Below are 115,343 nucleotides of genomic sequence, written 5' to 3' on the forward strand. Positions count from 1 at the left end.
AGTGTTACGGCGGTTATGGCGAAGGGGAAACACCCGGTTACATTCCGAACCCGGAAGTTAAGCTCTTCAGCGCCGATGGTACTGCACCGGGGACGGTGTGGGAGAGTAGGTCGCCGCCGGACAATCTTTTTAGGAAAGGCCACCCTTCGGGGTGGCCTTTTCTGCTTTCCGGACCCTTTTTGCCACTGCCGCCCCCTCCCCCTGCACCCTGCCCCCTCCTCGGGCACTCTCAGCTCCCGGACCTGCTCTCTGGGCTCCCGCCTCCCGGACCTGCCCGTTGACCGGATCCGCCCTTGGGTCGGTTCCAAACCCTTAGTGCGGCTCCGAGGAGGCCGACCCTCTTCCGGCAAGAGAACGCCTTGAAGAACTCCTTTCCGACCAACGCCTGTAATGCCTGTCCGGCAAAAGCACGCCTCCCGACAGAACACTCTCAGACAGAGAACGCCCTGACTCCCACGGGAGTCAGGGCGTTCTCTGCCGGAGCGGTGAAGATCGAGGATCAGGGCGTGATGAACAGACTGTCGCCCACGGTCCGCTCGCTGCCGTCGGAGGGCCGGTTGATCACCTTGTGGCCGACGACCATCGCGGTCGAGCCGCCACCGTCGAAGTTGATGGCCTGCTTGGCACCCAGCCAGCGCATCAGCTGAGCCGCCTCCACCATGGAGGCTCCCACGGAGACACCCGGGTTACGGCCGTCCACCGTCGCCAGGATCAGGCCCCCGGACCTCGTGACGCCGACCATCGTGCGCGGGTGGCGGCGGAGCATCATGACGACCGATGCGTGCCCGTCGGCCTTGGCGCTGATCCGCACCCGGCCGTTCCTGACGAGCCCGACACCGCCGCCCATGATGTACGTCTCGGGGGTGAGCGGCACGGCTCGGTCCGTCCGCAGGTCGATGACCTTGGTGTCCAGCTTCATGACGGAGGTCTCCTGGGCGTGGTCCAGGAGCCAGGTCGCCATGACGCCGGTGCCGTGCAGCACGTAGGTGCCGCGTGAGACGACGCCGCCGGCCGCACGGGCCTTGACGATCCTCCCCTGAGCGTCGACCACGATCTCGGCACCGCCGTCGGCTGCCGTCTTGGTGCCGAACTCCTCGGTGTAGAGTACGAGTTCGTCCGCGCCGGCGGCCCGGTTGACGCCCTTGATCTCGGTCTTCGCCCCGTCTGCGGGGATCGCGGTGATCACCGTCTTCAGCTCGGTGATCCGGACCTTGCGGCCGCTGATGACCAGGCCGCTGCGGCCCGCCACCGCCTCGCTGAGAAGCCTGCCGCCCACCACCGAGATGCCCATCGGGTCGCCCTGGAGCGCCTTGGGTGTGTGGATGTTGAAGAAACCGCCGTTGACGCCGGCGATGGCCTTGGTCAGCTTGGACATCGAAGTGGTGGTCTCGCGCTTGGCGACGCTGGTCCCGACGCTGGTCTTGTAGGACCCTCGGAAGGCCCGAGGGTCCACCATCACCACGCGCATGTCCCAGGGGCCGGTGGTCTCCAGGCCGTCGTCACCGAGGTAGTCGGTCTTGGCCCGGATGTCGAACTCCTTGAGCTCCTTGACCACCTTGTCGGCCTTGGCGCGCTCCTTGAACGTCCACAGGCCGACGCGGACGAGGTAGCGCTCCACGGCCGGGGCGTCCGCGGCGGCGGGCTGCACGATCTTCTGCACGCTGGGGGTGAATCCCGCCGCCGTGACCTCCTCCGCCTTCGCCTGGGCGGTGGTCAGCTTGCCGTCGTCGTGCCCGTTGGGCATCAGCACCGTCACGGTCCACCCCTGGGTGGACGTGCCGTACATCACGCTGAAAAGATCGACCCCGGGGGCCACGCTGCGCTGGTTCTTGATCGGTGCCCCGCTCTGGCCGAGCGGGAACGCCGAGGTGGGAAAGGTCGCGTTCGCCCGGTCGGCCTGTGCGGGAATCGCCGTGATGGTAAGTGCTATGGCTGAAAGCCCGACGATGATACGTCGCGACATGTATGTCTCTCTCTCCCCGTTGGTGACCATACTTCGGTGCACCATCGTGCCGAGATCTTCCTGCCGAGGGGAGCGAAACACGCCAAACATCCCAAGAAAGTGTTGTCGCCCGGACGCCGTCATATGCGGAACGACGGAATTCGAGTAGCCCGGAACTGCCTCCATCGGGTCAACCGTGCTGGTCAATACGGATTAGTCAGCATCGTTTCCCTGCGGTGCCGCCCAGGTGGCGCTACGGTTCATTAGGCCGCATTCCCGCAGTTCAAGCGGCACATCTTTCCGAGAGGCAGCCGTCATGGGGCTGAACATTCTCATTGTGATCATCGCAAGCGTGGTGCTCGGGTTCATCCTTGGCGTGATCATGGTGCGACCGCGCCGCTGGGATCTCTACGTCTGCGCGGACGACACCGCTCACGTCGACCTCCCGTCCGATCGAGACGGGTAGGCGGGCGCACTCAGACGGGCGCAAGCCGTACGGAATCTGGGTCCGGTACGGCTTGCGCCGCAACTCTCGTCAGGACATGCAGTGATACACCTTGCGCAGGGTCTCGTGGACGATCCAGGTGGTCCTGGTGCCCTCGGCGAGCAGGCAGACCGATCCCGGGACGAGTTCGACGGTGGCGCCGCCGTCGACCTCCACGGTGGCCCGGCCGGACAGGACCACGAAGATCTCGTCGGATTCGACGTCGATCACCGTGCCCGGCGTGATCTCCCAGATGCCCCGGCTCTGCGAGCCGTCTGGGGAGGACCAGAGCTCGGCCGAGGAGATCTGCGGCGAGCCGGCGAGGATCTGGGCGGGGTCCAGCTCGTCGGGTGACAGCCGTACGTCGCCGGTGGGGACGGCGAAGATCCCGGCGGCGGTGACCATGCGGGCCAGATCGGCGGTCTCGGGGACGAGGATGTCGGGCATGGGGGCCTTTCAGGTGCGGGGGTTGTCTCTCCGGAAGGACTCCAGCGCCAGGAGGGCGACGTGGAGGGAGAGGCAGGACTCGACATCGTCCAGGTCGGTGTCGAGGATGCGTTCCAGCCTGCGGAGCCGGTCGTAGAAGGCCGGCCGCGACAGGTGGGCCTTCTGGGCGGCCACCGCCTTGTTGCGGCCGGAGTCCAGGTAGACCCGGAGGATCCTGGTCAGGTCGCCGCCGCGCTGGGCGTCGTGGGCCAGCAGGGGGCCGAGCTCGCGTTCGGCGAAGGTCTGCAGGCGGGCGTCGTCTCTCAGCAGGTGGAGCAGGCCGCGCAGGCGCAGGTCGGGAAGGCGGTAGAAGGCCCGGCCGTCGGGCTGCCTGACGGCCACGTCCGCGACTTGCTCGGCCTCCAGGAAGCTCCGCCGTACGTCACGCAGGGATTCGACCACCGATCCGGCGGCGAGGACGAACGGGGTGGCGAAGGCCCCCCGCAGGCGGTCGGCGAGCGCGGTCAGCGCGGGTTCGGCGAAGGTGCGCGGGGGCAGCGGCAGCAGGACGCCGACGCGGCTCTGGTCCAGGGCGCCGACCAGGGCGGGGAGGCGGGCGTCGCGGCAGGCGGCGGCGGCCGCGTCGGCCAGCTCGCCGAGCCTGGCGAGCTGCTCCTGGCCGTCCAGCAGGTTCTCCGGCTGCTCGGCCACGCGGAGCACCACGCTGATCAGCTTGCGGCCGGTCAGCGGCACCCCGACCGCCCGGGCGCGGGCCGCGGCCTCCTCGGGGTCGGCGTAGGCGTGGGTCAGGATGCCGGTGATGATGGTGCCGTGGGCCTGGCGTTCCAGTGACTCCTGGTGGCGCTCCAGCAGGCGGCCGAGGGCGAGGGTGGTCGCGGCGCGTTCGGCGAGCACGATGTCGCGTGGGCCGGGTGCGCCGTCGCAGAGCAGGATCAACCTGCCCCAGTCCTGGCCTCGCGCGCCGACCATGGTGACCAGCCAGCCGGAGGCCGAGTCGTAGGCGGTCCGCTCCTCCGGCGCCACGGCGCGGGAGCGGGTCTCCCAGCTCGCCAGCAGCGTCCCGGTGTCGCGGCCGGCCGTCTCGCAGGCCAGCACCTGGTGGGCGAGGTTCTCCAGCAGCACCGGTCGCCCCGACAGCCTCGCGACCTGGCTGAGCACTTCGGCGGGGGAGGCGCCCTCGACCGACAGTTCGGTGAAGACCTCGTGGAGTTGCTCGGAGGCGCGCAGCTCCTCCAGCTGGATGTCGATGATCCTGGCGTGCACCGACTCGGTGATCTGCACGAAGGGGGTCTCGCGGGCCAGCGTGATCAGCGGGAGGCCGTGCTCCTCGGCGGCGTTGATCACGCATCGGGGCAGCTCCCTGATGAACTTGCGGCCCAGCTCCACGATCAGCCCGGACGCGCCCACGGCGGCCAGCTCCGTGACGTAGTCGGCCAGCTTCTCGGGGGCGTCGGGGAGCGCGATGCCGGTGGTGAGCACCAGCTCTCCACCGCGCAGCAGGTGGGCGATGTCGGTGACCTCGCCGACGTGGACCCAGCGCACCCGGGTGTCCAGCCGGTCGGCTCCCGCGACGACTCGGGGGTTGCCTCGGCGGACGGTGTCCAGGGCGAGGACGTCGGCGATGGTAGGGAGCACACACTGAGAGTATCCGATCAGACTGTAAGTGTGAACGGTGGTCGCTTTACACTTTGTCCTATCGGTCCGGCGTCTGCCGTCTTTGCTGACGGCGATTCTCCCTTTCCGTCTCTGATTAACACCATCAAAGCTGGTATGGCAGTGTTGAGATAAGGGGAGGGAGGAGGGGATGAGGATGCCCCGTCCGGTTACCAAGGGTCTGGTCCTCGCAGCCGTCTCAGCGATCTGTTCCGGCTTCTCCGGACCTCTGGCCAAGTCGCTCATCGACGCGGGACCGCCGCCCCTGCAGGCGATGTGGACGAGACTCGCCGGGACGGCGCTCGTGCTGAACTCCGCCGAGGCCGTTCCCGTGCCGCGCTTGACTTCGCCGGTGCCGTTCCCGCGCCGTTCCGGGCCCACCCGCATCGGTGCAGGTCATGTCCTGCCTCCGTTGACTTAGGATTACTTGACCTTTTCATGGCCGAGAGGCACGGGTGAAAATGATTGAGACTTCTGGCGCGGCGGGGCGGGGTTCCGCGGCGACCGCATCCGGTGTGGAGGAACTGGATCTCCGTCAGCTTCTGGCCGGGCTCACGGCCGTGCGTGACGGCGACTTCGGCACGCGCCTGCCCGACGACGGCGACGGGCTGCTCAAGGAGATCGCCACCGTGTTCAACGGCATGGTGGACCAGCTCTCCCTGTTCACCTCCGAGGTGACGCGGGTGGCCCGTGAGGTGGGCACCGAGGGGCAGCTGGGCGGCCAGGCGGACGTGCCCGGCGTCTCCGGCACGTGGAAGGACCTGACGGACTCGGTCAACGCCATGGCGGGCAACCTCACCGACCAGGTCCGCGACATCGCCCAGGTCGCGACCGCGGTGGCGACCGGCGACCTGTCGCAGAAGATCACCGTGGACGTCCGTGGTGAGATCCTGGAGCTGAAGAACACCCTCAACACGATGGTCGACCAGCTGTCGTCCTTCGCCGACGAGGTGACGCGGGTGGCCCGTGAGGTGGGCACCGACGGCCGGCTGGGCGGCCAGGCCGAGGTGACCGGGGTCGCCGGCACCTGGCGCGACCTCACCGACTCGGTGAACTTCATGGCGGGCAACCTCACCGACCAGGTCCGCAGCATCGCGCAGGTCACCACGGCGGTGGCCAAGGGCGACCTGTCGCAGAAGATCACCGTGGACGCGCGCGGGGAGATCCTGGAGCTGAAGAACACCATCAACACGATGGTGGACCAGCTGTCGTCCTTCGCCGACGAGGTCACCCGGGTGGCCCGTGAGGTGGGCACCGACGGCCGGCTGGGCGGCCAGGCCGACGTCAAGGGCGTCTCCGGCACCTGGCGCGACCTCACCGACTCGGTGAACTACATGGCGGGCAACCTCACCGACCAGGTACGGAACATCTCGCAGGTGGCCACGGCGGTCGCCCGCGGCGACCTGTCGCAGAAGATCACAGTCTCGGCCCGCGGGGAGATCCTGGAGCTGAAGAACACCCTCAACACGATGGTCGACCAGCTGTCGTCCTTCGCCGACGAGGTCACCCGGGTGGCCCGTGAGGTGGGCACCGACGGCCGGCTGGGCGGCCAGGCCGACGTCAAGGGCGTCTCCGGCACCTGGAAGGCGCTCACCGAGTCGGTGAACGTGATGGCCGACAACCTCACGGCGCAGGTCCGCAGCATCGCGCAGGTCACCACGGCGGTGGCCAAGGGCGACCTGTCGCAGAAGATCAGAGTGGACGCGCGCGGGGAGATCATGGAGCTGAAGGAGACCATCAACACGATGGTCGACCAGCTCTCGGCCTTCGCCGACGAGGTCACCCGGGTCGCCCGTGAGGTCGGCACCGAGGGCAACCTCGGCGGCCAGGCCACCGTCCGCGGGGTGTCCGGCACGTGGAAGGACCTCACCGACAACGTCAACTCGATGGCCAACAACCTGACCAGCCAGGTGCGTTCCATCGCGCAGGTCACCACCGCGGTGGCCAAGGGCGACCTGTCGCAGAAGATCACTGTCGAGGCCAAGGGCGAGGTCGCCGCGCTCGCGCAGACCATCAACACCATGGTCGACACGCTGAGCGCGTTCGCCGACGAGGTCACCCGGGTCGCCCGCGAGGTCGGCACCGAGGGCCAGCTGGGCGGTCAGGCCCGCGTGCCCAACGTGGCCGGCACGTGGAAGGACCTCACCGACAACGTCAACTCGATGGCCAACAACCTGACCAACCAGGTCCGCAACATCGCGCAGGTCACCACCGCGGTCGCCCAGGGCGACCTGACCAAGAAGATCGACGTGGACGCCCGTGGTGAGATCCTGGAGCTGAAGACCACCATCAACACGATGGTCGACCAGCTGTCGTCCTTCGCCGCCGAGGTCACCCGGGTCGCCCGCGAGGTGGGCAGCGAGGGGCGGCTGGGCGGCCAGGCCGAGGTCGAGGGGGTCTCCGGGACCTGGAAGCGGCTGACGGAGAACGTCAACGAGCTGGCCGGCAACCTGACGCGCCAGGTGCGTGCGATCGCCGAGGTGACCAGCGCCGTGACCTCGGGCGACCTCACCCGGTCGATCACCGTCGACGCCTCCGGCGAGGTCGCCGAGCTCAAGGACAACATCAACTCCATGGTGCAGTCCCTGCGTGAGACCACCCTGGCCAACCAGGAGCAGGACTGGCTCAAGTCCAACCTGGCCCGCATCTCCGGCCTGATGCAGGGGCACCGCGACCTCGCCGTCGTGGCCGAGCTGGTGATGAACGAGCTGGCCCCGCTGGTCTCGGCCCAGTACGGAACGTTCCTGCTCGCGGAGGAGATCTCGGACGGCGCGGAGCTGCGGGTGGTCGGCGGCTACGGCCACCGGGAGACCGGCCGGTGCTACGGATTCGGCGACTCGCTCGTGGGGCAGGCCGCGCTGGCCAAGCGCCCCATCCTGGTCGAGGACATCGCCGCCGGATACCTCACCATCTCCTCCAGCCTGGGGGCGGCCGGTCCGGTCAATCTCATCGTGCTGCCGATCATCGTCGAGGACCAGGTGCTCGGCGTGATCGAGCTGGCCAGCCTCAACCGCTTCACCCAGGTGCACCGGGCCTTCCTGGAGCAACTGGTGGAGACCATCGGCGTCAACGTCAACACGATCGTCGCCAACGCCCGGACCGACTCCCTCCTCACGGAGTCGCAGCGGCTCGCGATCGAGCTGCAGGTCGGTCAGGAGGAGCTGCAGCGCTCCAACGCCGAGCTTGAGGAGAAGGCGGAGCTGCTGGCACGGCAGAACCGCGACATCGAGACGAAGAACAGCGAGATCGAGCAGGCACGGCAGGAGCTGGAGGACCGGGCCAAGCAGCTCGCGCTGGCCTCCAAGTACAAGAGCGAGTTCCTGGCCAACATGAGCCACGAGCTGCGCACCCCGCTCAACTCGCTGCTGATCCTCGCCCAGCTGCTGGCCCAGAACCCGGCCCGCAACCTCACCGCCAAGCAGGTGGAGTACGCCAACGTCATCCACTCGGCCGGCACCGACCTGCTCCAGCTGATCAACGACATCCTCGATCTGTCCAAGATCGAGGCGGGCAAGATGAACATCAGCCTTGAGTCCCTGCCCCTGCGGCAGCTCCTCGACTACGTCGAGGCGACCTTCCGCCCGCTGACCACGGAGAAGGGGCTGCGCTTCGACGTCACCGTGGCCCCCGACGTCCCCGGCGAACTGCTCATGGACGAGCAGCGGCTACGCCAGGTGCTGCGGAACCTGCTGTCCAACGCGGTGAAGTTCACCGAGACGGGTTCGGTCCAGCTCCGCATCGAGCGGGCCGGGAAGATGGACCTGCTGGGGATTCCCGGGCAGGAGACCCTCGCCTTCCACGTCGTGGACACCGGCATCGGCATCGCCAAGGAGAACCTCTCCCAGATCTTCGACGCCTTCCAGCAGGCCGACGGCACCACCAGCCGCAAGTACGGCGGCACCGGGCTGGGCCTGTCCATCAGCCGGGAGATAGCCGCGCTGTTCAACGGTGAGATCCGGGCGGTCAGCGCTCTGGGCGAGGGCAGCACCTTCAGCCTCTGCCTGCCGATCGCGGGCGTCACCCCGAGCGCCGCGGTCACGGCGGACGTCGGCTCCGGAGCCGGCGGATCCGCCGTGCCCGCCTCCGTGCGGCCGGCCGGCACGGCGGCCGAGCGGGCCGGCAGGGAGGGCCGTCGCCTGCTCGTCGTGGAGTCGCGGCCCAACGGGCTGCTCTCCCAGCTCGCCGAGAGCGTCGTCGCCGACCTGACCGGGACGCACGGGCCGGTCTGGGTCTCCACCGCCAACGATCCGGTGACCGCCCTGGAGAGCCTGAACAGGGACGACTACCACTGCGTCGTGCTCGATCTGGGCATGGGGCATGACGGGGCGGCTGAGTTCCTCCGCGGGTTCGACGACGATCCGGTCCTGCGCGAGCTCCCCGTTCTCGCCCATCACACCCGTACGCTCACCCGGCCGCAGGAGAACCTGCTCAAGGGCCGCTCCAACACCCAGCCCCTGGAACTCCTGCCCAGCCTCGACGAGCTGCGCGAACGCATCACCCTGCACCTGTCGGCCCAGGAGCCCGGCCACGTGCTGCCGCTGGTCCAGCCCAGTCCCGACGAACGGCCACAGGCGCTGAACGAGGCCGACACCATGCTGGTGAACCGCAAGGTCCTGGTGGTCGACGACGACGTCCGCAACGTGTTCGCGCTGACCAACATCCTCGAACTCCACGGCATGCAGGTGCTCTACGCGGAGAACGGCCGCAAGGGCATCGAGGTGCTGTCACGCAACGAGGACGTCGACCTGGTCCTGATGGACATCATGATGCCGGAGATGGACGGCTACGCCGCCACCGCCGCCATCCGCAAGATGCCGCGCTTCACCAACCTGCCGATCATCGCGGTGACCGCCAAGGCCATGCAGGGCGACCGTGACAAGACCCTGGCCGCGGGAGCCAGTGACTACGTCACCAAACCGGTCGACGCGCAGGAGCTGCTCTCCCGCATCCAGCAGTGGATGGGACTGTGAACCGACCCCGCCGCGCGTGAACGGGCGTCCGGCGGCCGTCCCGCCGTCCCGCCGGGCGGGACGGCGGGCGGTCCCGGACATCCTTCCCGCCGGGAAGGAGGACGGGGCCGTGCCGGTGTCCTCATCTGGGGCCTAACGCCCCAGACGGGCCTGCAGGCCGTCGAGGATGCAGGTCAGGCCGAAGTCGAAGTTGAGCTTGCGGGCGATGTCCGGGTCCATGCCGTCGTACTCCGCGTAGCGTTCCGCCAGCTCGGGATGGTCGGCGGCGGCCCGGTCCACCACCGACTTCACCCCGGCCATCAGCCCTTCGTCGTTCAGCTCGGCGCCGGCCATGGCGGCGCGCCAGGCGATCTCGGGCGTGGTCGCGCCCAGCACGTAGGCCATCAGCGTGGACGAGGCGTAGTCCAGTGCCATGCCCTCGAACCCCGCCAGCGAGAACGTCCTCAGCAGCCGGGCCGACAGCTCCATCGCGTTGGGGCCGATGGACGGCCGGGTGCCGATCAGCGCGGCCGACCAGGGATGGTCGAAGAGCGCCGCGCGCAGGCCGTAGGCGAACACCGAGGCCGCGTCCCGCCAGCCGGTGACGTCGGGCGCGGGCAGGGCGACCTTGCTGAAGACCTCGTCCATGACCAGTTCGAGCAGCTCGTCCTTGTTGGCCACGTGCCAGTAGATGCTGGTCGCGCCGGAACCGAGCCTGGCGCCCAGGCGGCGCATGCTCAGCGCGTCGAGGCCTTCGGCGTCGAGCAGCTCCATGGCCGCGCGCACGATCTGGTCGCGGCTGAGCGTCGTGCTCTTGGCAGGGCGGCTCTCGCGGGTCCAGACCGAGCTGAAGTGCTGTTTCACCCTACAAGCATAAATCCATTCGCACGCTGTTCGAGTCTGTCGTACGCTGTGCGAGTGACATCGAACACTGTACGGGCCGAGCCCGACCCCCGGCGTTGGTGGATCTTGGGCGTGCTCTGCCTGAGCCTGCTGGTCCTCGTGGTGGACAACACCGTGCTGAACCTGGCCATCCCGGCCTTGATGACGGACCTGGGCGCCAGCCCCTCCGACATCCAGTGGATCATCGACGCCTACATCCTGGTCTTCGCCGGTCTGCTGCTCACCTCGGGCAGCCTGTCCGACCGCTACGGACGCAAGCGTTTCCTGATCATCGGCCTCGTCCTCTTCGGCGGGGCCTCGCTGATCGCGCTGCTGGTCACCGAGCCCTGGCAGCTCATCGCCGCACGCGCGCTGATGGGCGTCGGCGGCTCCATCCTGATGCCGAGCACCCTGTCGATCCTGATCACCGTCTTCGACGACAGCGAGCGTCGCAAGGCCATCGCCGCCTGGAGCGCGGTGGCCATGGTCGGTGTGATCGCCGGCCCCACGCTGGGCGGCTTCCTGCTGGAGCACTACTGGTGGGGCTCGATCTTCCTGCTCAACGTGCCGATCACGCTCGTCGCCATCCTCGCGGCCGTGCTGCTGATGCCCGAGACGCGCGGTCCGGCCCGCAGACTCGACCCGGTCGGCGTGCTGCTGTCCACCGTCGGCATGAGCGCCCTGGTCTTCATGGTCATCTCGGCGCCCGGTAAGGGCTGGACCTCACCCCAGGTGCTGGTGGCCGCCGTGCTGGCCGTCCTGGCGCTGGGCGGGTTCGTGCTGTGGGAGCGGCGGGCCGAGCAGCCGATGCTGCCGCTCGAACTGTTCCGCGACCGCAACTTCAGCGGCTCGTCGTTCTCGATCGTGCTGATGTCGTTCGGCACCGGTGCGCTGCTGCTGATGCTCACCCAGTATCTGCAGTTCGTGCTGGGCTACGGTCCCATGCGGGCCGGTATCGCGCTGCTGCCGTACGCCGTGGCCGCCGCGCTCTTCAACGGCGTCGGCGCGGGCCTCGGGCAGAAGGTCAGCAACCGCACGCTGGTGGCGCTGGGGCTGGGCGTGATGGCCCTCGGCTTCGGCGTGCTCGCCTTCATGACCGCCGACACCGGGTACGGCGTGATGATCGCGGGTCTGATGCTCATGGGCGTCGGCGGCGGTCTCGCGGGTCCCGCGGCCTACGCGACCCTGATGGGCGCGGTGCCGCCCGAGCACGCCGGTGTGGGATCGGCGCTCAACGACACCGTCCAGCAGGTGGGGATGGCGCTCAGCGTGGCCGTGCTCGGCAGCGTGCTGGCCGGGGTCTACACCTCGTCGATGCCCGCCGTGGCCCCGGCCGCCGCGCGGGACTCGATCGGCGGCGCGATCCTGCTCGGCGACCCGGGACTGATCCGGACCGCCCGGGACGCGTTCGTCTCGGCCATGTCGTTCGGCTCCTGGGTGGGCGTCGGCTTCACCCTCGCGGCCGCCGCTCTGGCGTTCGCGGTGCTGCGCCCGGCCCCCGCGGCCCCGGCCTCGGAGCCGGACCTGGTGGAGACGGGGAGCTGAGAGGTCCGCCAGGCTGTCGAGCCTGCGCGTCCACGCGTCGGTGGCCGATCCCGCGGAGCGGGTCGGCCACCGACGCGGTTGTAGCCGGTCCTGCGGTCGCAGAGTAGGTAACCGGCATGGCCACGCCGTCGTCTGTGGCGGAGCCGGACCTTCGACGCCTCCAGTGATCTTCTGGGGGCCGGAGGGAGTGCCCGGCGGAAAGGCTCGCAAAAATTCATGCATTTCAGATTGCTTTAGTGGGAAATCTGGGTGACGATGAATCCGTGAGCCGCTCGGCTCGACCCCGAAGCCCGGGCGGGGAACCTGGGGGGTGCTCCGCCCGATGTCCTGTACGGCTTGCGCCGCCCGTCGCAGGGCGCAAGCCGTACAGGACCCCCGGCCCGTGAAGGCGGCTCGTGGAGGCGGCCCCGGACGGTCGCGCCGGCCGTGTCGCGCGGATCCGGGGAGGCGGGGAAGGCGTCCCGGGCGTGGCCGGTGGGCCGCGCGGATCCGAAGATTACAGTGTGACGGCTTGAGTGGATATCTACCGACACATTGACGGTAGGAGTGGTCGTCCCGAGCGGCGATACTCGATACATGTCGGACCTTCTCGCACGCCACCGGGCGGTAATGCCCAACTGGCTGGCCCTCTATTACAACGAGCCCATCGAGATCGTCGGCGGCAAGGGCAACCGGGTCGTCGACGCGTCGGGGAAGAGCTATCTGGACTTCTTCGCGGGCATCCTGACCAACATGATCGGGTACGACGTGCCCGAGGTGCGCGAGGCCGTCGAGCGCCAGCTCGCCACCGGGGTCGTCCACACCTCCACGGTCTACCTGCTCCGCGGCCAGGTCGAGCTCGCCGAGAAGATCGCCAAGCTGTCCGGAATCAAGGACGCGAAGGTCTTCTTCACCAACTCCGGCACCGAGGCCAACGAGACCGCGCTGCTGCTGGCGACCTACGCGCGCAAGTCCGACCAGGTGCTCGCCATGCGGCAGAGCTACCACGGCCGCTCCTTCGGCACGGTCGGCGTGACCGGCAACCGGGCCTGGAGGAACAACTCGCTGTCGCCGCTGAACGTGCACTTCCTGCACGGCGCCGACCGTCACCTCACCCAGTTCCGCGGGCTGTCGGACGCCGACTACATCAAGGCCTGCGTCGACGACCTGCGCCACGTGCTCGCCACATCCGTCGGCGGTGACGTGGCCGCGCTGATCGCCGAGCCGATCCAGGGCGTGGGCGGGTTCACCATGGCCCCCGACGGGCTGTTCGCCGCCTACAAGGAGGTCCTGGACGAGCAGGGCATCCTGTTCGTCTCCGACGAGGTGCAGACCGGCTGGGGCCGTACCGGCTCGGCGTTCTTCGGCATCCAGAACCACGGCGTCACGCCGGACATGATGACCTTCGCCAAGGGGCTGGGCAACGGCTTCGCGGTCGGCGGCGTCGTGGCCCGCGGCGACCTGATGGACAACCTGCACGCGGTCGGCCTCGCGACCTTCGGCGGCAACCCGATCTCGATGGCCGCCGCCAACGCGACGCTGGACTACGTCCTCGACCACGACCTGCAGGCGAACGCCGCCCGGACCGGCACCCTGATCATCGACGGGCTCCGCGAGGCCGCGCCGCGCCTGCCGATCGTCGGCGACGTCCGCGGGAAGGGCCTGATGTTCGCCGTCGAGCTCGTCGACCCGGCGACCGGCGAGCCCTCCCCGGCGCTCGCGGCCCGCTTCATGGAGGAGACCAGGAAGGCCGGCCTGCTCGCGGGCAAGGGCGGACTGTACGGCAACGTGCTCCGCATGGCCCCGCCGCTCACCCTGACACCGGACGAGGCCGCCGAGGGCCTTGGGATCATCGTCAACGCACTCGAAGTCGTCAACGCCGAGGTGGTCCCGTCGTGAAGAACATCACCCACTGGATCAACGGCGCTCCCGCCGAGGGCGCCGGCCGCGTGTCCGAGATCTTCAATCCGGCGACGGGCGAGGTCAGCGGGCAGGTCCAGCTGGCGTCGGTGGCCGAGGTCGACGCGGCCGTGGCCGCCGCCGTGGCGGCCTTCCCGGCCTGGCGGGACGCCTCGCTGGTCAAGCGGGCACGGGTGCTGTTCCGCTTCCGCGAGCTGATGTACGCCAACCAGGACGAGATCGCCCGGCTCATCTCCGCCGAGCACGGCAAGGTCCACTCCGACGCGCTGGGCGAGGTGGCCCGCGGCCTGGAGGTCGTGGAGTTCGCCTGCGGCATCCCGCACCTGCTCAAGGGCGGCTTCTCCGAGGGCGTCTCCACCCGGGTCGACTCCTTCTCGATCCGCCAGCCGCTGGGCGTCGTCGCCGGCATCACCCCGTTCAACTTCCCGGCCATGGTGCCGATGTGGATGTTCCCGATCGCGATCGCCGCGGGCAACGCCTTCATCCTCAAGCCGTCCGAGAAGGACCCGTCGGCCTCGCTGCTGATGGCCTCGCTCTGGAAGGAGGCAGGGCTGCCGGACGGCGTCTTCAACGTCGTCCAGGGCGACAAGGTGGCGGTGGACCGGCTGCTGGAGCACCCGGACGTGCGCGCCGTCTCCTTCGTCGGGTCCACGCCCATCGCCAAGTACGTCTACGAGACCGGCACCTCCCACGGCAAGCGGGTCCAGGCGCTGGGCGGCGCCAAGAACCACATGCTCGTGCTCCCCGACGCCGACCTCGACCTCGTCGCCGACGCCGCGGTGTCGGCGGGCTTCGGTTCGGCGGGGGAGCGCTGCATGGCGATCTCCGTCGTGCTGGCGGTGGACCCGGTCGGCGACGAGCTGGTCGACAAGATCGTCTCCCGTGTCTCCGCGCTGACCATCGGCCCCGGCGACGATCCCGCCTCCGAGATGGGCCCCCTGGTCACCGAGGTCCACCGCGACAAGGTCGCCTCCTATCTCGACCTGGGCGTCTCCGAGGGCGCCAAGCTCGTCGTGGACGGCCGCCGGACCCCGGTCCTCGGCGGCGCCGCCGCGGACGAGACGCCGGGCTTCTGGCTCGGTCCCACGGTCCTCGACCACGTCCCGGCGGAATCCCGGGTCCACCGGGAGGAGATCTTCGGCCCGGTCCTGGCGATCGTGCGCGTGTCCTCCTACGAGGAGGGGGTGGAGCTGATCAACGGCGGCGAGTTCGGCAACGGCACCGCGGTCTTCACCAACGACGGCGGCGCCGCCCGGCGCTTCCAGAACGAGGTGGAGGTCGGCATGATCGGCATCAACGTGCCGATCCCGGTGCCGATGGCCTTCTACAGTTTCGGCGGCTGGAAGGCCTCGCTGTTCGGCGACACCCACGTCCACGGGACCGAGGGCGTGCACTTCTACACCCGGGGCAAGGTCGTCACGTCGCGCTGGCTCGACCCGAGCCACGGCGGCGTCAACCTGGGGTTCCCGACCAACAGGTAGTCTCGGCGCGGCGGAGCCCGGGGAGAGAGGTCACTCCCCGGGCTCCGCCGTGTCATCGCAGGTCACCATGGTCGTTCCGGGGGCGGGAAAGATCCGTGCGAGCTGCCGGCCGGGGAGTGGGCCGATAGGCTCCGGTCAGGTCGGCAGCGGCATCGTGGGAGGACTTCGTGGCCAGGGACAGGCTCCGCCGTACGCGTCTCGGAGTGCTGGCGGGGGCGGGCGGGCTGGCACTCGCCGTCGCCGTCCCGGCGGGGATCGCGAGCGCCGCCCCGCCGACGGGGAGCCCGTCGGCCCCGGCCGCCGCCCGCCCGGTGGCCGCCGCGGCCACGGTCCCCACCGCCGCGCCCACCCGGGGCTCCGGTGCGAGCCCCAGCCCGAAGCCCTCGGCGTCCATCGGCAAGGGCGAGGGCACGCTCCGGGTGCTCACGTTCCAGGGCCACGTCGAGTACGGCGGGACCAGCTCCAGGGCCAACTGGGTCTCCTCCTTCGAGGAGGACACGGGGTGCCGGGTCGTGAAGCTCGACCGGGTCAGGTCGGGCGAGGAGATGGCCGCCAAGCTCCTCGGCAACTCCTACGACGTCATCTCGCCCCCGCCGGACCTGGCCGGACTGCTGATCGCGGAGCGCAGGGTCGCGCCGGTCGAGACCGCTCTGATCGAGGCCTACAAGCACATCCCCAAGCGGCTGCGCGAGCTGCCCGCCCTGCGGCGGGAGGGCAAGGTCTACGGCATCCCGTATCTCTGGGCGGTCAACCAGGTCATCTACGAGCTGGGCAGGCCGCAGGGGCCGGAGGCCCTCTACACGACCTCCCCCGTGGCGATCAGGGACAGCCCGCTGAGCATCGCCGACGCCGCGCTGGCTCTCGCGCGGACCGGCGCCGGGCCGGAGGTCAAGGACCCGTTCCAGCTCACCGCCGCCCAGCTCGACGCGGCTGTGAAGCTGCTCGCCGAGCGGGACGGTCCCGACCGGGTCTACTGGAAGGACTCCACCGATGTGATCCGGGCCCTCGCGGCGGGCTCGGTGCGGCTCGCCCAGGCCCTGCCGTACCACCGGGATCTCTTCCGGCGCGCGGGCCGGCCGATGAAGGCGCTGGACGGGGCGCCGATGACCGGGTGGGTCGACTCGTGGATGCTCGCGGCCAAGCCCGCCAGCCCGAACTGCGCCTACAAGTGGCTGAACTGGACCAGCTCGGCGGAGGCGCAGCGCTCGGCCGCCGCCTGGACGGGGCTCGCCCCGGCCAACCCCGAGGCGTGCACGGGGCGTGCCCGGCGCATGTGCGAGATCTACCGCGTCCGCGACGACGCCTGGCTCCGGCGTGTCTTCTTCGCCGCCCGCCCGACAAGGGATTGCGGCGGCCAGGGCGGGGAATGCACCGACTACACCGACTGGACGCAACGCTGGAAGAACCTTGTGAAGTGAGCGGGGGTTGCGTGGTCCGAGCTTGACGCGAGCCGCGGGCACGTCCATCCCCCCGCTGGGCGTGACCCGCCAGGGGCGCTCCGGGCGCTCCCCCGACCCCGGAGCGCCCCGTCTTCTCCGCAGGCATGCCCGTCCTTGCCTTGATTCACCACGATTTCCATCGTGATCTTCAGTATCAGCAATGGATTCAGTGGTTAAATCATGTCTTCGCTATCGACTGGTTGACCAGTCAGCGACTAGGCTCCTGTCATGAGAATCCTTCTTGTGGGAGCGGGCGGGGTCGGCTCCGCTGTGGTTCCGATCGCCGCGCGCCGAGATTTCTTCGAACACATCGTGGTGGCGGACTCCAGACAGAGCCGCGCCGCCGACGCCGTGGCCAAGATCGGTGATCCGCGCTTCAGCGCCATCGGGCTGGACGCCTCCGACCAGGCGGCGGTCGAGGCCGCCCTGGCCGAGCACCGCTGTGACGTCCTCTTCAACGCCGTGGACCCCCGTTTCACCATGTCCCTTTTCCGGGCGGCGCTCAACGCCGGGGCGCACTACCTCGACATGGCGATGTCGTTGTCGCGGCCCCACCCCCGCAGGCCGTACGAGCTGACCGGCGTGAAGCTGGGCGACGAGCAGTTCGCGCTCGGCGACGCCTGGCGCGACAGGGGCCGGCTGGCGCTGGTCGGCATGGGGGTGGAGCCCGGACTCGCCGACGTGTTCGCGCGCTACGCGGCCGAGCACCTCTTCGAGAGCATCGAGGAGATCGGCATCCGCGACGGGTCGAACCTGGTGGTCGAGGGCTACGACTTCGCGCCGACCTTCTCGGTCTGGACGACCATCGAGGAGTGCCTCAACCCGCCGGTGATCTGGGAGAACGGCGCCTGGCACACCACCGAGCCCTTCAGCGAGCCGGAGGTCTTCGACTTCCCCGAGGGGATCGGCCCGGTCGAGTGCGTGAACGTCGAGCACGAGGAGGTGCTGCTCGTCCCGCGCTGGATCGACACCAAGCGGGTGACGTTCAAGTACGGCCTCGGCGAGGAGTTCATCGACGTCCTCAAGACCCTGCACAAGCTCGGCCTGGACAACGCGGGCAAGATCCGGGTCGGCGGCGTCGAGGCCTCGCCCCGTGACGTCGTCGCGGCCAGCCTGCCCGATCCGGCCACGCTCGGCGACCGGATGCGCGGCAAGACCTGCGCGGGCACCTGGGTGAAGGGTGTCGGCAAGGACGGCGAGCCGCGCGAGGTCTACCTCTACCACGTGGTCGACAACGAGTGGTCGATGCGCGAGTACGGTTGCCAGGCGGTGGTCTGGCAGACCGCCGTGCACCCGGTGGTCGCCCTGGAGCTGCTGGCCACCGGCGGCTGGTCGGGCACCGGGGTGCTGGGGCCCGAGGCGTTCGACGCGGTGCCGTTCCTGGATCTGCTCAACGCCTACGGCTCGCCGTGGGGCATGCGCGACCAGGCCGGCCAGGTCCTGCAGTCCGCCTGATCCGGCTCCAGGCGCGCCCGGCTCCCGCCTGAGGCCGCACCCCGCCCGCCTGGCCCGGCTCGCTCCGGGTCCGGTTCCCGGCGTCCGGTCCCCGAGTCCGTACGCCGCCCGCGACGGCCGCCGTCGCGGCTGACGCCACCCTCCGCGGGGCGGCGGCCATGATCACCTGGCCGCCGCCCCGCGGCGTGTCAGGCCAGGTCTGTGACGTCTCTCACCCGGTGCCGGCGGGACTGTACAGCTTGTGTCCCGGCATTGTTGCAGGATCCGGACACCATGACTCCTGATCGTTATGCCAGGTGGTCGGCATGCTCCCCTTCGACAGGTATCGTTTCGCTCATCCCAGACTAAAAAAGTCAAAGCGGGATTAAACGTGCGCTAACGGGGATATGCGACATCCGCTCACGTGGATGGCCAACGCCACCCCTCGCGCTCTCGGGCGACACACGAGGGGAGGACGATGGGCGCCTACATGCTGAAGCGGTTGATCAGCAATGTCCTGCTCGTGGCGATCGCCGCGAGCATGGCGTACTTTCTCGCCGCGACCAGCCTCAACCCCAGGGCCAAATACGAAGGCCGCCAACCGCCGGTGGCGGAGGCGGTCGTCGACGGGGTGCTGGACGACTACAACCTCAACGACAAGACGCCGGTCTTCGAGCGTTACGTCACCTGGGTCTCCGGGGTCGTCACGGGCGACCTGGGCAAGACCTGGGAGGGCAAGGAGGTCAACGGCGAGATGGGCCGGCGCATCGGCGTCAGCCTGCGCCTGCTGCTCATCGGCACGATCGTCGGCTCGGGCATCGGTGTGGCCGTCGGGGCCTACGCCGCGGTCAGGCAGTACACGATCAGCGACCGGGTGATCGGCGTGACCTCCTTCGTCATCATGGCGATCCCGGTCTTCGTGATCGCGACGATGCTCACCATCGGGGCGGTCGGGCTCAACAACGCCCTGGGCTTCACACTCCTGGAGTACACCGGCGAGTACACCCCCGGGCTGAGCGGCGGCTGGGAGCAGTTCACCAGCCGGCTCAATCACCTGATCCTGCCGACGATCTCGCTCTGCCTCGGGCAGATCGCCTTCTACAGCCGGATCCAGCGCAACATGATGCTGGACGTGCTGGGCCAGGACTTCGTCCGCACCGCCAGGGCCAAGGGCCTCAGCCGCAGGAAGGCGCTGTTCAAGCACGCGCTGCGGACCGCGCTGATCCCGGCCGCGACCTACTTCGCCTTCGCCTTCGGCACGCTGCTGACCGGCGCGATCTTCACCGAGAAGATCTTCGGCTGGCACGGCATGGGGGCCTGGCTGGTGGACTCGATCCAGCAGAACGACACCAACGCGGTCGCCGCGGTGAGTCTGTTCGCCGCCGTCTGCGTCCTGGTCGCGGGCCTGCTGTCGGACCTCGCCGTGGCCGCTCTCGACCCCCGGGTCCGGGTGAACTAGATGCGCTCGAAAGTCGTCCTCGCCCGCCTGGCACGCAACCCGCAGGCCCGCTACGGACTCGTCGCCCTCCTGCTGCTCCTGCTGCTCGCCTACGTCGGCCCCTTCGTCGGCGCCCACACCTGGACCGACAAGGACTTCCTGGCCTTCCTGGAGCCGCCCTCGGCCGAGCACTGGTGGGGCACCACCCAGATCGGCCAGGACGTCTACGCGGTGACCCTGCGCGGCATGCAGAAGTCGATCGTCATCGGCTTCCTCGTCGCCCTCTTCTCCACCGGCCTCGCCGCCCTGGTCGGCGCCGCCGCCGGCTACTTCGGCGGGTGGGTGGACAGGGCCCTGATGTGGGGGGCCGACCTGCTGCTCGTGCTGCCCAGCTTCCTGATCATCGCCATCCTCTCGCCGAACCTCAAGGGCGGCTCGTGGCTCTGGTTCGTGGTCCTGCTCGCGGCCTTCTCCTGGATGATCACCTCCAGGGTGGTGCGGAGCATGACGCTCTCCCTGCGGGAGCGGGAGTACATCCTGGCCGCCCGATACATGGGCATCCCCGGCTGGAGGATCATCCTCCGCCACGTCGTGCCGAACCTCTCCTCCCTGCTGATCATCGACGCCACGCTCAACGTCAGCGCGGCGATCATCGGCGAGGCGTCCCTGTCGTTCTTCGGCTTCGGCGTCCAGCCTCCCGACGTCTCGCTCGGCACGCTGATCGCGGCGGGTAGCGGGCAGGTCACCGGCTACCCCTGGCTGTTCCTGTTCCCGGCCGGCCTGCTCGTGCTCCTCGTGCTCAGCGTCAACCTCGTCGGCGACGGCCTGCGCGACGCGCTCGACCCGGGGAGCAACCAGTGAACGAGCGAAGTGAGACGACCCGCGGCCACGGCACGCGGGGCAGGTTCGACGGGCCATCAGGCGAGGGGAACATGCCCATCCTCGAGGTGAACGACCTCAACGTCACCTTCCGCGGCGGCATCAAGGCCGTCCGGGGGGTGAGCTACCAGCTCGGTCAGGGCGAGGTCCTCGGCATCGTCGGCGAGTCCGGCTCCGGCAAGTCGGTGACCTCGCTGGCGGTGATGGGCCTGCTCCCGCCCGGCGCCGAGGTCAGCGGCTCGGTCAAGCTGCACGGCAGGGAACTGCTCGACATGCCGGAGGACGAGCTCATCGGGCTCCGCGGCAAGACCATCGGAATGATCTTCCAGGACCCGCTGTCGGCCTTCACCCCCGTCTACACCATCGGCGACCAGATCGCCGAGGCCGTGCGGATCCACCAGAAGATCGGCAAGGACAAGGCGGCCAAGCGGGCGGTCGAGCTGCTGGACCTGGTCGGCATCCCGCACCCGGACGTGCGGGCCAAGGCGTTCCCGCACGAGTTCTCCGGCGGCATGCGGCAGCGCGCCATGATCGCCATGGCCATCGCCAACGACCCCGACGTGCTGATCTGCGACGAGCCGACCACCGCGCTCGACGTCACCATCCAGGCCCAGGTCCTGGAGGTGCTCAAGACCGCGCAGCGGGAGACCGGCGCCGGCATCGTGATGATCACGCATGACCTCGGGGTCGTCGCCGGCATCGCCGACCGGGTGCTGGTCATGTACGCCGGCAAGCCGGTCGAGCTCGGCACCGTGGACGAGATCTACTACCGTCCGCGCCAGCCGTACACGATGGGCCTGCTCGCCTCGATCCCGCGCATGGACCGCCCGACCGCCCGGCTCATCCCCATCGACGGCAACCCGCCCTCACCCGCGGCGCTGCCGCCGGGCTGCCCGTTCGCGCCCCGCTGCCCGATGAGGGTCAGCGCCTGCGACGAGGCGGAGCCCGACCTGGAGCGGATCGGACCCGGCACCCGGATGTCGGCCTGCATCCGCTCGCACGAGATCGAGCTCAAGGGCCTCGACGGCGCCACGATCTACCCGGTGCCCGAGGCGCCCGCCGAGACGGCCGAACCCCGGCCGCGCGCCGAGCGCGACACCGTGCTCAGCGTCGAGAACATGATCCGGCACTACCCGCTCATGAAGGGCGCGGTGTTCAAGCGCCGGGTCGGCACCGTGCACGCGGTGGACGGCATCAGCTTCGACGTCGCCGAGGGCGAGACGCTCGCCCTGGTCGGCGAGTCGGGCTGCGGCAAGACCACCACCCTCCAGCAGATCATGCAGTTGGAGGCGCCCCAGGGCGGCACCGTCGTCGTGCTCGGCAAGGACAGCGCCACGCTGGCCAGAGCCGACCGCAAGGCGCTCCGCCGGGACCTGCAGATCGTCTTCCAGGACCCGATGGCCGCGCTCGACCCGCGCATGCCGGTCGGCGACATCCTCGCCGAGCCGCTCCGCGCGCACGGCCACAAGGACATCGGCGCCCGGATCGCCGAGCTGCTCAGCCTGGTGGGCCTGGACCCGAGCCACGCCCAGCGCTACCCGCAGCACTTCTCCGGCGGCCAGCGCCAGCGCATCGGCATCGCCCGCGCACTGGCCCTGGAGCCCCGGCTGATCGTGCTCGACGAGCCGGTGTCGGCACTCGACGTGTCCATCCAGGCGGGTGTGATCAACCTGCTGGAGGACCTGAAGGTCAGGCTCGGCCTGTCCTACCTGTTCGTCGCGCACGACCTGTCGGTGGTCCGGCACCTCGCGGACCGGATCGCCGTCATGTATCTCGGCAGGATCGCCGAGATCGGCACGGTCGACGAGGTGTACGGCAGGCCCGCCCACCCCTACACGCGGGCGCTGCTGTCGGCGATCCCGCTGCCCGACCCCGATCTGGAGCGCTCACGCGAGCGGATCCTGCTCGAAGGCGACCTGCCCAGCCCGGCCGACCCCCCGTCGGGCTGCCGCTTCCGCACCCGCTGTCCCAAGCGCGCCCTGCTGGGTGCGGAGGAGGCACGCAGGTGCGCCGAGGAAGAGCCCTCTGTTGTACGGCTCGCGCCCGTCGTCGATCACGGCGCCGCCTGCCACTACCCCGAAGAGGCCGAGGTCGTCGTGACCTCGCGTCACTGACGACCCCTGTTGGAGGAACACGTGAAGGTTGGTTACAAGGCCATCGGCGGAGCCGCGCTCCTGGCCATGGCCCTCACCGCCTGCGCCGGCGGCGGCGGCGCCGACAAGCCCAAGGCCGCGTCGAGCGAGGCCGCCAAGGAGCAGGCCGCCACGATCCCCGGTAGCACGATCAACCCCGTCGCCTACGACCAGGTGGCCGACGGCGGCACGCTGAAGCTCGCGCTCGGCCTGTGGCAGACCCAGTGGAACTACAACCAGGTCAACGGCACCAACGCCAGCACCGACGACGTGATCGAGCCGATCCTCCCGCTCGTCTCCATCGCCAACGACAAGGCCGAGGTCGTCAACAACCCCGACTACGTCACCGAGTGGAAGATGGAGCTCACCGGGGGCAAGCAGGTCGTCACCTACAAGATCCACGAAAAGGCCACGTGGTCGGACGGCACGCCGATGACCTACAAGGACTTCCAGGCCCAGTGGAAGGCCCTGAACGGCTCCGACAAGAAATACCAGGTCTCCTCGACCGACGGCTACGACCGGGTCGAGTCGGTGGAGAAGGGCGCCACCGACAAGGACGTGGTGGTGACCTTCGCCAAGAACTTCCCGGACTGGCCGGCCATGTTCTCGCCGCTCTACCCCGCCTCGACGAACGAGACGCCCGAGGCGTTCAACAAGGGCTGGATCGACAAGCTCCCGGTCACGGCGGGCCCGTTCAAGGTCGAGTCCGTCGACCAGACCAGCAAGACCGCCACGCTCGTCCGCGATGACAAGTGGTGGGGGCAGAAGGCCAAGCTCGACAAGGTCATCTTCCGGACCATCGAGGACACCGCCAAGCTGAACGCCTTCGCCAACGGCGAGATCGACGCGGTCGAGATCCCGGCGAGCGCCTCCGACCTCAAGCGGGCCAAGGGGGTGCCGGACGTCGACATCCGCAAGGCGGCCGCCCCGAACTGGCGCCACTTCACCGTCAACGGCTCCAGCGAGTTCCTCAAGGACAAGTCGGTCCGTCAGGCCGTCCAGCTCGGCATCAACCGCGAGGTGATCGCCCAGTCCGACCTCAAGGACATGGACTGGCCGATCCAGACGCTCAACAACCACCTGTACATGAACACCCACAAGGGCTACGTGGACAACTCCGGTGAGCTGGGCAAGTACAACCCGGAGAAGGCCAAGCAGCTCCTGGACGCCGCCGGCTGGAAGCAGGAGGGCGAGTACCGCAAGAAGGACGGCAAGGAGTTCGCGATCCGCTTCACCGTCCCGTCCTCCCTGCCCACCGCCAAGCAGGAGGGTGAGCTTACCCAGGCGATGCTGAAGGAGATCGGCATCAAGGTCACCGTCGAGCCGGTCCCGGTCGACAAGTTCTTCGACGACTTCATCATCCCCGGCAACTTCGACATCGTGCCGTTCTCCTGGCTGGGCACGCCGTTCCCGAACGGCGCCCTGCCGCAGATCTACAAGTCGCCCGTCAGCGCCGAGAACTTCGGCAGCAACTTCCCCCGGGTCGGCACCCCCGAGCTGGACAAGCTGATCGACCAGGCCGCGGGCGAGATGGACCCGGCCAAGGCGATCGAGCTGGGCAACCAGGCCGACAAGATGATCTGGGACCTGGTCCACACCATTCCGATGTACCAGCGCCCCGACATCTACGCGACCAAGAAGAACCTGGCCAACTACGGCTCCTTCGGGTACGCCGACAAGAGCTGGGCCTCCATCGGCTTCACCAAGTAGCCGCCGGAACCCTCTGTGCCCTTCTCCGCTCCGGCGGGGGAGGGCACTGCCGTCTCACCCCGTCCGGTCCGGGACCCGCCCCGTGAGGTCCCGGGAGCGGGGCTCAGGAGAAGGCCACGCGGCGCTGGAGGGGGTAGACGTTCTCCTGGAGGTCCTGGGTCAGCGCGTCGGCGCATTCCGGGCAGGCGAACAGGGCCCCGTCGTCGGGCAGGCGCCCGATCCTGATCCGTGGGCGGGGCCATTTCTTGTGGCAGGCCACGCAGGCGTCGCCCTCACGCTGGGTGCGGGTCAGGCCCTCAGGATCGAATGTCAGCATGTTCTGCGCCGTTCTGTTCGGCCCCCAGTTCATCGCGCCCCCCGTCTTGATCGCGCAGTGTCATATCGGAACCGTTATAACGCCGCCGCGACCCGTGATCGCTTTGGTAGGTGTCAAGCAGTGGTTAAATCACTTCCTGCCTAGGGGTCATACAGCAGCAAAAGGGGCACCCGGTCTCAAGCCGGGTGCCCCTTTTGGGGTGATCTAAACCGTCAGACCTCGCTGATGATCTTCTCCAGGATCGCCAGGCCCTCTTCCAGCAGGTGGTCGGGCATGACCAGCGGCGGCAGGAATCGCAGGACGTTGCCGTAGGTGCCCGCGGTCAGCACGAGCAGGCCCTCGGCGTGGCACCTCTTGGCGATCTCGCCCGCCGCGGTGGGGTGCGGGTCCTTGGTTCCGGGGACGACCAGCTCGATCGCGATCATGGCGCCGCGGCCGCGCACGTCGCCGATCACCGGGTTCTCGCCGGCGATGGCGCGCAGCCGGGGGAGCATGACCTCGCCGATGCGGCGGGCCCTGCCGGTCAGATCGTCGGCCTCGATGGTCTCCAGCACGCCCAGCGCCGCCTCGCAGGCGAGCGGGTTGCCGCCGTAGGTGCCGCCCAGCCCGCCGACGTGAACCTTGTCGAGGAGTTCGGCGCGGCCGGTGACGGCCGCCAGCGGCAGGCCGCCCGCGATGCCCTTGGCGGTGACGATGATGTCCGGGACGATGCCCTCGTCCTCGCAGGCGAACAGGTCGCCGGTGCGGGAGAAGCCGGTCTGGACCTCGTCGGCGATGAAGACGATGCCGTTCTCGCGGCAGAACTCCACGATCTTCGGCAGGAAGCCCCTGGCCGGCTCGATGAAGCCGCCCTCGCCGGCGATCGGCTCGATCACCACGGCGGCCACGTTCTCCGCGCCGACCTGCTTGGTGATCTGGTCGATGGCCTGGGCGGCCGCCTCCTCCGCGCAGTTCTCCGGGCCGGTGGGCCAGCGGAAGGGGTAGGCCAGCGGCACCCGGTAGACCTCGGGGGCGAACGGGCCGAACCTGTGCTTGTACGGCATGTTCTTGGCCGTCAGCGACATCGTCAGCAGGGTCCGGCCGTGGTAGCCGTGGTCGAACACGACGACCGCCTGGCGCCCCGTGGCGTGCCGGGCGACCTTGACCGCGTTCTCCACGGCCTCGGCGCCGCTGTTGAGCAGGAAGGTGCGCTTGTCATGGTCACCGGGCGTGAGCTCGTTGAGCTTCTCGCAGAGCTGGACGTAGGACTCGTACGGGGTGACCATGAAGCAGGTGTGGGTGAAGTCCGCGACCTGTTTGCGCACCCGCTCGACCACGCGCGGGGCGGCGTTGCCGACGCTGGTCACCGCGATGCCGGAGCCGAAGTCGATCAGCGAGTTGCCGTCGGCGTCGACGACGACACCGCCGCCGGCGTGCGTCACGAAGACCGGCAGCGTGGTGCCGATGCCCTGGGGAACGGCGGCCTGCTTCCGGGCGAACATCTCGAGGGACTTCGGGCCGGGAATCTCGGTGACGACCCGGCGCTCCTGCGGAAGCGAGGGGCCGCCCTGGGGGACGGTGCTCATACTGCGAAGGTATGTCGCACATGCCGGTATGCGGATGATGCACTATGGCAAAATTGCGGATAGCGCTCTGGCCGTAACGTACAAATCCCGGGGGTGGTTGTGGCGCCGACGCTCCGCACCGTCGTGCGACGCCTGCCACTCAAGCTCGGCGTGCTCACCGGACAGGACGCCCTCGACCGGCCGGTGCGCTGGGTGGCGGTCAGCGAGCTGGAGGACCCGACCCCCTTCCTGGAGGGCGGCGAGCTGGTCCTCACCACCGGCATGCGCCTGGACGCCGGCAACGCCGGGCCGTACGTCGACCGGCTGGTCGGCAAGGGGGTCACCGGGCTCGGGTTCGGCGTCGGGCTGGGACACGAGGCGATTCCGGCCGGGCTGGTGGAGGCGGCGGCGCGGGCGGGGCTGCCGCTGATCGAGGTGCCGCGCGACACCCCGTTCGTCGCGATCGGCAAGCTGGTCAGCGACCTGATCGCCGCCGAGCAGTACGACGAGATCAGGCGCGCCTTCGCCACCCAGGGCCGCCTCACCCGTGCCGCCCTCCTCCCGGAGGGCCCCCGCGCGGTGGTCGACGGCCTGGCCCGGGAGCTCGGAGGCTGGGCCGCCCTGCTCGACGAGGCGGGAGCCGTACGGCACGCGGCCGGAGCGGGCGCGGGCCGCACCGCCGACCTCCTTCCCGAGCTGGAGCGCCTGCGCAGGCCCGCGGGCGGGGGCGCGCCCGCGAGCCTGGCACTCTCCACGCCGCGGGAGCACGTCATCGTGCACCCGCTGGGCGCCCGTCGCGTCCGGGGGTTCTTCGCGGTCGGCCTCGACCGGCCGTTCACGCCGGTCGCGCACACCGTGGTCAACGCCGCCGGTTCCCTGCTGACGCTCGCCATCGAGCACGGCAGGGAGCACCTGGCGGCCGAGCGCCGGGTCCGTTCGGCGGTGCTCCGGCTGCTGCTGGCCGGGCAGGTGCGGGCTGCGCAGGAGACGCTGGAACTGCTGGGGGACGGGCTGCCGGGCGGGCCGCTGGTCGTCCTGGCCGCCGGCGGCGACCAGGAGGCGGTGCTGGAGGCCGCGGGCGACGAGTTCGCGGTGGCCGCCGGCGACCGGACGGTGGTCGTCGTCGCGGCGGATCGGGCCGAGGACACCGTCCCGGCGCTGCGGGAGCACGGCCCGGTCGGCATCGGCTCCCCGGTCGGCCTCGACGACCTGCGCGCCGGGCTCGACCAGGCCGACCGGGCGCTCGCCTCGGCCCGTCGCGCCGCCGAGCCCGTCATGCGCTTCGCCGACCTCGCGGGCCAGGGCCTGCTGTCCCTGCTGGACCCCGGCATGACCGCGGCGTTCTCCTCGGCGCTGCTCGCCCCGCTGCGCGAGTACGGCTCGCGCGCCGACCTGCTGGAGTCCCTCCGCGCCTACCTGGCCTGCAACGGCCACTGGGACGCGGCGGCGCAGCGGCTCGGCGTGCACCGGCACACCCTGCGCTACCGCATGCGCCGGGTCGCCGAGCTTCTCGGCCGCGACCTCGACGACCCGGCCGCCCGCGCCGAGCTCTGGGTCGCGCTGGCCGTCACCGAGTGAGGCGGCCCGGCGTCCCGCGGCGGGCGCCGGAACGGCGGGTCAGGGCCTGTCGACCAGGTAACGGGAGATGGTGGCGTAGGTGACCGCGTCGTAGGTGCGGCTGTCACGCAGATGCCCGGCGCGCTCCAGGCTGATGGCGCCCTGCGCGGCCGCCCAGAGGGCGTCGGCGATCTTCCTGGGCTGCGTCGGGATGATGTATCCGGCCGAGATGCAGTCGGCGATCACCCGGTCGAGGACGTTGAGCGCCGCCCGGGCGAGGGTCCGGGCCCGCTCGCTCGGCAGGAATCCGGGGATGGCCCGCTCGAACATCAGGGCGTAGTAGCCGGGTTCGGCCAGCGCGGCCTCCCGGTAGGCGGGGCCGAGCGCGGTGAGGTGCTCCAGCGCGTTCCTGCGCGCGGGCACCGACTCCAGACGCCGCCGGAACCGCTCGAAACCCTCAAGGTACAGCGCCTCGGCCAGGCCTTCCTTGCTGCCGAACATGGTGTAGATGACGGTCGTCGAGCATCCGGCCTCGGTGGCGATGCGGCGCATCGACAGGCTTTCGGGGCCGATGGTGACGAGGAGCTGGCTGGCCACGTCGAGCAGCCTGCCGCGGAGTTCGTCCTGGGTGGCCCGTTCGCCGACCAGATAGGCGCCCTGCAGTCCGCGCGGCGCCGATGAGGTCATGCGGCCACACCCTTCCGCTCTCGGGGTTGCATTTGATGACTTAGCCAGGGCGGCGATCCTTCAAACCGTCGCCATATAAGAAATATCCATAATCTGCCCCATTTTCGTTACAGGCAGAGAGGGAGATATTTTTATGCGTAACGGCGTGCCCGCGCAAGTGGCTTGTGCGTAGTGGAGTAACGCCACTCCCGGGCGGGTGGCATACCGTCGGAGCCATGGACGTGCGCCCCTTCTGGCTCGCCGGCCGCCCCGCCATGGGGGACGCCGAGCTCACCGTGACCAACTCCCATGACGGCCGTGTCGTCGGCGTCTGCTCCGTGCCGACCGCCGACCAGGTCGAAGAGGCCGTCGCCGCCGCGGCGGCCGTGCAGAGGCAGGCCGCCGCGCTCCCCATCCACGTGCGGGCCGAGGCTCTCGCCCACGTCTCGCGCCGCCTGGCCGAGCGGGCCGAGGAGATCGCCCGCCTGATCATGGAGGAGAACGGCAAGCCGATCTTCTGGGCCCGCGGCGAGGTGAACCGCGCGATCTCCACCTTCCGGTTCGCCGCCGAGGAGACCCGCCGCCTCGGCGGCGAGGCCGTGCGACTGGACACCGAGGCCGCCTCCGCCGGCCGCCTCGCCTACGTCTCGCGCGTCCCGCACGGCCCGGTCCTGGCGATCACGCCGTTCAACTTCCCGCTCAACCTGGTGGCCCACAAGGTCGCCCCGGCCATCGCGGTCGGCGCCCCGATCATCGTCAAGCCGGCCCCGGCGACGCCGATCTCCTCCCTCGTGCTCGGCGAGATCCTGGCCGAGACCGCGCTGCCCGAGGGCATGTTCTCCGTGCTCCCCGTGCCCAACGACCGCGCCGCCGGCCTGGTCGACGACCCGCGCCTGCCGGTCGTCTCCTTCACCGGCTCCGGGCCCGTCGGTTACGCGATCATGGACCAGGTGCCGCGCAAGCACGTCACCCTCGAACTCGGCGGCAACGCCGCCGCCGTCGTGCTCGCCGACGCCGACCTTGACTGGGCCGCCTCCCGGGTGGCGCTGTTCTCCAACTACCAGGCCGGGCAGAGCTGCATCGCGGTCCAGCGGGTGATCGTCGAGGAGTCGGTGCGCGAGGACTTCGTGGCCAGGCTCGTCCCCGCCGTCGAGGCCCTGGTCACCGGAGACCCCGCCGACGACAGGACACAGGTCGGCCCGCTCGTCTCCGTCGAGGCCGCCGAGCGCGTCGAGCAGTGGATCAAGGAGGCCGTCGCGGCCGGCGCCCGGCTGCTCGCCGGCGGCACCCGCGACGGCGCCACCGTCGCGCCGACCGTCCTGGCCGACGTGCCGCACGACGCCAAGGTCTCCTGCGAGGAGGTCTTCGGCCCCGTGATGATCATCCAGTCCGTGCCGGGCGTCGACGAGGCCTTCGCCGCGGTCAACGACTCCAGGTACGGCCTGCAGGCCGGGATCTTCACCCGCAACCTGGACATCGCCTTCCGGGCGAACCGGGAGCTCGAGGTCGGCGGTGTGATCATCGGAGACGTCCCGTCCTACCGCGCCGACCAGATGCCCTACGGCGGCGTCAAGGACTCCGGCGTCGGCCGCGAGGGCGTCCGCTCGGCCATGGCGGACTTCACCTACGAGAAGGTCATGGTCCTCACCGGCCTGTCCCTCTGACGGCTCGCGCACGGCCCGCCTTTCTCTGGAAATCGTGTAGGCCCTGAGATCGCGTACGGCCACGGCCTCCGGTCGGACGTACATCCGCTTGACCTCGCTCGTGCTGGCTCCAGGAGTTGGAGCCGGCACGGCCCACGGGCTCATCCGAGAACCATGCGATGACGAAGGTGATGCGGGAGCCAAGGCGTTTGGGGGTGTCGTCCACGACCTCGCGCCGGCGGTGGGCCAGCCCGGCCTGCTGGGCGGTGCAGAGGTCGAGGACGACCGGCGAGTCGGCTCCCACGCGATCTACCACGATCATGGATCGTGGTAGATCGCGTGGGAGCCGATCCGTCGCCATACGAGAACTGGTTCACCTTGATCGTCAGCCATGAACGAGAAAGTCGCGCGACCGTCTGGAGAGGCAAAATTCCACGTGAGTGAGTAGACGTCGTGATCCTGCAACTTATGGATCCGCAAACGCTTGGGCCAGGGGGTCTCACCTCTGTGAGCCCCCGCGTTCAACGCCGGGAGCAGGTGGTTGCGGACGACGTCTTTGAACAGCTCCAGATGCTCCTGAGGCAGCCGAGCGGCTTCCCTGCGGAATGCGGGGGTGCGGTCAAACTTCATCCGCAGCCTCGGCCCTGGCCGCGTCGAGGTCGGCGAAAAGCTCCTCCATGGAGTGGAAGCGGCCGGTGCCGGCCCCCGCGCGGATCTCCTCGTCGGCTTGACGTTCCTTGGCCTGCCACTCGGGAGTCCAGAACCATGCATCCTCATCCGGGATGATATGAGCCACGGCATGACCATTCCTGGTCAAGTGGATGATCGTGTCACCACGCGAGACCTGCTCCTCGATCTCGCTCGCATGGGCGGCCAGTTCGTCGATGGGGATCTCGTGGGCGTTCTCGCTCATGAGTCGAGTGTAGGTCTGGGCACTCACCGTGGTCACGACCTCTCGGCCGCGGTGTAGAGCTCCCTGGCCACGTCGCCGAAGTAGGGCCCGTACATGGTGCCGCGGTCGTCGCTGTATTTGAAGCTGCTCACCGAGGTGATCGTGCCGCGCCCGGTGGCGGCGTCGAAGCCGCTCAGCCAGGGGCCGCCGCTGGAACCGGCGGTCATGTCGCAGCGCATGCCCTGGTCGTCGGTCTGGCCGTGCGGGTCGTCGCGGACCGGGCCCGCGCAGTAGACCAGGTGCTCGCCGTCGTAGGGGGGCTCGGCGGGGAAGCCGAAACCGTGGGTCTGGCGGCCCCTGGCGGTGCCGAAGGCGATCCCCTGACCGCCGACGACCTCCCCCAGATGCCTGCCGCCCCTGTGGTTGAGCGCCACCATGCCGATGTCGTAGCTGTCGTCCGCGCTGCGCGACCACGGGCCCGCGACGAACATGCGCCGGGCGGTGAACTGCCCGTAGGGCCGGCGCCCCCGGTCGTAACCGGGCACGAAGGTCCAGTTGTCCGCCCACGCTCCGGTGCCGTCCTTGACGCAGTGCCCGGCGGTCACCACGAGGTCCTTGTTGGTGCTCCTGACCGAGCTCGCCGAGCACACGAAGTCGAGCCCGCCGAGGGTGAGGAAGACCCGCCCGGTGGTGCGCGTCACCGACCCGCCCGCGTTCCAGCGCGTCCCGGCGGTGCGGGCGGCGCGCCGGCGGAGCGGGACGCGGGGCTTGCCGAACATCCCCGCCGTCCCGAGCAGGTCGATCGGGACGGCGGCCGCCATGCGCCGGGGGGTCCAGTAGTCGAGCACGTGACGCTGGTCCGGCGTGCCGCGGGCGGCCACGCGCTCGACGACGTCGTCCCCGCCGGCCACGACCGCGGTCTTCGCGGCGGGCCGGGCCTTCGCGGCCGGCTGGGGGCGGGAGGCGCCTACGGCCCACCGCCCGGGCTCCGTGGTCGTCGCGCCGGTCTGGGGTGCGCCCAGCAGGCCGGCGACAAGCGCGGCACCCGCAAGCAGGGGGAGGCTCGAGGTCATGGGACCCGATTTTGCACTACGTGGTGTGCTGTTGTGACTACTTTAAGTAAAGATCAGGAGGTGTCGGTGCCCTGGGCGGCCTCGTAGACGGCCTGCGCGTCGGTCCCGAAGTACGGGCCGAACATCCAGCCGGCGGCGAAGCCGTACTTGAAGCTGTTCACCGAGTTCAGCGTGCCCAGGCCGGTGCTCTCGTCGAAGTCGGTGAACCAGGGGCCGCCGCTCGACCCGCCGGTCATGTCGCAGTTCAGGCCGATGTCGCGGGACATCAGGAAGTCGTCGAACGCCCGGCCGGCGCAGTAGACCAGCTTCGATCCGTCGTAGGGGGCGGCGGCGGGGTAGCCGAAGGAGTGCATCTGCTGCCGCCGGGCCCGGTTGAAGGAGACGCCCTGGCCGCCCACCGCGTCGGTCAGCGACCGGCCGTTCAGCGGGGCCACCACGGCGGCGGCCACGTCGTAGTTGACGTCCTCGCTGTTGTTCCACTGCGGGGTGGTGTAGAGCGTGGTCGCCACCCAGGTGCCGTGCGGCCGGTCGCCCCTGTCGTAGCCCGGGACGAACACCCAGTTGCCGTGGAAGGCGCCGCCCATCTTCACGCAGTGCCCCGCGGTGATCACGGTGCTTCCGTTGTCGCTGGTCACCGCATTGCCCGAGCAGGAGGCGTTGCGGCCCTGGTAGGTGAAGAACACCCGGCCGGCGGTCCTGGCGACCGCGCCCCCGCGGGTCCATGCCGAGCCGGTGGAGGCGCGTGCGGCGGACGCCCGGGCGGCCGTGACGGTGTCGCCGGCCGGTGGGGTCGCGGGGACCGAGACGGGGTCGGCCGCCGCCTGCGCCGCGATCGCCGCCGCGGTGAGCCGGACGGGGTCCTTCTTCGGCGCGAGGGTGTCGAGTGGCTGGGCGGCCTCCATCTTCGCCTCCGTCCAGTAACGCTGGACGGTGCGCTGTTCGGTCGTGGTGTCGGCGGCCTCCTTCCCGATCGGCTGCGGGCCGGCCGCCGTCGCGCCGGCGCTGGGTGCGACCGCCGCCGAGAGCAGGGTGCTGCCCGCGACGAGGGTGATGATGGGGACCAGGTGTGCCCTGCGGCGCATTTGTACCTCCCGAGACCTGATGCTGACTCGGGAAGCTAGTGCGCTATATGACGGCATTTCTCAGGATTTACAACTATTGATATGGCAAAATTCAGACTTAAATAGTGTCTTTTATCTCGTGTTTCACACATCACAGATTCCGGCGCCGATTCGACAGGGAGACGAGAGCCGGGAGAATGGGGCGGTGCAGTCAGACACCATCCGCTCCGTTGTCCTGCTCGGCTCGACCGGCTCCATCGGGACCCAGTCCCTCGACGTCATCGCCCGCAACCCCGGCCGGTTCCGGGTGGCGGCGCTCGCCGCCGGAGGCGGCCGGGTCGACCTGCTGGCCCGCCAGGCGGCCGAGTTCCGGCCCGACGCGGTGGCCGTCGCCGACCCCTCGGCCGTGCCCGCGCTGCGGGAGGCCCTGGCCGCGCACGGGGTGAGCGCCAAAGTGCTCGCCGGGCCGGAGGGGGTCGCCGAGGTCGCCGCCTGGCCGTCCGACACTGTGCTCAACGGCATCACCGGGGCGCTGGGGCTGACCTCGACGCTGGCCGCGCTGGAGGCGGGCAGGGTTCTCGCCCTCGCCAACAAGGAGTCGCTGATCATCGGCGGGCCGCTGGTGAAACGCCTGGCCAAGCCGGGGCAGCTCATCCCGGTCGACTCCGAGCACGCCGCCCTCGCCCAGTGCCTGTGGGCCGCCGGTCCCAGCGGTCCCGACGCGTCGGCGGTGCGCGGCCTGATCGTCACCGCGAGCGGCGGCCCCTTCCGCGGCAGGTCGCGAGCCGAGCTGACGGACGTCACCCCCGCGCAGGCCCTGGCCCACCCGACCTGGTCGATGGGCCCGGTCATCACCGTGAACTCCGCCACACTCGTCAACAAGGGGCTGGAGGTCATCGAGGCCCACCTGCTCTTCGACATCGGCTTCGACAGGATCACCGTCGTGGTCCACCCGCAGTCGGTCGTCCACTCCATGGTGGAGTTCGTGGACGGCTCGGTCATCGCCCAGGCGAGCCCGCCCGACATGAGGCTGCCCATCGCGCTGGCCCTCGGCTGGCCCGAACGGGTCGCCGGAGCCGCCCCCACGGTCGACTGGACCACCTCCAGCACCTGGACTTTCGACCCCCTCGACGACGAGGCCTTCCCCTCCGTCGCGCTGGCCCGCCAGGTCGGCTCCGCCGGCGGCACGGCCCCCGCCGTCTACAACGCCGCCAACGAGGTGTGCGTCGAGGCGTTCCTCTCCGGGCGGCTGCCCTTCCTGGGTATCGTCGACACTGTGGCCGCTGTGGTCTCCGAGCACACGGTGACTCGGGCGGATTCCGTCGAAGAGGTCCTCGACGCCGACGGATGGGCACGGGCGAGGGCTCGGGAGCTCACCGCGACTGCCTAGACTGGGGAAAGTCGTCGACACTTCAAGGGCTGAAAATGACTTCTGTTGCTCTCGGTATTCCTTCCGTAAGGACCAGACCGATCGCCGAGCGACGCAAATCCCGTCAGATCATGGTGGGCTCCGTCCCGGTCGGCGGGGACGCGCCGGTCTCCGTCCAGTCGATGACCACCACGGTCACCGCCGACATCAACGCCACGCTCCAGCAGATCGCCGCGCTGACCGCGTCGGGCTGCCAGATCGTCCGGGTGGCCGTGCCCTCCCAGGACGACGCCGAGGCGCTGCCGATCATCGCGAAGAAGTCGCAGATCCCGGTGATCGCCGACATCCACTTCCAGCCGAAGTACGTCTTCGCCGCGATCGAGGCGGGCTGCGCGGCCGTCCGGGTCAACCCCGGCAACATCAAGAAGTTCGATGACAAGATCGGCGAGATCGCCCGCGCCGCCTCCGACCACGGGGTGCCCATCCGGATCGGCGTCAACGCCGGCTCGCTCGACCCCCGGCTGCTGCAGAAGTACGGCAAGGCGACGCCCGAGGCGCTGGTGGAGTCGGCCCTGTGGGAGTGCTCGCTCTTCGAGGAGCACGGCTTCCGCGACATCAAGATCTCGGTCAAGCACAACGACCCGGTCGTGATGGTCCAGGCCTACCGCCAGCTGGCCGCCCAGTGCGACTACCCGCTCCACCTCGGCGTCACCGAGGCGGGGCCGGCCTTCCAGGGCACGATCAAGTCCGCCGTCGCGTTCGGCGCGCTGCTCGCCGAGGGCATCGGCGACACCATCCGCGTGTCGCTGTCGGCCCCGCCGGTGGAGGAGATCAAGGTCGGCATCGGCATCCTGGAGTCGCTGAACCTGCGCGAGCGCGGCCTGGAGATCGTCTCCTGCCCGTCCTGCGGCCGCGCCCAGGTCGACGTCTACACCCTGGCCGAGCAGGTCCAGGCGGGCCTTGAGGGGCTGAAGGTCCCGCTCCGCGTCGCGGTGATGGGGTGTGTCGTCAACGGTCCCGGCGAGGCCCGTGAGGCCGACCTCGGCGTCGCCTCCGGCAACGGCAAGGGCCAGATCTTCGTCAAGGGAGAGGTCATCAAGACCGTCCCCGAGTCCCAGATCGTGGAGACCCTCATCGAGGAGGCCCTGCGTCTGGCGGAGGAGATGGGGGTGGAGGTCGACCTCGACGACGACGCTCCCGGTCCCGAGGTCGTCGTCCGCTAGAACCCGCCTGGGCGCCCGTGCCGGGGCGGGAGTCTCCCGGAGAGCCCGCCCCGGGCGCCTTGCTCGAATTGATTACACAGCGCAATCGACTGCCTACAGAGTGGTAAGGATCTGGCTGTTACGCCGATGGCCGTGCCATCCTCCGGGAGACCATCGCCTCTGCCTATGCGGAGGGGGAGTCTGTGAAAAGGGTCGTCGGAGTTGTCGCGGTCGCCGGGATGCTGGCCGTCACCGTCGGGGTTCCACAGGGAGCGGTGGCGCAGGAGCGGGACGAGCTGGTCTGGGGCCCCTGTCCCGACAAGCCCAAGACCGCGCTCTTCGACGGCGCGCTCACCCCTCCGGCCAGGGCAGGGGAGGGCGAGGTGGAGTGCGCCGACCTGAGGGTGCCGCTCGACTACGCCAACCCGGACCAGACCATCAGCCTGGCCCTGAACCGGATCAAGGGGAAGGCCTCGCGGGACCACAACCACCTGGGGGTCCTGCTGGTCAATCCCGGAGGGCCCGGGGCATCCGGCCGTAACCTGGCCAAATACGTCGCCACCCAGCTCCCCGACCACCTGGCCGACCGGTTCGACGTGATCGGTTTCGACCCGCGGGGAGTGGGAGAGAGCGAGCCCGCGCTCCGCTGCGTGGACCCCGCGAAATACTACGCCGCGCCCCGCCCCGACCATGTGCCGCACAACGAGCGGGAGGAGGCCGTGCTGATCGGCCGGGCCCGGCAGTACGCCACGGCGTGCGGGAACCGGTGGAGCTGGCTGCTGCCCCACATGAGCACCGAGAACTCCGCCAGGGACATGGACGCGATCAGAGAGGCGCTGGGCGAGCCCGAGATCAGCTTCCTGGGCTACTCCTACGGGAGCTACCTCGGCGCGGTGTACGCGACGCTCTTCCCCGACCGGGTCAAGCGGCTCATCCTGGACAGCGTGGTCGACCCCCGAGGGGTCTGGTACGACGCCAACCTCTCCCAGGACGCCGCCTTCGACCGGCGGCACCAGGACTTCCTGAAGTGGACCGCCCGCCACAACGACGCCTACCGGCTGGGCGGGACCGGCAGAGCGGTCTCCTTCGCGTGGTACGCCATGCGGGAGCGGCTGCGCACCCGCCCGGCCGGCGGGGTGGTCGGTCCGAGCGAGCTGGACGACATCTACACCGTCGGCGGCTACTCCGACGTGGTCTGGCCGCAGCTCGCCAAGGCGTTCTCCGCCTACGTCAAGAGGGGCGACACCGCCCCCATGCTCGCCGCCTACCGCCGGCACGCGGAGAACGACGCCAAGGCGGAGAACGGTTACGCCGTCTACCTCGGAATACAGTGCCGCGACGCCGCATGGCCGCGTAACTGGTCCCAGTGGCGGACGGACATGTCGAAGTTGCACGTCAAGGCGCCTTTCCTCGCCTGGCCGAACGCCTGGTACAACGCGCCGTGCGCGTTCTGGCCCGAGAAGGGCGGGCCCCCGGTGCGGATCCAGGACAGCCAGGAGCTGCCGCCGGTCATGCTCGTGCAGTCCGAGCGTGACGCCGCCACGCCCTACCAGGGGGCTCTGCAGATGCGCAGGCTGTTCAGCGGCTCCCGGCTGGTGACCGTGCCCGGCGGGAACCACGGTGTCACGCTCGGCGGCAACCGCTGCGTGGACCGCTACCTGGCGGCCTACCTCAAGGACGGCAGCCTGCCCGGCCCGGCCGAACGCTCCCTGACCGGTCCGGACGCCCGCTGCGAGGGGAACCCCGAGCCCGTGCCCGCGGCCCGTATGGCGGCGAGGGCTGATTTAAGTAGGTAGAGATGACTGGCTCTATGTTGGTTCCTGCCAAAATCGAAGGGGTCGCGTAGGCTGAGCGCGTGATGCTGCGCACAACGGCGTCGCGCGTGCTCGACGACAACGATCGTGACGAGGTGCTGGCGCTCCTGGACGCCGATCCTGTCGTCAACGTCTTCGTCGCCTCCAGGGTCCGTGCCGTCGGGCTCAATCCGGCCAGGCTCGGTGGTCAGATGTGGGGGTTCGGGCCGCGCGGCGGCCTGACCTCTGTCTGCTATGCCGGCGCGAACCTGGTCCCGGTGAACGCCGGTATGGACGCCGTGCACGCCTTCGCTGACCGCGCCCGTAAGCAGGGCCGCCGCTGTTCCTCGATCGTCGGCCCCGCGGACGCCGTCGCGCCGCTGTGGGAGCGGCTGGAGCCCTACTGGGGCGCCGCCCGCGCGGTCCGCTGGGCCCAGCCGGTGATGGCGGTCACCACGCCGTCCCCGGTCCCGATCGACCCGCTGGTCAGGCGGGTGCGGCCGGAGGAGTTCGAGATCCTGCTCCCCGCCTGCGTGGCGATGTTCACCGAGGAGGTGGGCGTCTCCCCGGAGGCCGGTGACGGCGGCGCCCTCTACCGGTCCAGGGTCGCCGAGCTGATCCGGATCGGCCGGTCCTACGCGCGCATCGAGCACGGCCGGGTCGTCTTCAAGGCCGAGATCGGCGCGGTCACGCCGCTGGCCTGCCAGATCCAGGGCGTCTGGGTCCATCCCGACCTGCGCGGCCGGGGACACGCGGCAGCCGGGATGGCCTCGGTGGTCAAGCACGCGCTCGACTGCTTCGCGCCGGTGGTCTCGCTGTACGTCAACGACTACAACGCCCCGGCCCGGGCCGCCTACCGCAAGGCCGGGTTCGAAGAGGTCGGCACCTTCATGTCGGTGCTCTTCTAGAGCACGCCGGAGCCCTCGCGGCGGCACCGGTTCACAGGCGGCGGACCAGACAGGCCAGCAGGCGTTCCAGCTCGGCTCCGGGGTCGGCGGTGAGACCGGCGTGGACCGGGCCGGTCTGCACGATCGTGCTGCGCGGGGCGGTCAGCCAGCGGAACCGGCTGCCGAGCGGTTCCCCGCCCAGCGGTCCCGCGTCGGTGGTGCAGGAGCGCTCGTAGGCGCCGAGTGCGTGCCGTACCCCGTCGACGTCCGCGTGGGCGTCGAGCGCGTGCAGCCGGGCCTCGTCCAGCTCCACCCGCGCGCACAGGTAGTCGCGGGGCTGGCAGTAGAGCACCACCCCGGCGTTGATCAGCTCGCCCCGCTCCACGCGGGGGACCACCCGGATGACGGCGTACTCGTAGACGTCTCTCACCGGCTGTCCTTCCAGAACGCGCCCACCGAGCCGGTCTTCCGCTCCTGCCTGGGGGCGGCCGAGGGGTCGGGCAGCCATGCCCGGGGCCCCTGCGCGCGAGCCAGCAGGTGCTCGACATACGCCTGCCGTACGGCCTGCGCCCCGTCGAACCCGGGCTCGTCCTCCAGCCACTCGTCGGGGACCTCGTCCACGATCCCGTCGAGGAAGTCCCTGGTGATCCTCTCGCTGAGCTCGGCGTCGGCCTCCGCCATCCGGGTGGCGAACGGCGCCAGCACGTGGTCGCCCGCGTCGAAGCCGCGCTGCGGGTCGGCGGTGGGCCAGTTGTGGTGGAACCAGAGGGCGGCGCCGTGGTCGATCAGCCAGATGTCGCCGTGCCACAGGAGCAGGTTCGGGTTGCGCCAGCTCCGGTCCACGTTGTGGATCAGGGCGTCGAACCAGAGCAGCCGGGAGGCGAGGCCGGGGTCCGGTGGCCAGGCGAGCGGCTCGAAGCCGAGGGCGCCGGGCAGGAAGTCGACCGCCAGGTTGTGGCCCTCGCTGGCCTTGAGCAGGTCCTGGATCTCCTCGTCGGGCTCCCGGGCGCCGAGCTGCGGGTCGACCTCGATCACCTTCAGCTCGGGGGTCCGGAAGCCGAGCCGCCTGGCCAGCTCGGCGGAGATGATCTCCGCGACGAGCACCCGGCGGCCCTGCCCGGCACCGCGGAACTTCACGACGTAGGTGCCGAGGTCGTCCGCCTCGACCACCCCGGGGAGCGACCCGCCCTCCCGCAGGGGCGTCACGTAGCGGGTCGCCGTGATCTCTTCCAGCACTCCGCCAGGCTACCCGGTCGAGCGGTCCCGGACGGCGCGCGGTGCCGGCCGCCGGACCGGGCCCGTGACGCCGTGGCGGGGATCGCGGGCCGTGGCGGGGAGCGGGTCCGGCGACGGAACAGCCCGCCGGCCGGGCCGCGGTCACATCCTGGAGATCACCTCTTCGGCGAAACGCTCGATGGTGGCGACCTTGAGCGCGAGGCCGTCGCCGTGCTCGGCCTTCTCCCGCGGGGTGGCGAGCCACCAGGGGGCGGCCATGGTGCCGGTGACGCCCTTGTCCGCGAAGCGCCGGTAGGTGCCGGCGTCGGGCATGACGGCGAGAGGGGCGATGATCTCCAGGGCGTCCTCGGCCCGGCCGTACTCCTTCAGGTAGCGCCGGAGGTCGGCGAGGACCACGTCGAGCCGCTCCTCGGAGTAGACGCGGTTGCCCATCCAGCCGTCACCGAGCCGTGCCGCGCGGCGGAGCGCCGGCTCGCTGTCGCCGCCGACGAAGAACGGCACCGGCCGGGCGGGGACGGGGGAGATCGACAGCGGGCCGTACTCGAAGTGGGCGCCGCGGTGCTCGACCGTGCCGCCCGCCCAGAGCTCGCGCAGCGCGGGGATCATCTCGTCCAGCCTGCGGCCCCGGGTGTGGAAGTCCTGGCCGGTCTGGACGAACTCCTCCTTGCACCAGCCGACGCCGACGCCGAACGTCACCCGGTCCCCGGAGATCACCGCCGCGGTGGAGACCTGCTTGGCGACCGTGAACAGGTCACGGGCCGGGGCGACGTAGACGTTCGGGGCGAAGCGCAGGGTGGAGGTGACCGCGGCCATCGCGCCGATCGTCACCCACACGTCGGGCCAGTGGGTCTCGGCGTTCCAGCGGGGCGCGCCCGTGCTGGAGTAGGGGTAGGGGGAGTCGAAGTCGGCGTAGAAGATGTGGTCCGACAGTGTGAGCGTGTGGATGCCGCACCGTTGCGACACTTTGGCCAGTTCGACGAACTGGTCGGTCTCGACGAACGACGCTCCAAGCCAGAACTGCACGGATCCTCCCCGGGTTTTCTCGGATGCGGCGGGCGGGGTCAGTCGGAGAACTCGGGGATGACCTTGGTGGCGAAGAGTTCGAGGTTGCGCTTGACGGTGTCGAGGGGGAGGACCCCCTGCTGTCCCTGCATGAACAGGCCGAACCACTCCAGGTCGGGCATCCGGTCGAGCATGCGCTGGATGCCGCGCTTGACGTCGTCGGGGCCGCCCAGCAGGGCCATCTCGACCTCGTTCATGCGCTTGTAGTCGCCCTTCTCCGGGCTGATCGGCTGGTGCCTGTCGTCCTCCTGCTTGCGGAGGACCTCCAGGTAGCCGAACGGGCCGAAGAAGGCGGCGAAGTCCTTCTGCATGCTCTTGCCGTAGGTGGCGATGGCCGCCTCCCGGGTGTCGGCCATGCCGACGATCTTGAGGATGCCGGTGTGCTCGCCCAGCTTGTAGTCGCGGCCGCACTTGGCCGACTCCTCCTGGTAGAGCTTGGCCTTGGCGGCGTGCTCGTCCGGGTTCGGGGTGAACATCCACGGCAGGATGTCCTCCTGCGCGGCACGGATCACCGAGCGGTCGGAGATGGTGAACGGCTGCCACAGCTCCGGATACGGATACTGGTACGGCTTGGGCCCGACCGAGACGGCGTGGATCCTGCCCTGGTCGTCCACCTCGCCCGGCGCGCCGAACTTCCGGGTCCACTCCAGGGCGGGCCAGCCCTCGATGCCGTCGAACGGCGCGGGCACCTCGTAGTCCAGCACGTCGGACTTGTAGCGCAGCGTGTCCTGGGTCCACGCCATCTTCATGATCTTCAGGACCTCGCCGAAGACGTCGAAGTTGCGGGTGTCGCTCTTGGAGCCGTCGGAGCGTGCTGCGGAGGCCTGCCAGCGCTGGCCCAGCACGTTCATCCACCGGTTCTGGTAGCCGCGGGCCACGCCCAGGCGCAGCCGCCCCTTGCTGAACTGGTCGAGCAGGGCCACGTCCTCGGCCGCCCTGATCGGGTCCCAGGCGGGCAGCACGATGCCCAGCGGGGCCAGCAGGATGCGCTCGGTCCTGGCCGCCAGGTCGGTGAGGAACATCAGCGGATTCACCGAGAACTCGAAGCCCTCGGAGTGGAAGTGGTGCTCGGTCATCATCAGCGCGTCGAAGCCGATCTGGTCGGCGTGGATCGCGATCTCGCGGACCTCGTGGAGCAGTGCCTGATAGGACTCGACGTCCCGCCCGATCGGCCGCTTGGCGACCGCGTTCTCCTCGTTGGAGTATCCGGAACCGGGGATCTGCGGGTTGAGGAATATCGAGAACTTCATGCCAGACTCCTTAGCCAGTGCGTGACGACGAGGAGGAACTCCCCGGGGCGTTCCTCGTGCAGCCGGTGGCCGCTGCCCTCCCAGGTGACGGCCTTGGAGTGCGGGTCCTTGAACAGGTCCGCCTCCCACTCGGCCTGGGCCGGGTCGAACCAGAAGGTCAGCACCGGGCAGGCCCGGCGTGACAGGTATCGGTCGGAGTTGGGTCGGACGCCGAGCGCGTCGGGTCCGCCGAACATCGCCTCGAACGCCTGGAGCAGCACGTGCGGGGGCGTGGCGAGGATCCGCCGCCGGTGCCACTCGCGCAGCCATCGCGGGGTCGCCCCGGTGGAGGTCCACTGGTCGTTGCGGAGGGCGGCGGCCACGGGGTCCTCGCGCATCCGCTCGATCAGCGCCGGGAAGGAGGCCGCCACCGCGCCGGTGAAGCCGTACCCCGGGTCGACCGTGACCAGCGCCTTGACCAGCGAGGGGTGTTCCACGGCCAGGTGGGAGACGATCTGGCCGCCCATCGAGTGGCCGATCGCCACGCAGGACTCGACGCCGAGCGTGCCGCAGAGCAGGGCCAGGTCCTCGGCCATCTGCCGGGGGGCGTTGCCGGTCTCCGGCGCGGAGGAGTAGCCGTGTCCGCGCACGTCCACCGCGAGGACCCGGTACCGCTCGGCGAGCGAGGGGATGTGGTGGACCCACTCGTGGGAGTCCGATCCCAGGCCGTGGACGAGCAGCAGCGTCGTGTCCCCCGCCCCGTCGTCGGTGTGGAACAGCCGCACGTCGCCTAAGTCCGTGAACGCCATGAGCGCCCTTCCGTGAGGATTGCCCGCCTGGCAAGCTACCCTAGGAATGGTAACCGAGCAATCGCTTGGTTTATCAAGGGGTCGGTGCGGGGAAACCGGAGGCTGTCATGCGGCTGGGTGTCACGATGTTCGCCACCGACCGGTCGATGCCGGTCGCCGAGCTGGCCAGGGCCGCGGAGGAGCGCGGGTTCGCCTCCCTCTACCTGCCCGAGCACACCCACATCCCGCTCTCGCGCCGTACGGCTCCCGCCGCCGGGCAGGCCGTGCTCCCCGAGGAGTACGGCCGCACACTCGACCCGCTGGTCGCGCTCGCCCACGCGGCGGCCGTGACCGGCCGGATCGCCCTCGGCACCGGCATCATGCTCGCCGCTCAGCGTGAACCCATCGTGACCGCCAAGGCCGTCGCCACCCTCGACCACCTGTCCGGCGGCCGGGTGGTGCTCGGCGTCGGGTTCGGCTGGAACGTCGAGGAGATCGAGGACCACGGTGTCGCCTACGGCTCCCGCCGCGACGTCGCCCGCGAGCACATTCTCGCGATGAAGGCGCTGTGGAGCGAGGAGGAAGCCGGTTTCACGGGCAGTCACGTGAGCTTCGAGCCCTCCTGGTCCTGGCCCAAACCGGTGTCCGGGCCGCCCGTCTACGTGGGCGGCGCGGCGGGCCCAAAGCTCTTCGCCCACGTCGCCGAGTACGCCGACGGCTGGATGCCGATCGGCGGCAAGGGGGTCAGGGCGGCGCTTCCCGCCCTGCGCGAGGCCTGCGAGAAGGCGGGGCGCGAGATGGCCGAGGTGATCCCGTTCGGGACGCTGCCGAGCGCGGAGAAGCTCGACTACTACGCGGGAATGGGCATCGAGGAGGTCGTGCTCAGCCTCCCCAGCGCCCCCGCCGGTCAGGTGCTCGCGGTGCTCGACGGTTACGTGGGTTTTCTGACGTGACGAGGAGATCGTTATAGTCAGGTCCCATGTCGCGTCCGGCTCCGCTCCGGCCGGAGGACCCCCGGCACCTCGGTCGTTACCGGCTGATCAACCGCCTCGGCGCGGGAGGTCAGGGGGTCGTCTTCCTCGCCGAGTCCCCGGAGCGCCCGCGCGTGGCCGTGAAGCTGCTGCACGCGCGGCTGCTGGACGACGAGAGGGTCCGCCGCCGCCTCGTCGGCGAGGTCGAGGCCGTCCGGCGGGTAGCCCCCTTCTGCACGGCCCAGGTGCTCGACGCCGACCTCGACGGTGACCGCCCCTACATCGTGAGCGAGCTCGTCGACGGGGTCTCGCTCCAGGAGCACATCGAGGCCGAGGGGCCGCGCGTCGACGGCTCGCTGGACCGGATCGCGGTCGGCACGGCCACCGCGCTGGCCGCCATCCACCGGGCCGGGGTGGTCCATCGCGACTTCAAGCCGGGCAACGTCCTGCTCGGCATGGACGGCCCGCGAGTGATCGACTTCGGTATCTCCCGGATGATGGACGCCACGATCACCACCGGGAAGATCCCCTTCGGCACCCCGGCCTACATGTCCCCCGAGCAGATCAAGGGCGAGTCCGCCGGGCCTCCGGCCGACATGTTCAGCTGGGCGCTCACCGTCGCCTACGCCGCCACCGGCCGCCACGCCTTCTCCGCCGGGTCCTACCACGAGGTGCTGGCCAGGATCCTGTACGGCAGGCCCGACCTGGGCCCGCTGGACGGCCCGCTCCGGGAGATCGTGGTCTCCTGCCTGACCGTCGAGCCCGGGGACCGGCCGGTCGCCGAGGAGGTGCTGCGCCGGCTGTACGGCAACACCGCCGCCTCCCGGACGGACGGCACGCCGGGGACCGCACCGGAGTTCTCGACGGCGGAGCTCCCGGTGACCGAGGATCCGGCGTCCGGGTTCTCGACGGCGGAGCTTCCGGTGACCGAGGACCCGACCGTCGAGCCGCGGACGCCGGAGGGCTCGACCGCCGAGCTCTCCGCGGTGCGGACGCCGCGAGGGCGGCGCCGGTGGCTCCTGATCGCGGCGGCGGGGGTGGCGATCACGGCCGCGGCGGCCGGAGCCGCCGCGTTCTGGCTCCGTGCCGACTTCTCCTACAGGGGGACCTGGGTCGGTGTCGCCGACCACGCCACCGCCGAGCGGGTCTTCCCGGTGGAGGTCCGTTTCGCGGAGAAGGCGGTGAACATGAGGTGGGGCGCCGACCTGCACTGCACCGCACGGCTCTCCCCGACCGGCGCCGGCGACGCCTACCGGCTGGAGCAGGTCAGGGGCAGGCAGTGCTATCCGGGCACGGTGGTGTTCTCCCGGCGGGGCGCCGACGGGCTGGCCTTCCGGGTGACGAGATCGGGCGAGACCGAGGCCCGCTATTCGGGCACGATGGCCCGTTCCTCCTGATTTCCCGCTGACCCGGGCATCACATGAGTGTCACGGTCGGGGAAACAAGCGCTTCGCCACCGTTGACTGCCGGGAATACCTCTTCTTGAGTGGGAAGAGTGGTGGGGAGGGGAGGCTCGCGTGCCGCATGCGCAGCCGCTCAGGACGGGGGACCTCGACAGGCTCGGCGAATACGTGGTCGTCGGCCGCCTGGGGGAGGGCGGTCAGGGGGTGGTCTATCTCGGAGCGCACCCGGCGACCGGCTCCACGCCTTATGCGATCAAGCTGCTGCACGGCCCGCTCGGGGAGGACGAGGCGGTCTTCCTGCGTGAGGTCGAGCTCGCCAAGCAGGTCGCCCGCTTCTGCACCGCCCAGGTGATCGAGGCCGGACTGGCCGGTGACCGCCCCTTCATCGTCAGCGAATACGTCGACGGTCCGTCACTCCACCGTGAGGTCAGGGCCGGTGGACCCCGTGGGGGAGGCGCGCTGGAGCGGCTGGCCGTCGGCACGGCCACCGCGCTCGCGGCCATTCACCGGGCCGGGATCGTGCACCGCGACTTCAAGCCGCAGAACGTGCTGCTGGGCCCCGATGGGCCGAGGGTCATCGACTTCGGCCTGGCCAGGGCTCTGGACGCGGGAGCCACGCAGAGCGGTCGCGGTGCGGGCACCCCGGCCTACATGGCGCCCGAGCAGGTGGAGGGGGCCGAGATCCGCGCGGCGGCCGACGTCTTCTCCTGGGGCGCCACGGTCTGCTTCGCCGCCAACGCCCAGGCGCCGTTCGGACAGGACTCGATCGCGGCCGTGCTGCACCGCGTCCTCACCGCCCCACCGGAGCTGGGCCGCCTGGACGGGCGGCTCGGCGAGCTGGTCGCCGGCTGCCTGGAGAAGGACCCCCGCAACCGCCCCACCAGCCGGGAGCTGCTGCTCGCGCTGCTCGGGGACGGCGACGTACGGCCGGCGGAACCGGGATCACCGCCGGCCGCGGGGCCGGCGGTGCCCGGCCTGCCGCCGGCGGTCCCGCCGGGTCCGGCTCCGCCCGGCCGCTTCCCCCCGGCGTCGCGCTTGCGCGACCTCGGCGGCGCACCCGATGAGTCCGCCGAACCGCGTACCCGGCCGGGGCGGGCGGCCACCAGGGCCTCGGTCGCGGTGTCGGGGGCGCTGCTGGTGAGCGCGGCCGTGCTGGTCGCGGTGCTCGTCCCGGCACTGAGCGGGAACGGCGAGCCGGTCGGTCCGGGCCGGCCGGGAGGGTCGGCGGCGGCGACCGGCGTCCGGTCCGGGCCCACCTCGCAGCCGGCCAGGGCGGCGCCCCCGGCCAGGCACCCGGCGGGCACGGGCGCCAGGAGCGCCCCTCTCCCGTCCCCGGACCCTTCGGCGCCCCCGGCCGTCGCCGGGGTCGCGGTGCCGGCGCTCGCCGGGCTGGACCGTCCCGAGGCGCTGAGCCTGATCGAGAAGGCCGGCCTGGTCGCCGGAGTCCTCACCTCGGCCGACTCCGACCGCCGGGTCGGGCAGGTGCTCAGCAGCCGGCCGGAGGCGCGGACCGTGGTCGCCAGGGGGACCAGGATCGACCTGGAGGTCTCCGCGGGGGTCGCGGTGCCGGTGCTGGCCGGTCTCCCCAGGAGGCAGGCCGAGACCGCCCTCGTCCGGGCGGGGCTGGTCCCAGGTGAGATCACCGCGCGATGCTCGGCGGAGCCGGCGGGCCGGGTCCTCGCCAGCGCCCCCGGCGCGGCCGAGCGCGTCTCCTCGGGCAGCGCGGTGGCACTCGTCGTGTCCAGGCGCGGGGCCGAGGTGCCCTCGGTCGTCGGTCAGCGGGAGGCGGACGCGCGGAGCGCGCTCAGCGCGGCGGGCTTCGCCGTACGGGTGCGCCCCCGGCTCGTCGGCGACCCGTCGCGGTCCGGTGTGGTGCTGGCGCAGGGCGGGGCGTCCGGCCCGTGTGCCCGGCCGGACGCCGTGGTCGTGATCACGGTCGGCGTCGAGGGGCAGACCGGCCCCGGCCCCGATCCCGATCCCGATCCCGGCGAGACGACGGTCCCCGTGGACCCGACGGTCACGGACCGGCCCGGCCGCGCCAGGGACGTGCTGCCGGGCTGAGAGGCCGGGACGGAATCATCGGACGCCGCGTCCCGGCTCCGCTCCGGGAAGATCCCAGCCGTGTGCGGTTCAGGCGGTGGCGCCTCCGTCGATGACCAGGTCGTGTCCGACGGTGAAGCCCGCTTCGGGCGATGCGAGCCAGAGCACCGCGGAGGCCGCTTCGGCGAGCGTTCCGACCCTGCCGATCGGCAGCGCGTCCTTCATCCGTTCGGTGCGGGCGTCCTCACTCTCACCCGGCCGCAGGGACATGGTGGTGTCGACGGGGCCAGGGCTGATCGCATTGATGCGGATGCCCTGTCCGATGCACTCCCTTGCCGCCGCGCGGCTCAGCGCGCTCACGGCCGCCTTCGAGGCCGCGTAGGCGCCGAGGAACGGCAGGCGCATGTGTGCGCCCAGGTTGGAGGCCGTATTGACGATGACGCCGCCGCCGTTGACGCGCATGTGCGCGATCTGGTGTTTCATGCTGAGGAAGACGCCGGTCAGGTTCACGGCGATCAGGTGGTCCCAGGCCGCCTCGTCCATGTCGGCGAGCGGTCCGGCCTCGAAAACTCCCGCGTTGTTGAAGGCGATGTGCAGGCCACCGTGACGCTCCACGGTGGTCGTGACGAGCCGGGCGACGTCCCGGGAGGAGGAGACGTCGGCGGTGACGGCGCCGGCCCGGCCTCCTTCGGCCTCGATCAGGTCCACGGTCTCCCGCAGGGGATCGGCGTTGCGTCCGGCGACCACCACGGTCGCGCCCTCCCGGGCGAAGGCGAGCGCGCCGGCCCTGCCGATGCCGGAACCTCCACCGCTGATCAGGACTACCTTGCCGGTGAAACGTGAGGTCATTCCGATTTTCCTTTACTTATTCGGCGCGGCGCATGCGCGCCGCGAACAGGGCGGTGACGAGCAGGGCGATCGCCGCGACGCGCAGTGCGAAGGCATAGCCGCTCGCCGGGTGAGGTGAGTAGGCGGTGGCGAGGGAGACCAGCACCGTGAGACCGAGCGGAGGGCCGATCTCCATGGCGGTGTTCAGCAGTCCGCCGGCCAGGCCGGCCTGGTCCTCTCGCACGTCCCGCAGCGTGGCGAGCGTGGCGGCCGAGAACGTCAAGCCGGCTCCGAGGGGAAAGACGACCAGTCCGGCATACGGCATGTCGAGGAGGCTGAGCAGCGACAGGCCGGCGGCCGCTGTCACCAGCCCGATCGCCAGCACGCGGTGGATCGTCAGCCGAGCCATGAGCCGTCCGGCCAGGGAACCGGAGGCCAGAACGGCCGGAGCGGGCAGCAGGAAGGCGGCCGATGTCTGCAGCGCGGACAGGCCGCGCACCTCCTGCAGGTAGAGGGAGAGCAGGTAGAACCCGGTGGCCATCGCCCCGGCGCACGCCGTCACGGCGATCAGGGGCAGCGCCCGCCTGCCCAGGAAGGGCAACGGCGTCAACGGGGCGGAGGAGCGCCGCTCGGCCAGTCCGAACAGGACGAGCAGTGCGACGCCGCCGAAGGCCATCCAGCCGGAGTAGTGCAGCCCGTAGATCAGCGCGACCAGTCCGGCGGTCGACAGCATCGCGCCGAGCCAGTCGATGCGCCCCCGGACCGGTGGGCCGTCCGCGGGGAAGAGCCGGGTGGCCGCGGGCGCCGCGACGGCTGAGATCACCACGGGGGCCAGGAAGACCCAGCGCCACGACACCCAGGTGATCACCACACCTGACAGCACGGTCCCCAGCGTCGCGCCGGCGCCGCTCAACACGCCCCACATCGCCATGGCTCGTCCTCGGCGATGCGGGTCGGGGAACACCGCGCCCACCAGTGCCATCGCCGCCGGTGCCGTCAGCGCCGCGCCGACCCCTTGGGCGAACCGGGCGATCTGCAGCATGCCCAGCCACGGGGCGAGGCCGGCCGCCGCCGAGGCGAGACCGAAGACGGCCATGCCGGTGACGAACAGCCTTCTCCGCCCCAGCGAGTCCGCCAGCCGTCCGCCGAGCAACAGCAGCCCGCCGAAGGCCAGGCCATAAGCGGAGGTGACGAGCACCATCCCCGCGTCGTCGACATGCAGGTCCCGCTGGACGACGGGCAACGCCACGGTGATCACCGTGATCGTCGCGATGAGCGTGACCTGCACGGTCCCGAGCAGGGCGAACGCCGTCACCCCAGCACTCCGATCTGGATCGATCGTTCTGTTATGAGTGTGTGCGACATCGCTTCTCGTCACAGTGATCACTCCCTCGGTTCGGTACGGCCGGCGCGTGCGCGGCGGCGTCACGCAACCCGCCGGGCTCGGGATGCGCATGTCCGAGAATGCGCATGCCCTGCGGTGGGACGGCAGGTGCTGGACCAGGTCGGCCATGGAGGTCGCCTCGTAGCCCCGTTCCCGGAGTGGCTCCAACGCCTTCTGTGGATCCGCGTCCGGATCGAACCGCTCCGTCCTTGCCGCAGGCCAAAGCCTAACCGTATCTAGATCGGACGGTCAAATATCGATGACGGCTTCCTCGGCTGCATGGCTGCCAGGCCGAACCTGGGCGGATCCCCGCCCGGGGGAAGGGGAAGGGGATGGCGCCGGCGTGCTCGGCGTGGTGCCGGCCGTGGCCGTGCGACGCGGCCTCCGTGTCAGGCCGAGGGGCCGTACAGGGCGGAGGCGGCGGTGAGCAGGTGCTCCCGGACGACCTCCTCCGGCAGGTCGATCGTCTTGACCACGACGCCCTGCAGCGCGCCCAGGAGCGCCCAGGCGCGTACCCGTCGGCCGGGGTCCGCGTCCGGTGCGGCCAGGCGGGTGTAGATCGCGTCCCGGAAGGCGCGGATGACCTCGCCGGGGGAGCCGGGCGGGGCGTCGTCGGCGCCGCTGATGTCCTCCATGATCAGACGGACGATGGCCCGGTGCCGGACCGTGAAGGTCACCAGCGCCTCGACGAACGCGCGCTCGCCGTCGAAGCCGGTCTCGAACAGGGCCACGATGTCCTCGGCGGCGGGTGCGATCAGCTCGGCGGCCAGCCGGTCCTTCGGATGGAAGTGGTAGGCGACGGCGGTCTTCGTCAGCCCGACGGCCGAGGCGATGTCGGCCAGCGAGGTCGCGGCGTAGCCGCGCTCGGCGAAGAGCTGGCGGGCGGCCTCAAGAATGCGGCTACGCGTGTCGTAGCCGTGCTCAAGTGTGGTCATCGTCTCATTCCCGAACGGTCTAGAGCATTCCGGGTATGTCCGCGCCTACGCTTTCATCATAGGTTCTGTACGCCCGTACAGTACGGCGTTTCAGGCACATTTCAGACTTAATGGGGCGGTTGCCGATGTCTGGTCTGCTGGGACGACTGGGAAGCTGGTGCGCGAGGCACGGCAGGATCGTGCTGGCACTGTGGGTGGCCGCCGCCGTGCTGCTGACCGCGGGCTCGATCGTGTTCGCCGGTCCGGTGAGCAACAACGTGACCATACCCGGCACGGACGCGCAGCGGGCCCACGACCTGATGCGCGACGGCTTCGGCCCCGGCTACGACCCGGGGGGCACGGTCCAGATCGTGCTCTACTCCCCGGACGGCCCCCTCACCTTCCAGCGCCGGGTGCGCGCGGTCCACCGGGCGATGGACGAGATCCGCCGGGTCCCGCACGTGGCGGAGGTCCAGTCCCCCTACCGGGTCGGCGGCCTGGCGCCCAGCCTGGAGATCGGCCTCATCACGGTCAGGCTCAAGGGCCACGACAACGGCAAGCTGGCCGAGACCACCCGGATGCTCTCCGAGGCGGCCGAGCCCGTGCGCGCACTCGGCGTGGAGGCGGTTCCCGCCGACGCGTCCACCCCGGCGGACAAGGAGATCAAGACCGGGACCAGCGAGATCATCGGCGTGGTCTGCGCGCTGCTGGTGCTGCTGTTCGCCTTCGGCACGCTGGTGGCCGCGATGATCCCGATCTTCACGGCGCTGGTCAGCATCGCGACCGGCCTGGGGGTGATCAGCCTGCTCGGCCACGTCGTGGACGTCCCCAAGCAGGCCTCCATCATGGCGACGATGATCGGCCTCGGCGTCGGCATCGACTATGCGCTCTTCCTGCTCAGCAGGTACCGCAGGCTGCTGGCCGACGGCCTGCCGGTGCACGACGCGGTGCGCCGGACGGTCGCGAGTTCGGGCGGCGCGGTGGTGTTCGCCGGCGGCACGGTGATCATCGCGCTCAGCGCGCTGCTGCTCGGCGGCTTCCCCATGCTGCAGACGCTCGGCTGGATCACCGGCATCTCGGTCGTCTGCGCGGTGCTCACCTCCATCACCCTCGTCCCCGCCCTGCTCGGCCTGCTCGGGCACCGGGTCAACGCGCTGCGGCTGCCCTTCATGGGCCGGCGCAAGCGGGCGGACGAGGCCGCGGGCTGGAGCGCCCTGGGGGTCTGGGTCTCGAAGCGGCCCTGGAGCGTGCTCGCGCTCAGCGTCGCCGTCCTCGCCGCGCTGACCGCGCCCGCCCTCGCGCTCAAGCTCGGCCCGCTGGACGACGGCTACGGTGACAGGGACACCGCCGCCCGCCGCTCCTACGAGCTCATGCAGGCCGGATTCGGGCCCGGGATCAACGGGCCGCTGATCGTGGTCGCCTCCCTCGACGAGAAGGTCGTCGACCGCGACCCCGCGCCCGCCGTACTCCGGCTCCTGAAGGAGGAGGCCGGCGCGGTCGAGGGGGTGGCCCACGTCGGCGAGCCCGTGCTGAACGACGGCGGCACCGCCGTGCTGGTCCAGGCCGTCACCGCGTACGCGCCCAGCGATCCTCGGGCGCTGGCGGTGGTCGAGGACATGCGGGCGATCCGGGTTGCGGGGGCGCGGGTGCACGTGGGCGGCGAGGTGGCCGCCATGTCCGACGCGAGTGCCAGGATCGCCGACCGCACCCCGCTGGTCGTCGGCGTCGTGGTGCTGCTCAGCGCGTTGCTGCTGCTCCTGGCGTTCCGGTCGCCGGTGGTCGCGATCAAGGCCGCGCTGATGAACCTGGTCTCGCTCGGCGCCGCGTTCGGCGCGCTCTCGCTGGTCTTCTCCCTCGGACTGGGCAGCGGGCTGGTCGGCATGGACCCGCCGGTGGGCGCGGACGACTCCTACCTGACCACGCTGTTCTTCACGGTGCCGATCGACAGCTACATCCCGCTGATGCTGTTCGCGGTGCTGTTCGGCCTGTCGATGGACTACGAGGTCTTCCTGCTCACCGCCGTACGGCAGGCGTATCTGAGGCACGGCGACAACCGCAGGGCGGTGGCCGAGGGGCTGGGCGCGACCGGCCGGGTCATCACCTCCGCCGCCCTGATCATGGTCGCCGTGTTCGTCGCCTTCATCGCCTACCCCGATCCCATGGTCAAGATCTTCGGTGTCGGCCTGGCGGTGGCCGTGGCGGTGGACGCCACCGTCATCCGGGGCTTCCTGGTCCCGGCCACCATGGTCCTGCTCGGCAGGTTCAACTGGTGGTGCCCCGGGTGGCTGGACCGGATCCTGCCCAACCTCTCCATCGAGGGACACGAGGAGGAGGAGTCCTCCGCCGAGGAGCCCCGCAAGGAGCTCGTCGTCGCCGGCCACGGCTGACCGTCAGTCGAAGACGATCACGCTGCGGGCCACCGCGCCCTCGCGGACGTGGCGGATCGCCTCGTTGACGTCCTCCAGCGGCACGCGCTCGCTGACCAGGCGGTCGAGGTCGAGACGGCCGCGCAGGTACTGCTCGGCGAGCATGGGCAGGTCGCGGAGCGGCGCGGCGTCGCCGCCCTGGGTGCCCATCAGGCGCCGGGAGGCGAACAGCAGGCCGGGCTCGATGGTGAGCGGCCGGCCCTGGGGCGGGCTGCCGACCATCACGGTCGTGCCGCCGGGCTGGGTGGCGGCGAAGGCGTCGCCGAGCACGCTGGGCACGCCGGTGACGTCGAAGGCGTAGTCCACGCCGCCCCGGACGATCTCGCCCACCTGCCGGGGCAGGTCGCCGGAGAGGATGGTGTGGGTGGCGCCGAACTCCCCGGCCAGCTTCAGCTTGGACTCGGCCACGTCGGCGCCGATGATGGTCGTGGCCCCGGCGAGCGCGGCGCCCTGGACCACGTTCAGTCCGACGCCTCCGCAGCCGACCACCAGCACGCTGGAGCCCGGCGTCACCCTGGCCACGTTCAGCACCGCGCCGACCCCGGTGACCACCCCGCAGGCCAGCAGGCACATGGTGTCGAACGGCGCCCTCTTGTCGATCTTCACGCACATCGGCTCGTTGACCACGGCGTACTCGGCGAACGAGCCGATGCCGATCATCGTCTTGGCGTCGGCGCCGTCCACCTTGATCCGGGTGGTGCCGTCGCGCATCGTGCCCATGATCGCGGCCGTCCGGGCCGGTCCGCCGCACAGGTGGAACCGGCCGCCGCCGCAGTTGCGGCAGCGCCCGCAGGCGCCGTTCATCGCGATGATCACGTGGTCGCCCGGCCTGACCCCGGTCACGCCCGCGCCCGTGCTCTCCACGATCCCCGCGCTCTCGTGGCCGAGGACGAAGGGGGGCCGCCGCACCACCGGGCTCTTGCCGTCCAGTGCCTTGATGTCCGAGCCGCACACCCCGGACGCCTTGATCCTGACGCGGACCTCGCCCGGCCCGGGGTCGGCGACCTCGACCTCGCGGATCTCCAGCGCCGCCCCGAACTCGGTGAGTACGGCCGCGCGCATCAACATCAGTCCGCTCCCGTCGCCGAGGACCCGTGCGCTCCGCACGCTAGCCGGGACCAGGCTCATAAGCAAACATTTGCTTGGTTTCCGGCGGCGCCGCAACTGCCGGGCGATGCTCCATTGACACTCCGGAAGTGCCAAATCTACGCTGACGAAACCAAGCGAGCGCTAGGCCAAATTGCGGGCCGGGCGCGAGCCGCGCGGCACGGCAGGGAGTGATCCATGAGACGGCAGGCAGTGCGACTCATCGGCCTGGTGACCGCGGCGGCGCTCGTCGCCGGCTGCGCGGCCGCGCAGAAGAACGGCGCGGGCGCCCCCGGCGAGGCGGCGGGGGCCGCCGGGGTGACCGACACGACGGTCACGGTGGGCGGCGTGCTCACCAAGACGAGCGCGAGCGGATACTCGACCAAGGACGCCGAGATCGGGGCCAGGGCCCGGTTCCAGCGGGCGAACGAGGCGGGCGGCGTGCACGGCCGCAGGATCGAGTTCGCCGGGGCGGAGGACGACAACCAGGACGCCGCCAAGGGGGACGCGGCGGCCAAGAAACTGGTCCAGAGGGACAAGGTCTTCGCGCTGGTGCCGGTGCACGCGCCCAACTTCGGCGGCGCGACCTTCCTGGAGCAGCAGGGCGTGCCGTGGTTCGGCTGGGCGACGGGCCCGCAGTGGTGCGGCACGGAGACCGGCTTCGGCTACAACGGCTGCCTCGCCCCCAAGCCGGGCGCGGGCTCGCAGACCTGGTGGGGCAACCAGATGGCCGAGCTGATCGGCGGGTCCGCGGGCAAGAGCGTCTACATCCAGACGACCGACTCCAGCGGCAGCAAGTACGGAGGCAAGACCATCTCCCAGTCCTTCCAGGCGGCGGGCTTCACGCTGGCGGGCCTCAACTCCGGGCTGCCCGCCGCCGCCCCGCCGCCGGACTGGCTGCCCTACGTCAACAAGATCATGACCTCGGACGGCGGCGAGGCCCCGGACCTGGTGGTCTCGATCATCGCCGGCACCAAGTTCAACACCGGCCTGTACGCCGCGCTGAAGAAGGCCGGGTACAAGGGCCTGCTGTCCGACGCGACCAGCTACGACGCGGCCATCCTCAAGGACCCGGCCACCGCCCAGGCACTCGAAGGCGTGATCGCGGCCCCCATGTTCGAGCCCTTCGAGTCCCAGGCCCCGGAGATCGCCCAGCTCAGGGCGGATGTGGAGAAGGCGGCGCCGGGCACCGCGCTGACCCAGCACCTGGCCATCGGCTACTGGGCCGCGGACATCTTCCTCAAGGTGCTGGAGCAGACCGGCAGGGACCTGACCAGGGAGAGGTTCCTGGCCACCGCCAACGGCTCGTTCACCTACGAGAACGCCGGATTCGGCAGGATCCGGTATCCCAGGGACCACACCGAACCCAACGGCTGCGGCGCCCTGGTCAAGCTTGAGGGCGGTGCGTTCAAGGTCGCCAAGAACATGAAGTGCTTCGACAACGTCCCGCTGAGATAGCGGCCGGAAACTTGCCGCTCGCGAGTCTGGCGGGCCACGTGAGCGGCGGGACAAGGGCGGCCGGGGTGTCCGCGAGGACATCCCGGCGCCCAGGTCTGCTCCCGCGGGAGGAGGGCGGAAACGCGGGCCCTCGCCACGAGAAGGCAGACAAACAGGCGCGAACTCTTGGGGTGAAGGCCCTTCATGTCGGAGCTCTTCGGTTACATCGTCAGCGGCCTCGTCACCGGCGCCGTATTCGCGGTCATGGCCTCCGGGCTGACCCTGTCCTACTCGGCGACGGGCGTGTTCAACTTCGCCCACGGCGCCGTCGGCTTCCTGGCCGCGCTGCTGTTCTTCGAACTCAACGCCGGGCTGGGGCTGCCCGCCTGGACGGCCGGGCTGGTCGCGGTGGGACTCTTCTCGCCGCTGCTCGGATACGTGCTGCACAGGGCCATGTTCCGCGGCCTGGCGCAGGCGGGGGAGACCGCGCAGATCGTCGGGACCATCGGCCTGACCATCGCGCTGCCCGCGCTCGGGCTCTGGATCGTGGACCTGGTCGCCGAGCCGTTCGGGCTGCCGCGCGCCGACGCCACCTCCCTGCCGCACGGCCTCGGCCCCTACCCGGCGGTCACCTTCACCTTCGGCGGCGTCCACCTCGACTCCGACCAGCTCATCACCTTCGCCTTCGCGGTGCTGGCCGCCGCGGGGCTGTGGGCCTTCATGCGGCACACGCCGTACGGCCTGCGGATGCGCGCCTCGGTGGACCGCCGCAGGCTGGCCACCCTGCGCGGGATCGACGCCGACGCCTCCTCGGCCATGGCCTGGACGCTCGGCTCGGCGCTCGCCGGGCTCGCCGGGGTACTGGCGGTCTCCACCCTGGGCCTGGACTCCACGGCGTTCACCGTGATGCTGTTCGTCTCGGCGACGGCCGCGGTGTTCGGCCGGCTGCGGTCGATCCCGTGGACGTTCGCGGCCGGCCTCGGGCTCGGCGTGGTGCAGAACCTGGTCGCCGGATACGCCGACTTCGCCGAGGACGTCACCGGGCTGCGCACCGCCGTTCCGGTGATCCTGCTGTTCGCGGGGCTGATCCTGCTCAACCGGTCCAAGGAGCGGGTCGCCGGGTCCGCCGCCGAGGACGCGCCGCCGCCCGACCACCTGGCCGGCCTGCCGATGTGGCGGCGGCGCCTGCCGTGGGCGCTCGGCCTGGCGGTCCTGCTCGCGTGGACCCTCACCCGGTCCGCCGACGACTTCTATGTGAGCGTGGTGGCCCAGGGGCTGGTCCTCGCGCTGATCTTCTGCTCGTTCGTGGTCGTCACCGGCATCGGCGGCATGGTCAACCTCGCGCAGGCGTCCTTCGCCTCGATGGCCGCCCTCACCTGCGGCTGGGCGTTCTCCTCCGGGCTGCCGTTGCCGGTGGCGATCCTGCTCGGCGTCCTGGGGGCGACCGCGGTGGGCGTGCTCGTCGCGCTGCCCGCGCTGCGGCTGGGCGGGCGGATCCTGACCCTGGCGACACTCGCCCTCGCCCTCCTCGCCGACCAGGTGCTGTTCCAGATCGACGCGTTCAGCAACGGCACGATCGGCTGGCCGCTGCCCGCGATCAGCCTGGGCTTCACCGACACCACCGACCCCCGGGTCCGGGTCGTGCTGCTGCTGGCCCTGATCGGGCTGGTCGGCCTGCTGGTGCGCAACCTGGAACGCTCGGCCTCCGGCCGGGCCGTCCTGGCCGTCCGCTCGGCCCCCGCCGCCGCGACCACCTCGGGCGTCTCGGCTCCCCGCACCAAGATCATGCTGTTCGCGCTGGCATCCGGGATCGCCGGGCTGGGCGGCGTGCTGTTCGCGACCTTCAAGGGCTCGGTCACCGCCACCGACCTGCCCGCCTTCGCCGGCTTCGTCTGGCTGGCCGTGGTGGTCCTGCAGGGCGTCCGGCGGATCGGCGGCGCCGTGCTCGGCGGGCTGATCGCCGCGGTCTTCCCCGAACTGCTGGCCGGATGGCACATCTCGGCCCACGCCGGCGCCATCCTGTTCGGCCTCGGCGGCATGATCCTGGCCCGGCACCCCGACGGCGTGCTCGCCCAGATGGCCGAGAGCCGCTACCGCCGGCGCGTGGGCCGGCAGCGGCGCGAGGGGGCGGCCGCCATCCAGCGCGAGGCCGCGGCGGCGGCCGCACCCGTGACGGCCGCCGTCGCGGCCCCCCGCCCGGAGGAGGGCCGGCCCGTGCCGGACGCGCTGTTCCGGCTGGAGAACGTGGTGGCGGGATACGGCGACGTCACGGTGCTGCGGGGCGTGGACCTGGCGGTCCGGCCGGGGGAGGTGGTGGCGCTGCTCGGTGCGAACGGCGCGGGCAAGTCGACGACCTGCGCGGTGGCCGCCGGGGACCTGCCGGTGACGGCCGGCCGGGTGATCCTGGACGGGGTGGACGTCACCTCCTGGCCCGCGCACCGCCGCGCCGGGGCGGGCGTGCTGCTCGCCCCGGAGGGACGCGGGGTGTTCCCGGGGCTGAGCGTGGACGAGAACCTGCGCACCTGGCTCGCCGACCCCGGCCCCGTCTACGAACGGATGCCCCAGCTCGCCCGCCGCAGGGGCGTCGCGGCCGGTGCGCTGTCAGGCGGCGAGCAGCAGCTGCTCACGCTCGCTCCGGCTCTGGTCAGGCCGCCCCGGGTGCTGATCGCCGACGAGCCGTCGCTCGGGCTGGCGCCGCTCGTCGCGGAGCAGGTGTTCGAGGTCTTCGCCGAGCTCCGGGCGCGCGGCGTCGCGCTGCTCCTGGTGGAGGAGAAGGCCACCTCGGCACTGAGACTCGCCGACACGGTCGTGTTCATGCGCCTGGGCCGGGCCACCTGGACCGGTCCCCGCGCCGAGGTGGACGGCGCCCGGCTCGCCGCCGCCTACCTGGGGGTCTCGTGAGGGCTGCCCGGGATCCCGTGTGCGGGAGCGGATCCGGCCAGGCACGGGGCCGCGCGCCGGGCGGCCCGGGCGGTCCGGGCGGTCCGGGTGGTCCGGGTGAAGAGTGAGGGATGAGGGGCGAGCGATGAGCGCAGCGTTGGCTGTCGAGGCCGTGTCGGTGTCCTTCGGGGGCGTCCACGCGCTCACCGACGTCTCCTTCGAGGTGCCCGAAGGCCAGGTCTGCGGGGTGATCGGGCCCAACGGCGCGGGCAAGACCACGCTGTTCGACGTGATCTCCGGACTCCGCCGGCCGACCTCGGGCTCCGTCTCGGTGGCGGGCCGCGACACCACGGGCGTTCCGGCGGTACGGCGGGCACGCGAGGGGCTGCGCCGTACCTTCCAGCGCACCCAGGTGTTCGGCCGGCTGACCGTGGCCGACAACGTGCTGGCCGCGATCGAGTGGCGGGGAGGGGGCGGGGGCCTGCCGGCCGATCTGGCCGGTGGCCGGGCCCGCCGGCGACTGGAGCGGGACCGCCGGGAACGCGTGGACGAGGTGCTCGCGCTGTGCGGGCTGACCGAGCTGCGCGACGCCTACGCGGCGGCCCTCCCCGTCGGCCGGCGACGTCTCGTCGAGCTGGCCCGCGCCCTCGCCGACCACCCCTCGCTGCTCCTGCTCGACGAGCCGACCTCTGGCCTCGACGCCGACCAGGCCGCTCGCATGGAGGAGATCATCAGGGCGCTGGACACCACGGTTCTGCTGGTCGAACACGACATGGGCTTCGTCATGAACGTCTGCGACCGCCTCGTCGTCCTCGACCTCGGCAAGGTCATCGCCTCGGGCACCCCCGCCGAGATCGGCGACGACCCCGTGGTGCGCGCCGCCTATCTCGGCTGTCCGTGAGGACAGAGGCGGGCGACTCCGGATCCTCGCCAATTTTACCGGAAAGCGGCGGATATATGGCACTGACTGCTATTTCGCCCCACGCTGCCGCTATGCCATTTCTGTGGAGGCAACCGGTGGATTGATAACGTTCCATGGCGAGTCACTGCGAGACATGCCACGATGGGTCGATATAGTATTTCCACAGTTCAGGACGCACGTCATTCCCCCGAAAAGGCCGGAAGTCTCCCTTTTTGGCCATTCAAACCATGCACATCTATTGGGGATTTCATGCGACGTCTCTTGTGCCTGACCGCCACCGGTCTCTTCCTTCTCGGCGGCACCGCTTCCGCTGCCGTCCGGTCACAGCCTTCCGATTCCGATCTGTCCATGGCCACGCCGATTCCACCCCAGGCTCAGGTGGACCCGCCCCGGGACCGGGTGGGCCCGCCGATCCCGCCGAGGCCCGTTCCGCCGTGGATCAACTCGGGTCCGCCCGTCCCGCCGCGGCCCGTTCCGCCGAGGCCCGTCCCGCCGCGCCCCATCCCGATCCCGCCGTGGGCCTACCCCCGCCCGCCCATTCCGCCGGGGTCGGGGCCGGTGGCGTGGCCCATTCCGCCGCGTCCCTACCCGGTCTATCCGGTCTACCCCGGGTATCCGAGCTACCCGGTCGTGCAGGACATGGCGAAAGACCTCCTGCTGACCGTCGAGAAGCTGCGGGACCCGAGCTACACGGCACGGAGCGTCCAACTCGGGTGCGCCCCGGTGTCCGGAACGCATCCTGACGCGGGCGGGGCGTGCGCCGTGCTGACGCCGGCGCAGGGCGACCCCGCCAGGATCACGCCGTCGTGGACGGTCTGCGCTCAGGTGCAGGACCCCGTCAGGGCCACCGCGACCGGCATCTGGAACGGCCGGTACATCCAGTTCGAGTACACCTACAGCAACCCCTGCGCGATGCGCCGCGCCACCGGCCCGGTCTTCTCCTTCTAGCGCCCTTTCCGCGGGCCTCCGGGCGACTCACTCCGCTCGGTCCCAGATCCCCGGCGCCCGGAGCGCCGGGGATCCCGCCGGTCGACGGCGGAAGAAGCGCCGACAGCCTCGCCGGGCACCTGCCGGGCGGTGGTGGGCAGGGTGACCGGTGATCTGGTCGCCGCCGGATCGGCGTTTCGCGTGGTGGGCCGGGATCGCGGCGCGGCGCCCCGGCCCCGGCGGGCCGTTGTCCGACGCGAAGGCGGAGTCGAGCGCGCATATACGTCCTGATCCTGCTTTGAATCCCGACAGAAGGGGCTAAGTAGCCTAAGGGGAGTGAAGGTTTAATTTGCATGGCGTATATTTGCTTTTCTTGGACTATGTTAACGGGTGAAATTCGACTCCTCGAAGATAATTTCTGGCTGATCGCCACCGCGGCGTGACTGATCGGAAACTTCCGATACCAAGAACGTCAGGGGAAATTAAGTGCTTCGTTGGAGAAACAGATGGACGTCAAGTCGCATCTCCCGAAAGCGTGTCGGAGCTCTGGCCGTAGCGGCCATGGCCGGTGTCCTTCTCGCCTCGTCCAATCAGGCTCCGGCCGACGCGGCCACCGGACAGGGGGAGGTAACCGCCTCCCCGTTCGGGATCGGCGGTGCCGGCCTGCTTCCCGCTTCCTCCTTCACGTATACGTACTCCATCGAGGAGGCAGCCCTCGGCGCGTGCAACCACTCCTCCGGGTGCCGGCGAAGCCACTGCGGGCACGGGAGTCACTGCGGATGCAGAAGCCACTGTGAATGCCGGAGCCACTGCGAATGCCACAGAGGCTGTCGCGGGCCCCGTGGCTTCAAGGGGAGGCACGGCAGAGACGGCCAGCGGGGACCCGCGGGCCCACCCGGTCCCGCAGGTCCACCCGGCCCCGCGGGTGCCGACGGAGTTGACGGCGCCGACGGGCTGACCGGTCCTGTGGGTCCTGCGGGTGCCGACGGACTGGCCGGTCCTGCGGGTCCTGCCGGTCCTGCGGGTGCCGACGGACTGGCTGGTCCTGCTGGTCCCGCTGGTCCTGTGGGCCCTGTGGGTCCTGTGGGTCCTGCGGGTGCCGACGGGCTGGACGGACCTCCCGGTGCCGATGGACTGGCCGGTCCTATGGGTCCTGAAGGTCCTACGGGCCCTGAAGGTCCTACGGGCCCTGAAGGTCCTACGGGCCCTGTGGGTCCTGCGGGCGCCGACGGGCTGGACGGACCTCCCGGTGCCGATGGTCTCGCCGGTCCTGCCGGCCCTGAAGGTCCTATGGGCCCTGCCGGTCCTGCGGGCCCTGTGGGAACGGCCGGGGCCATCGACCTCAGCTCTTCGACCGCTCTCTCCGCTCCCGAGAGCCCTGCGGGTCCTGAAGGTCCTATGGGTCCTGCGGGTCCTATGGGTCCTGCGGGTCCTGCCGGTCCTATGGGTCCTGCCGGTCCTGCCGGTCCTGCGGGTCCTGCGGGTCTTGCCGGTTCCGTCGATCTCGCCGATGCTGCGGACCCTGTCGGTCCGTACGGGCTTGTCGGCCCCGTCGGTCTGATCAATCTCTTCGGCGCCGTGGGGTCCTGTGGGACCGTCGGGTCCTGCTGCTCGGGCATCGCCCTGGTGTGATGACAGGCGCTGTGGCCCCTGTGGTCTTCTCGGATCACAGGGGCCTGGTCTTCCGGGACCCTGCCGGCCGGCTCGGTAAGCCGTCTCCATCCCTTTTTTTTAGGCTGAAAGCGCTCATGTGAAACCAGCGGGATTTTTCGGGCGTGCAATAGATTGACCGGACGCGCCGATGGGGCGGGATGTCGATCCGGGGCCCATGGGTGACTCCGCCGGAAATCCGGTCTGTCGTCGAGTCGCTCGGACGGACCGCCGGAACTTCCCCCGTCTCCCGGCCGGGAGCATCACAGCACATCAGCGGAGATTCCCGCCGAACTCCCAGTCGCTTCCAAGTCCTCCTCAAGTCGTCTCCGCCATGCTCTCGCCTCGGGAAGCGAGTTTTGGGGAGAGAACGCAAATGTGGGCACGATTCACCGCCGTGACCGGCCTGGTACTGGCCGGTGTGCTGGCCCTGCCTGGTGTCGCCATGGCAAAGCCGAAAGACCTGGATATTCCGGTAGGAACATGGCTGGCGGCCAGAACGCATCCTGCCGTGCAGCTGACCTCGGTGTCCTACACGGCCGACGTGGCCGTGCCGACTCCGGTGGCGAACCTGGAGGCGATCAGAGGGCTGACCCAGCAGGGGGTCGCCGCGGTCCAGTCGGGCAAGATCTCATCGGACGAGAACAGCATCTACCGGTGGGTCGTCCAGCAGATGGCCAAGGAACCGGGACGCTACTTCTCGCCCGGAGCGCCGGAGCGGGTCGTGGAGGCGACGGCCGGCGGCCTGTGCACGGGCTGGTGGGTCACGCCGGACGGTTACATGGTGACGGCGGCCCACTGCGTCGGCCAGGAGGAGGACGAGCTGGCGCAGACCTTCGCCACCCAGGCCCTCACGAAGATCAACGAGAAGGACGCCGCCGACCTGATCTCCAGCCTCGGTGACATCGCCTCCGACGACGAGATCGTCCGGACGGCCGCGAAGATCTTCCAGATCTGGAACGCGGACAACATCAAGATCCGCAACGTGCAGAGCTCCCTGTCGCTGCTGCAGAGCCTTCCCGGCGGCGGCGTCGACAAGACCGCCAAGGCGGTGCCGATCGAGCTGGTGGCCAAGGGCACGGTCTACCCGGGCAAGGACATCGCGATCCTCAAGGCCAACGGGCAGAACAACCTGCCGACGGTCCCGCTGGGCCAGGACTCGGACGTGCGGGTGGGCGACACCCTCTACATCAGCGGGTTCCCCGGCACGGTGACGCAGACCTCGATCTTCAACATCGAGTCCAAGCTCGACCCGGCCTTCACCGAGGGCCCGTACAACGCCAGCCGTCAGACCCCCGAGGGTGTGCCGTACATCCAGACCCAGGCCCCGTCCTACCCGGGCAACTCGGGTGGTCCGGTGTTCAGCAAGGACGGCAACGTCATCGGCATCCTGGTCGGAGGCCTGATCCAGCAGGACGGCGGCTCCACCGAGGGTGAGAGCTTCGTGCTGCCGGTCAGCATCGTCAGGGAGAAGCTGAACGAGAAGAACATCAAGTCGGCCGAGTCGGTGACGACGAAGGCCTACAACGAGGCGCTCGACCTGTTCTTCAAGAACCACTACTCCGACGCGCTGCCCAAGTTCCGCGAGGTCCAGGCGCTGCAGCCGAACCACCCGTACGTCGCCAAGTACATCACCGACTCCCAGCAGGCCATCACCGCGGGCAAGGACGAGAGCTCCTCGTCGATCCTGCCGTGGGTGCTGTGGGGCGGCGGAGGCCTGCTCGTCCTGTTCGTGCTCGGCACGCTGGGCACGGTGCTCAGAGGCAAGCGGCGGTCGAAGATCCCGCCGTCCTCCTTCCCGCCCGCGCCGTACGGCGCGCAGCCCGGCTACCTGCCGCCGGGACAGGGCCAGTACGGCCATCCGGCCCAGCACGGCCAGCCGTACGGCGTGCCGCAGCAGCAGCCCTACCCGCAGCGGCCGCCCTATCCGCTCCCGGCCGCACCCGAGGACACCCGGGCGGTCCGCCCGCACTCGCCGTACGGGGAGCCGCAGCAGAAGCCCGGCCCCGGGGCGAACACCCGCATCGCCGGACTCGAGGCGGAGCTGGAACAGCTACGCCGCAACATGGGGCAGCGCCCGCCCGATCAGCGCTGACCCGCCGCCGGGCCGGAGGGCCCGTCGGGGCCTGTCCGGCCCAACGGGGCCCGGAGCGGATCCACCGCTCCGGGCCCCGTTCCGTGCGGCCCGTCCCTGTACGGTCGCCCAAGCGTGCGCTAGTTTGGTTAGGTGGATCTGGACTTCACGCGCGCGGAGCAGGACTTCCGGGCCGAGGTGCGAGACTGGCTGGCCGGGCACGTTCCCGGGGCCCCGCTGCCCTCCATGGACACCCGGGAGGGATTCGAGGCGCATCGCGAGTGGGAGCACCTGCTCGCCGGGGAACGGCTGTCGGTGGTGTCCTGGCCCGTCGAGTACGGCGGGCGGGGTGCGAGCCTCGTCGAGTGGCTGATCTTCGAGGAGGAATACTGGGCGGCGAGCGCCCCCGGCCGGGTCAGCCAGAACGGCATCTTCCTCCTGGCCCCCACCCTCTTCTCCCACGGTACGGCCGAGCAGCGGGAACGGTTCCTGCCCGGCATGGCCAGGGCCGACGACGTCTGGGCCCAGGCCTGGTCGGAGCCGGAGGCGGGCAGCGACCTCGCCGCCCTCACCTCCCGCGCCGAGCGGGTCGAAGGCGGCTGGCGGCTCCATGGGCAGAAGACCTGGAGCTCCCGGGCCTCCTACGCGGACTGGGGCTTCGGGCTGTTCCGCAGCGACCCCGCCTCGGCCCGGCATCGGGGGCTGACCTACTTCATGTTCCCCCTGGCCGGCGTGACCGTCCGGCCCATAGCCCAGCTCGACGGTGAGCACGGGTTCGCCGAACTCTTCTTCGACGGCCTCTTCGTCCCCGACGACCTGGTGCTCGGCGCCGCCGGTGAGGGCTGGCGGATCGCGATGGCTACCACCTCCTCCGAACGCGGCCTCACCCTGCGCAGCCCCGGTCGGTTCCTCGCGACGGCCGACAGGCTGGTCCGGCTTGCCCGCTCGACCGGCGCCGACCCCGTCCTCGCCGACCAGGTGGCACGGGCCTGGCTGGACGCCGAGTCCTACCGGCTGCACACCTTCGGCACCGCCCGTAGGCTGGCGGCGGGGGAGGAGATCGGCTCCGCGTCCAGCATGGGCAAGGTGTTCTGGTCCGAACTCGACGTGCGCATGCACGCCCTGGCGCTCCGGCTGCTCGGCGAACGCGGCCTGCTGGACGGCGGAGCCCCCGACGCCGAGGAGGGGGGCCGATGGCTGGACGGCTACCTTTTCTCCCTCGCCGGTCCGATCTACGCGGGCACCAACGAGATCCAGCGGAACATCATCGCCGAACGCGTTCTGGGGCTGCCCCGATGAACTTCGCATTCACCGACGACCAGCTCGCCCTCGCGGCGGCCGTACGGCAGGTGCTCGCGGCCCACTGCCCAGCGGAGGCCGTACGGAACGGACGGAGCCCCGCCTGGTCCCAGCTCGCCGAGATCGGGCTGTTCGGGCTGCTGGTCCCCCAGGAGCACGACGGCCTCGGGCTGGGGCTCGTCGACGCGGTCCTCCCGTTCGAGGAGACCGGGCGGGCCGCGCTGCCCGGTCCGGTGGCCGAGACCGCCGTGGCCGCCCCGCTGCTGCTGGCGGGCGATCCGGCGCTGGGCAAGCTCGCCGCGGGCTCGCTGCGGGTGAGCGTGCGGATCGGCGACCAGGTCTACGCGCCCGACGCCGATCTGGCCGACCTGCTGATCGTCGAGCGCGAGGGCGTGCCGCACGCCGTCCGGCCCGAGGCGGCACGGCTGACGCCGCAGTCCGGGGTGGACCGGACGAGGCCGCTGTTCGGGGTGGAGTTCCGTGACGCCACCCGGCTCCGGACCGAAGTCGCCCCGGCCGTCCGCGCGGTGACGGTCGCGGTGGCCGCCCAGCTCGTCGGGGCGGCCAGGCACCTGCTGGACACGACTGTCGGCTACGCGCGGACCCGCAGGCAGTTCGGCGCCCCGATCGGGTCGTTCCAGGCGGTCAAGCACCGGCTCGCCGAGGTCGCCATCGCGGTCGAGTTCGCCGCGCCCCTGGTCTACGCCGCCGCTCTGGCCGTGGACCGGCGCCTGCCCACCGTGGACCGGGACGTCAGCGCGGCCAAGGCCGCCGCGGGCGAGGCCGCCGAGCTGGCCGCCGGGACCGCCCTCCAGGTGCACGGCGCGATCGGCTACACCGGCGAGCTCGACCTGGGCCTCTGGCTGGCCCGGGTGTGGTCGCTCTCGGCCGCCTACGGCGGCCCCGGCCTGCACCGCTCACGGTTGAGGACCGCCATCCTCGGCACCCCGGAGGTGCGGCGATGGCCGTGACCCGCGCGCGCCGGAGCCGGGTGGCGGGAGGTCGGCGATGAGGTTCGGCGTCCCTCTCGGGCTGGTCCATCCGGACGCCTGGCGGGACGTCGCGGTCGCAGCGGACGAGCTCGGGTTCGAGTCGGTCTGGCTGCCCGAGCATCTGGTCTTCGCCACCGACCTGTCGCTGGCGCGTTATCCGGGAACCGACAGGCCCGGCATCTCACCGGCCACCCCGCTGTTCGACGCCCCCGCCTACCTCTGCTGGCTGGCCGGGCTGACCTCACGGGTACGGCTGGGCACCGCGGTGCACCTCTATGCCCTGCGGCACCCCTTCGTCTCCGCGCGGGCCTTCGCCACCCTGGACCGGGTGTCCGGGGGCCGGGCGATCTGCGGGGTCGGCGCCGGGTGGTACGAGGGGGAGTGGCGGGCGGCCGGGGTGGACTTCGGCACCCGGGGGCCACGGCTGGACGAGGCGATCGAGGTGACCCGGCGGCTCTGGTCCGAGCCGGTCGTCGCGCACGAGGGACGTTTCTACGGCTTCCCCGAAGTCGCCTTCGAACCCAAGCCCGTCCAGGAGCGGCTGCCCATCCTGGCCGGAGGCGAGTCGGGCGCGGCCCTGCGGCGAGCCGCCCGGCTCTGCGACGGCTGGATCAGCATGCCGCACTCCCCGGACACGATCCGCCCCCAGCTCGACAGGCTCGCCGCGCTCCGCGACGGCCGTCCCTTCTCGGTCACCGCGCACGCCTACGAGCTCGCCGGTCCCGCCGAGATCTCCCGATGGGAGGGGCTCGGCGTGGACCGCATGATCGTCCGTCCCTGGCGCCGCAGCCGCGACGCCGTCGCCGGCCTCGCGGCCTTCGCCGCCGACTGTCTTTAGCGCCGGCCGCGTCCGGCGTCGGCTGTCCCCGGGCGGACGTTCCCGTGGACGGCCGCTCTCGTCCCCCTGAAGACGGCATCCTCGCCTTCTCTGGCGGGCATCCTCGCCGCCTCGGGCAGGCACCCTCGCTGCCCTGGCGGGCATCTTCGCCGCCTCGGGCGGGCATCCTCGCCCTCTCGGGCCCGCATCCTCGCCTCCTCAGGCCGGCACTCTCGCCCGGCGGCGGCCCCGGTAGCCGCTGTGGACCAGGACGTCGGTCGGCTCGGTGGCGAGTGGCCCGGTCGGGATGGTCGTGCTGACCACGGGTTCGGACCGGCGATGGCGCCGGCCCCGTAGCGGGGCGTCCTCGACGAAGGTCGAGGACTCGACGACCGGGCGCTCGCGGAGGCGGCGCCTGCCCTGGTAGGGGGCCTGGGGGCCGTCGTGGCGCCGGTTGGCCGGTCCGGTGCCCTGGGCGCGGGAGGGGCCGGCCATGCCGGTCCGGCCGACGTGGGTGAGGCCGGGCCGGCCGCTCTCCTCGGGCCGGAAGAGATCGCCCCGGCCGTTCTGCCCGTCGCGGGCGAGACTGGCCCGGATGGCCTCCTCGGCGCGGGCCAGGCTGGCCTGCTCGGCGAGGGTGAGGTTGGCCAGTCCGGCCTCCCCGATGAGGCCGGCCAGTCCGGCCTCTCCGACGCGGGTGAGCGACCCGGTCTGCTCGGCGGGGATGAGTGACCCGGTCTGCTCGGCCGGGGTGAGCGGTCCGGCCTCCCCGACGTGACCGAGCGGGGTCGTGACCGAGGGGAACTCGGCCGTCGTGGCGGCCGGGAGCGTGGTCTCGGGAACGATCTCCGGGGTGACGCGGAGCCCCTCGGCCAGAACGGGTGCGCCCTTGGTGATCCGGCGGCGGCCGGGGGCGCGGCGGCGGCCCGGGGTCCGGCGGGCGGGACGGGCGGGCGCACCGGCGCTCGCGGCGAACGCGAGCCGTGTCTTCGACTGGCGGGCCTTGGCGTGGGCGATGATCGCGACCGCGGCGAGCAGGACCGGCGCGAGCACGGCGGGCGTGCCGAGCTGGGGGGTCTGCGGTGAGAGGCCGCTGCTGAGCGCGGTGGGGGTGGTCGCGATCGCGTTGGTGTCCGCGGTGGCGGGTTTGGCGTGTTTGCCGGTCGTGCTGGTACGGCCGGCGGAGATCTGGGGGGCGGTGGCGGTCGCGCCGGTCCTCGGGGCGGCTTCACCGGTCTTCGGGGTGGTCCGCGGGGCCGTCTCGGCGGTCCTCGTCTCCCCGGAGGAGGATGTGGCGGGCGACTTGGCGACGGGCTTGGCGGCAGGCTTGGCGTGCTTGGGGCCGGCCTCCGCCGTGGCCGGGGCCGCCGGGGCTCCGGCGTCCCGCCCGAGGTCGGGCGGAGGGACCATCGCGAGCAGGTTGGGTCCGGGGGTGAGCGCCACCGAATTGTCCGCCCGGGCGTCGGCGGCGGTGACGATCGTCTGCTTCTGGGAGGCCTCCCGGTCCAGCCGGGCCTTGATCTTCTCCGGATACCCGTAGCCGACGACCTTGCCGGTGTCGCGTTCCTTGCGCTTGGCGACGCCCCCGTCGATGTTCCCCTCGATCGTGTGGATCGTCCGGCCCGTCACCTTGGTGACGATCCCCACGTGGTCGATGTTGTCGATCTTCTTCGAGCCGCTCCAGTCGAAGAAGACGATCGCGCCGGGCTTGGGAGCGGTGCCCCAGGCGTCCTGCTCCTTGAACCACTCGGCGTGGTAGACGGTGTAGGCGAACTGGCCGATCCAGTCCTCGTAGCCGAGCTTCTTGGCCGCCCAGGACAGGTACATGTCGCACCAGGGGGCCGCCGTGTAGTCGGCGTCGAACTCGACGTTGTCGCCGTACCAGTTGCCGAACTTGGTGTAACCGCCGCCCTTCTCGGAATATCCGAGCTCGCTCTCCAGCAGCTTGATGAACTTCTGCATCTCAGGGGTCATAGAAAGCTTAGGGGGGACCCCCGGCAGCCTGAAGCATGGTCGCGCCGCCCTCGCAACCCGGCTACCGGGAGACGGGTTGAGCGACGGCGCGTTCACGCGGACCGATCCGGAGGGACGATCGGGACGCGTGTGGCGGCGCCATTGGTCAGTTGTCTTCCGTGACCAGGGAGGTTACCCGGAAGGAGCGAAAGGTCAAGACAGGCTAAAGCACACACCAAGGGGGCGGAACCATGACGGGACGACAAATGCCGACGTCAGAGGCGTTTTCGGGATTTTTGCGTACTAAACCGGTCAAACAAAAAGATCTACCATCCGTCCGGGCGGCGGGCCCTCCGGACGGCCGAATGCGATTCGGTAGAACGTGTTCTAAAATAGGGGCATGACGACCGATCTCGCCCCTACCGAGGACGCCGACGCCGTCCTCGCCGCGCTGGCCGTACTGACCGGGCGGGCCCGTGAACTGGTCGACGCGGTCGTGCTGACCGATGTCCCGCAGCGCGAGATCGCCGCCGTCGCCGCCGAGCTGGCCACCCTCACCGAGCGCCTGCGCGCCCGCACGCGTACCTCTCCCCAGCCCTTCGAGATCGGTCCCGACGGCGTGCCCCGGCACGCCGGCAACGCCGTCACCGGCTCGGCCAACCCGCACGCCCTCCCGCTGGTCGTCCAGACCACCCCGGAGCGGACGGCCCGTGCCGAGCTGACCTTCCGCCCCACGCACGAGGGACCGCCCGCCTCGGTCCACGGCGGGATCAGCGCCATGATCCTCGACCACCTGCTGGGGCACGCGGTCGCGGTGGCCGGCGTCGCCGGGATGACCGGCACCCTGACCGTGCGCTACCTGCGCCGGGTCCCCTACGGCGAGCCGCTGGTGGCGACCGCCGAATACACCCGCTCCGAAGGCCGCAAGTCCTGGTCCGAGGGGCGGATCGCCCTTCCCGACGGCACCCCCCTGGTCGAGGCCACCGGCCTGTTCGTCACCCCCAGGGAATGGGTGGAGAACCCGCTGCGGGGATGATCCCGTCCGGCGGGACCTCGGCGGCGGGGCTCAGTAGCCCGCGCCGGTGAGCATGCCGCCGTCCACCGTGAACTCGCTGCCGGTGCAGTAGCTCGCCCGGTCGGAGGCGAGGAAGGCCACCACGTTGGAGACCTCGACCGGCTTGGCGAAGCGCTTGATGACCATGGACTTCAGGAACGCCTCGCCGTCCACCTCGGCGGCGATCTCCGGATCCATCACCATGGAGGTGTTGATGGCGCCGGGGTGGACGGAGTTCACCCGGATCTTGAAGCGGGCCAGCTCGCGGGCCGCCGCCTTGGTCACGCCGCGCACCCCGAACTTGGAGGCGGCGTAGGCGGACATGCCCTCGGCGCCGATGAAGCCCTCGACCGAGGAGATGTTCACGATCGAGCCCCGGCCGGCGGCCTTCATGGGCTCGATCACCGACTTGACGCCGAGCCAGGTGCCCTTGAGGTTCACGTCGAGGACCCGGCTGTACTCGTCCAGCGTCATGTCGGCGATCCGGCGGAACTTCAGTATCCCGGCATTGTTCACCAGGATGTCGAGCTTGCCGTACGTCTCGACGGTGGTGCCCACCGCCCGCTGCCAGTCCTCCGGCCCCGTCACGTCCTGATGGACGAACAGCGCCCCGGTGGCCTCCGCGAGCGCCTTGCCCTCGTCGTCGAGCACGTCGCCGAAGACGACCTGGGCGCCCTCTTCGAGGAACAGCCGCACGTGGGCTTCGCCCATGCCCCGCGCCCCACCGGTGATCAGTGCGACCTTGCCGTCCAGCAGACCCATCTCAAGCTCCTCGCGTGAAACGTTTGGCGGCGGCGACGGCCACGGCGGCCGACTCCATCGAACGGTAGACGGGGATCCCGGAACCGGCCGCGATCGCGCGGACCCCGTCCTCGACCCCGGGCGGCGCGCACTCGCCGTTCCTGGTGACCAGCGTGATCCTGACCTCGGGCAGATCCTCCTGGGCCTGGGCGAGGTTGCGGGCGCAGGCGTACAGCGGCTCGGCCGAGCTGCCGTAGGTGAAGAAGCTCTGCACGTTCACGTGGGCGACGACGTCCGGGTACGGCCGCCGCGCCACGATCGCCGCGATGGCCTCCCGGGCCAGCTCGGGGCGGCCACGCGGCCCCACCGGGATCTCCAGCGGGTTGGCCAGGGAGCTGCCCACCCCGATCCCGAGCGCCTTCAGCCCGCTCTTCGCCTCCTCCGGCAACGCGTCGAGCGAGAGCCCGGCGGCGTCGAACACGTCGGCGGCCAGGACGCTCGCCCCGCCGCTCGGCCCGATCACCAGCAGCGCGGGATCCCCGTCCGTGCCCGCGCCCCGGGACCCGCCGGTCACCGGGCCGGCGCCGGGCGCGCCCAGGCGGCGGGCGTGGGACTGGAAGAAGGACAGGACGCCGATCAGGTCGTCCTGGCCGGTGACCAGAGCGGCGCCGGACTGCTCGGCCAGGGCCTGCCAGACGCGGTCGTCGCCGACCATGCCGCCGGTGTGGGAGGCCGCGGCCCGCCGTCCCTGGGCGCTCCGGCCGCCGACCAGCAGGACGACCGGGAGCCTGCCGCGCACCGACATCAGGGCCTCGAACAGGGCGCGGCCGCCGCGCGGATCCTCCAGATACATGCCGACGACCGAGGTGTGCTCGTCGACGGCCAGCCAGCGCAGCAGCTCGGCCGGGGTCACGTCGGCGGAGTTGCCCACCGTGGCCACCCGGCTGAACGCCAGCCCGCGCCGCTCACCGACCCTGACGACCTCCCCGGCGAGCCCGCCGCTCTGCGAGATCAGCGCCACGTGGCCGGGCGGCCCCGGCTCGCCGCCGATGAACGTCTGGCCGCCGCGCGGGCTGTAGACGCCCATGCAGTTCGGCCCGAGCAGCCGCGTCCCCGCCTCCCGTGCCGCCCGGACCAGCCCGGCCTCCAGCTCGGGCGCGCCGGCCTCCCCGAACCCGCCGCTCATCACCTGGACGAACGGGATGCCGTCCGCCTGCCGTACGACCTCGGCGCACCTGCCGGCGGGCACGGCGATCAGCGCGTAGTCGGCGTCCGCGTCCGCCAGCGTCGGTACGGCGGGCACGCCGTCGATCTCGTCGGCCTCCGGGTGGACCGCGACCAGCGGCACCCCCGTGGTCCGGTAGAACTCCAGGAACATGTTCCCGAAGTTCGGCCGGTTGGTGGAGGCCCCCACCACGGCCACGGCCCGGGGCTCGAACAGCGCGGTGAAGTCGGCCTCCGCCGCCGGGGCCGGTCGCGGCGCCTCCCTGTGCCGGTCGTCCGGAATGTAGCGGGCGTCGACCGCGACGGCGCCCCGCCCGGTGACGATCACCGGGTTGAGCTCGAACTCGCCGAGCTCCAGCCGTTCCCACAGGCCGCCGGCCCCGCCGATCGTCAGCAGCAGCTTCACCAGGGCGTCCATGTCCGCGGCCGGACGGCCGCGGTAGCCCCGCAGCAGCCGGGAGCCACGCAGGGAGGCGAGCATCCGCCGGGCGTCGGCCTCGGAGACCGGGCACAGGCGCACCGCCGTGTCGCGCATGGCCTCGGTCCAGACGCCGCCGAGCCCGGCGAGCAGGACGGGACCGAAGCCCGGGTCGCGGACGACGCCGACGATCAGCTCGATCCCCGCTTCGGCCTGCTCCTCCACCAGGAACCCGTCCGGGGTGATGCCCTGGGCGAGGAGCCCGCCGAGCATCTCGGCCGCGGCCTCGGCGGCCTCGGCCGGCCCGGCGAGCGCCAGCCGTACCGCACCCGAATCCGACTTGTGGACCAGTCCGGGCCCGAAGGCCTTGAGCACCAGCGGCGGGGCCAGCCCGCCGGCCGCCGCGGCGACGCCCTCGGCGGAGGCGGCCGTGGCGCCGCGCGGCACCGCCACGCCGGCCTCCCGCAGCAGCGCCTTGACCTCGTGCTCGGGGGGCGGGCCCGCGGCCAGGGGATCGGACCCGCTCACGCCTCCTCCAGGAGGTGCCGATACCTCTCCCGGATCTCCCGGCGCAGCAGCTTGCCGGGGCCGCCGGAGGCGTCCTGGAAGTGGGGGAGCTCGTCGGCGACCACGATGCGGTCGGGTCGCCGGTGCTCGGGCAGCGACTCGGCGAGCGCGATCGCGAGCTTCGACGGGTCGAGCGAGTGCCCGGCGCGGGCGACCACCGCGAGCAGGATTCTCTGCTCGGCCGCGTCCTGGCCGTCGACATGCGCGGGCACGCCCACCGCGCCGGCCTCGGCCACGTCGTCCAGCGCCACCGCGGCCTCCTCGATCACCGAGGGCTGCGACCAGGCGCCGCCCTTCAGGATCGCGTCCTCGCGGCGGCCGAGTACGGTCAGGTTGCCGTCCTCGGCGAGGACGCCCAGGTCGCCGCCGACGTACCACTCGCCGCGGAGCACCTCGGCCGTCTTGCCGGGGAGCCGGTCGTAGCCGGACATCCGGTGCGGCCCGGCCAGGTTGATCTCGCCGACCTCGCCGACCACCCGGTCGCCGGACGGCCCGGTGATCCGTACGGCGTTGCCGGTCCTCGCCCTGCCGGAGGAGCCGAGCGGCGTGCTGCCGTCGTCCACCCGGCCGAAACAGGTGTAGGGGGCCTCGGTCTGGCCGTAGTAGCAGTAGACGCCCGCGCCGGGCAGCCGCTCCCGCATCCTGCCCAGCAGCGTCGCGGGAAGCGCCTCGCCGCCCAGCATGATGACCCGCAGGGACGACAGGTCCACCCCCTCGTGGTCGTCGGAGCCGAGCAGGGCCGCGTAGAAGGAGGGGATCTGCGAGACATGGGTGACCCTCTCGCGGGGGACCACCCTGAGGAAGTTCGCCGGTCCCCAGTCCTGCTCCAGCACCAGCCGCATGCCCGCGTACAGCGCCGGCCCGACCAGCGCGGGGAAGCCGATGCCCCAGATGATCGCCCCGGTGCCGAGCACCGAGTCCTCGGCGCGCGGCACGTCCAGCCAGATCCGCGCGGTCGCCAGCGACGAGGCGTGCGTGTGGATCGCGGCCTTGGGCAGTCCGGTGGTCCCCGACGTGTAGTAGAGGGCGAGCGGGTCGTCCCCGGAGCCGTCCGGCGCGAACTCCCCGTCCGGGGCGGCGGCGGTCAGCGCGTCCAGGTCCACGGCGTCCTCGCCCGGGCCGCCGACCTTGATCCAGGTGGTCACGTCGGGCAGCCGGGGGCGGATCTCCGCCACGACCCGCTCGACGGTGGAGTCGTAGACGAAGGCGGTGGCGCCGGAGTGCGCGACGACCTCCCGCAGGGTGTCCACCGGCCAGTACGGGTTGAGCGCCGCGGTGACCGCGCCAAGCTTGGCCGCCGCCAGGTAGACCTCGGCCACGTGCAGCGTCTCGTTGAGCAGCGCCGCCACCCGCCGCCGGGGCTCGATCCCGGCCGCCGTCAGGGCGTGGGCGCGCCTGTCGACGATCCGGTCGAGCTCGGAGTAGGTGAAGCTCCGCTCGCCGCAGTAGGTCAGCGCGACCTTGTCCGGGGTGCGCAGGGCGTTGGCGGTGAGGATGGCGTAGGCGTAGTTGCCGTAGGGGGATCGCGCCATTATGGCCTCCGGTCAGAGGGGGGTGGAGGACGCAGAGGGACGGGCAGGGGACGCAGCGGGAGGGGGTGCTCGGGGATCTACGAAGGGTCTTGGAGGGGGCTGCTCGGGGAACTCGGAGGACTCGGAGGGGACTCGGGAGGGCCGGCGGACTCGGAGGGGGCGGAGAGACTCGGAGGGGTCAGAGGGAGGAGTAGAGGACGAAGACGTTTCCCGACGGGTCACGGAGGACGGCTCTGATCTCGTGCGGCCCGGTCTCGGGCTCGCGGACCACCTCCGCGCCCGCCCCGGTCAGCTCCCGTACGGCGGCCGCGACGTCGCCGACCTTGTAGGACGGCGCGGTGACGTCTCCCGTCACCCGTTCCCCGGCCGCGACCAGCGCGACCGTGGCGCCCCCTCCGTCCAGAGCCGCGAACCGGTCGCCGTCGCGGAACCGCACCGCCAGGCCGAGTGCGCCGGAGTAGAGGGCGATCGCCTTGTCCAGGTCGTCCACGGGGATCAGGATGTTGCCGAGCTTGGTCATCGAATCTCCTTGAGCGTGGAGACCCCGGACTTCAGCCATGGAAGGGAAGTCACGTCGGTCTCCAGTGAGGTAGGTCGTCGACGAAAGTCACGCACACCGGCATGCCGATCCGCACCCGCTCCGGTGCGCAGTCCACGATCCGGCCGAACGCCCTCACCCCCTCGGGCAGGTCGATCCAGGCCAGCACGTACGGCTCCCGCCCCCGGAACTCGGGCACGAACGAGCGGTGCACCACGGTGAACGTGTGCACGGAGCCCTCACCCGAGACGGGCTCGTAGGGGAGGTCGGTGCCGCCGCAGTGGGGGCAGTCGGGGGCGGGCAGGTGCACCCGCCGGGCGCAGGCCGTACAGCGTTGAATGACCAACTCGCCGCGACGGCAGGCATCCCAGTAGGTGAGCGTGTCACTGGTCATCGATCGCCAAGCTAGCGCACGCTTGGTTGACTCACAAGACGTCGCCTTCGGCGGATCCGTCCGGGCTCGGTCCGTCCTCGGAGGGCCGGTCCGGCGCGGAGGGGCCCGGCTCCGGATCGGGCTCGCAGGAGGGCAGGGGGAGCCGCACGTCGCGGGAGCGCATGGCACTCCCGGGGGCGGTGACCGTCACCACCCGCCGGACGTACTCGCCGCACGCCGGGAGGCCGGCGAACTCCACGGCGACCTCGCGCGTGTAGTCGGTCCGGCCCGACAGCTCCAGCGTCTGGACGGCGCTGGTGAACCCCCCCTCGCCGCCGACGACCTGCTGGGCGGACCCCAGCTTCACGGTCACCGCCGAGGTGCCGCCGGTCCGGACGCGGAAGCGGACCACGGTGCCGTCGAAGGAGACGATGTCCACGCTCTCGACCGAGGGGGCCGGGCACGGGTCGCCCCTGACCTCCGCCGTGCGGGTCCGCGGGCCGCCGGCCGCCCGGGGCGAGGTGGAGACCGTGACCCGCCGGTAGAGGGTCTGCCCGCAGGCCGGGGCGGTGAAGGCGTGCGGGACCGTCCGGGAGTAGGCGCCGGCCCCGGCGAGGGTGAGGCCGCGCGGGGACGACTCGGTGAGCCGGTCGGGGGTCTGCCCCTCGGCGAACCCGACGGTCAGCACGACGTTCGCCGTGGTGGACGCCCGCAGGCCGATCGTGGCGCCGCCGGCGGTGATCCCGGTGATCGCCAGTTCGCTGACCGCGTGCGCGGGCGGCGGCGTCCCGGTGGGGGCCGGGGTGGCGGTCCTCGGGGGAGTCTTCGACGGAGCCGGGGTCGCCGTCCTGGGGGGAGTCCTCGACGGGGCCGGGGTGGCCGTCCTGGGGGGAGTCTTCGACGGGGCCGGGGTGGGGCGGGCCGGACCGGGGCTCTCCGGGGCGGAGGGCCGGCCGGTGCTCGCCGAGGACGGCACGGTCCGGCCGGTGACGGCACGCCGGGACGGCCCGGGGGTGGTGACCGGCTCCGGTGGCGGGGATCCGGCGTCCTTCCCGGAGGACGTCCTTCCGCGGGGCGTCCTCCCGGGAGGCGCCGGCGGATCCCCGGACCCGGGGGAGCGCGGCGCCGGAGTGAAGATCGTGTCGGCGGAGAGCCGGTCGGGTGCCCGGTCGGCGGCGACCAGGCCGACGGTGACCGCGACGGTGATCACGGCCGCCCCGGCCACGACCCGCGGGCCCAGCCGGGGGCGGCGTATCCCGCCCATCCGGCCGGCCACGCTCCGCGCGACCGAGGTGCTCACCCTGGGGACGGGCCTGGCCAGCGGGAACGTCAGCGCCAGCAGCGTGGCGAGCTCGGCCAGGTGCCGCCGCCCGCGCTGCTCCCACTCCGGCCCGTAGGCCGAGAGCGCGGCCACCTCCAGGTCCGCGATGAACGCCCGTGCCGTCGGCGGCCGGTCCGCCGGGTCCTTGGCCATGCCCCGGGCGACCAGCCCCCGCGCCGAGCCCGGCACCGCCTCCAGCGGGATCGGCGCCGTCCGGTGCAGGCGCATGAGCGCGGCGGGATGGTCGGCCCCGTACGGCCTGCGCCCGGTGAGGCACTCGAAGAACACGCACGTGGCCGCGTAGACGTCGCCCGCCGCGCCGGCCGGCTCCCCGGCCCACTGCTCGGGCGCCATGTAGGGCGGGCTGCCCGCGGGCGTGCCCGGCTCCCCGATCCGGGCGGCGATCCCGAAGTCCGCCAGCTTGCTGGTGCCGTCCGCCTGGACCAGCACGTTCTCCGGCTTGTAGTCGCGGTGCGCGATCCCGGCGGAGTGCGCGGACGCCAGACCCGTGAGGGAGCCCTTGAGCACGACGAGGGCCGCCTCGGGGCTCGTGCTGCCGTGCTCGGACAGGATCCTCCTGAGCGCGACCCCGTCCACCAGCTCCATCACGATCGCGGCCTCGAGCACGTCCTCGTAGTACTCGTAGAGCCGGACCACGTTCGGGTCGCGCAGCTCCACCATGACGCGCGCCTCCTCGCGGAAGCGCGCCACGAACCAGGGGTCGTCCCTCATGGCCGCGTTCAGGTACTTGATGGCCACGTAGGCGCCGGTGGAGGCGTAGGTGGCCAGCACGACCCGGCCGCTGCCTCCGGCGCCGAGCTCTCGCACCTCGTGGTATCCCGGAACCAATTCAGTCCCCCTCCGAGCGCCGTCGCTTGTTCGACGGTCTCACCCCCGCCATCGGTTGTCACGGTTCGCGAACTTTGCCGGAGAGTGAGGTGACTGTCGTCCCCGGGGAACCGGCCGGCCCGCGTGTTAGGCTCTGGCGACACCAAGCAAGCGCTCGGGCGTTTGGAGGTCGGATGCCGGTCGATCTGAGGTCACTGGCCGCACCGGGGCACAGTGCGGTGCTGGTGATGGAGATGCAGCGCGGGGTCGTCGGCGATCTAGCGAAATTTCCGGATCTGGTGGAGGTGTGCGCGCGGCGGGACGTGGTGGCCAACGCCTCCTCGGTCCTCACCGCGGCCCGTTCGGCCGGAATCCCGGTGATCCACTGCACCGCGGCCTTCCGCGCCGACCGGGCGGGGTCGCACACCGGCAACTGCCCGTTCATCACCGCCCTGCTCAAGGACCCCGCCCACATGCTGGAGGGCACCGGGGCGATCGAGGTCCTGCCCGCGCTGCTCGACCCGGCCGACCTGGAGTCGCGCCGCTACCACGGCTTCTCCCCCTTCACCGGGACCTCGCTCGACATGACCCTGCGCTCGCTCGGCGTCTCGTCCGTCGTCGCGGTCGGGCTCTCCCTCAACCTCGGCATCCCCGGCCTCGCCCTGGAGGCCGTCAACCTCGGCTACCGGGTGGCGGTGGTGGCCGACGCCGTGGCCGGGATCCCCGACGACTACGCGCAGGCCGTACTGGCCAACACCGTCGGCCTGCTGGCCGCGCGGGTGAGCGCCGCCGACCTCGTGGAGGTCTGGCGGTGATGGAGGGCCTGCGGCTGGACGGCCGCACCGCGGTGGTCACCGGCGGAGCCGGCGCGATCGGCGCGGCCATCTGCCGCGACCTCGCCTCGCTCGGCGCCCGGATCGTCGTGGCCGACGTGGACGGGCAGGGCGCCGCCGCGATCGCCGACGAGCTGAACAGCGAGTCGCTGGGGCTGGGTGCGCGGGTCGGGGCGCCGAGCGGGCCCAGGGCGCCGGCTAGGGCGCTGCGGGTGGACCTGACCGACCCGGGATCCATCACCGGGTTCTGCGGGGACGCCGGGCCGGTGGACATCCTGGTGCACAACGCGGGAGTGTCGGTCGTCGAGCCGTTCGTCGGCAGCGACCCGGCGGCCTGGGACCTGATGTGGCAGGTCAACCTGCGCGGCCCGATGCTCCTCACCCGGCTGCTGCTGCCCGGGATGACCGAACGCGGCTGGGGGCGCCTGGTCTTCATCTCCTCCGACGGCGCGCGGGCCGGGTCCGGCGGCGAGGGCGCGTACGCCGCGACCAAGGCGGGACTGTTCGGGCTGGCCAAGACCCTCGCCCGCGAGGCGGCCCGGGCGGAGGTGACCTCGAACGTGGTCTGCCCGGGGCCCACCGACACCCCGATGCTCCGCCGGGTGGACGCCGAGAAGCCGGGGCTGGTCGACAAGCTCGCCCGGAGCGTCCCGCTGCGCCGCCTCGGCGCCCCCGAGGACGTGGCGGGCCTGGTCGCCTACCTCTGCACCGACAGGGCCGCCTACATCACGGGCCAGGTCCTGTCGGTCAGCGGCGGCATCACGATGCATTGAGGCTAGAGGGAGCCGTAGACGGCCTCGGCGAGGCGGTAGGCGCGGAGGCTGCCCGAGACCGCGTCCGCCATCTTGTTCATCGTGTAACCCATGCCCAGGCCGTGCTCGACGTCGCCGAGTCCCAGGAACCCGCCCAGGCCGGTGTGGCCGAACGCGGACTCCGTGCCTCTGGAGGGGGTGAGGAAGGTCAGGGCCGGGCGCATGTAGCCGAGGCCGAAGGAGCTGTCGATGACCAGCACCCTGTCCGGGCCGGTGACCCGTCGCCGGAGGGCGTCCGCCAGCGTCTCCGGACGCAGGATCCGCCCGGCGACCAGGTCGCGGTAGAACCCGGCCAGGCCCCGCGCGGTGGCCACGACCCCTATCGCCGGCCAGCCCGAGCGCAGGATGACCGGGTGGTTGGCGCCCCCCTGCAGGCGGTGGATCGGCGGATTGCCCAGGGCCCGGTTCATCAGGCTGTCCCTGTCGAGCACGGCTCGGGACATCTCCGCCACGGGATCGCCCCGCCCCGGCAGCTCGGACACCGTGGACACCCGCGGGACGGCGTCCGCGGCGGCCCCGGCGGGTGCCGCCCCGGCGTCGGCGGGCCCCTGCCGTCTCCCGGCGGACAGCCGCGCCGCCCGCGCCGCCACCTCCTCCGGCGCGCCGAACCAGAGTTCGAGCCCCAGCGGCTCGGCGATCTCGGCGGCCACGAACTCGCCCGCGGACTTGCCCGAGACCCGGCGGATCACCTCGCCGAGCAGGAACCCGTACGTCAGCGCGTGGTAGCCGTGCGCGGTGCCCGGCTCCCAGATCGGCGCCTGCCCGGCCAGCCGGTCCGCGATGGCGGCCTGGTCCTCGAACTCCTCCAGCGGGACCGGACCCTCGACCGTGGGCAGCCCCGCCTGGTGGGTCAACAGGTGCTCGACGGTGATCCGCTCCTTGCCGTGGCGGGCGAACTCCGGCCACACGTCCGCGACCGGCGCGGCGACGTCGAGCAGCCCGCGCTCGGCCAGCAGCAGCGCGGCCGTCGCGGTGACCGCCTTGGTGCACGAGTACGTCAGCGCCGGGGTGCCGCGCTCCCAGGGCCGCCCGCTGTGCCGGTCGGCGACCCCGCCCCACAGATCCACGACCGGCTCGCCGTCCAGGAAGACCGCGAACGCCGCCCCCAACTCCTCGCCCTCGGCGAAGTGCCTGTCGAACACCTCGCGCACCCGGGAGAACCGGGGATCGCACTGCCCGTGAACCACCGTCATGACCCGTCCCTTTTGAAAGTGAGCACTTGCTTGGTCACCGAGCCTAACAACTGGGGCCGTTTCGGCCCAGACGACCAGCGCGGCACCCTGAACCTGCTGACCCCCGCCACGGTCCTGGCCGCCCTGGCCTCGGCCGCCACCGGCCAGGTGATCAGCCTGGCCATGCCCATCAGGGGAGCCACCTCCTCCGCCGCCCCCACGACAGTTCCCCACCTGCGCGGACGCCCGCTGCCGCAGCACTTCATGTCGGTCGACGGCGGCGACTACGCGGCCGGGACCCGTCCCGTCGGGGCCGGTCTCCGCCTGGCCGACGACGCCGTCATCGTCACCCACCACGGCACCACGACCCACATGGACGCCCTGTGCCACATGTGGTCGGGGGAGGAGCTCTACAACGGCCACCCCGCCGCCCGGGTCAGGTCGTACGGCGCGACCCGGTGCGGCATCGAGACCGTCGGAGGCGTCGTGGCCCGCGCGGTCCTCTTCGACGTCCCCCGCCACCTGGGCCTGGACCACCTCCCGGTGGACTTCCGCGTCTCCGCCGGCCTGCTGCGCGAGATCCACGACGACGTACGGCCCGGCGACGTGGCCGTCGTCCGCACCGGCTGGCCCCTGGTCTGGGACAGCTCTCCCGAGGAGTACTGGTCCGGCCAGCCGGGCCTGTCCGCCGGCGCGGGCCGCTGGCTCGCCTCCCGCGACGTCGCCGTGGTCGCCTCCGACAACGCCGCCATCGGCGGTCTCAACGCCCGTCAGCTCGCCGACGAGGGGCTGGAGGACGACCTCCACATGATCCTGCTCTGGCGGCACGGCGTCCATCTGGCCGAGATGCTCTGGCTGGAGGAGCTGGGCGCGGCGTGCGCGGGCCGTGCGGGCGGGGACTTCGTCTTCGTCGCCGCCCCCCTCAGGATCGAAGGGGGCACCGGCAGTCCCATCAACCCGCTGGCGATCCTCTAGCGGGTCCGGGCGCCCCGCCGGATCGGCCCCGGGGCGCCGCCGCGCCCGGCGTCCCGCTCCCGCCGTCCCGCGTGCCGGTCGGCGCACCGTCCCGCGTGCCGGTCGGCGCACCGTCCCGCGTGCCGGTCGGCGCACCGTCCCGCGTGTCGGTCGGTGTACCGTCCTACGTGCCGCCCCGCATGCCGTCCCGCGTGCCGCTCAGTGGACGCGATCGGTGCCGACGCCCCGGAGCAGGGTGTCCAGGACCTGGACGGCGAGGGTGTCGGCGTCGCCCTCGCTCCGCGCCGCCTCGTGGATGAGGGCGTAGTAGACGCGCCGGGCCCAGGGCAGGTCTGCGTCGGGCCGCAGGACGCCGGCCTCCCGCGCGCGGCGGAACATCTGGTCGCACTTGTCCAGCGCGGCGGCGTGGACGCGGGCGACCTCGGGATCCCCCTCCGAGGCCCGGCCCATGGCGAACCCCCAGTCGATCTTGATCCGGAGCACGTTCGCGGTCACCTGGTGGAGGACGACCAGCGGCGGGGCGGTCGAGGAGTGGGCGGCGTCGACGGCCGCGCCGAACTGGCGGGTGGCCCAGGCCGTCATGGCGTCGACGAGCGCCTCGCGGGAGGCGAACCGGCGGTGGACGGTGGTGCGGGCGACGCCGGCGGCTTCGGCGATCTGCTCCATGGTCGCGGCGGGATTCCTGCTCAGGACCCGTTCGGCCGCCTCCAGGATCGTCAGCACGGTCCGCTCGGCGTCCGCCCGCCGCGCCCGGCCGCCGTGGCCCGCCGTCGCCGCTTCCCCTTGTGTCATGGACCGGAGACTACATCAGAGATGCTTCTTCGGCCGTAGTTGCAACATCGTTGTTGCAACTAGTACGTTGAGTGCGTCTTAACCGATGCAACTGGATCGAGCTGGTTGCGGCTGACGGAAAGAGCTCTCATGGACATGCGACTGAACGGCAAGACCGCCGTGGTGACCGGGGCCAGCCGGGGGATCGGGCTGGCGATCGTGGCCGCGCTCGCCGCCGAGGGGATGCGGGTGGTGGCCGGCGCGCGCACGGTCTCGCCGGAGCTGAAGGAGACCGGCGCGACCGCCGTACCGGTGGACCTGTCCACCCCGGACGGCCCGGCGCTGCTGGTCGGCGAGGCGCTGGCGGAGCTGGGCGAGATCGACCTGCTCGTCAACAACGTCGGCGGCGGCGACGTGGGCGAGGGGCAGCTGGGCGGATTCCTCGGCTTCGACGACGAGGGGTGGCGGCAGGCGTTCGACCTCAACTTCCTCAGCGCGGTCCGCACCACCCGGGCGGCGCTGCCCAGTCTCCTGCGGAGCCGGGGGAACATCGTCAACATCTCCTCCAACGGAGCTCGGACGCCGCACGCGGGGCCCGTCGCCTACACCACCGCGAAGGCGGCGCTGACCGCGCTCGGCAAGGCCCTCGCCGAGGAGTTCGGCCCCCGGGGGGTGCGCGTCAACACCGTCTCGCCCGGCCCGGTGCGCACCGCCATGTGGGAGGACCCGGCCGGATACGGCGCGGAGCTGGCCAGGTCGATGGGGATGGAGCACGAGCAGGTGCTGGCCCAGCTCCCGGCCTGGACGGGCATGACCATCGGCCGCCTCATCGAGCCGGCCGAGGTGGCCGCCATGGTCGTCCACCTCGCCTCACCCCACGCCGCCGGCATCACCGGCGCCGACCACCTCGTCGACGGCGGATCCGTAAAGACCGTCTGAGCGGAGCGGACCCGGGACGGCGGCCCCCACGGCACGCCGGAGAGGACTTTTGTCCTGGACGGGCCTGGATCGATGGATCTGCCGGAGCCGCCGGGGCCTTGACACCGTGGAGGGCATGAGCAGAAAACCGACGTGGGCCGCGCCGGCGGTCACGCTCCTGGTGTCGGCGTGCTCCGCCCCGCCGGCCCGGAACGCGGGGCCGGAGCAGCCGGAGGCGTGGACCGGGACCAGGGGCGAACGTCGCCCGAGTGGCTAGATCGCCTGGGTGAAGCGGGTGAGCAGGTCTCGGAGGGAGTCGCGTTCGTCCGGGGTGAAGGCGGCGGCGATCCTGCGCTCGATGACCACGGCCGCCGCGTCCGCGGTGCGCAGCGCCTCGCGCCCCGCGTCGGTGAGGTGGGTCTCCAGCATCGTGCGATGCCACTGATGCGGGCCGCGTTCGATCAGGCCGTGCCCCAGCAGGTTCTTCAGCACGACGGTCATCGCCTGCGGGGTGACGAGGCACTCCCTGGCCAGGGCGGCCGCGGAGATGCCCGGGTTGTCGACCAGCACGAGCAGGGCGGCGTACTGCGGCACGGTCAGCCCCGCGGTCTTCACCGCCGCGTGCTTGGCCGCCATGAGCCGCTGCTCGGCGCGTTTCACGAGCAGGCCGAGCCGCTCCTCCGCGGGCATGTCCATGAGCGGAGCTTACAAGTCACCCTCTGCATAAGAGGATTTATATATATCAAAGCTTTGATATTGTGCCTTCATGACCGTGATCCCGGAGAGCCACCTCGACCTGCTGGCCCGCCCTCTGTACGCGCACCTGGCGACCCTGATGCCCGACGGCACCCCGCAGGTGACGCCGGTGTGGACCATCTGGGACGGGGAGTTCCTGCGCTTCACCACCACGACCGACCGGCAGAAGGGACGTAACGCGAGCGCGCGGCCCCACGTGGCCGTCTCCGTCAACGATCCGAACCAGCCATATCGCTACCTGGAGGTCCGCGGCACCGTCGAGCGGATCGACCCCGACCCCGAGGGGGCCTTCTTCGACGTGCTGGCCAAGCGCTACGGGCTGGAGTACGAAGCGCCGGTCGGCGACGCCGAGCGCAGGGTGGTTCTCGTCGTGCGGCCCACCCGCTTCACCAGCCAGTGACACGTTCTCGCCGCAGAACGGGCTGACCTTTCCGGCTGGAGTCCGAGTGGACCGCATGCCAGACGGGCCTGATCCCGGCCGGGGAGTAGCACCGAGCTTCGCTTACATCTTTCGCGCCCGGCTTCTGGGTGTGAGCGATATCCGTCCGCGCGACTTCGTCGTCGCCCTTCCGGCGGTCCAGGTGGGTCGCGATGCCGTCCCTCGTCGGGCAACCGGCCTCGAAGGCGCCGTTCCGACGCAGGTGTGCTGGTGGACCGGTGCTTTCCAGGTCGGCTGGCGTAGGCTCCGGCTATGACCGCTGCTCCCGAGGAGTATGAGGACATGCATCGGCTGGTTGACCGGCTGACGCCGGACCAGCTTCATGAGGTGCGCGCGCACACCCTGCGTCTCGTCCACTCCGGTGAGGGAGAGTCGGGCCAGGAGTGGACGCCTTCCTGGTTCGGGTCGGTGACCACCGGGCAGGACGACATCGCGGAACGCGCTGAGGAGATCTTGCGCCAGGGGGATGGTCGCGAAGTGTGATCGTCGTTGACACCGGCCCATTGTTGCCGCTGCCATCCGGACTGACCGTAGGCACGATGTCTGTGTTGAGGTGTTCAACCAGTTCCGTAGAGAGCGACGTGAGCTTCTCGTTCCGGCTTTCGTGGCCGGCGAGGTCTCCCACATGCTCGGCAAGATCGGCGGAGCCAAAGTGGAGGCCGGCTTCCTGCGCTCGCTGACGTCTGGAGTCTTTCACCTGGTCGATCTGATGGACGATGATCTCGACCGCATCGCCGACCTGGTAGAGCGTTATTCAGATCTTCCGCTCGGATCGGCTGACGGCTCAGTGGTCGCCGGCGCTGAGCGTCTTCGAATCACCGAGGTGTTCACCTTGGACGCCAGGGACTTCTCCGTGGTCCGGCCCGCGCATGTCGCCGCTTTTACGCTGGTACCCGGCTGACCTCCCTATGCGCCACCGGCCACATCACGTCGGCAGGCCATCAGCGTCAAGCTGGGCGACCCGTCCGAGTGGAGCGCCTGCCGGACGGGCCTGGTTCCGACCGAGGATCAGCTCTTCGCGTGCCGCCCATGGGCTCTGCCGATCTTTCAGGCGCAGGCCGTTCCGCTACGACGGCCTGCGACGCGGTTCGGTGATTGCTGTTCTGTATAGCTATCTGTATAGTTTTTGCATGACTGCTCTCCATGATGCGACCGAGCTCACGGTCACCGAGGCCGCGCAGCGGGGTGTGGCCCGTCTGGTGGCTGATGCGGAGCAGGGGGCGGATCTGGTGGTGACCCGCCGGCATCAGCCGGTCGCGGCGGTCGTGAGCATGCGGCGTCTCAACGAGTTGGAAGAGGCCGCAGCCGATCTGCGTGACCTGGCGCTGGTTCTTGTACGGTCGGCGACCGACAGCGGTCGGCGGACGTCGATCGATGATGTCCTTTCCGCCTTCGGGCATACCCGTGAGTCGCTGGCCGCGCTTCCGGATGACGAGTAGCGGTGTCCGACGTCGTATTCACCGACCCGGCCGTTGACGATCTCCGCAGGATCGGTCCGGACGCGGTGCCCAAGGTCCTGAAGAAGATCCTTCTGCTGCTGGAGAACCCCGAGGCCGGCTACCCGTTGGGTGGGGAGCTCACCGGATTCCGCAAGCTTGTCGTCGGCCGGAACACCTGGCGGGTCGTCTATCGGATCACCGATGACAAGGCGGTCGAGATCTGTGAGATCTGGGCAGTCGGCGAGAGGGCCGACGCGGAGGTCTACGCCGAGGCCAAGGCGCGAGTTCGGGTGGCCGGCGGTTCGCGTCCCGATGTCGTCCGCCTCGGCGAGGTCATCGACCGCCTCGGAACTCTGACCGATCACATTCACATCGACGAGGCGCCTGCACGGGAGTCGGTTCCTGACTGGCTCGCCAATCGGTTGATCTACACAGTCGGCATGGCCCGCGAGGATGTGGCGGCACTCGACCTGGAGGAAGCCGTCGATCTCTGGACGGAGTTCCGCTCGGGGGCACGTTAGCCCGTAGTCACCGTTCACAGGTGGCACTGTGCAGGTGAGAGCCATTTGATGCTGGGTTACTGCGATATCGGCGGCACCAAACGTCAAGCTAGGTGACCCATCGAGGTGGGGCGCCTGCCAGACGGGCTTGGTCCCGACAGGGGGGTAGCTTCACAGATCTCGCCGTACGGCTCACCCTCGACTCCTGGGCGTGGGCCGTTCTGCTATCCAGCCCCGGTTCGGTGAGCGGGATGTGTGTGAGGAGCGGTCAGGCAAAAAGGTGTCGTTAGAGGCGGGTACTTCGAGGACGGACGTCAATTCCGGCACACAGGCGCTAGAACTTGCGTAAGGTGCAAGCTATGTTTCAGGTTATGAAACAGCCTCCGCCCGTCTTGCTTCCGCTGTTGCGCTCTCCGTTTCAGGGGGAGCTCCTGGCTTGGCTCTTTCTCCACCCTGGTGAGGAGTACGCCTTGATTGAGCTGGCGAAGAGGTTCGACGTCTCGGCCTCGACCGTGACTCGCGAAGTCGATCGTCTTGCTGCCGCGGGTCTGGTCGTCGAGCGAAGGATCGGCAACCTGCGGATGATTCAGGCGGACACCGACGTAGTGGTGGCCCGCCCGCTGACCGAGCTGCTCGCTCTGACATATGGTCCGGTGGCGGTGCTCGGTGAGCGACTTTCCGGTGTCGCCGCCGTTGAGGAGGCGTACATCTACGGCTCCTGGGCCGCGCGGTACTCAGGCGAGCCGGGAAGAGTGCCGAAGGATATAGATGTCCTGGTTGTCGGAGCCGCTGATGAAGACGATCTTTACGACGCCGCCAGGAGCGCCGAGCGGCAACTGGGCAGAGAGGTGAACATACGGCGACTGAGTCGCGATGACTGGGAGTCCTCTGTCGGCGACCCCTTCTTGGAAACGGTCAGGTCTCGGCCGCTTGTCCGACTCAAGATTGAAAAGAGGGAGAGCCGGTGAGGTGGGAGCAGGGGCGTGCTGCACTTGAGGGCATGCTCGGCCGTGGTGAGATCGAAAGAGTGGTGGCGAGCCGGGCGCAGGCAGAGGAACTGCTGGCTCAGGCTCGAAAACATATGGTGACGGCTCGCCTTGCGATGGAATCGGATCCGATCGGCGCGTACCAGCTGCTCTACGACGCGGCGCGCAAGGCACTGTGCGCCGTACTGGAGAACCAAGGACTTCGGGCCAGCAGCCGAGGTGGGCACATCGCCGTGTACGAGGCGGTTGGCGCGCAGCTTGACCCACCACTAGGTCAGAGCCTGCGGCCTTTTGATCGGATGCGTCGGCGACGAAACGAGGCGGAGTATCCGCGTTTGGGGTCACCCCGTTTCAGCGCCGATGATGTCAGAGCCGACATGGCCAAGGTCGAGGCGATCGTGGAGATCGCGACAAAGGTGATCGATCAGATGCAACCTTTCTGACGGCGGTTTCTCGCTGCGCCAGAAAGGCGCTGCCATCGGCCATGGCTCTGAGGCGGGAACGGCCACTGCGGCCTTGGAGGGACCGGCGTCAAGTCAGGTGACCCATCCACGTGAGACCTTGCCGGACGGGCGAGGATCTGGCCGAAGGTGACTCCCCGCGCTTGCACGCGTCTTCCCGGGGTGGGCTGTCTGACAGTTCGGCTTGCCCGGTTCGACGGCAGGCGACGGCAGGGCGTTCTCTCCTGTGATTCACCATCTATCAGAATGTGTTCTGACTTACGATGGCGGGGTGAGTACCGGTAATGCCGACGCCGTCACCTTCTCGGACCTGTCGAGAAACCCCCGAGCCGTCGCCGAACGCGCCGCACGCCTCGGTCGAGTACGCATCACCCACCGAGACGCCCCCGATTTCTACCTGACCGCCGCCGACCGCGAGGACCAACGCGGGCAGACGCTGGCTACCGCATCCCGCCTGTTCCTCGCCCTCGTCAAGCATGATCCGACCGCCCGCACGCTGGTCATCGCCATGCCCGAGGTTTTCCCCTGGGTGCGTCACCTCACCTCCGCCGAACTGCGTTCCTTCACCCTCGAACTGGTAGAGGCGCTCTCCGACGCCGCGGAGCTGGATGTCGACGTCACCACCCAGGAAGTCATCGCGGGCTGGCGGGCGACCGCTCGGATCAAGGCCGACCCCGTGCGCTACGCCCAGGCTCGCAAGGCCACAAGCGGTGACTTCGGGCCGGTGGAGGTCTCAGCGTGAGTCCGAAGCGTGGTGATCGGGTCACGGTCCCACCTCCGGATGGCGAATGGGATATCCGGTTCGGTAGCAGCGACGCGGTCAAGGGATGGGAGGAATTGTGCCGTCACGCCTTGGCCAACACGCGCCGGTGTTTCGAGGCACTGCGTGCTGATCCACGCTCACGGGCTGATCACGAGCGTCGACATCGTCTACGTGGCGACCTCGCGACTCATCGCCATAATGGCCATGAACTGGAGCAATGGGAATTCGAGGTCACCAGCGGCGGGCGCGTTCGCTATGCCATCGATGACGCCACCCGAACTGTCTGGGTCGTCTATGCATCACCTCGTCACCCGAAGGACACCGATGTCTGAAGCCGAAGGCTGGAATCCGATCAGGTGATCTCCCGCCCGGACCGCGGCGGTCTTGGGAGATCCGATGGATACCCCAGCCTCGACGGCGCCAACGTCGCCTGCCCCGTCGGCCTGATGGGCAGGGAGGCGTAGATCTCCGGATTCCGCCGGATCTCGGTCCCCGGCCGGTGAGTGCGGGTGGCCGATTCCGGGGGCGTACGGGGGATGGCCCGGGGGCGGCCGCCCCCTGGTTCAGAGGTCGGGGCGGCCGCCCCGGTTCGGGAACCGGAGTAGCCTCCAGTTCGGGACCGGGGTAGTCGCCGGTTCAGGAGCCGGGGTAGCCGCCGCCGCCGTGGGCGTCGTCGAGGGCGTCGTAGTCGGGGGTGAAGCCCTTCTTGGGGATGGCCTCGACGAAGTCGACGTGCCTGGGCTTCTTGTATGAGGCGAGCCGGGCGCGGACGTGTTCGACGACGTCCTCGGCCGTGGCCTCGCCCTTGAGGACCACGACGGCCTTCACGGCCTGGTGCCACCGGTCGTCGGGGACGCCGATGACGGCGGCGTCGGCGATCGCGGGGTGGGTCTTCAGCGCCCGCTCGACCTCGGCGGGGTAGATGTTCTCGTTACCGGACTTGATCATGCGGAGCCTGGGGCCGATGAAGGTGATCGTGCCGTCGGGCTCGCGGCGGCCGAGATCGCCGGTGTGGTGCCAGCCGCCGCGCGTCTTCTCCGCATTGAGCTCAGGTCTGTTGAAATATCCGGAGAAAAGCGACTTGCCGCGGGCGCAGATCTCGCCCACCTCCCCGGACGGCACCTCGCTCCCGTCGGAGGAGAGCAGCCGCACCTGGACCAGCGGCGACGGCCGTCCGGCGAATCCGGCGGCGCCCGGGGCCAGGCCGAGGAAGGTCAGCATGCCGCCCACCTCGGTCTGGCCGTAGCCGCCCATCTTGGACCGGCACCAGGGGGAGTCGTCCACCGTCGTCATCGCGTCCCACTCGGCCGAGTGGGAGACGAAGCGGAGCGATGTCAGGTCGTATTTGCCGTCCCTGTTCGCCTCCGTCACCGCGTCGATCATCTGGCCGAACAGGAACGCCTGGGTGACCTTCTCCGCGTCGATCAGGCGGCAGACCTCCTCGGCCTCGAACGCCGGGGTGAACACGTTCGTCCCGCCGATCTGCAGGGTGGCCAGGCAGAACATCATCGTGCCCACGTGGAACAGCGGGCCGTTGTTCAGGAAGGTGAAGCCGTCCTCCATCTGGCGGACCACCAGCAGCGCGGTGCTGTGCGCGACCAGTGCGGCGCTGCTGAGCAGGGCCGCGTTCGGCCGGCCGTCGAAGGCGGCAGTGTAGAGCGCGAGCACCGGGAGCGTGTCGTCGCCGGCCCCCTCCCGGCGGGCGGCCGGGGAGCCGCTCGACAGGAAGGCCTCGTAGCCGTCGCCGGCGAGGATCCAGCCGTCGTCGCTCAGGGGGGCGGCGGCCTCGGACCGCTCCCAGACGACGACTTTCGGGGTGAGGTCGTCCACGACGAAGGACAGTTCGTCGGTGGACTGCCGCCAGTTGGCCGGGCAGAAGATCGCGCCGAGCCGGGAGGAGGCGAGCAGCAGCTCCAGCACCGGGTGGCCGTTGCGGCCGAGCCACAGCACCCGGTCGCCGGCCGTGACGCCCCGCGCGGCCAGCGCGTCCGCCAGGCGGGTGACCCGCTCGTCGAGTTCGGGATAGGTGAGCCGCGCCTCGCCGTCCACCACCGCCGTCACCCGGGGGCGGCTGCGGGCGTGCTCGGCCAGGACGTCGGACAGGGTCAACCGGTGGATCATCGCGCCTCCTGCTGGGGGGCGTACGGCTCGCGCCCTTCCGCGTGCGGCCGGCCCGAGCCGTACGGGACGGATCACTTGAAAGCGGGCATGACCTCGGCGGCGAAGAACCGCATGACCTTCTTCATCTCCTCCAGCGGCATCGGCCTGGTGCTGCCGAAGTCGCAGAGCAGGTTGGCGAACCCGGCGTCCTCGAGCAGCCGGATCTGGCCGACCACCCGCTCGGGGTCGCCGATGACCTCCAACTGCTCCCAGCGGAAGTCGTTGGAGACCGCGCCGCCCTTGAGATAGCGGTCCTGGTAGTACTCGAAGCCCTGGGCGGCCTTGCCGGTCCGGGGGTCGATCGGCGAGCTCTTCTCGTTGAAGATCCGGGACCGGTCGAACATCGTCTCGAACCTGGCCTGGTCCTCGCGGGCCCGCTCGACCGTCGCGGCGACGTAGACGCTGCGGGCGACCACCAGCTCCGAGGCGGACACGTTGTGCCCGGCCCGCTCCGCCGTCTCCCGCCAGGTCTCCGCCGCCTTGACCACCTTGCGGAAGGGCGCCGCCGGGTCGGCCAGGATCGGCAGGCCGCGCTCGGCGTACATGGTCACCGTCTCGGGGGACACGGCCGCCACGTGGATCGGCGGGAACGGGTCCTGGACCGGCCGGGGGACGAGCTCCACCTCGGTGCCGGTCCGGTAGAACTTGCCCTCGTGCCGGAAGGACGGGTTGCCCCAGAGGCCGAGCACGACCTCCAGGGCCTCGTTGAACCGGTCGCGGGCCTCGGCCAGGTCGATGCCGAAGCCCTCGAACTCGAAGCTCTGGTAGCCGCGGCCGATCCCCAGCTCCAGCCGTCCGCCCGAGAGCATGTCCACCATGGCCGCCTCCTCGGCGACGTGGACCGGGTTGTGCAGGGGCAGGACCACGATGCCGGTCCCCAGCCGCAGCCGCTCGGTGCGCGCGGCCATGTGGGACAGCATCGTGAACAGGTTCGGCACCACGCCGTAGTCGCGGAAGTGGTGCTCGGCCAGCCGCACCCCGTGAAACCCCAGTTCCTCGGCGAGCTCGACCAGCTCAAGGTGGTAGTCGTAGACGTCCTTGAAGCTCTGGCCGTCGAACCGGTGGAAGAGGTGGAAGGTCGAGAACTTCATCGGCTGTCCCCTGGCGGTCGTCTCCGTGTGTCCCGTTCCGCGCTTCCGGTACGGCTGGCCGTACGAAACCAAGCGCTCGCTTGGGCGAGCGTATCAGTGGTTGCCGCGGACGGTCCAGGTGACGGACTGGGTCAGGAACTCCTCCCGGTAGCCGGGGTCGCGCACGTCGGTGGTCTCGTCGGTGACGACGGCGGTGACGGTGCCGCCGTTGCCCATGCCGATGACGTCCACCGAGGTACGGCCCCGCCAGGGCCGGTGCTCCTTGCCGTCGCGGTACCAGCGGACCGAAAGCGTCGGGACCGGGGCGGGGGTCACCGAGAGCGTCGACGTGCGTGCCACCGGCCGCTCGTTGGGCGTGTGGGAGTCGATCGGGCGGGCGATCGCGTAGAACGACTGGATCATCTTCTCCCTGCTGACCGAGTTGAACTCGCGGCCGAGTGACTTCATCAGCGAGTTGGGGGTGGGCCGGTAGACGCCGTACTGGGTGTAGTACCCGCCCTCGTAGGCGCCGACGACGTCGCCGTCGGGGCTGGGCGCGCCGAGCCAGTACCACCACTTGGCCCGCTCGGCCCGCATCCGCCCGGCGTCGCGGACGCTGACGTTGACCTCGGAGAACTCGGGGCCGTCGTAGCGGCTGCCGTCGCCCGGGTAGGCGTAGTAGTCGTACTCGTCGGCCAGGTCGCCCAGGGAGTGGCCGAGCTCGTGCGGCAGCACCTCTCCGGCGCGCTCGTTGCCGCCGGAGAAGGTCGCCATCTCCTCGTCGGTGTAGCCCGCGCCGCCGTACTTGGCGGAGTTGGCCATCGCCGCGATCTGGTCCACGCCGGGCGCCAGCGCCGCGTAGGACTTCGCGCGGTCCTCGTCCACGCAGAGCAGCCGCTCCAGGCCGTCGCACCAGAAGGTCATCTCGAGCGGGGTATCCCTGACCACGTCACGGGCGGGGTCGCCGCTCACGCCGGACACGGGCGAGGGGATGTCGATCCGCCAGACGTTGAACAGCCCGCGGTAGCTCTTGAAGGGCTCGCGGCCGGACAGCAGCGCCCATTTGGCGGCTACCTGGTCGCCGTAGAGGCCGAGCTCGGCCTCGGTGTAGCCGTCACCGACGAAGACCAGGTCGATCCGGTCCGCGCTCGGCCCGTTGACCTCGACGGGGGTGAGCCTCGCGGCGGACGTGGCGAGGGAGCGGGCCTTCGGCCCGGCGGAGGCGGGCACCTCGGCGCGGGTGATGGTGCCGTCCTCGGCGAAGACCTCGACCGGCCTGGTCGGACCTGCCGGAGCGGCCTGCGCGGTGGCGGTCCGCGCGGGAGTGGGCGTGGATGCGGGGGAGGGGGAGGCGAGGGCGGGCGCGGCGGCGAGGGCGGTCGCGCAGGCGGCGACGGCCGCCGCGGTCAGCAGGGGGATTCGGCGCACAGAATTTCCTTTCAGGAAATGTCGTGAGATGCGCTGATCTTCGATGTCGAGCGGTAACACCCCGATCACGTGGCGGTGACAAGACGGCCCGCCGGAACCGGAGAAGAGGGGGAAGCTGCAGCTCAGCGGGCATCCATCAGCTCGGAGTGATGGAAAGTGGGATGGGGGCGTAGGCTCGTCCGGTGAGCCTGGAACTACGGCACCTGCGTGTCCTGTGTGCCATATCGGACACCGGGAGCCTGACCCGGGCCGCGCCCCTCCTGGGCACCACCCAGCCCGCCCTCTCTGCGCAGCTCCAGCGGATCGAGCGGATCATCGGCGGCAGGCTCTTCGACCGCGACCGCCACGGCGCCCGCCCCACCCCGCTCGGCGACTTCGTGCTCGCCCGGGCCCGCACCGTGCTGAGCGGCATGGACGAGCTGCTGCTCGGAGCCGCCGCCCGCCCCGCCGGCGGCCCGGTACGGCTCGGCGGAGTGGACGGGCCGATCCTGGTCGGCCTGGTCGACCGGCTCGGCGACCTGCTCGGCGGCCGGGAGATCACCTCCTACGCCGACGCCGCGCCGCGGCTGCTGTGCGACCTGGTCGCGGCCCGGCGCCTGGACGCCGCCGTGGTCGTCGACTACGTGGGTCACGAGCTGCGCCCGGTCCCGCCGCTCCGCCAGGAGCAGGTCGCCGCCGAGCCCGTGTTCGTGGCGCTGGCCGGTGGCCACCCCCTCGCGGGCCGTTCCGAGCTCGACCTGGCCGATCTGGCCGGGGAGGCGTGGGTGCTGTCGCCGTCCGACGGGGGCGGCTGGCCCGAGTGCTTCCGCACGGCGTGCCATCGGGCCGGATTCGTCCCGCGCGCGCCGCACCAGGCCGCGGACGCCTGGACCATCAGGGAGATCGTCATCTCGGGCCGGGCCATCGCCCCCTGCCGGGCCACCTTCGCCGAGAGCGCCGGTCTGGTCATCCGCCCGCTGCGCGGCGACCCGCTGGTGATGCGGCACCTGCTGGTGTGGCATCCGCAGGGCGGGCTGGCCGCCCACGTGCCCGCCGTACGGGATCTGGCGGTGCGGGTGTTCGCCGACCACGCCCGGGAACGCCCCCGATATCGGGAGTGGCGCAGCCGGTGACGCCGCCGGGGGCCGTCCCCGGCGCCGGGAGTGGCGCAGCCGGTGACAGCGTCCGGGCCGTCAGGGGGCCGGCGTGGCGCAGCGGGTAACGTTCCCCGGGTGACTGTCCTTCTGCCCGGTGTCGCGCTCACCGACCACGTCTTCACCGTCCCCCTCGACCACGCCGATCCCGGCGGCCCGACGATCGAGGTCTTCGCCCGCGAGGCGGTGGACCCGGCCAAGCAGGATCAGGACCTGCCGTGGCTGGTCTTCCTGCAGGGCGGTCCCGGCGGCAAGGCGCCGAGACCGGTGGCGGCGGACGGCTGGCTGGGGCACGCGCTGAAGACCCACCGGGTGCTCCTGCTCGACCAGCGGGGGACCGGCCGCAGCACCCCGCTCACCGCCAGGACGGTGACCGGGACCGACACCGAGCTGGCCGCCCGTCTCCGGCACTTCCGCGCCGACGCGATCGTGGCCGACGCCGAGCTGATCCGGCGCGAGCTCTGCGGTGACCGGCAGTGGGAGACCCTCGGCCAGAGTTACGGCGGGTTCGTCACGCTGACCTACCTCTCCCGGGCCCCCGAGGGGCTCAAGGCCTGTTACGTGACCGGCGGCCTGGCCGGGCTCGACGCCACCGCCGACGACGTCTACTCCCGCACCTACCCCAGGGTCCGCGAGAAGGTGGACCGCTACTTCGCCCGCTACCCCGGCGACTCCGCCCGCCTGGACGCGATCGCCGCCCATCTGCGCCGCGAGAAGGTCGAGCTGCCGGACGGCGACGTGCTGACCGTGCGCCGCCTGCAGAGCATGGGCCTGTGCCTGGGGATGAGCGACGGCGCGGAATACCTGCACTGGGTGCTGGAGGAGGCCTGGAACGGCGAGCGGCTCTCCGACCTGTTCCTGTATGAGGTCATGATGGCCACCGGCTTCGTCGGCAACCCCCTCTACGCGGTCCTGCACGAGTCGATCTACGCCCAGGGCGCCTCCACCGCCTGGGCGGCGCACCGGCTGCTGCCCGAGGAGTTCGCCGAGGAGGCCGAGCCGCTGCTGCCCACCGGAGAGATGATCTACCCCTGGATGTTCGACGAGATCGCCGCCCTCCGCCCGTTCAGGGGAGCCGCCGAGATCCTCGCCGCCGCCTCCGACTGGCCCGCCCTCTACGACCCGGTACGGCTGGCGGCCAACCGGGTCCCGGTGGCCGCCGCCGTCTACTACGACGACATGTACGTCGACGAGGGCCTGTCCATGCGGACCGCCCGCGCGGTCGGCAACGTGCGGACCTGGGTGACCAACGAGTGGGAGCACGACGGCGTCCGCGTCTCCGGCGGGCAGGTGCTGGCCCGCCTGATGGACACGGTCAACGGCGTCCACGGCTCCTGAGAGCACGCCCGGCCGTCCCCGCCGCCATGACGGCGGGGACGCCGGGCCGGTCCTCCGGCGGGCACCTCGCTCCCGTCGTCACGCCACACCCGCGTGGCGCCCAGGATCCCGAATCGCATGGGGACGATTGTCCCCGCTCACCCGGGGGCGGGGAGCCTCAGGGGCTGGGGAGCTCGGTCAGCGGCAGCCGTACCTGGAAGCGGGTGTCGCCCGGCGTCGACTCCACGCGCAGGTCGCCGCCGTGCCGGCCGGCGACGATGCGGAAGGAGATGTCCAGGCCCAGCCCGGTGCCCTCGCCGACGGACTTGGTGGTGAAGAACGGCTCGAAGATCCGCTCGCGCAGGTGCTCGGGGACGCCGGGGCCGGTGTCGCAGATCTCGATCAGGGCGGTGGTGTCGTGCTCCAGGCGGGTGCGTACGGTCAGCGTGCCGGTGCCGGCCATCGCGTCCAGGGCGTTGTGGATCAGGTTGGTCCACACCTGGTTGAGCTCTCCGGCGTAGCCGGGGATCGGCGGCAGCTCCGGGTCGTAGTCGGTGGCCATGCTGATCCCGGGCGGGATCTTGCCCCGGAACATGGTGAGCGTGCTGTCCAGCAGCTCCCGGACGTCCACGGTCTGGTACGGCGCGCGGTCCATCTGGGAGTACTGCTTGGCGGAGGCGAGCAGCGAGGAGATGCGCTCGGTCGCGTCGGTCACCTCGTTCAGCATCTGGTTGATCTCGATGGCCTCGGCGAGCCAGTGCATCGCCCCGGACAGGTGCTCCTGCCCGACCGCGTCGCGGACCTTCTCCACTCCGCCGGCCTTGAACCCGGCGGCGACCAGTGCCGGCGCGAGCTCCCAGCCGTCCGCCACCCCGGCCTCCTCCAGCTCGTCGCCCAGCTCGTCCTCGGCGTCGGAGACGTCCAGCGGGGACCGCGCGGGCAGGCTCGCGGCCTTGTCCGTGCAGCCCTCCTGCAGGTCGATCAGCGCGCGCAGCCGTCCGGCCGAGATGCCCGCCTCGGCCAGCGAGGCGAGCTGCCGCCGCGCCGACCGGACCTTCTCCCGCATCTCGCCCACGGCCCGTACGGCCGCCGCCGCCGGGTTGTTGAGCTCGTGGGTGAGCCCCGCGGTGATCGTGCCGAGGGCGGTCAGCCGCTGCCGCCGGTCGATGATCTCCCGCTGGGCGAGCCCGCCGAGACGCACCCCGTCGAGCAGGTGGACCGCCATCGGGAACCACTCGCCGATCATCAGGCCGTACTTCTTGGCGGGAAGTACGAAGAGCCGCGAGGGCTTGGTCGCGCGCAGCGAGTGGGAGTAGGTGTCCGGGGCCCGGTCGCCCAGGTAGGCGGAGGTCGCTCCGGCGTAGACCCCGCGCTGGGAGGTGGGGGTCATGGTGACCACCCCGGCGGGGGTCTCGGTGGACATGACGATCTCGCCGTCGACGAGCACGAGGAAACACTCGGCCGGGTCGCCCTGCCGCACGATCAGCTCGCCGGCGCCGAACTCCCGCTCCTCGCCGTGGGAGGCCAGCCACTCCAGCTTCTCGTCGTCGAGTTTCTCGAAGAGGAACAGCCCGCGCAGGACATCCGTGCTGGTCATGAGACCTCCTTCGTCACCCATGGCCCAGGTGCCGGGGCTGCCGGGGCCCTCGCTCCGTCCGGTCACGCCTTCTCCAGATAGCGGTGGACCAGTGCCACGGCCATCGCGCCCTCGCCGACCGCGGAGGCGACCCGTTTGATCGAGTCGGCGCGGACGTCTCCGGCGGCGAAGACTCCGGGCACGTTGGTCTCCAGGTGGTACGGCTCGCGCCGGAGCGGCCAGTTGCGGGGGCGGTTCTCGGCGGAGGTCAGATCGGGCCCGGTGAGGACGAAGCCCTTGGCGTCGCGCTCGATCGTGTCGCCGAGCCAGTCGGTGAACGGCTCGGCGCCGATGAAGACGAACAGCCACTCGCTGTCGACCGTCCGCTCGCCGTCCGGGCCCTTGAGCGTGAGCCGTTCCAGGTGGTCGTCGCCCTCCGCGCCGACCACCTCGGTCCCGGTGTGCACCTCGATGTTCGAGATGTTGGAGATCTGCTCGATCAGGTAGTGCGACATGGACCTCTCCAGCCCGTCGCTCCGGACGATCAGATGGACCCTGCTGGCGTAGCCGGACAGGTAGACCGCGCCCTGCCCCGCGGAGTTGGCCGCGCCGACGATGTAGACCTCGCGGTCCCGGCACTCGGGCGCCTCGGTCACGGCCGCGCCGTAGTAGGTGCCCCGGCCCACGAAGTCGTCCAGGCCGGGGGCGGTCAGCCGCCGGTAGGAGACCCCGGTGGCCAGGATCACGGTGTGCGCGGCGATGCCGGTGCCGTCGGCGAAGCCGACCACCCGGGCCTGGCCCTTGACCTCCAGGCTGGTGACCTTGCGGGCGGTGAGCAGTTCGGCGCCGAACTTCAGCGCCTGGCGGCGGGCCCGGTCGGCGAGCTGGGCGCCGGAGACGCCGTCGGGGAAGCCCAGGTAGTTCTCGATGCGGGAGCTCTGCCCGGCCTGCCCGCCGGAGGCGTGCTGCTCGACCATCACGGTGCGCAGGCCCTCGGAGGCCCCGTAGACCGCCGCGCCGAGCCCGCCGGGGCCGCCGCCGATGACGATCAGATCGTAGAAGTCGGTGGCCGGGGCGGTGGACAGGCCGACCGCCGCGGCCAGCTCGGCGGTGGTCGGGGCGGTGAGTTTCGTGCCGTCCGAGGTGATGACCAGCGGCAGCTTGGCCGGGCTGATCTCGCACCCCTCGCCGGCGGCGGCCAGGAGCTGCGCGCCCTCGGGGTCGTCGGCCAGCATCCACCGGTAGGGCACCTGGTTGCGGGACAGGAAGTCGCGGATCTTGTAGGACCTGGCCGACCAGCGGGCTCCCACCACCCTCAGCTCGTCGGACTCGCGCCGGTCGGCCCGGTGCCAGGCGTCGAGCAGGGCGTCCAGGACCGGGTAGAACTTCTCCTCCGGCGGGTCCCACGGCTTGAGCATGTAGTGGTCGAGATCCACCACGTTGATCGCCTGGATCGCCGCGTCGGTGTCGGCGTAGGCGGTGAGCAGCACGCGGCGGGCGTAGGGATACAGGTCCATCGCCTGTTCCAGGAACTCCACGCCGTTCATCTGGGGCATTCGGTAGTCGGCGAGGATCGCCGCGACGTCGTCGCCGCGCAGCCGGAGCTGGCGGACGCTCTCCATTCCCGCGACCGCGGTGTCGGCCCGGACGATGCGGTAGGAATGGCCGTAACGGCGTCGTAGATCGCGCGCCACGGAACGTGAGACGCCCGGATCGTCGTCGACCGTCATGATGACCGGCTTATCCATGACCTACCTTCCCCCGAAATAAGACAACCTCTATCGAAGGATGTCACATCCCCTGTTAGGGCTCAGCCTGCCGGAAGCTCGGGGGCGGGGCATCCGGCCGCGCGGAGCAGGGCGGCCGGACGGCCGCGGCCGGCGCGCAGCCGGGTGAACTCCGGATCGCTGGTCCAGAACTCGCGCAGCGACTCGTGCCCGACCCGGTCGGCGATGATCTGCAGGGCGATGTCGTGCCTGATGTACTCCACCGCCATCAGGACCACGGCCGGGTCCTCGGTGTAGACGCCCCAGGCCGAGCCGCCCAGGAACCCGCCTATCAGGGCCTCCCGGCGGTCGGCCGCGACGACCAGGAGACGGCAGCCCAGGTTCTCCATGATCACATCCGGGGTGGAGAACCGGTGTTCGTACAGGTGCCCGACCAGGTCCTCGGCGGGGCCGAAGTGCATCACCGAGGCGTCGACCCCCCGCCCGACCGCCCGCCGGACCAGCGGGGACAGCCGCTTCATCTCCTCGGGCCAGATCGACAGGAACAGGTCGGTGCGCGCGGCGGCCACCACGTCCTCGGCGCGGGCCAGCAGGGCTCCGGCGTCCTTGAGGTTGTGGATCAGATGGGCCTCGGGCGGCGCCACGATCGTGGGCAGCGAGGCCTGCAGCGACTCGATCGAGTCGTCGAACTCCCGGCGCATGCGCTCCAGCAGCGACCGGGGCGGCAGTGGCAGGTAGTCGGTGGCGTCCTCGGCGCCCCGCACCTCGTAGGCCGCGCCCTTGGCCACCAGCTTGCCCAGCGTCTCGTAGACCGTGCTGCGCGGCACGCCGGAACGCTTGGCCACCTCATAGCCGTTGAGCGGCTGCCCGGAGCCGACCAGGGTGATATAGGCCTTGGCCTCGTAACCCGACATGCCCAGGCGCTGCAACTGTTCTACTACGTCCCGCATCGCAGTCATGCTACGGCGCGCGGCGGCAGTTTTGTGTTGTCCTAAAGCACCTGATTCGGCTTTGTATTTATCATTCTGGAGTGCTCGCCGGTGAAATAGCCGCCATGGGCCGGCCGGCCTGGGGATGAATGCCCTTCCTGCGAGTTTCCGCAGAAGCCGAATCGGATTCATTATGCGGGACCGCGCGCCCGCTTGGCGAGTCTCCGGGAGCCCCGCGTGGGCTTTCAGTGATCTTTACGCGATCCCCGGGTCTCCGTGCGGCGGGGTTGGGCGACCGAACGCGCCCTAAGTAAGCCGGGACGTATCGTCTCGCTCAGGTGCCGGGGAACGCCGGAGGCCGCGGCCACCCCCGGCAGGGTGGCCGCGGCCTCCGGCACGCGTCCGATCAGACCTGGCCGGCCTTCTCCAGGGCGGTGCAGCAGGTGTCCACGATGAGGCGGGTCACCAGGTAGGGGTCGACGTTGGCGTTGGGGCGACGGTCCTCGATGTAGCCCTTCTTCTCCACCTCGACCTGCCACGGGATGCGGACCGAGGCGCCGCGGTCGGAGACGCCGTAGCTGAACTTGTTCCACGGAGCGGTCTCGTGGTGACCGGTCAGGCGCTCCTCGATGCCGGCGCCGTAGTGCTTGACGTGCTCCTCGGCGTTCACGGCCAGAGCCTCGCAGGCGGTGATGATCGGGTCGTAGCCCTCACGCATCGCCTTGGTGGAGAAGTTGGTGTGCGCGCCCGCGCCGTTCCAGTCGCCCTTCACCGGCTTGGCGTCGAGCGTGGCGGCGATGTCGAAGTCCTCGGCGATGCGGTAGAGCAGCCACCGGGCGATCCACATGTGGTCGGAGACCTCCACGGGACCCGCCGGGCCGACCTGGAACTCCCACTGGCCGGGCATGACCTCGGCGTTGATGCCGGAGATCGCCAGGCCGGCCTCAAGGCAGAGGTCGAGGTGCTTCTCGACGACGTCGCGGCCGAAGACCTCGTCGGCGCCGACGCCGCAGTAGTAGCCGCCCTGCGGGGCGGGGAAGCCGCCGAGCGGGAAGCCGAGCGGGCGGCCCTCCTTGAAGAAGGTGTACTCCTGCTCGATGCCGAACCACGACTCCTGGTCGGCGTACCTCTCGGCCACCTCGACGAGCGCGGCGCGGGTGTTGCTGGCGTGCGGGGTCATGTCGGTGTCGAGGACCTCGCAGAGCACCAGCACGTTGCCGCCGCCGCGGATCGGGTCCGGACAGGTGAACACCGGCTTGAGCACGCGGTCGGAGGAGCCGCCGTCAGCCTGGTTGGTGCTGGACCCGTCGAAGCCCCAGACCGGGAGCTCGGCGCCGTCGGCCAGGATCCTGGTCTTCGAACGGAGCTTGGCGGTCGGCTCGGTGCCGTCGATCCAGATGTATTCAGCCTTGAAGGTCATCGGCGGAGTCCTTGAGGAGGGAGTGGTTTGCTGCTCCCAAAGATTCGCAAGTCGCGATTTCGCATCTGTTGCCCGAATGTGAACAGGATGTTACTTAAGCCCGTTTCTCCAGGCAGAGGCCTTGCCGAAAGTTCGCACAGGCCTCCTGCGGGGCTGTGAACTGCCCGTCCGCCCTCCGCGCCGCCGGGACGTCAGCTCTCGGGGACGCCGAAGAAGCGGGCCGAGACGGATTCCTGGGCGAGGCGGCGCAGGACGTCGAGGACCCTGCCGTGCACGACGGTGCCGACCACCAGGGCCTCGACCGCGGCCTCGCGGGGGCCGTCGAGGGGGATGGTGCCGATCTCGTGTTCGACGACGAGGTCGAGGGCGGCCGCGGCGTAGGGGCGCAGGGCCTCGCCGGTGGCGGGCATGCCGAGCCGGTCGAGGGTGAGGATGGCCTGGGCGAGCTCGTCGCGGGTGGGGGCGCCGGGGTCTATCCGCCAGCCGAGGTCGGTGATCAGGCGGTCGGCCTCGGCGCGGGCGCGCCGCCACTCCTCGTCGTCGTCGTGGGCCTCGACGGCGGGGGCCAGGGCGTAGTGGGCGGTGCCGAGCACCTCGTGCATGCCCAGGTTCTCGTCGTCGACGGCGGCGATCACCTTGCGGATGGACGCGATGGGCAGCCGCCCGACCTCCAGCAGCGCGCGGACCAGCCGCAGCCGGCGGATATGGCCGGCGCCGTACTCCGCCCGCGTGGCGGAGGTCTGCTCTCCCGGAGGGAGCAGGCCCTCGCGCAGGTAGTACTTGATGGTGGGGATGGGGACGCCCGACGCGGCGCTGAGCTGGGATATCCGCATTATTGGATAGTACAGCTAGCCAATCGTCCCCGGGTGCGCCTCCCGGCGCCGGAGCCGTCCGGCCGGGCCTCTCGGGGCGCCCCGGCGACCATGCCGATCATCGCACTCTCCTCTGCCGCGGTCTGCCGTGATTCGCGGGAGATGTCAGGCGATCACCGGCCGGTGCCGGCTCACGTCTCTTTCCGGAGCGAGGGGCGGACGTCGATGACCGTCATCCCCGCGGCGAGCGCGGCGGCCACCCCCTCGTCGGTGTCCTCGTAGGCGACGCAGGTGTGGGGGGCGGCGTTCAGGAGCCGGGCCGCCAGCAGGTAGACGTCGGGGGCCGGCTTGCCGTACCGGACGTCGTCCCTGGTGACCACGGCGTCGAACAGCGGGCGCAGGCCGGTGGCGCGCAGGGTCTCCTCCACCGCCTGGCGCGCTCCGCCGGAGGCGACCGCCATCGGCACCCGGTCCCGGTGCGCCTCGGCGACGGCGGCGACCTGCGGGTGCGGCACGACGGTGTGGATCAGCCACTGGTAGGCGTCGAGCGCCGCCGCCCGCACCGCCGGGTAGTCCAGCTCCGCGCCGGTCTCGGTCTCCAGCTCGGCCAGCAGGCGGTCGGCGGACAGGCCGGCGCGGGCGCGGTACCACGCCGGGTCGAGCTCCACCTGCCAGTCCGCCAGGGCCGTCCGCCACGCGGTCTCGTTGGCCGAGGTGGTGTCGACGAGGGTGCCGTCGCAGTCGAAGACGAGGGCGGCGTACGGCATGGCGGGCCGGAGTCGTTGATCGAGCATGATCACCTAACGCGTGATTGTGGATCTTCGCAAGCCTACCGCGCCCTGTACCGAGCAAGCGCTTGCCTAAGTGGCGGGCGCGGGCTAGCGTGACGGGCGAGCGCCGCTCGCCTCCACGGCGTCCCGCGGCCCACGGACGTCGCTCGCCGGAGCGGATCGCGCCCCGTTCCGGCGAGCGACCCGACCTCCTCGGGAGTCGTATGCGGGGCAGGGCGGCCGTCGCCGGTATCGGGATGACGGCTCTGACGCGGAGGTCCGGCAGGACCGAGCTGGAGCTCGCGGTCGAGGCGTCCCGGGCCGCGCTGGCCGACGCCCGCGTGGAGGCCGGGCGGATCGACGCCGTCCTCAGCTACCACATGAACGACTCCGTCCCGGTGGTCCAGGTCGCCAGGGCGCTGCGGATCGAGAGGCTGGGCTGGCACAACGACATCACCGGCGGCGGCACCCAGGCGGCCTCCGTCCTGGGGGACGCGGCGATGCTGATCGCCGCCGGCGTCGCGCGCAACGTGCTGGTCTACCGGGCGTTGAACGGCCGCTCCGGCACGCGCATGAACACGGCCTCCACCGGCCCGCAGGAACGCTTCACCATCCCCTACGGCATGGCGGGGCCGATCCCGATGTTCGCCCTGGCCGCCCAGCGCTACCTGCACGAGACCGGTCTGACCGAGGAGCATCTGCACGCGGTCGTCGCCCAGTCCCGCGACAACGCCGCGGCCAACCCGCGCGCCCTCCGCCGCGACCCGCTGTCCCTGGAGGACTACCTCGCCAGGCCGTACGTCTGCTCGCCGCTGCGGACCGTGGACTGCTGCCAGGAGACCGACGGCGCCTGCGCGCTGGTGATCCGTGACGCGCGGCTCGCGCCGCAGGCCCCCCGGATCCACGCCGTGGTCAGGGGAGGCGGTCCCGGCTGCTCGTCCATGGACCGTTCGCCCGACGTCAGCGCGATCTTCTCCGCCCATGTCGCCCCGATGCTGTGGGAGGCCTCGGGCATGCGGGCGGCGGACGTGGACGTCGCGCTGCTCTACGACGCCTACTCCTGGCTGGTGCCCCGGCAGCTGGAGGACTTCGGCCTGGCCGGGCGGGCCGAGCTGGGGGAGTTCCTGCTCCGGCGCCGCCACGCCACGGTCAACCCGCACGGCGGCCTGCTGTCCGAGGGCTACGTGCACGGGCTCAACAACGTGGCGCAGGCCGTACGGGAGCTCCGGGCGGGCCGGGGGACGGCGCTGGTGACCGGGTTCGGCGGCAGCTACGGCAGCGCCGCGCTCCTGGTCCGGCCCGGCTGAGCGGACATGCCCGGCCGGGCGGCCCGGTCCGGCATGGCCGCGCCCGGTCCGGTATACGGCTGAGCGGCCCGGAACGGCCGGGCGGGTCCGATCGCGGCGACGCCGGGTCCCCAGGGGGTTGACGGGGACCGCACTTAAGAATAATTTTCACCCAATCATTGGGCGGGTGAAAGGAATGCCTGTGGCAGTAGGGGCACTCGGCCGCATCCAGACCGAGACACCCGCGCTGCCCGAGGCGCTGCGCCGGGTCGGCGAGGCCATCTTGGCCGACCCGGCCGGAGCGGCCCGATCCACGATCATCGCGCTCGCCGAGCGGAGCGGCAGCTCGCCCGCCACCGTCACGCGGTTCTGCCGGGTGTTCGGCTTCGCCGGATACGCCGGGCTGCGGGTCGCGCTGGCCACCGAGACCGGCCGCGCGGCGCAGGCCAACTGGGACGCCAACGTGGGCCACGAGATCGGTCCGACCGACCCGCTCGACGCGGCGATCGGTGTGATGGCCGCCGCCGACTCCCGCCTCATCCAGGAGACCGCGGCCCAGCTCGACGTGGCCACCGTCGCCAGGATCGCCGACGCGATCGTCGCCGCCCGGCGGGTGCTGATCTTCGGGGTCTCCATCAGCGGCGGTGCGGCCGGCATGATCGGCGGACGGCTCCGCAGGATCCGGGTGCCCTGCTGGAGCCACGCCGACGCCCACGAGGCGATCGCCGACGCGGCGCTGCTGACCGAGGGCGACGTCGCGATCGGGATCTCTCACCAGGGACGGACCCGCGAGGTGCTGGAGTCGCTCGCCGAGGCCGGAGACCGGGGGGCGCTGACCGTCGCCGTCACCTCCTTCGCCCGGTCCCCGCTGGCCGAACTGGCCGACCTGGTGCTGACCACCGCGAGCCGGGAGACCACCTTCCGGCTGGGCGGCCTGGCGGCCGTCCACTCCCAGCTCTTCGTGCTCGACGCCGTCTACGTCGCGGTCGCGCAGCGCACCTACGAGCAGACCAACGAGGCGTTCGAGCGGACGATCCGAGCGCTCGAGAGTCACCGCGTGGAGAGGAGTTGACCGTGGATATCGGCGCCGCCGACTACGTCCATGAGGTGAAGGCCCTGGTGGACGGGGTCTTCCAGACACAGGGGGTCGCGGTCAGGCAGGCCGCCGGCCTGATGGTGGGTTCGCTGCTCGACGACGGGGTGGTCCAGGCCTTCGGCTCCGGCCACTCCGAGGCGATCGCGATGGAGATCGCCGGCCGCGCGGGCGGGCTGGTCCCCACCAACCGGCTCGCGCTGCGCGACGTCGTCCTGTACGGCGGGAGCCCGGTGGAGGCGCTGCTCGGCGCCCCCGGCGAGCTGGAGCGCGACCCGAAGATCGCTCAGCGGATCTACGACCTGGCCCCCGTCCAGCCGCAGGACGTGTTCGTGCTGATCTCCAGCTCCGGGGTGAACGGCTCGGTGGTGGAGCTCGCCTCCGTCGTCAAGGACAGGGGACACGGCCTGATCGCCCTGACCTCCGTCCAGCACAGCACCGCGATGACCTCCCGCCACCCCTCCGGCCGCAAGCTGCTCGACCTCGCCGACGTGGTGCTCGACAACGGCGCCCCGTACGGCGACGCGGTCCTGCCGCTCCCGGACGGCGGCTCGTTCGGCGCGGTCTCCACGATCACCTCGGCACTGCTGGCCCAGATGATGATGGCCGAGGTGGTGCGCGGCCTGATCGAGGCCGGCCGGACCCCGCCGGTCTACCGCTCCGCCAACGTCACCGGCGGAGACGAGCACAACCGGGCACTTGAGAACCGCTACGCCGGAAGGATCCGGCGAGGTGCCTAACCACCCCCCTGCAGGAGGAAGCATGACCCATCTGTCCCGGCGCGAGCTTCTGCGCAGCGCGGCCCTGGCGGGGCTCGCCCTGCCGGTCCTGTCCGCGTGCGCCAGTCCCGCGGGCGGAGGCGGCGCCTCCCCGGCGGCGCCGGCCGCCGGGGCCACCAGCGCGGCCAACCCGCTCGGTCTCGCCGAGAGCAAGCCCCTGGAAGTCTGGATCTTCGACGGCGGGTTCGGCGACTCCTACGCCACGGGCATCCACGAGCCGCTGGTCAAGGCCAAGTTCCCCAAGCTGGAGATCAAGCACAACGCGACCAAGGAGATCGCCAAGACCCTCCAGCCGCGCTTCGCCGGCGGCAACCCGCCGGAGTTCGTCAACAACTCCGGCGCCAACGCGATGGACTTCGGGGCACTGGTCCAGGACGGCCAGCTCGCCGACCTCACCCCCCTGTACGACGCGCCGAGCTGGGACGACCCCGGTGTCAAGGTGCGCGACACCATCGACCCGACCGCGATCGAGCTGGGCAGCTACGACGGCAAGCCGTACGTCCTCAACTACGCCAACACCGTCTGGGGCGTGTGGTACTCCCAGAAGCTCTTCGAGGCCGAGGGCTGGCAGCCGCCCAAGACCTGGGCGGAGTTCCTGCAGCTCTGCGAGACCATCAAGAAGTCCGGCAAGACCGCGCCGTTCACCTACGCGGGCAAGCACCCCTTCTACATCTACGAGGCCATCCTCACGCTCGCCGCGAAGATCGGCGGCAAGGACGTGCTGAAGAACATCGACAACCTGGAGGACGGCGCCTGGCAGGCCGAGCCGGTCAAGCAGGCCGCGACCGCCTTCGCCGAGCTCGGGGCCAAATACCTCCTGCAGGGCACCGCGGGCCTGGACCACGTCCAGACCCAGACCGCCCACAACAAGGGCCAGGTCGCCATGCTGCCCTGCGGTTCGTGGCTGGAGAACGAGCAGAAGGACTCCACCCCGGCCGACTTCGGCTACGCGATGTTCGCGCTGCCGGACTTCGGCTCCTCCGACGCCCTGCCGTACGGCACGCTGCACGTCCAGCCGGGGGAGGAGTACATCGTCCCGGCCAGGTCGGCCAACCCCCAGGCGGGCCTGGAGTACATGCGGGCGATGCTCTCCAAGGAGGGAGCCGGGAAGTTCATGGAGCTGGTCTCCACGCTGACCGTCGTCAAGGGCGCGGGTGAGGGGCGCACGCTCAAGCCGGGGCTGCAGAGCGCCTCGACGGCCCTGGACGCGGCGGGCGACAACGCCGTCTGGTTCCTGTTCCGCAAGTGGTACGCCGAGATGCACGACGAGGTGGCCGCCGCGTCCGGCCAGCTCATGAACGGCAAGCTGACCGTCGACCAGTGGATCGAGCGCGCGCAGAAGAAAGCCGGATCGATCAAGAGCGACTCTTCGGTGAAGAAGTTCAAGAGGTAGCACCGTGAACTACGGCAGGATGCGGTTCGTCACCGGGTTCCTCGCGATCCCGGTGGCACTCTACGTGATCTACGTGATCGCCCCCTACGCGCAGGCCTTCTACATCGCGTTCACCGACTGGCGCGGGGTGAACGCCAATCCGCGGCTCGTGGGCCTGGAGAACTTCCAGAGGCTTTTCGACGACAACGTCTTCTGGAAGGCGGTGGGGCACAACCTCATCCTGCTGATCCTGATGCCGCTGCTCACCATCGGCATCGCGCTGTTCTTCGCCTTCCTGCTCAACGCGGGCGGGCGGGGCGGCACCGGGGGCGTCTGGGGGTCGAAGTTCTACCGGGTGGTGTTCTTCTTCCCCCAGGTGCTGGCCGTCGCTGTGGTCGCCGTCCTGTTCCAGCAGGTCTTCCGGCCCGACCGGAGCGGCATGCTCAACGCGCCGCTGATCGCCCTCGGGTTCGAGCCGGTGGGCTTCCTGTCCGACACCGACATCGCGCTCTGGGCGATCCTCGGCGTGCTGGTCTGGCAGGCGGTCGGCTTCTACGTGGTGCTCTTCTCGGCGGGCATCTCCTCCATCCCGCGCGACATGTTCGAGGCGGCCGCGATCGACGGCGCCGGAGGGGTGCAGCTCTTCCTCCGGGTCACGCTGCCCCTGCTCTGGGACACCATCCAGGTCGGCTGGGTCTATCTCGGCATCGCCGCGCTCGACGTCTTCGCCATCGTGTGGGTGATGACGGCCGAGCACGGCGGGCCCGATCACTCCACGACCGTGATGGCGGCGGAGATCTACCGCAACGCCTTCCAGTACTTCAAGTTCGGCTACGCCTCCGCGATGGGCGTGGTGCTGTTCTTCTTCACCATCGGGTTCGCGGCGCTGGCCCTGCGCCTGTCGCGGCGTGAGCGAATCGAGTTCTAGTGGCAGACGCGGTGATTCCCCGGAGCCGGGCCTACGCCCGTGCGGAGCGCAGGAGGCGGCTGGGGCCCCTGTCGGTCCTGACGCACGTCACGCTGGTGGTGTGGACGATCCTGGTCGCGGTGCCGATCGTGTGGACGTTCCTGGCGTCGGTGAAGAGCGAGGACGAGATCTTCGGCGACGCCTGGTCGCTGCCGGCCTCCCTCCGCTTCGACAACTGGGCGCGGGCCTGGGAGCAGGCGCACGTGGGCCAGTACATGATCAACAGCATCGTCGTCGTGGCGGGCGGCACGTTCGGCACGATGCTGTTCGGCTCGATGGCCGCCTACGTGCTCGCCCGCTACCGGTTCCGCGGCAACCGGGCCGTCTACCTGCTGTTCGTCTCCGGCCTGGCGTTCCCGGTCTATCTGGCGCTGACCCCCCTGTTCTTCGTCGTGCAGAACATGGGCGCGATCCCGGTGATCGGCCCGTTCATCGGCCTCAACACCCACGGCGGGCTGATCCTGGTCTACATCGCCTACTCGCTGCCGTTCACCGTGTTCTTCCTCGCGGCGTTCTTCAGGACGCTGCCGGGGGCGGTGGCCGAGGCGGCCTTCGTGGACGGCGCCTCGCACACCCGGGTGTTCTTCCGGATCATGCTCCCGATGGCCAAGCCGGGCATCATCAGCGTGACCATCTTCAACGTGCTCGGCCAGTGGAACCAGTACCAGCTCCCGCTGGTCCTGCTCACCTCCGACAAGGAGAAGTGGGTGCTCACGCAGGGCATCGCCGACATCTCCACCGCGGCCGGCTACGACGCGGACTGGTCGGCCCTGTTCGCCGCGCTCAGCATGGCCATCCTCCCGATGCTGATCGTCTACACGCTCTTCCAGAGCCAGATCCAGAAGGGGCTGACGGCGGGAGCGCTCAAGTAGCCCGCCAGGGCCTCGAGCGGGGTGTTCACCGGATCGCCCGGGGCGTTCACCCGGTCGCGGCGGCGTGGGTGTCGGGTTCGGGGCCGGCCTGTACCGGGGGGCCGTCGCGGAGCGGGACCTCGCGGATGAGCCAGGAGACCGCGAAGGCGATCACCGCGAGGACGGCGGCACCGATGAGGACGCCGTGCAGACCGCCGGTGACGGCCTCCCGGACGGCGTCGCCCGCCTGAGCGGGCAGGCCCGGCAGTAGCCCGGGCGTGAGGTCGCCCCCTACGGTCAGCTGGTCGGCCGCCGCCGGGCCGAGGTGCGCGCTGAGGCCGTCCCGCATGCGGACCGCGTACAAGCCGCCCAGCAGCGCGATGCCCAGGGACCCGCCGATGGTGCGCAGCAGGGTGACCGTCCCGCTGGCGGCGCCCATGTCACGGGGGTCGGCGCTGTTCATCGTGATCAGCGTCGTGCTCTGCATCACCAGGCCCATGCCGGCCCCGATGACCAGGCCGAGCGCCGAGGCCGTCACCGGCGCGGTGTCGACGTCGAGCAGCAGCAGGGCGAGAGCGCCCGCGATCATGAGTGCGCCGCCGAGAATCGGATAGACGCGGTAGCGGCCGTTGCCGCTGATGAGACGGCCGGTGAGCAGTTGCGCGCCGAGCATGCCGAACATCAGGGGCAGCAGCAGCATGCCGCTGGCGGCCGGTGAGGCTCCTTGGACGAACTGCATGTACTGCGGCAGGTAGTTGGTCACGCTGAGCATGACCGCGCCGACCAGGAAGCTGAGGATCTGGGCGAGGGTGAAGTCGCGGTCGTGGAACAGGCGGGGCGGGATGATCGGTTCGATGGTCCGCCGTTCGACGGCCACGAATCCGGCCAGGCTGAAGACGCCGACGGCGGTCAGGGTGAGGATCTGGGGTGAGGCCCAGGAGTAGGTGCTCCCGCCCCAGCCGGCCAGCAGGGTCAGGGCCACGATGGCCGTGGTGAGCAGGGCCGCCCCGCCGTAGTCGATGCGGGCTCTGACACGTTCGGCGGGTGGCAGATGGATGCGGGTGGCGATGATCAGGAGGGCGACGGCGCCGAGGGGCAGGTTGACGTAGAAGGTCCAGCGCCAGCTCAGGTGGTCGGTGAGCAGGCCGCCCACGAGAGGGCCGCCGATGTAGGCGATCGGCATGATGACGCCGATCATCGACTGCAGGCGGCCGCTGTGGCGTGGTGCTACGAGCACGCCGATGATGGCCAGCGCGCCGACCATCAGCCCGCCCGCGCCGAGGCCCTGTACCGCGCGGAAGGCGATGAGCTGGCTCATGTCCTGGGACACGCCTGACAGCAGCGAGCCGACCTGGAAGAGCGCGATCGCGGTGATGAAGGTGGCCTTGCGGCCGTACAGGTCGCCGAGTTTGCCCCAGATGGGGGTGGTGGCCGCGCCGGCGAGCATGTAGGCGGTCACCACCCATGGCAGGCGGTCCAGGCCGCCGAGGTCGCCCACGATCGTGGGCAGCGCGGTGCCCACGATCAGGCCGTCCAGCATGGCCAGGAACATGCCGAGCAGCAGGCCGAACACCGCGAGGTACGGCAGACGGCGGCCGTCTGGTCCGTGGTGGGTCATGGCGGGTTCAGGCGGCGTAGGGGCGGGTGATCCTGGCCTCGCGCAGCGAGTGCGCCCACCAGGCGAGCCTGTCCAGCATGACCTTGGCCGCGGCGTCGGCGGCCGGGTCCACGGCCTTGCCGTCACCGTCGAACTGGGCCCACGGGTGCTGCAGGCCGACGCTGTCGCGGATGGTGACGGCGTGCAGTTCGGCCAGCACCAGACGCAGGTGCTCGACCGCGCGCAGCCCGGCCGAGAAGGCGCCGTAGGAGACGAAGGCGACAGGCTTGGCATGCCATTCGGTGCCGTGCCAGTCGATGGCGTTCTTCAGCGCGGCGGGGAAGCTGTGGTTGTACTCGGGGGTCACGATGACGAAGGCGTCGGCCGCCGCCATGCGAGGTGAGACCGCGGCCAGCAGGTCTCTGGCCTCCTGGGAGGCGGGCGGCTGACCGAGTACGGGGAAGACCGTCGGCAGCGGGGTTTCGATCAGGTCGATCAGGTCGGCTTCCATGTCGTGGCGCTGGGCCAGGTGGTCCATGACCCAGTTCGCCACGGCGGGGCCGAAGCGGCCGTCGCGGGTGCTGCCCAGGAGGACCGCGATCTTCAGGTGGTTGTCGTTCATGAGGGGCGCGTTCCTTCGTTTGTGTACAACGTATCTGGCGAGATACAACGTACATATTGATGTGTACATTGTCTACTGTTGATACGTTGTACACACGGCAAGCCGGAGGAGCGAAACCATGGCCACCGAGGAAGACAAGCCACGCGAATCCCTGTGGGAGCGCCTGGAGCGTCCAAGCCCCACCCCACGCCAGACCCTCTCTCCGCAGCGCATCGCCGCGGCCGCGGCCGCGGTCGCCGACGCCGAGGGCCTGGAGGCCATCACCATGCGCCGCCTGGCCTCCGAACTGGGCGTCGCCCCCATGGCGCCCTACCGCTATGTGGCCGGCAAGGACGACGTCCTGGAGCTGATGGTCGACCACGTCTATGCCGATCTGCGCCTCCCGGACGGTCTCGGGTGGCGCGAGACCATGCGTGCCCTGGCGCTGGGCACCCGTGACCTGATGCTGCGGCACCTGTGGCTGGCTCAGCTCTCCCCGCAGGCCAGGCTCTCGCTCACGCCCAACAGGATGGCCGTGGCCGAACAGGCCCTGTCGGCCCTGGACGGCCTCGGCCTGGACGCCGACGCGATGATGAGCGTCTTCCGTGCCGTGGACGCCTACGTCGCCGGCGCCTTGAACTACGAAAGCGCCGTGCTCAACCTCCTGCGCGAGCATGGATGGTCTGACGGCGGCGAGTTGCGCTCCGAACTGGCTCCACAGATGACCTGGCACATGCGGACCGGCCGCTACCCCACCTTCCAGCGCTATCTGCGCACCGCCACCCGCAAGGACGACACGCGGTGGCAGTTCGAAAGCGGCCTCACCTACGTCCTCGACGGCATCGCCGCCGAACTGGGCATCTGAGAGGTTCGCGTGGATCCGCGGCCGTGCTCGCCGCGCCGTGGGGGACGTGCGCGCCGGCGACGTGGAGCCGTGACCCGGGTGCCGGCGCGCCGCCCGGGGCTCGGGCCGCCTTCGGGAGAACACCCCCGTTTAAGGGGAACGGGTTGACGGGCGGGGCATATCGGCGGTTAAGTTCGTTAGGAAAGTTTCCTAACGAGCGGGCGAGGTTCTCTCGCCTCCGGTCCCCCCTCTGGAGAGACACGTGCCCATCTCGTCAGATCCGCGCTCCGGCCGCCGGACCCTGCGGCTCCTCCTCACCCCGGTCGTCGCCGCCGCACCGGCCCTGGTCCTCTTCGCGGCCCCCGGACACGCGGCCGCGCCGGCGCCGCGCCTGTCCGCGTCCTCGCAGGAGCCGGTGACGGCCGCCGCCGCCGACCTCACCGACCCGCGCAAGAAGGACATCGCGATGCAGCTCGTCTCCAGCGCGGAGAACTCCTCCCTGAACTGGAAGGCGCAGTACAAGTACATCGAGGACATCGACGACGGGCGCGGCTACACCGCCGGGATCATCGGCTTCTGCTCGGGAACCGGGGACATGCTGGATCTCGTCGAGCTCTACGCCGAGCGCAAGCCCGGAAACGTGCTCGCCAAGTATCTGCCCGCCCTGCGCAAGGTCGACGGCACCGACTCCCACAAGGGCCTGGACCCGAACTACACCAAGGACTGGGCCGCCGCCGCCAAGGACACGGTCTTCCAGCAGGCGCAGAACGACGAGCGCGACCGGGTCTACTTCAACCCGGCGGTCCAGCAGGCCAAGAAGGACGGCCTGCGCGCCCTGGGGCAGTTCGCCTACTACGACGCCATCGTCATGCACGGCGACGGGGGCGACTCGGAGAGCTTCAGCGCGATCCGCAGGAACGCCCTCAAGAAGGCCAAGCCGCCCGCGCAGGGCGGCGACGAGGTGAAGTACCTGCACGCCTTCCTCGACGCCCGCAAGGTCGCGATGAAGGCCGAGGAGGCGCACGAGGACACCAGCCGGGTCGACACCGCGCAGCGGGTCTTCCTCAACAAGGGCAACCTCGACCTGAACACCCCGCTGTCCTGGAAGGTCTACGGCGACCCCTACACGATCGGCTAGCGAGATCCCGGCGGGCGGGCGCGGCTCCACCCGTCCGCCGGACTCCGCCGACCTCCGGCGACCGAGAAGCCCGGCGACTCCCGCCCCGGCGGGCACACGGTCCCGGGGGACATGCGGTCCCGGCGGGCACCCGGCCCTGGCGGACGCGCGCCCGCCCGGCGTCCGGAGCTATCCGGCCGGCAGGTTCTTCAGGGCCTCACGGCGGCTCAGCCCGGTGATGCCCATGTGGTCGACATAGCGGACGACCTCCCGGGGATTGGTCTTGGCGTACTCGCGCAGGGCCCAGCCGATCGCCTTGCGGGCGAAGAAGTCGATGTCGGACAGGCTCGGCTCGATGCAGGCGTAGAGCAGGCCGGTGTCGGTGGCGGACCTGAACCTGTTCTGGCAGAGGATGGAGGTGCGGCGCTTCCACAGGTCGTCGCCTCGGGCCCACTCCAGCATGAGCGGGCGCATGGTGTCGGGGAAGGCCGACAGCAGGCCGCCGACGCGGTGGACGGCGAGCTCGTCGACATAGTCCCACCACGCCCCGGAGACGATCATCTCCTCATACATGGGGAGTGCGTACAGGGTCTGGAAGCCCCGGTAGAGCCGGTAGCCGGTCAGCTCGATCGCCGCGTAGCGCTCCTCGCGGTATTCGGCGTCCCGCCACAGTGACAGCACCGTCCTGCGCCACTCGGGCGCGCCGTCGATCGGGTGCCCGGCGAAGACCTTCCGCAGCGCCGTACGGCGAGGCCCGGCCTGGACGCCGAGGAAGGGCATCTCCGACTTCATGTAGGCCCGCATCGCCGGTGCCTTGGCGGCGTCGGCCACCTCGGTGAGCGCGCCTCGCACGGCCTCGTGCAGTGTGTCCATTGCTCGCTCACCACTCCTCGTCCGCTGCGCGGACGCCTCGTTCCTCGCCGGCCACCGCGCTCACCGCGTCGGGGCCGCTCGCGGCGCCCGTCGCCCGCTCACGACGCCTCACCCGTGCGCGTCAAGCGCTGTGGCTGCTCCGCTCGCCGGTCGCCAGGCCGTCGAACAGGACGGTGATGTAGTGCTCGGCGAGACCGGTGGTGTTGAGTCGGCCGCCCGGGCGGAACCAGCGGACCGCGACCCAGATGGTGTCACGGATCATGCGGTAGGTGAGCTTGGGATCCACGTCGGCGCGGAACTGGCCCACGGCCTGGCCGAGCTTGATCTGCTCGACCCACATGCGCTCGACCTCGTCCTCGGCCTTGACCAGGTAGTCGAAACGGTCGCCGGGCAGGGAACGCAGGTAGTTCCAGTCGTTCTGCATGACGGTGATCGCCGCGCGGTGCGGTTCGAGGGTGCTGAACCCGATGCGCACCATCTCTGAAAGGATTGCGCGGGGCTCGCCCTCCTGCTCCAGCGCGGCGCGGTAGCGGCCGACGAGGTCGTCGAGGAAGGTGGTCAGCACCTCGTCGACGATCGTCTCCTTGGAGTCGAAGTGGTGGTAGAGACTCCCGGACAGGATGCCCGCCTCCTCCGCGATCTCGCGGACGGTGGTGGCCTGAAAGCCCTTGCGGGCGAAAAGCTCGGCGGCGAGCTTGACGAGGTGGTCGCGGCGCTCGGAGGCGGGGCCCGATGAGGCCGTGCGCTTCGTCGTCCCCTGGCGCTTGACCGGGGTGCTGGTCGCGCCGCCGGAGTTCTTTCGCGTGTTCACACCCTCATTATGAGCCCTTGCGCAATCGCTTGTTCACCTGAACACGCCAGCTCATCCCCGCCTTTGAATGTAACCAAGCGCTTGCTACATTTGAGACTGGCTCATATCGAAGGGACACGCAATGGCTGAGGCATACATCGTCGGCGCCGTCCGGACTCCCGTGGGCCGCAGGAACGGCGGTCTCGCCGACGCCCATCCGGCGGACCTGGGCGCCCACGCCATCGGGGAGCTCGTCCGGCGCACCGGCGTGGACCCCTCGGCGGTGGACGACGTCGTGTTCGGCTGCGTGGACACCGTCGGCCCGCAGGCCGGCGACATCGCCCGCACCTGCTGGCTGGCCGCCGGACTGCCGCAGGAGGTGCCCGGCGTCACGATCGACCGCCAGTGCGGCTCCTCCCAGCAGGCGGTCCACTTCGCCGCCCAGGCCGTGCTGTCGGGCACGTCCGACCTGGTCGTGGCCGGTGGAGTGCAGAGCATGAGCCGGGTCCCGATCGCCTACGCCATGACCGCCGGGCAGGCCCTCGGCTTCGACGGCCCGTTCGCGGGATCCAAGGGCTGGCAGGCCCGGTACGGCGGGCAGGAGGTGTCGCAGTTCCGCGGCGCCGAGATGATCGCCGCCAGGTGGGGCATATCGCGCGCCGACATGGAGGAGTTCGCCTACGAGTCCCATCGGCGGGCGCTGCGCGCCATCGACGAGGGCCGGTTCGCCGCCGAGATCGCCCCCTACGAGGGCGTCACCACCGATGAGGGCCCG

At 70.9% G+C, this 115,343-nt stretch carries 97 protein-coding genes and 1 rRNA gene (1 of these 98 running past the window's edge); 56 read left to right on the top strand and 42 right to left on the bottom strand.

Annotated features, from left to right (window positions below):
- Positions 1-5 precede the first annotated feature (5 nt).
- A 5S ribosomal RNA gene (gene rrf / locus BM085_RS18945) occupies positions 6-122 on the top strand.
- 377 nt (positions 123-499) lie between these two features.
- Here rrf and BM085_RS18950 read toward each other — a convergent pair.
- On the bottom strand, positions 500-1,963 hold the full coding sequence (locus tag BM085_RS18950; protein WP_093888473.1) for a phosphodiester glycosidase family protein: 1,464 nt from the start codon (positions 1,961-1,963) through the stop codon (positions 500-502).
- A 316-nt stretch (positions 1,964-2,279) separates the two neighbouring features.
- On the opposite strand from BM085_RS18950, the gene BM085_RS46835 reads away from it, so the two are divergent.
- Positions 2,280-2,408, top strand: a complete 129-nt coding sequence (locus BM085_RS46835) for a hypothetical protein (RefSeq protein WP_278248990.1) — start codon at positions 2,280-2,282, stop codon at positions 2,406-2,408.
- Positions 2,409-2,477: 69 nt separating this feature from the next.
- Here the strand turns inward: BM085_RS46835 and BM085_RS18955 are convergent, their stop codons facing one another.
- Positions 2,478-2,873, bottom strand: coding sequence for a cupin domain-containing protein (locus BM085_RS18955; protein ID WP_197048632.1), 396 nt, complete (start codon positions 2,871-2,873; stop codon positions 2,478-2,480).
- 9 nt (positions 2,874-2,882) lie between these two features.
- Positions 2,883-4,508 carry a PucR family transcriptional regulator gene (locus tag BM085_RS18960; RefSeq protein WP_093888293.1) on the bottom strand — a complete coding sequence of 542 codons (1,626 nt, stop codon included), beginning with the start codon at positions 4,506-4,508 and terminating at the stop codon, positions 2,883-2,885.
- Between the two features lie 533 nt (positions 4,509-5,041).
- On the opposite strand from BM085_RS18960, the gene BM085_RS18970 reads away from it, so the two are divergent.
- On the top strand, positions 5,042-9,496 hold the full coding sequence (locus BM085_RS18970; RefSeq protein ID WP_425443268.1) for a hybrid sensor histidine kinase/response regulator: 4,455 nt from the start codon (positions 5,042-5,044) through the stop codon (positions 9,494-9,496).
- 132 nt (positions 9,497-9,628) lie between these two features.
- On the opposite strand, the gene BM085_RS18975 is transcribed toward BM085_RS18970, so the two are convergent.
- Positions 9,629-10,339 (bottom strand): TetR/AcrR family transcriptional regulator C-terminal domain-containing protein, encoded by a 711-nt coding sequence (locus BM085_RS18975; protein ID WP_093888295.1) that lies wholly within the window; start codon positions 10,337-10,339, stop codon positions 9,629-9,631.
- Positions 10,340-10,393: 54 nt separating this feature from the next.
- Between BM085_RS18975 and BM085_RS18980 the strand changes: the two genes are divergently transcribed.
- The 9 genes from BM085_RS18980 (at position 10,394) to BM085_RS19020 (ending at position 24,314) form a co-directional block, all read left to right on the top strand.
- Positions 10,394-11,902: an MFS transporter gene (locus BM085_RS18980; RefSeq protein ID WP_093888296.1), complete on the top strand. Its 1,509-nt coding sequence runs from the start codon at positions 10,394-10,396 to the stop codon at positions 11,900-11,902.
- A 576-nt stretch (positions 11,903-12,478) separates the two neighbouring features.
- Positions 12,479-13,780 carry an aspartate aminotransferase family protein gene (locus BM085_RS18985; RefSeq protein ID WP_093888297.1) on the top strand — a complete coding sequence of 434 codons (1,302 nt, stop codon included), beginning with the start codon at positions 12,479-12,481 and terminating at the stop codon, positions 13,778-13,780.
- On the top strand, positions 13,777-15,282 hold the full coding sequence (locus tag BM085_RS18990) for a CoA-acylating methylmalonate-semialdehyde dehydrogenase (protein ID WP_093888298.1): 1,506 nt from the start codon (positions 13,777-13,779) through the stop codon (positions 15,280-15,282). The genes BM085_RS18985 and BM085_RS18990 overlap by 4 nt, the downstream gene beginning before the upstream one ends.
- A 167-nt stretch (positions 15,283-15,449) precedes the next feature.
- A complete protein-coding gene (locus tag BM085_RS18995; protein WP_143120984.1) occupies positions 15,450-16,700 on the top strand; it encodes a type 2 periplasmic-binding domain-containing protein in 1,251 nt (416 codons plus the stop codon).
- A gap of 249 nt (positions 16,701-16,949) precedes the next feature.
- Positions 16,950-18,176, top strand: a complete 1,227-nt coding sequence (locus BM085_RS19000) for a saccharopine dehydrogenase family protein (protein ID WP_093888300.1) — start codon at positions 16,950-16,952, stop codon at positions 18,174-18,176.
- Positions 18,177-18,633: 457 nt separating this feature from the next.
- Positions 18,634-19,614, top strand: coding sequence for an ABC transporter permease (locus tag BM085_RS19005; protein WP_093888301.1), 981 nt, complete (start codon positions 18,634-18,636; stop codon positions 19,612-19,614).
- A complete protein-coding gene (locus BM085_RS19010) occupies positions 19,615-20,454 on the top strand; it encodes an ABC transporter permease (RefSeq protein ID WP_093888302.1) in 840 nt (279 codons plus the stop codon).
- A gap of 71 nt (positions 20,455-20,525) precedes the next feature.
- Positions 20,526-22,586 carry an ABC transporter ATP-binding protein gene (locus BM085_RS19015; protein ID WP_093888475.1) on the top strand — a complete coding sequence of 687 codons (2,061 nt, stop codon included), beginning with the start codon at positions 20,526-20,528 and terminating at the stop codon, positions 22,584-22,586.
- Between the two features lie 21 nt (positions 22,587-22,607).
- A complete protein-coding gene (locus tag BM085_RS19020; RefSeq protein ID WP_093888303.1) occupies positions 22,608-24,314 on the top strand; it encodes an ABC transporter family substrate-binding protein in 1,707 nt (568 codons plus the stop codon).
- A gap of 103 nt (positions 24,315-24,417) precedes the next feature.
- On the opposite strand, the gene BM085_RS19025 is transcribed toward BM085_RS19020, so the two are convergent.
- Positions 24,418-24,630: a hypothetical protein gene (locus tag BM085_RS19025; protein WP_245789429.1), complete on the bottom strand. Its 213-nt coding sequence runs from the start codon at positions 24,628-24,630 to the stop codon at positions 24,418-24,420.
- A 212-nt stretch (positions 24,631-24,842) separates the two neighbouring features.
- Positions 24,843-26,195, bottom strand: a complete 1,353-nt coding sequence (gene gabT, locus BM085_RS19030) for a 4-aminobutyrate--2-oxoglutarate transaminase (protein ID WP_093888304.1) — start codon at positions 26,193-26,195, stop codon at positions 24,843-24,845.
- 123 nt (positions 26,196-26,318) lie between these two features.
- On the opposite strand from gabT, the gene BM085_RS19035 reads away from it, so the two are divergent.
- A complete protein-coding gene (locus BM085_RS19035) occupies positions 26,319-27,752 on the top strand; it encodes a PucR family transcriptional regulator (RefSeq protein WP_342742889.1) in 1,434 nt (477 codons plus the stop codon).
- 39 nt (positions 27,753-27,791) lie between these two features.
- Here BM085_RS19035 and BM085_RS19040 read toward each other — a convergent pair whose 3' ends face one another.
- The gene (locus tag BM085_RS19040) at positions 27,792-28,418 is read right to left on the bottom strand and encodes a TetR/AcrR family transcriptional regulator (RefSeq protein WP_086569431.1); all 627 of its coding nucleotides are present in this window, start codon (positions 28,416-28,418) and stop codon (positions 27,792-27,794) included.
- 215 nt (positions 28,419-28,633) lie between these two features.
- Here BM085_RS19040 and BM085_RS19045 point away from each other — a divergent pair, with 215 nt between their 5' ends.
- A complete protein-coding gene (locus BM085_RS19045) occupies positions 28,634-30,061 on the top strand; it encodes an aldehyde dehydrogenase family protein (RefSeq protein ID WP_093888305.1) in 1,428 nt (475 codons plus the stop codon).
- Between the two features lie 598 nt (positions 30,062-30,659).
- Here the strand turns inward: BM085_RS19045 and BM085_RS19055 are convergent.
- Genes BM085_RS19055 through BM085_RS19065 form a run of 3 tightly spaced genes read right to left on the bottom strand, consistent with a single transcriptional unit; the run spans position 30,660 to position 33,087 of the window.
- A complete protein-coding gene (locus BM085_RS19055; protein ID WP_043655132.1) occupies positions 30,660-30,953 on the bottom strand; it encodes a type II toxin-antitoxin system Phd/YefM family antitoxin in 294 nt (97 codons plus the stop codon).
- Positions 30,954-30,985: 32 nt separating this feature from the next.
- Complete coding sequence (locus BM085_RS19060; RefSeq protein ID WP_093888307.1) at positions 30,986-32,005, bottom strand: trypsin-like serine peptidase; 1,020 nt, start codon at positions 32,003-32,005, stop codon at positions 30,986-30,988.
- A 53-nt stretch (positions 32,006-32,058) separates the two neighbouring features.
- Positions 32,059-33,087 carry a trypsin-like serine peptidase gene (locus BM085_RS19065; RefSeq protein WP_093888308.1) on the bottom strand — a complete coding sequence of 343 codons (1,029 nt, stop codon included), beginning with the start codon at positions 33,085-33,087 and terminating at the stop codon, positions 32,059-32,061.
- Positions 33,088-33,271: 184 nt separating this feature from the next.
- Here BM085_RS19065 and dxr point away from each other — a divergent pair, with 184 nt between their 5' ends.
- The 4 genes from dxr (at position 33,272) to BM085_RS19085 (ending at position 38,338) form a co-directional block, all read left to right on the top strand.
- Complete coding sequence (gene dxr, locus BM085_RS19070; protein ID WP_177245165.1) at positions 33,272-34,456, top strand: 1-deoxy-D-xylulose-5-phosphate reductoisomerase; 1,185 nt, start codon at positions 33,272-33,274, stop codon at positions 34,454-34,456.
- Positions 34,457-34,491: 35 nt separating this feature from the next.
- Positions 34,492-35,658 carry a flavodoxin-dependent (E)-4-hydroxy-3-methylbut-2-enyl-diphosphate synthase gene (ispG, locus tag BM085_RS19075; protein WP_093888309.1) on the top strand — a complete coding sequence of 389 codons (1,167 nt, stop codon included), beginning with the start codon at positions 34,492-34,494 and terminating at the stop codon, positions 35,656-35,658.
- Positions 35,659-35,840: 182 nt separating this feature from the next.
- Entirely contained in the window at positions 35,841-37,433 is a 1,593-nt protein-coding gene (locus tag BM085_RS19080) for an alpha/beta hydrolase (RefSeq protein WP_093888310.1), read from the top strand.
- Between the two features lie 62 nt (positions 37,434-37,495).
- Positions 37,496-38,338, top strand: coding sequence for a GNAT family N-acetyltransferase (locus tag BM085_RS19085; protein WP_093888311.1), 843 nt, complete (start codon positions 37,496-37,498; stop codon positions 38,336-38,338).
- 31 nt (positions 38,339-38,369) lie between these two features.
- On the opposite strand, the gene BM085_RS19090 is transcribed toward BM085_RS19085, so the two are convergent.
- From BM085_RS19090 to BM085_RS19110, 5 genes are all read right to left on the bottom strand, one after another.
- Complete coding sequence (locus tag BM085_RS19090; protein ID WP_093888312.1) at positions 38,370-38,747, bottom strand: DUF3037 domain-containing protein; 378 nt, start codon at positions 38,745-38,747, stop codon at positions 38,370-38,372.
- Positions 38,744-39,553: a HipA family kinase gene (locus BM085_RS19095; RefSeq protein WP_093888313.1), complete on the bottom strand. Its 810-nt coding sequence runs from the start codon at positions 39,551-39,553 to the stop codon at positions 38,744-38,746. Before BM085_RS19095 ends, BM085_RS19090 begins: the two co-directional genes overlap by 4 nt.
- A gap of 141 nt (positions 39,554-39,694) precedes the next feature.
- Positions 39,695-40,576, bottom strand: a complete 882-nt coding sequence (locus tag BM085_RS19100; RefSeq protein WP_093888314.1) for a TIGR03619 family F420-dependent LLM class oxidoreductase — start codon at positions 40,574-40,576, stop codon at positions 39,695-39,697.
- A gap of 38 nt (positions 40,577-40,614) precedes the next feature.
- Complete coding sequence (locus tag BM085_RS19105; protein WP_093888315.1) at positions 40,615-41,865, bottom strand: LLM class flavin-dependent oxidoreductase; 1,251 nt, start codon at positions 41,863-41,865, stop codon at positions 40,615-40,617.
- Complete coding sequence (locus tag BM085_RS19110) at positions 41,862-42,653, bottom strand: alpha/beta fold hydrolase (RefSeq protein WP_093888316.1); 792 nt, start codon at positions 42,651-42,653, stop codon at positions 41,862-41,864. Before BM085_RS19110 ends, BM085_RS19105 begins: the two co-directional genes overlap by 4 nt.
- A 107-nt stretch (positions 42,654-42,760) precedes the next feature.
- Here BM085_RS19110 and BM085_RS19115 point away from each other — a divergent pair, with 107 nt between their 5' ends.
- The 3 genes from BM085_RS19115 (at position 42,761) to BM085_RS19125 (ending at position 47,067) form a co-directional block, all read left to right on the top strand.
- Entirely contained in the window at positions 42,761-43,585 is an 825-nt protein-coding gene (locus BM085_RS19115; protein WP_093888317.1) for a TIGR03619 family F420-dependent LLM class oxidoreductase, read from the top strand.
- A gap of 26 nt (positions 43,586-43,611) precedes the next feature.
- The gene (locus BM085_RS45980; protein ID WP_093888318.1) at positions 43,612-45,000 is read left to right on the top strand and encodes a serine/threonine-protein kinase; all 1,389 of its coding nucleotides are present in this window, start codon (positions 43,612-43,614) and stop codon (positions 44,998-45,000) included.
- Between the two features lie 120 nt (positions 45,001-45,120).
- Positions 45,121-47,067 (top strand): serine/threonine-protein kinase, encoded by a 1,947-nt coding sequence (locus BM085_RS19125; protein ID WP_093888319.1) that lies wholly within the window; start codon positions 45,121-45,123, stop codon positions 47,065-47,067.
- Positions 47,068-47,136: 69 nt separating this feature from the next.
- On the opposite strand, the gene BM085_RS19130 is transcribed toward BM085_RS19125, so the two are convergent.
- The 3 genes from BM085_RS19130 to BM085_RS19140 form a co-directional block, all read right to left on the bottom strand.
- On the bottom strand, positions 47,137-47,895 hold the full coding sequence (locus tag BM085_RS19130; RefSeq protein WP_093888320.1) for an SDR family NAD(P)-dependent oxidoreductase: 759 nt from the start codon (positions 47,893-47,895) through the stop codon (positions 47,137-47,139).
- 16 nt (positions 47,896-47,911) lie between these two features.
- Complete coding sequence (locus tag BM085_RS19135) at positions 47,912-49,189, bottom strand: MFS transporter (protein ID WP_245789431.1); 1,278 nt, start codon at positions 49,187-49,189, stop codon at positions 47,912-47,914.
- A gap of 458 nt (positions 49,190-49,647) precedes the next feature.
- A complete protein-coding gene (locus BM085_RS19140; protein WP_093888321.1) occupies positions 49,648-50,193 on the bottom strand; it encodes a TetR/AcrR family transcriptional regulator in 546 nt (181 codons plus the stop codon).
- A gap of 125 nt (positions 50,194-50,318) precedes the next feature.
- Here BM085_RS19140 and BM085_RS19145 point away from each other — a divergent pair, with 125 nt between their 5' ends.
- Positions 50,319-52,559, top strand: a complete 2,241-nt coding sequence (locus tag BM085_RS19145; RefSeq protein WP_245789432.1) for an MMPL family transporter — start codon at positions 50,319-50,321, stop codon at positions 52,557-52,559.
- A 3-nt stretch (positions 52,560-52,562) separates the two neighbouring features.
- Here BM085_RS19145 and BM085_RS19150 read toward each other — a convergent pair whose 3' ends face one another.
- Positions 52,563-53,666, bottom strand: a complete 1,104-nt coding sequence (locus tag BM085_RS19150; RefSeq protein WP_093888479.1) for an alcohol dehydrogenase catalytic domain-containing protein — start codon at positions 53,664-53,666, stop codon at positions 52,563-52,565.
- A gap of 216 nt (positions 53,667-53,882) precedes the next feature.
- Here BM085_RS19150 and BM085_RS19155 point away from each other — a divergent pair, with 216 nt between their 5' ends.
- From BM085_RS19155 to BM085_RS19195, 9 genes are all read left to right on the top strand, one after another.
- Positions 53,883-55,142 (top strand): ABC transporter substrate-binding protein, encoded by a 1,260-nt coding sequence (locus tag BM085_RS19155; protein WP_093888323.1) that lies wholly within the window; start codon positions 53,883-53,885, stop codon positions 55,140-55,142.
- A gap of 183 nt (positions 55,143-55,325) precedes the next feature.
- Entirely contained in the window at positions 55,326-58,022 is a 2,697-nt protein-coding gene (locus tag BM085_RS46840) for an ABC transporter permease subunit (protein WP_093888324.1), read from the top strand.
- A gap of 124 nt (positions 58,023-58,146) precedes the next feature.
- A complete protein-coding gene (locus BM085_RS19165) occupies positions 58,147-58,902 on the top strand; it encodes an ABC transporter ATP-binding protein (protein ID WP_093888325.1) in 756 nt (251 codons plus the stop codon).
- 579 nt (positions 58,903-59,481) lie between these two features.
- Positions 59,482-59,871: an SSI family serine proteinase inhibitor gene (locus BM085_RS19170; RefSeq protein ID WP_093888326.1), complete on the top strand. Its 390-nt coding sequence runs from the start codon at positions 59,482-59,484 to the stop codon at positions 59,869-59,871.
- 958 nt (positions 59,872-60,829) lie between these two features.
- On the top strand, positions 60,830-61,411 hold the full coding sequence (locus BM085_RS44505; RefSeq protein WP_177245166.1) for a hypothetical protein: 582 nt from the start codon (positions 60,830-60,832) through the stop codon (positions 61,409-61,411).
- A gap of 465 nt (positions 61,412-61,876) precedes the next feature.
- Positions 61,877-63,595, top strand: a complete 1,719-nt coding sequence (locus tag BM085_RS19180) for a S1 family peptidase (protein WP_093888327.1) — start codon at positions 61,877-61,879, stop codon at positions 63,593-63,595.
- A 132-nt stretch (positions 63,596-63,727) separates the two neighbouring features.
- Positions 63,728-64,873 carry an acyl-CoA dehydrogenase family protein gene (locus BM085_RS19185; RefSeq protein ID WP_093888328.1) on the top strand — a complete coding sequence of 382 codons (1,146 nt, stop codon included), beginning with the start codon at positions 63,728-63,730 and terminating at the stop codon, positions 64,871-64,873.
- Positions 64,870-65,844 (top strand): acyl-CoA dehydrogenase family protein, encoded by a 975-nt coding sequence (locus BM085_RS19190; protein WP_177245167.1) that lies wholly within the window; start codon positions 64,870-64,872, stop codon positions 65,842-65,844. The genes BM085_RS19185 and BM085_RS19190 overlap by 4 nt, the downstream gene beginning before the upstream one ends.
- 37 nt (positions 65,845-65,881) lie before the next feature.
- Positions 65,882-66,703 (top strand): TIGR03619 family F420-dependent LLM class oxidoreductase, encoded by an 822-nt coding sequence (locus tag BM085_RS19195; protein ID WP_093888330.1) that lies wholly within the window; start codon positions 65,882-65,884, stop codon positions 66,701-66,703.
- A gap of 198 nt (positions 66,704-66,901) precedes the next feature.
- Here the strand turns inward: BM085_RS19195 and BM085_RS45995 are convergent, their stop codons facing one another.
- The gene (locus BM085_RS45995) at positions 66,902-68,644 is read right to left on the bottom strand and encodes a CHAP domain-containing protein (RefSeq protein WP_245789434.1); all 1,743 of its coding nucleotides are present in this window, start codon (positions 68,642-68,644) and stop codon (positions 66,902-66,904) included.
- A gap of 391 nt (positions 68,645-69,035) precedes the next feature.
- Here BM085_RS45995 and BM085_RS19205 point away from each other — a divergent pair, with 391 nt between their 5' ends.
- Entirely contained in the window at positions 69,036-69,671 is a 636-nt protein-coding gene (locus BM085_RS19205) for a PaaI family thioesterase (protein WP_093888331.1), read from the top strand.
- 30 nt (positions 69,672-69,701) lie between these two features.
- Here BM085_RS19205 and BM085_RS19210 read toward each other — a convergent pair whose 3' ends face one another.
- From BM085_RS19210 to BM085_RS19235, 6 genes are all read right to left on the bottom strand, one after another.
- Complete coding sequence (locus tag BM085_RS19210) at positions 69,702-70,451, bottom strand: glucose 1-dehydrogenase (RefSeq protein WP_093888332.1); 750 nt, start codon at positions 70,449-70,451, stop codon at positions 69,702-69,704.
- A 1-nt stretch (position 70,452) separates the two neighbouring features.
- On the bottom strand, positions 70,453-72,600 hold the full coding sequence (locus BM085_RS19215; RefSeq protein WP_093888333.1) for an acetate--CoA ligase family protein: 2,148 nt from the start codon (positions 72,598-72,600) through the stop codon (positions 70,453-70,455).
- Positions 72,597-74,171: a class I adenylate-forming enzyme family protein gene (locus BM085_RS19220; protein ID WP_093888334.1), complete on the bottom strand. Its 1,575-nt coding sequence runs from the start codon at positions 74,169-74,171 to the stop codon at positions 72,597-72,599. The genes BM085_RS19215 and BM085_RS19220 overlap by 4 nt, the downstream gene beginning before the upstream one ends.
- Before the next feature lie 178 nt (positions 74,172-74,349).
- Positions 74,350-74,691 (bottom strand): VOC family protein, encoded by a 342-nt coding sequence (locus BM085_RS19225; protein WP_177245168.1) that lies wholly within the window; start codon positions 74,689-74,691, stop codon positions 74,350-74,352.
- A gap of 49 nt (positions 74,692-74,740) precedes the next feature.
- Positions 74,741-75,103 (bottom strand): Zn-ribbon domain-containing OB-fold protein, encoded by a 363-nt coding sequence (locus BM085_RS19230; RefSeq protein ID WP_012888727.1) that lies wholly within the window; start codon positions 75,101-75,103, stop codon positions 74,741-74,743.
- A 31-nt stretch (positions 75,104-75,134) separates the two neighbouring features.
- Positions 75,135-77,252: a serine/threonine-protein kinase gene (locus BM085_RS19235; RefSeq protein WP_093888336.1), complete on the bottom strand. Its 2,118-nt coding sequence runs from the start codon at positions 77,250-77,252 to the stop codon at positions 75,135-75,137.
- Positions 77,253-77,425: 173 nt separating this feature from the next.
- On the opposite strand from BM085_RS19235, the gene BM085_RS19240 reads away from it, so the two are divergent.
- On the top strand, positions 77,426-78,046 hold the full coding sequence (locus BM085_RS19240; protein WP_093888337.1) for an isochorismatase family protein: 621 nt from the start codon (positions 77,426-77,428) through the stop codon (positions 78,044-78,046).
- Entirely contained in the window at positions 78,046-78,837 is a 792-nt protein-coding gene (locus BM085_RS19245; RefSeq protein ID WP_093888338.1) for an SDR family NAD(P)-dependent oxidoreductase, read from the top strand. The genes BM085_RS19240 and BM085_RS19245 overlap by 1 nt, the downstream gene beginning before the upstream one ends.
- Before the next feature lie 2 nt (positions 78,838-78,839).
- Here the strand turns inward: BM085_RS19245 and BM085_RS19250 are convergent, their stop codons facing one another.
- The gene (locus BM085_RS19250) at positions 78,840-80,069 is read right to left on the bottom strand and encodes a serine hydrolase domain-containing protein (protein WP_093888339.1); all 1,230 of its coding nucleotides are present in this window, start codon (positions 80,067-80,069) and stop codon (positions 78,840-78,842) included.
- Positions 80,070-80,099: 30 nt separating this feature from the next.
- Between BM085_RS19250 and BM085_RS19255 the strand changes: the two genes are divergently transcribed.
- Positions 80,100-81,023, top strand: coding sequence for a cyclase family protein (locus BM085_RS19255; RefSeq protein ID WP_093888340.1), 924 nt, complete (start codon positions 80,100-80,102; stop codon positions 81,021-81,023).
- A gap of 198 nt (positions 81,024-81,221) precedes the next feature.
- Here the strand turns inward: BM085_RS19255 and BM085_RS19260 are convergent, their stop codons facing one another.
- On the bottom strand, positions 81,222-81,815 hold the full coding sequence (locus BM085_RS19260) for a TetR/AcrR family transcriptional regulator (RefSeq protein WP_093888341.1): 594 nt from the start codon (positions 81,813-81,815) through the stop codon (positions 81,222-81,224).
- Between the two features lie 129 nt (positions 81,816-81,944).
- Between BM085_RS19260 and BM085_RS19265 the strand changes: the two genes are divergently transcribed.
- Positions 81,945-82,733 carry an SDR family NAD(P)-dependent oxidoreductase gene (locus BM085_RS19265; protein ID WP_093888342.1) on the top strand — a complete coding sequence of 263 codons (789 nt, stop codon included), beginning with the start codon at positions 81,945-81,947 and terminating at the stop codon, positions 82,731-82,733.
- Positions 82,734-82,985: 252 nt separating this feature from the next.
- Here the strand turns inward: BM085_RS19265 and BM085_RS19270 are convergent, their stop codons facing one another.
- A complete protein-coding gene (locus tag BM085_RS19270; protein ID WP_218158759.1) occupies positions 82,986-83,408 on the bottom strand; it encodes a MarR family winged helix-turn-helix transcriptional regulator in 423 nt (140 codons plus the stop codon).
- A gap of 70 nt (positions 83,409-83,478) precedes the next feature.
- Here BM085_RS19270 and BM085_RS19275 point away from each other — a divergent pair, with 70 nt between their 5' ends.
- From BM085_RS19275 to BM085_RS19315, 9 genes are all read left to right on the top strand, one after another.
- A complete protein-coding gene (locus BM085_RS19275; RefSeq protein ID WP_093888343.1) occupies positions 83,479-83,868 on the top strand; it encodes a PPOX class F420-dependent oxidoreductase in 390 nt (129 codons plus the stop codon).
- 291 nt (positions 83,869-84,159) lie between these two features.
- Positions 84,160-84,390, top strand: a complete 231-nt coding sequence (locus BM085_RS19280) for a hypothetical protein (protein WP_093888344.1) — start codon at positions 84,160-84,162, stop codon at positions 84,388-84,390.
- A gap of 142 nt (positions 84,391-84,532) precedes the next feature.
- Positions 84,533-84,808 (top strand): PIN domain-containing protein, encoded by a 276-nt coding sequence (locus BM085_RS19285; RefSeq protein ID WP_342742890.1) that lies wholly within the window; start codon positions 84,533-84,535, stop codon positions 84,806-84,808.
- A gap of 229 nt (positions 84,809-85,037) precedes the next feature.
- A complete protein-coding gene (locus BM085_RS19290) occupies positions 85,038-85,346 on the top strand; it encodes a type II toxin-antitoxin system Phd/YefM family antitoxin (protein ID WP_093888345.1) in 309 nt (102 codons plus the stop codon).
- A 2-nt stretch (positions 85,347-85,348) separates the two neighbouring features.
- Positions 85,349-85,867, top strand: a complete 519-nt coding sequence (locus tag BM085_RS19295; protein WP_093888346.1) for a type II toxin-antitoxin system RelE family toxin — start codon at positions 85,349-85,351, stop codon at positions 85,865-85,867.
- Between the two features lie 350 nt (positions 85,868-86,217).
- Positions 86,218-86,814, top strand: a complete 597-nt coding sequence (locus tag BM085_RS19300) for a winged helix-turn-helix domain-containing protein (RefSeq protein WP_093888482.1) — start codon at positions 86,218-86,220, stop codon at positions 86,812-86,814.
- The gene (locus BM085_RS19305; protein WP_218158760.1) at positions 86,811-87,275 is read left to right on the top strand and encodes a hypothetical protein; all 465 of its coding nucleotides are present in this window, start codon (positions 86,811-86,813) and stop codon (positions 87,273-87,275) included. The genes BM085_RS19300 and BM085_RS19305 overlap by 4 nt, the downstream gene beginning before the upstream one ends.
- A gap of 289 nt (positions 87,276-87,564) precedes the next feature.
- Positions 87,565-88,035 (top strand): hypothetical protein, encoded by a 471-nt coding sequence (locus BM085_RS19310; protein ID WP_093888347.1) that lies wholly within the window; start codon positions 87,565-87,567, stop codon positions 88,033-88,035.
- The gene (locus BM085_RS19315) at positions 88,032-88,388 is read left to right on the top strand and encodes a type II toxin-antitoxin system RelE family toxin (RefSeq protein ID WP_093888348.1); all 357 of its coding nucleotides are present in this window, start codon (positions 88,032-88,034) and stop codon (positions 88,386-88,388) included. The genes BM085_RS19310 and BM085_RS19315 overlap by 4 nt, the downstream gene beginning before the upstream one ends.
- 304 nt (positions 88,389-88,692) lie before the next feature.
- Here BM085_RS19315 and BM085_RS19320 read toward each other — a convergent pair whose 3' ends face one another.
- The 3 genes from BM085_RS19320 to BM085_RS19330 all read right to left on the bottom strand — a co-directional run bounded on the left by BM085_RS19320 (position 88,693) and on the right by BM085_RS19330 (position 92,714).
- On the bottom strand, positions 88,693-90,177 hold the full coding sequence (locus tag BM085_RS19320) for an AMP-binding protein (RefSeq protein WP_093888349.1): 1,485 nt from the start codon (positions 90,175-90,177) through the stop codon (positions 88,693-88,695).
- A 71-nt stretch (positions 90,178-90,248) separates the two neighbouring features.
- Positions 90,249-91,307 carry an LLM class flavin-dependent oxidoreductase gene (locus tag BM085_RS19325; RefSeq protein WP_093888350.1) on the bottom strand — a complete coding sequence of 353 codons (1,059 nt, stop codon included), beginning with the start codon at positions 91,305-91,307 and terminating at the stop codon, positions 90,249-90,251.
- Positions 91,308-91,400: 93 nt separating this feature from the next.
- Positions 91,401-92,714, bottom strand: a complete 1,314-nt coding sequence (locus BM085_RS19330; protein WP_093888351.1) for a M64 family metallopeptidase — start codon at positions 92,712-92,714, stop codon at positions 91,401-91,403.
- Between the two features lie 182 nt (positions 92,715-92,896).
- Between BM085_RS19330 and BM085_RS19335 the strand changes: the two genes are divergently transcribed.
- Both BM085_RS19335 and BM085_RS19340 read left to right on the top strand, forming a co-directional pair.
- Positions 92,897-93,826: a LysR family transcriptional regulator gene (locus BM085_RS19335; RefSeq protein WP_093888352.1), complete on the top strand. Its 930-nt coding sequence runs from the start codon at positions 92,897-92,899 to the stop codon at positions 93,824-93,826.
- 99 nt (positions 93,827-93,925) lie between these two features.
- Positions 93,926-95,185: an alpha/beta fold hydrolase gene (locus tag BM085_RS19340; protein WP_093888353.1), complete on the top strand. Its 1,260-nt coding sequence runs from the start codon at positions 93,926-93,928 to the stop codon at positions 95,183-95,185.
- Positions 95,186-95,342: 157 nt separating this feature from the next.
- On the opposite strand, the gene BM085_RS19345 is transcribed toward BM085_RS19340, so the two are convergent.
- The 6 genes from BM085_RS19345 to BM085_RS19370 form a co-directional block, all read right to left on the bottom strand.
- Complete coding sequence (locus BM085_RS19345) at positions 95,343-96,761, bottom strand: ATP-binding protein (protein WP_093888484.1); 1,419 nt, start codon at positions 96,759-96,761, stop codon at positions 95,343-95,345.
- Positions 96,762-96,823: 62 nt separating this feature from the next.
- On the bottom strand, positions 96,824-98,488 hold the full coding sequence (locus BM085_RS19350; protein ID WP_093888354.1) for an NAD(P)/FAD-dependent oxidoreductase: 1,665 nt from the start codon (positions 98,486-98,488) through the stop codon (positions 96,824-96,826).
- 62 nt (positions 98,489-98,550) lie between these two features.
- Positions 98,551-99,417 carry a TrmB family transcriptional regulator gene (locus BM085_RS19355; RefSeq protein WP_093888355.1) on the bottom strand — a complete coding sequence of 289 codons (867 nt, stop codon included), beginning with the start codon at positions 99,415-99,417 and terminating at the stop codon, positions 98,551-98,553.
- A gap of 385 nt (positions 99,418-99,802) precedes the next feature.
- Positions 99,803-100,816, bottom strand: coding sequence for a glutamine synthetase (glnII, locus tag BM085_RS19360; RefSeq protein ID WP_093888356.1), 1,014 nt, complete (start codon positions 100,814-100,816; stop codon positions 99,803-99,805).
- A gap of 191 nt (positions 100,817-101,007) precedes the next feature.
- Positions 101,008-101,649, bottom strand: a complete 642-nt coding sequence (locus tag BM085_RS19365) for a MerR family transcriptional regulator (protein ID WP_093888357.1) — start codon at positions 101,647-101,649, stop codon at positions 101,008-101,010.
- A gap of 170 nt (positions 101,650-101,819) precedes the next feature.
- Positions 101,820-102,422: an HAD family hydrolase gene (locus tag BM085_RS19370; protein ID WP_218158761.1), complete on the bottom strand. Its 603-nt coding sequence runs from the start codon at positions 102,420-102,422 to the stop codon at positions 101,820-101,822.
- A 200-nt stretch (positions 102,423-102,622) separates the two neighbouring features.
- Between BM085_RS19370 and BM085_RS19375 the strand changes: the two genes are divergently transcribed.
- The 6 genes from BM085_RS19375 to BM085_RS19400 all read left to right on the top strand — a co-directional run bounded on the left by BM085_RS19375 (position 102,623) and on the right by BM085_RS19400 (position 108,767).
- Positions 102,623-103,705, top strand: coding sequence for a thiolase C-terminal domain-containing protein (locus BM085_RS19375; RefSeq protein ID WP_093888359.1), 1,083 nt, complete (start codon positions 102,623-102,625; stop codon positions 103,703-103,705).
- A gap of 175 nt (positions 103,706-103,880) precedes the next feature.
- Entirely contained in the window at positions 103,881-104,756 is an 876-nt protein-coding gene (locus BM085_RS19380; protein ID WP_031172202.1) for a MurR/RpiR family transcriptional regulator, read from the top strand.
- A gap of 2 nt (positions 104,757-104,758) precedes the next feature.
- Positions 104,759-105,517 (top strand): sugar isomerase domain-containing protein, encoded by a 759-nt coding sequence (locus tag BM085_RS19385; protein ID WP_093888360.1) that lies wholly within the window; start codon positions 104,759-104,761, stop codon positions 105,515-105,517.
- 22 nt (positions 105,518-105,539) lie between these two features.
- The gene (gene ngcE, locus BM085_RS19390; RefSeq protein ID WP_177245169.1) at positions 105,540-106,949 is read left to right on the top strand and encodes an N-acetylglucosamine/diacetylchitobiose ABC transporter substrate-binding protein; all 1,410 of its coding nucleotides are present in this window, start codon (positions 105,540-105,542) and stop codon (positions 106,947-106,949) included.
- Positions 106,950-106,953: 4 nt separating this feature from the next.
- The gene (locus tag BM085_RS19395; protein WP_031172198.1) at positions 106,954-107,856 is read left to right on the top strand and encodes a carbohydrate ABC transporter permease; all 903 of its coding nucleotides are present in this window, start codon (positions 106,954-106,956) and stop codon (positions 107,854-107,856) included.
- Positions 107,856-108,767, top strand: a complete 912-nt coding sequence (locus BM085_RS19400; protein WP_093888362.1) for a carbohydrate ABC transporter permease — start codon at positions 107,856-107,858, stop codon at positions 108,765-108,767. Before BM085_RS19395 ends, BM085_RS19400 begins: the two co-directional genes overlap by 1 nt.
- Before the next feature lie 46 nt (positions 108,768-108,813).
- On the opposite strand, the gene BM085_RS19405 is transcribed toward BM085_RS19400, so the two are convergent.
- Positions 108,814-110,364: an MDR family MFS transporter gene (locus BM085_RS19405; protein ID WP_093888363.1), complete on the bottom strand. Its 1,551-nt coding sequence runs from the start codon at positions 110,362-110,364 to the stop codon at positions 108,814-108,816.
- Between the two features lie 7 nt (positions 110,365-110,371).
- A complete protein-coding gene (locus tag BM085_RS19410) occupies positions 110,372-110,965 on the bottom strand; it encodes an NADPH-dependent FMN reductase (protein WP_093888364.1) in 594 nt (197 codons plus the stop codon).
- A gap of 118 nt (positions 110,966-111,083) precedes the next feature.
- Here BM085_RS19410 and BM085_RS19415 point away from each other — a divergent pair, with 118 nt between their 5' ends.
- Positions 111,084-111,809: a TetR/AcrR family transcriptional regulator C-terminal domain-containing protein gene (locus BM085_RS19415; RefSeq protein ID WP_093888365.1), complete on the top strand. Its 726-nt coding sequence runs from the start codon at positions 111,084-111,086 to the stop codon at positions 111,807-111,809.
- Between the two features lie 241 nt (positions 111,810-112,050).
- A complete protein-coding gene (locus tag BM085_RS19420; RefSeq protein WP_093888366.1) occupies positions 112,051-112,926 on the top strand; it encodes a chitosanase in 876 nt (291 codons plus the stop codon).
- A 168-nt stretch (positions 112,927-113,094) separates the two neighbouring features.
- Here the strand turns inward: BM085_RS19420 and BM085_RS19425 are convergent, their stop codons facing one another.
- Both BM085_RS19425 and BM085_RS19430 read right to left on the bottom strand, forming a co-directional pair.
- Positions 113,095-113,778, bottom strand: a complete 684-nt coding sequence (locus tag BM085_RS19425) for a DNA alkylation repair protein (protein WP_093888367.1) — start codon at positions 113,776-113,778, stop codon at positions 113,095-113,097.
- 121 nt (positions 113,779-113,899) lie between these two features.
- On the bottom strand, positions 113,900-114,589 hold the full coding sequence (locus tag BM085_RS19430) for a TetR/AcrR family transcriptional regulator (RefSeq protein ID WP_031172180.1): 690 nt from the start codon (positions 114,587-114,589) through the stop codon (positions 113,900-113,902).
- 121 nt (positions 114,590-114,710) lie between these two features.
- Between BM085_RS19430 and BM085_RS19435 the strand changes: the two genes are divergently transcribed.
- Positions 114,711-115,343: the 5' portion of an acetyl-CoA C-acetyltransferase gene (locus BM085_RS19435; RefSeq protein WP_093888368.1), read on the top strand. Its footprint extends 519 nt past the window's final position; the window shows 633 of its 1,152 coding nt (coding positions 1-633); the start codon lies at positions 114,711-114,713; its stop codon lies beyond the right edge, outside the window.

The organism is Streptosporangium canum (assembly GCF_900113865.1).
Lineage (GTDB): Bacteria > Actinomycetota > Actinomycetes > Streptosporangiales > Streptosporangiaceae > Streptosporangium > Streptosporangium canum.

Excerpts from the sequence above, each read along its gene's own strand:
- BM085_RS18950 (WP_093888473.1), bottom strand. The coding sequence starts at position 1,963 with ATGTCGCGACGTATCATCGTCGGGCTTTCAGCCATAGCACTTACCATC.
- BM085_RS18955 (WP_197048632.1), bottom strand. The coding sequence starts at position 2,873 with ATGCCCGACATCCTCGTCCCCGAGACCGCCGATCTGGCCCGCATGGTC.
- BM085_RS18985 (WP_093888297.1), top strand. The coding sequence starts at position 12,479 with ATGTCGGACCTTCTCGCACGCCACCGGGCGGTAATGCCCAACTGGCTG.
- BM085_RS19000 (WP_093888300.1), top strand. The coding sequence starts at position 16,950 with ATGAGAATCCTTCTTGTGGGAGCGGGCGGGGTCGGCTCCGCTGTGGTT.
- BM085_RS19005 (WP_093888301.1), top strand. The coding sequence starts at position 18,634 with ATGGGCGCCTACATGCTGAAGCGGTTGATCAGCAATGTCCTGCTCGTG.
- BM085_RS19010 (WP_093888302.1), top strand. The coding sequence starts at position 19,615 with ATGCGCTCGAAAGTCGTCCTCGCCCGCCTGGCACGCAACCCGCAGGCC.
- BM085_RS19015 (WP_093888475.1), top strand. The coding sequence starts at position 20,526 with ATGCCCATCCTCGAGGTGAACGACCTCAACGTCACCTTCCGCGGCGGC.
- BM085_RS19025 (WP_245789429.1), bottom strand. The coding sequence starts at position 24,630 with ATGCTGACATTCGATCCTGAGGGCCTGACCCGCACCCAGCGTGAGGGC.
- gabT (WP_093888304.1), bottom strand. The coding sequence starts at position 26,195 with ATGAGCACCGTCCCCCAGGGCGGCCCCTCGCTTCCGCAGGAGCGCCGG.
- BM085_RS19040 (WP_086569431.1), bottom strand. The coding sequence starts at position 28,418 with ATGACCTCATCGGCGCCGCGCGGACTGCAGGGCGCCTATCTGGTCGGC.
- BM085_RS19045 (WP_093888305.1), top strand. The coding sequence starts at position 28,634 with ATGGACGTGCGCCCCTTCTGGCTCGCCGGCCGCCCCGCCATGGGGGAC.
- BM085_RS19055 (WP_043655132.1), bottom strand. The coding sequence starts at position 30,953 with ATGAGCGAGAACGCCCACGAGATCCCCATCGACGAACTGGCCGCCCAT.
- BM085_RS19060 (WP_093888307.1), bottom strand. The coding sequence starts at position 32,005 with ATGACCTCGAGCCTCCCCCTGCTTGCGGGTGCCGCGCTTGTCGCCGGC.
- BM085_RS19065 (WP_093888308.1), bottom strand. The coding sequence starts at position 33,087 with ATGCGCCGCAGGGCACACCTGGTCCCCATCATCACCCTCGTCGCGGGC.
- ispG (WP_093888309.1), top strand. The coding sequence starts at position 34,492 with ATGACTTCTGTTGCTCTCGGTATTCCTTCCGTAAGGACCAGACCGATC.
- BM085_RS19085 (WP_093888311.1), top strand. The coding sequence starts at position 37,496 with ATGCTGCGCACAACGGCGTCGCGCGTGCTCGACGACAACGATCGTGAC.
- BM085_RS19105 (WP_093888315.1), bottom strand. The coding sequence starts at position 41,865 with ATGAAGTTCTCGATATTCCTCAACCCGCAGATCCCCGGTTCCGGATAC.
- BM085_RS19110 (WP_093888316.1), bottom strand. The coding sequence starts at position 42,653 with ATGGCGTTCACGGACTTAGGCGACGTGCGGCTGTTCCACACCGACGAC.
- BM085_RS19115 (WP_093888317.1), top strand. The coding sequence starts at position 42,761 with ATGCGGCTGGGTGTCACGATGTTCGCCACCGACCGGTCGATGCCGGTC.
- BM085_RS45980 (WP_093888318.1), top strand. The coding sequence starts at position 43,612 with ATGTCGCGTCCGGCTCCGCTCCGGCCGGAGGACCCCCGGCACCTCGGT.
- BM085_RS19130 (WP_093888320.1), bottom strand. The coding sequence starts at position 47,895 with ATGACCTCACGTTTCACCGGCAAGGTAGTCCTGATCAGCGGTGGAGGT.
- BM085_RS19140 (WP_093888321.1), bottom strand. The coding sequence starts at position 50,193 with ATGACCACACTTGAGCACGGCTACGACACGCGTAGCCGCATTCTTGAG.
- BM085_RS19145 (WP_245789432.1), top strand. The coding sequence starts at position 50,319 with ATGTCTGGTCTGCTGGGACGACTGGGAAGCTGGTGCGCGAGGCACGGC.
- BM085_RS19150 (WP_093888479.1), bottom strand. The coding sequence starts at position 53,666 with ATGTTGATGCGCGCGGCCGTACTCACCGAGTTCGGGGCGGCGCTGGAG.
- BM085_RS19155 (WP_093888323.1), top strand. The coding sequence starts at position 53,883 with ATGAGACGGCAGGCAGTGCGACTCATCGGCCTGGTGACCGCGGCGGCG.
- BM085_RS46840 (WP_093888324.1), top strand. The coding sequence starts at position 55,326 with ATGTCGGAGCTCTTCGGTTACATCGTCAGCGGCCTCGTCACCGGCGCC.
- BM085_RS19165 (WP_093888325.1), top strand. The coding sequence starts at position 58,147 with ATGAGCGCAGCGTTGGCTGTCGAGGCCGTGTCGGTGTCCTTCGGGGGC.
- BM085_RS19180 (WP_093888327.1), top strand. The coding sequence starts at position 61,877 with ATGTGGGCACGATTCACCGCCGTGACCGGCCTGGTACTGGCCGGTGTG.
- BM085_RS19190 (WP_177245167.1), top strand. The coding sequence starts at position 64,870 with ATGAACTTCGCATTCACCGACGACCAGCTCGCCCTCGCGGCGGCCGTA.
- BM085_RS19195 (WP_093888330.1), top strand. The coding sequence starts at position 65,882 with ATGAGGTTCGGCGTCCCTCTCGGGCTGGTCCATCCGGACGCCTGGCGG.
- BM085_RS45995 (WP_245789434.1), bottom strand. The coding sequence starts at position 68,644 with ATGCAGAAGTTCATCAAGCTGCTGGAGAGCGAGCTCGGATATTCCGAG.
- BM085_RS19205 (WP_093888331.1), top strand. The coding sequence starts at position 69,036 with ATGACGACCGATCTCGCCCCTACCGAGGACGCCGACGCCGTCCTCGCC.
- BM085_RS19210 (WP_093888332.1), bottom strand. The coding sequence starts at position 70,451 with ATGGGTCTGCTGGACGGCAAGGTCGCACTGATCACCGGTGGGGCGCGG.
- BM085_RS19220 (WP_093888334.1), bottom strand. The coding sequence starts at position 74,171 with ATGGCGCGATCCCCCTACGGCAACTACGCCTACGCCATCCTCACCGCC.
- BM085_RS19225 (WP_177245168.1), bottom strand. The coding sequence starts at position 74,691 with ATGACCAAGCTCGGCAACATCCTGATCCCCGTGGACGACCTGGACAAG.
- BM085_RS19230 (WP_012888727.1), bottom strand. The coding sequence starts at position 75,103 with ATGACCAGTGACACGCTCACCTACTGGGATGCCTGCCGTCGCGGCGAG.
- BM085_RS19240 (WP_093888337.1), top strand. The coding sequence starts at position 77,426 with ATGCCGGTCGATCTGAGGTCACTGGCCGCACCGGGGCACAGTGCGGTG.
- BM085_RS19245 (WP_093888338.1), top strand. The coding sequence starts at position 78,046 with ATGGAGGGCCTGCGGCTGGACGGCCGCACCGCGGTGGTCACCGGCGGA.
- BM085_RS19250 (WP_093888339.1), bottom strand. The coding sequence starts at position 80,069 with ATGACGGTGGTTCACGGGCAGTGCGATCCCCGGTTCTCCCGGGTGCGC.
- BM085_RS19260 (WP_093888341.1), bottom strand. The coding sequence starts at position 81,815 with ATGACACAAGGGGAAGCGGCGACGGCGGGCCACGGCGGCCGGGCGCGG.
- BM085_RS19265 (WP_093888342.1), top strand. The coding sequence starts at position 81,945 with ATGGACATGCGACTGAACGGCAAGACCGCCGTGGTGACCGGGGCCAGC.
- BM085_RS19270 (WP_218158759.1), bottom strand. The coding sequence starts at position 83,408 with ATGGACATGCCCGCGGAGGAGCGGCTCGGCCTGCTCGTGAAACGCGCC.
- BM085_RS19275 (WP_093888343.1), top strand. The coding sequence starts at position 83,479 with ATGACCGTGATCCCGGAGAGCCACCTCGACCTGCTGGCCCGCCCTCTG.
- BM085_RS19280 (WP_093888344.1), top strand. The coding sequence starts at position 84,160 with ATGACCGCTGCTCCCGAGGAGTATGAGGACATGCATCGGCTGGTTGAC.
- BM085_RS19285 (WP_342742890.1), top strand. The coding sequence starts at position 84,533 with ATGCTCGGCAAGATCGGCGGAGCCAAAGTGGAGGCCGGCTTCCTGCGC.
- BM085_RS19290 (WP_093888345.1), top strand. The coding sequence starts at position 85,038 with ATGACTGCTCTCCATGATGCGACCGAGCTCACGGTCACCGAGGCCGCG.
- BM085_RS19300 (WP_093888482.1), top strand. The coding sequence starts at position 86,218 with ATGAAACAGCCTCCGCCCGTCTTGCTTCCGCTGTTGCGCTCTCCGTTT.
- BM085_RS19320 (WP_093888349.1), bottom strand. The coding sequence starts at position 90,177 with ATGATCCACCGGTTGACCCTGTCCGACGTCCTGGCCGAGCACGCCCGC.
- BM085_RS19325 (WP_093888350.1), bottom strand. The coding sequence starts at position 91,307 with ATGAAGTTCTCGACCTTCCACCTCTTCCACCGGTTCGACGGCCAGAGC.
- BM085_RS19345 (WP_093888484.1), bottom strand. The coding sequence starts at position 96,761 with ATGACCAGCACGGATGTCCTGCGCGGGCTGTTCCTCTTCGAGAAACTC.
- BM085_RS19350 (WP_093888354.1), bottom strand. The coding sequence starts at position 98,488 with ATGGATAAGCCGGTCATCATGACGGTCGACGACGATCCGGGCGTCTCA.
- BM085_RS19355 (WP_093888355.1), bottom strand. The coding sequence starts at position 99,417 with ATGCGGGACGTAGTAGAACAGTTGCAGCGCCTGGGCATGTCGGGTTAC.
- glnII (WP_093888356.1), bottom strand. The coding sequence starts at position 100,816 with ATGACCTTCAAGGCTGAATACATCTGGATCGACGGCACCGAGCCGACC.
- BM085_RS19365 (WP_093888357.1), bottom strand. The coding sequence starts at position 101,649 with ATGCGGATATCCCAGCTCAGCGCCGCGTCGGGCGTCCCCATCCCCACC.
- BM085_RS19370 (WP_218158761.1), bottom strand. The coding sequence starts at position 102,422 with ATGCTCGATCAACGACTCCGGCCCGCCATGCCGTACGCCGCCCTCGTC.
- BM085_RS19375 (WP_093888359.1), top strand. The coding sequence starts at position 102,623 with ATGCGGGGCAGGGCGGCCGTCGCCGGTATCGGGATGACGGCTCTGACG.
- BM085_RS19380 (WP_031172202.1), top strand. The coding sequence starts at position 103,881 with ATGCCTGTGGCAGTAGGGGCACTCGGCCGCATCCAGACCGAGACACCC.
- ngcE (WP_177245169.1), top strand. The coding sequence starts at position 105,540 with ATGACCCATCTGTCCCGGCGCGAGCTTCTGCGCAGCGCGGCCCTGGCG.
- BM085_RS19405 (WP_093888363.1), bottom strand. The coding sequence starts at position 110,364 with ATGACCCACCACGGACCAGACGGCCGCCGTCTGCCGTACCTCGCGGTG.
- BM085_RS19410 (WP_093888364.1), bottom strand. The coding sequence starts at position 110,965 with ATGAACGACAACCACCTGAAGATCGCGGTCCTCCTGGGCAGCACCCGC.
- BM085_RS19415 (WP_093888365.1), top strand. The coding sequence starts at position 111,084 with ATGGCCACCGAGGAAGACAAGCCACGCGAATCCCTGTGGGAGCGCCTG.
- BM085_RS19425 (WP_093888367.1), bottom strand. The coding sequence starts at position 113,778 with ATGGACACACTGCACGAGGCCGTGCGAGGCGCGCTCACCGAGGTGGCC.